The following is a 97421-nucleotide window of genomic DNA, read 5'->3' as shown; positions in this document are numbered from 1 at the left end:
TCCATACATTGTCGGAAATATCGTGGCGCCGGTGGGCTGCAATAGTCATGATACGCTGACCTTCTGATTAGAAGGTCCGATTATCAATGTAGAAGGTCCGATTATCAATGATTTTCAGCCTTATGACGACACTATCTAGGGAGAGGGGCATTATTTCATGGAGTGCAGGCCAATCACGTTACCTTCGCAATCCTTGGCGATGGCGATAAAGCCATGTTCACCGATGGCAAACTTCGGCCGCAGGATCTCACCGCCATTGGGAACAATACGGCTCTCCTCCACGGCGCAATCTTCACAGCTCAGATAAACCATGGTGCCGCCCGGTCCTGCTGGCGCACAATCCATTTTAACCAGTGCGCCACCAGAGCCTTCGCCCCCTTCCTGATAAGGGAAAATAAAGTATTCCATCTCTTCGTCTTCCATCTTCTCTAACTGCGTGTTGAAAACCGCCTCATAGAATTTTTTTGCCCGCGGCATATCATTCACATAAATTTCGAACCAATTAACGATATTATTTTTCATCACGATCTCCAGAGGTATTGGTGGTTATTGTGTCTGGCGGGTTATGTTAGTCATGCTGTGTATTTATACAGTGATCTGGATCATATAATTAACGCTAACTCTAATACTCAACAAGTAAAGCTGGTGCTCAGTGAGTTACTTAGCATGCTAAATAACTACTGGTGATAAAGTTAACATATTGTGATAAGACGTTTTATGTGCTAATTCTTGCTTTTTACATTGCAATATCATTTTGTGAATGGGATTGTTTTATTCATACTTTAAATTAATTTCATTAAATTATTTCGGGACTATTCTTGTTTTTAAATAAGGGGGTTCTCGAAGGTAGGTTGGTAAAGGCTTTAATGTTGACTGTAAATTTGTTTGGTTATTATAATCTGCCTGGCTTTTAGGTGGGTTTAAGCCCGTTAATGAAGGCGCACTCTAGAATTAAATACTTTATTGATGAGAAACCTGAAAGCCAATTCCACTATTTACACTATAAGGATATAATTATGAAAAAGTTAAATGTATCAGAAGTTTCCAACATTGTTGGCGGTACCATCTCTCTGTCTAGCTGCTCAATCACTTATGTGAAAGACACCACGGATATTGGCCTTCCTAAGCCGGTTGAAATTTGCAACGCGGTTAACACCTGCACCAGCAAAAACGGCGAGACTGTGACCAAGACCATGGTTGATCTGTCTAAGTGTAACTAATTCACTCGCTTTTAGGTGAAACAAGATAAAGTCATTCAAAATATTGAGTTACTTTTAACGTAAATCTAAAAGCAAACTTAAAAGTCACCCCTATAAGGATATAATTATGAAAAAGTTAAACGCATCAGAAGTTTCAAACGTTGTCGGCGGCGCTACCTCTAACTGCAAAGTTTCTTATAGCTTGAATAAGCTGGAACTGGGTTCTCTTATTGGCATGAACGTCTGTACCCGTGTTAGCACCTGTGAAGGTAAATTCGGCGAGCCAGTTGTAACCAAAGTACCAGTAGCTCTGTCAAACTGCGAAGCTTAATAGCCGCCGTATTTAAGGTATGGCACCATGGTGCTGTACCTTTGTATATCTTCTCAATTTCATCAGTACTGTTTTTTCCTCGTTAGCTTATATCGCCTCCTGCCGCAGGCGTAGATGCCTCCCCTCATAGTTTGTGATCCCAGCGTCAAATCCCTTGAATAATGTTGAATGAATGTTGATGAATTGTTACGGTGGATTGCCGGGCTAGCCTGACAGCCACACTCTGCGGGGCACACGGCTCGGTACAATAAGCCTGTTCTCTTTTGTTGCTGATGTTTCAAGGGGTTAATCATGGCCGTGTCTACAAGGCTCGCCGATGCCAGTTTTGAACAGTGGTTAGGACAGATCAATTCTGCCTGCGGCCGGTTTTGTGCCAAAACCCTGGCACCTGGATTTGCCGGGGCGATACAGGAGTTCCACTCCCATGCCTTGCGTCTGAGCGTGGTCGATGTTGCCCAGACCCGGCTTTACCGTACCGCCCGCGAAGTTGCCCAAAGCGATGGCCGCCACTTTTTTACCGTATTCCAACTGTGTGGCCAGTCGGTTATGGAACAGGGCGATCAGCAGACGGTATTATCGGCCGGAGACATCACCTTGATTGATGCCGCGCAGCCCAGCAGCTTTACCTATCAACAGGGTTCCCGACAGTTATCACTGTTGCTGCCGCGCAGTTATCTCGAACAACAACTGCGCTTTACCGATCTGCCCGGCGCGCGGCGCATTGCTGCCGATACGGCGGTAGCCAAACTCAGCCAGCAACTGGTGCTGAGCAGCATGCAGAATGCGCAGATGAGCCGCCTGGAGAGCGAGGCGGTGCTTAATGCTGTGGCCACCTTGTTACAGCCCGCCTTGCAAGGAGAAAACGAGGGGGGCGATAGCCATGAGCGAGTATTTACTCGTTCGTTGGCGTTTATCGACCAGCATATTCAGTCTGAACAGTTACGACCAGAATGGGTGGCCAGTGAAATCGGTGTCTCGGTGCGCAGTCTGTACCGGCTATTTGCCCGCAAGGGGTTGGTCGTGGCGCAGTACATTAAAAACCGCCGCCTGGATCTCTGCGCGCAGGTGTTGCGCCAGGCAAAGGAGCAGCAGAAGCTGGCCAATATTGGTTATGACTGGGGATTTACCGATCACAGCCATTTCTCCACCGCCTTCAAGGCCCGTTTTGGCGTCTCGCCAAGCGCGTATCGCAAACAGTACCAATAACCCCGCCTGGATGTTTTGCCAGCAGATTGTCAGGAGCGACAAATCGGATGGCAAGCACAACAAAATATCCCCAGTGAAGAGTTGCTATGTTGAATCGGGGATCCGGCTAACGGACTCATCACAACAACAACGGCTGCAATGTCTCTTTTATGGGTGACGGGGGAAAGATGGTATCTACAACAACAATGAAAACCAAACGCCTGCCAGCGGCTATCGCGCTGGCGTTGGGCTTGCTGATTGGTGCGGGATGGCAGCCAGCGGCGTTGGCTCATGGCACCGCGGCACATATGGTCCCATTACAAAAAACGCTGGAGGAGTTTGGTGCCAGCGTGCAGTGGGATGATTACGCCCGCCTGTTTGTGATCGTGAAAGACGGTGCCTACGTGAAGGTCAAGCCGAATAGCCGCGAAGCCATGGTTAACGGCAAGCCGCTGAAGTTACAGGTGCCGGTGGTGTTTAAGGGCCAAACGGCTTATATGTCCGACGAGTTTATCAACGAGGTGTTCCAATCCGGTCTGGATCAGACTTTTGCGGTGGAGCACCGGGCGCATCCGCTGAACCCGTTGAGCGCGGCGGAGATTAACGCGGCGGTCGCCATTATCAAGGCGGCTCCGGGGTATAAAGACAACGTACGCTTTACCGAAATCTCGCTGCGCGAACCGGCAAAAAATCAGGTCTGGCAGTTCGTGCTGAGCGGTAGCGACGTACGGCAACCCCGGCAGGCCGCTATTACCCTGCTCGACGGGGTACACGTGATTGAAACCGTGGTCGATCTGCAACAAAAAAAGGTGCTGTCCTGGCAGCCGATCAAAGACGCTCAGGGCATGGTGTTGCTGGATGACTTCGCCAGCGTTCAGAGCATTATCAACGGCAGTAAAGAATATGCCGAAGCCCTGAAGAAACACGGCGTTGCAAACCCGGGCAAAGTGATCACCACCCCGTTGACCGTTGGCTATTTCGATGGCAAAGACGGTTTGCAGCAGGATCAACGCCTGCTGAAAGTGATCAGTTATCTCGATGTTGGCGATGGCAACTACTGGGCGCATCCGATCGAAAATCTGGTGGCGGTGGTCGATCTGGAGCAGAAGAAGATCATCAAAATTGAAGAGGGGCCGGTGATCCCGGTGCCGATGAAGTCCACGCCGTACGATGGTCGCGATCGTAAGGCCCCAAAAATCAAGCCATTGAATATCATCGAGCCAGAAGGTAAAAACTACACCATCACCGGCAACACCATTCACTGGCAGAATTGGGATTTCCACCTGCATATGAATTCCCGCGTCGGGCCGGTGATCTCAACCGTGACCTATAACGACAATGGCCGCAAGCGCAAGGTGATGTATGAAGGATCGCTGGGTGGCATGATAGTGCCTTATGGCGACCCGGACGTGGGCTGGTATTTCAAAGCCTATCTGGATGCCGGGGATTATGGCATGGGTACGCTCACCTCGCCGATTGCGCGGGGCAAAGATGCGCCGCAAAACGCGGTGTTGCTGGATGAAACCATTGCCGACTACACCGGCAAGCCGACCGATATTCCGCGCGCCATCGCTATCTTTGAGCGTTACGCCGGGCCGGAATACAAGCATCAGGAGATGGGGCAGCCGAATATCAGCACTGAACGCCGTGAGCTGGTGGTGCGCTGGATCAGTACGGTCGGCAACTACGACTACATCTTCGACTGGGTATTCCATCAGAACGGCACCATCGGCATCGACGCCGGGGCGACGGGTATCGAAGCGGTGAAGGGGGTGAAAGCCAGAACCATGCAGGATCCCACCGCCAAGCAGGATACGCAATATGGCACGCTGATCGATCACAACATTGTCGGTACCACTCATCAGCACATTTACAACTTCCGGCTGGATATGGATGTGGATGGGGAAAACAACAGCCTGGTCGAGTTGAACCCGGATGTGAAACCGAACGAACGGGGCGGCCCGCGTACCAGTACCATGCAGGTCGATCAGGTGAAGGTCAGCACCGAGCAGCAGGCGGCACAGAAGTTCGATCCTTCGACCATCCGCTTGTTGAGCAACCCGAGCCGGTTGAACAAGATGGGTAACCCGGTTTCCTATCAGCTGATCCCTTATGCGGGCGGCACACACCCGATCGCCAAGGGGGCCAACTTTGGCAAGGACGAGTGGATTTACCATCGTCTGAGCTTTATGGATCGGCAGCTGTGGGTAACCCGCTACAACCCGAATGAACGCTATCCGGAAGGCAAATACCCGAACCGTTCGATCCACGATACCGGGCTGGGCCAATATACGGCGGACAATCAGTCGATAGACAACACCGACGACGTGGTCTGGCTCACCACCGGCACGACCCATGTGGCGCGAGCGGAAGAGTGGCCGATTATGCCAACCGAGTGGGTGCACGCCTTGCTGAAACCGTGGAACTTCTTTGATGAGACGCCAACCTTGAACCTGAACGGGCAAAAACAACCGTAGTTTTTGGCGTTATCCATAAAACAGGGGGCGAACCGTGGTTCGCCCCCTGATTATTTTGGCGCAATGCCAATCAATAACGAATACACACCGACTTGGATTCGGTATAGGCATCCAGCCAATCCGGGCCAAAATCGCGGCCGCTGCCAGACTGCTTGAAACCGCCAAACGGCATGTTGGCATCGATCAAGGTATGCGTATTAACCCACACCGTACCCGCCTGAATGCGTGGTGTATACGCCATAGCCGCTTGCAGGCTGGTGGTCCACAGGCTGGCCGTCAGGCCATAGTCAGTATCGTTGGCTTTTTGCAGCGCCTCTTCCGCATCCGCTACGCGGATCAGGTTGACGACTGGGCCAAACACTTCTTCTCGCGTCAGGTTCAGACTGTCTTCCGGGTTGATCACCAGCGTGGGGGGAATATAAAAGCCTTGTGGATCAGGCCCGGCGGCACCGGTGATCAGTTCGGCGTGTTTGTTTCTGGCATCCTCCAGATAGGCGGCCACCTTGTTGCGGTGTTCTTTGGAGACCAGCGGATTGATCTGGGCGTTGCCGTCCATCCCCGGCCCGACAGATAGCGATTTCACCGCCTGCTCAAAACCGGCGACCAGCCGATCGTAAATCGGTGCTTCAATATAGATGCGTGAACTGGCGGCGCAGACCTGCCCTTGATTGAGGAAGCTGCCGGCCATCAACCCTTCGATCACCTGTGTCAGATCGGCATCTTTCAGCACGATAGCCGGGTTTTTTCCCCCCAGCTCCAGCGTGACGCGGGTTAAGCGATCTGCCGCCGCACGGGCGATCCCTTTGCCCACTGGCGTGGAGCCGGTAAAGCTCACTTTGGCGATCAGCGGATGCTCGGTCAGCGCTTTGCCACAGACTGCACCTTTGCCCGTTACCACGTTTAACACGCCCGGAGGCACCCCAGCATCGCTTGCGAGTTCAGCAATACGCAGCAGGGTAAGAGGAGTCGTTTCTGACGGTTTGATGACGATGGAGCAACCTGCCGCCAGGGCTGGCATTACCTTCCACATACCAATCAGCAGTGGGAAGTTCCAGGGAACAATCCCGGCTACCACGCCAATCGGCTCCTTACGGGTATACACCTGATATTTGGCTCCTGGGGGCATGGGAATAGAGACATCCAGGGTTTGGCCGACGATCTTGGTGGTCAGCCCGGCGGTATAGCGCATCCAGTTCAGCGCACAGCCCACTTCAAAGGCGCGGGAGATATTGATGGACTTGCCCTGTTCCAGCGTTTCCAACTGGGCCAGCTCTTCGGCATGTTGTTCCACCAGATCGGCGAAGCGCAGTAAAATTCGTTCACGTTCGGCGGGCAAACGCTGCGCCCAAACGCCGGAGGTAAAGGCCTGATGGGCAGAGGTGACCGCCAGTTCCACATCGGCGGTATTGGCATCCGCGGTACAGGAGATTTGTTTGCCGTCGGCCGGGTTATACACTGCCAGCCGTGACTCTGCCTGTGAGGTTTGCCACTGGCCGTTGATATACAGGCCGTGCTGACGGTCGAGGAAACGGACTACGCTGTCGAGTAGGGTCACATTAGGCATACGCCCTCCTAAGGGGAATAAAACGGATTTTTACCCTTAAAAGTCTATAGCGTAATGCCCAACATGGTTTTTATCTGCCTGACATTTGGTTTGTACTGCGTGACAGTTGTGGACTATTTTCGCGCCAGCAAGGTGGCGAAACGTAGTTTGATGCGGTTGCCCTCGGCATCTACACGGTGCAGCTCGCCGGGATTTTCGTTATATTTGACGATGTCCCAATCCTGATAATAGTTGGCTAACTCATCCGGCTTGAAGGTGAATGAGAAGGGCACCGTGCAAGGATAATCTGGCGTATCCATGGCCGCGACGATCAGGTTGTAGCCCCCTTTAACCGTGCTGTCTTGCATATTGCGTACGATGTGCGGGATCTGTTGACGATCCAGGAACATAAACACCACGGTAGACAGGATAAAGTCATACTGGCCGCTAAAGCGATGGGTATTGAGATCCTGCTCACTGGCGCTGATATGTGAAAGCTGCTCGGTGGCGATGATCTGGTTGATTGAGGCAATCGACGCGGCATTTTTGTCCCAGGCGGTGACATCAAACCCTTTCAGGTTGAGGTACAGCGAATTACGGCCGCTGCCGCAGCCAAGATCCAGCGTTTTGCCTGGGGCGATCAGCTTGGCTGCTTCGAGCACTTCGGAGTGAGTGGCCGTCAGGGAGTATTTCTGGGTGTAGTAGTCTTCTGGCAGGGGGGTCTGCTGATCCATGGTAATGTTCCTCTATAATTGATGCATATAAAATACATCTTTAAAGGCTGTTTGCCTAGCCGTTGAGATGAGCAGAGTATACCTGACCCACAGGTAGAGGCGACTGTAGGTGCTGCAATTTGCCATCTGTGCCTGATGACGGCTCTGGACTTGCTCCCTCTCCCAATAGCTGCGCAGATTAGATCTCTGCGCAATACATCGGGAGGGGAGGGGCGGTTATTAAGCCATGCGCCGTGGGTTGTGCAGCCCAAAGTTAAAGCTGTTGCAGCGGCGGCAGAACTCTTTCATTGCCGGCGGGGAGTCCATCATCGGCAATTTCACCTCGATAAACGCTAGCCGGTCCTGACGTGAAGCCTGCTCCAGCGCCATCTCCAGCTGTTGGCCGGTTGCCACCGTGGCACAAAACGCTGGGGTCTGTGGGCTGAGAACCGCCGGGAGTTTGGCGTAATCCCACATGTTGATATCGTTATAAGACGACGATTCGCCGAGGATATAGCGCTCAATGGTGTAACCGTCGTTATTGATCAGAAAGACGATCGGTTTTTGCTCATGGCGCAGCAGCGTTGAGAGTTCCTGGGCGGTGAGCTGGAATGAGCCATCGCCAATAAACAGCAGTTGCCGCCGTTGTGGCGCGGCCATCATCGTGCCGAGCAACGCCGGCAAGGTATAGCCGATCGATCCCCAGATTGGTTGGTTAACTACGGTTATGCCGCCAGGCATCCGCATACCGCCGATCGCTGCTCCAGAGGTGCCATTTTCTACCACCAGCACGTCATCCGCCTGAATAAAGCGTTTTATCCGTTGCCAGAAATAGCTCAGCTCGAGCGGTTCGTTGCCAGGCGTAGCCAGTTTTTGCTGGGGATCGGCTAGCGGTGTCAGTGGCGGCGGGCTGGAGGCAGGAGCTTGATCCAACAAGGATTGCAGCAGTTCGCTAGCCGTTACCGCAGGGTAGGAGAGGCCATCCAGCTTCAGCGTATAGGGTTGAATATCGACCACTGCCTGAGCCGGGATCTGCTGGCTGAAATAGCCGGTAGTGGAATCCACCAGGCGTACGCCAAAGCTCAGGATGCAGTCTGACTGGGCCATCAGCTCAAACAGCTCGGGGCGCGACAGATCGCCGCTGTAGCCACCTTGCCAGCCCGGCGTGCTTTCTGAGATCGCGCATTTTGCCGTGGGCATATTGGTTAACGGGATGGCGAACTTATCTGCCAGCGCTAACACCAGCGCCTGAAGCTGGTAACGCTCGACCATCTGATCGATCAGAATGATTGGCCGCTTCGCCCGATTAAGCCGCTCGAGCAGGGCCGCGCTGGCAAGCTGGAGATGGCTGGCATCACTGCCCGGTAAGCGGTAGGGACTGGGGGTATCGGCAACCTCGATTTCCACCTCACAAATATCGGAGGGCAGTTGCAGGTAAACCGGCTTCTTCTGTTGCCAGGCGCAGGCGATGACCCGTGGGATCTCCGTTGCGGCATTTTCCGGAGTGATGAGCGCCTGCGCCACCGTGAACTGCCGGAAACAGTTCATCACGTTATCAAAATTGCCGTCTGCCAGTGAGTGGTGCAGCAGCGCATGGCTCTGCATGGCATGCAAAGGGGGTGTGCCCGCAATGCAAATTACCGGGGCCGATTCCGCAAAGGCTCCGGCAATGCCAGAAAGTGCCGCCAGGTCACCTACGCCATAGGTGGTGATCAAGGCTCCCGCGCCTTTTAGGCGAGCATAGCCATCGGCGGCATAAGCGGCGTTCAGTTCGTTGCAGTTACCAATGAATTGGCAGTCTTGATCGTGCTCGATGGTTTCCAGCAGTGCCAGGTTGTAATCGCCGGGCACGCCGTAAATACGATCCACCTTCAGTGCGCGTAGTTGTTGCAGGATAAATGAACCTATGGTGATCCTCATTGGTTGCTCCACATTCACGTCAATTTATTGTTATTTAACCGCGCGCAGCCGAGAACGGCTGGCGATGTCGCGTGGTTAATCGTTGAAAATGCGAGTCGCTTGTAGGGCGTCAGCATTAACAGTTGGTGAAAGTGGCGGCTTGTTCAAGTTGACCGGGTTTGGCTAACTATTGCGAATCGTATCAAGGAGTTTACGACCCAAAAGGGGTATCAACAGCGATTCTCGCAGGGGGCGGTACTTTTCTTGTCCTACAGCCCGCAGAAAATTACGGCAATTGCAGAGGGAGGAGGTCCGGCAGGTACTTTCCGCTTTGCCCATTTTGCTCTTGGCCAAGCGTCAATATTTCGCTACGCCATCGGGCAGATAATTCAACGCCGATCGGGAGCAGGGAAGAGAAGCGGAGTTATCTGACAGACAACGTGCGTTCAGACGCATAACTTGGTCGCGCCCCCTCTGTGTTGAGCGCCAAACTTAACCATCTCTCAACGGGCGGCGATAAAAGCAGCGGGCTAGTGCGTTACGGCTTGATCAGGGTAGGACGATCGGTAAGAATCCCCGGCTTTATTTTTACAGGAGTTGCATTCATGTTTGTTAAACGGATCTTTGTAGCCGGTTGGTTGGCGTTGATGTTTCCCGCACTGCCTTCATATGCCGAGGTTAGTGCGGAAAATAGCAATGCAGAGCCTGCTGAACAGCCGGGTTGGTGGGGGCGTTTTACCGGCAACGTAGCGGAAACCTGGAACAACTCGCCCAATAAGGAGTTCTATCTCCCGGCGATCACCTGGCATAACCGCTGGACCTACGATAAGGAAAAGACCGACGGGTACAACGAGCGTCCTTGGGGGGCCGGTTATGGTATCTCGCGGTTTGATGCCGATGGCGATTGGCACGGTATCTACCTGATGGCGTTCAAGGATTCTTACAACAAGTGGGAACCGATTGGCGGTTATGCCTATGAGAAGATCTGGCGCCCGATTGCCGGGGAGGATTTTCGTCTGGGTCTGGGGTTTACCGCCAGCGTGACCGCGCGTGATAACTGGAACTATATCCCGATCCCTGCGCCGCTGCCGTTGGCGTCGATCGGCTATAAGCAATTGACCTTCCAGGCGACCTATATTCCAGGTACTTACAATAACGGCAACGTGTTTTTTGCCTGGCTACGCTGGCAGTTCTGACGATTTCCGCAAATCCGAAAAACGCGCGATGGCCCGAATAAAAGGAACTTGTCGAGTGGCACGGCGTCCGAGCTAAGCACGGGGTTAAGTGCACCGTCATTTTGCAGTTAAACAGGAGCCTTATCGCTATGAATACCCAATATCGCTTATTGTTGGCACTAAGCTTGAGCACCTTAATGGCTACGGGCAGCGCCCAAGCGGCCGGTTTGATGGACTCCCTCAGCAGCGCTGCCACAGAGCTCAGCAAATCAGGTGGCGAGACCAGCAACGGTGGCCTGTCGCTGTCTTCGTTGAGTGGCTTGCTCAACGGCGGTGATAAAGCGCTGAGCTCTTCCAGCATGACCAACGCCGCAGGCATCTTGCAGTATTGCGTGAAAAATAACGTTCTGTCGGCAAATGGCACCGAAGCGGTGCAGGGCAAACTGCTGGATAAGCTGGGTATCACGAGCACGGCCAACGCTAACAGCGAAGATTATCAGCAAGGGCTGGGTGGCCTGTTGAATACCGGCAAGGGTAATGCGCTGGATCTCAATAGCCTGGGCACCTCGCAAATCACCGAGAAGGTGAAGCAGAAAGCCTGCGATCTGGTGCTGAAACAGGGTATGTCCTTTATTTCCTGATCCCTTTGGGGGCAATGATGCTCCCGCTAAACTCAAGGCGAAGAAATCTCAATGACCAAGTTCCTGATGCTTCCTCTTTTTGTCGGCGTTGCTTTGCTACAGGGGTGTACGGTGAAGACCAATAATGATGCACCACCGCCGCCGAAGGTGAAGAGCCAAACCATTGGCATGGCGAATCCGGCTGATGTGTATTGCGTAAAGATCGGCGGCAAGCTGAACCCCAGGCAGAATGCTCAGGGGCAGTATTCCACCTGCACCTTGCCAAGTGGGCAAGAGATCGATAGCTGGGAGCTGTTCCGCCGCGATCATCCGGTAAAAAAATAACTCGCTTTCCCTTCACCCCAACTCTCCCTGTGGGAGAGTTGGGGTGAAGGCGCAGGCTAGAATTCTCTATCACCGATCGGATGGTATTGGTCTGGCCCTTCCTCTGCAAAGGTCAACGGCAGCGTGCCATCGGGCCGATCAGCCACCGATAGGGCCGTGCGGAAGCTACAGCCGCTGTGGATGTCTTTCACCTTCATCACATAACGGCCGTTACTCTCCAGCTTGAGATTGAAACTGCTGGCGGCAGGGAGGAACACCTCGGCCAGCAGCTGCTTGGTGGTATTTTCCAGTTTGACCAACACGGCAAATTGATTGCGCTGATTATCCAGCATCAACGTCTGCAATTGGCTACCTGCATGCCAATCTGGCTCATGCAGATAGCCCGCCGAAGTGGGCCACGGGCTGCCCTGATTATCCGGCAATGGCCCAACGCAGTGCTGCCGTGCTTCCCGTAACGGGGTTTCCCGCTGGATCACGTAATGCTGTGGCGTGGCAAGGGGAAAACTCTCCTCCTGCGTCCCTTCACTCAAGTGATGTTTAACCAGAAAAACCCCGGCCGCGACCAGCATAAAAAAGATCAATAAGCTCAACCGGCTGCGGAAGAGCGGGGCCAATAGCCTGCCCGGCAGTTGAAAAAGCCAGCTTGCAACTCTCAATAGCATTGTTTTTCCTTTCAAGCCGCCTCTTGCCTTTCAACGGGTGTGTAATCAGAGCGTTACGTCTGCGCTAACGTGACTTTTCCCAGTATAGCCAACATCCTGACGGCGAAAATTGCCAAAAGCGCTTTTTATGCAAAACGATTGTACGTTTATTTACGTTTGTGTACAGTTATGTTCATTGAATCTTCGCCGGACCCACATCATGTCAAAACTGCTGCCCAATGAACGCCACCAGGCCATCCTCGCCACCTTGCAACAGCAGGGACGAGTGTTGGCGATCGAAATGGCGGCGCAGTTGAATACTACTGAAGCCACCATTCGCCGCGATCTGCGCCAACTGGCGGCGCAAAATCTGTGCAAACGGATCTATGGCGGAGCGCTGGCGCTCACACCTGCCGTTGGTTATATGGCCGAACGGGTGGAGATCAGCAGCGATGAAAAGCAGCGGTTGGCCTACGCAGCTCTGCCACTGATCCAGACCGGGCAGGTGATCTTTCTCGATGCGGGCAGCACCTACCTTTACCTGGCCGATCTGCTGCCTCGCGATCGGCAACTTACCGTGGTAACCAATGCGCTGAGCGTAGCCAGCCGCCTGTTGGAACGACCGGGGATCCGTACCATCCTGATCGGCGGTGAGGTGGATGCAGAAATCGGTGGCAGTGTGGATGCCAAGGCGTTGGCCGAAATAGCCTCGTTTCGTTTCGACATCGCCTTTACCGGTGTCTGTGCTTACGATCCTGACAGCGGCTTTACTGCCCTGCGCTATCAGGAGGCCCAGTTCAAAAAACAGATGCTGGCACGCGCTGGCAACGTCGCGGTGCTATGTACCTGCGACAAGTTCAACACCTATGCGCCCTACACACTATTGCCCGCCAGCCAGGTCGATTATCTGGTGATTGCCCGTGGCGGCCATGCGCAACTCGAACAGCAGGTTACCCTCAGCGGTGGCACCGTGCTGTATATCCCCGCGAATGAAGGAGAATGAAGATGAAAATTGCCCATGTTGCCCTATGGACGCAGGATATTGAGGCCCAGGTTGGCTTCTGGCAGCGTTATTTCAATGGCGTCGCGGGGGAGGAGTATGTGAGCAAAAATCGCCCCGGCTTTATCTCACGCTTTGTTCAACTGGCCGATGGCCCCGCGCTGGAGATCATGTGCGTTCCAGGTCTGTTGCCAGGCGCTAAGGCCGAGGAGCGCGTTGGCTGGGCGCATATTGCGTTATCGCTCGGCAGTGAGGCGCGGGTGGATGAACTGGCACAGCGGGCCAAGGCGGACGGTATTTTGCAGGCGGCACCGCGCTGGACCGGGGACGGCTTTTATGAGGCCATCCTTCGCGATCCAGACGGTAACGCCATTGAAATCACCAACTGATCAAGCTTCCTCCAGGGTGGCGAACTGCTGAGCCAGAAAATCGATCAGCAACCGTACCGCTGGCAACATGCCACGCCGTGAGGGATAGACCACATGGACGACGCCGCCCTGAGGCTGCCATCCGGGCAGTAACTGCACCAGATCGCCACGCAAAATGTCATCACGCATCATCATGGCCGGTAGTTGTACGATACCGGCCCCGGCAATCGCCGCGGTGCGCAGCATCAGCATATCATCGGTGACTAGTCTGGGCTGGTGTTCCCATTGGAACTTTTGCCCCTGCGGGCCGTTGAGTTGCCACAGGTGCTGCGCTCTGGCCGGGCCGAGATCGAGCGTTGGGTAGTTCTGCAGCCCGGCCGGGGAGTCGATAGCGCCGAGCGTGCGTACCAATGCCGGGCTGGCGGCAATACACCAGCTGCGCTGAGCCAGGATTTTCAATACCAGATCGCTGTCTTCCAACGGCGGCGGCCTGACGCGTACTGCCAGATCCAGCCCTTCACCCACCACATCGACCCGACGATTGGTCGCTTCCAGATGCACCGTCACCCGAGGGTAATCCGCCATAAACCGGGCCACCATGCTACCGATCCGCGTATGCAGCAGCGCTACCGGGCAGGACATGCGCACCGTGCCGCAAGGTTCCGCGCGGGTCTGTTCGATCGCCTGTTGTGCCGCTTCGGCCTCAACCAGCATCGCCTTGCAGTGTACGTAATAGCTCTGTCCTAAATCGGTCACGGAGAAACGCCGGGTTGAACGCTGGATCAGGCGTACGCCGAGGCGTTCTTCCAGCTGTGCCACGCGGCGGCTGAGCTTCGATTTGGGGATGCCAAGGGCACGCCCTGCGGGAGCAAAACCCTGATGGTCAACCACGCTGGCGAAGAAATACAGATCGTTCAGGTCTATCTGCATCGCTGCCTCATCGTTCTACTAATAGAACACTGAGTGTATATCTTGCCGACTACTGCGGCAAATCGGCTTGGACTAAACTTCTGTCATCAACGTAAGGCCGCGAGGCCTGCAACAGGAGTTATAAGATGAAAAAGATCCTTGGTGTTTATAACAGCCCGGAAGCTCACTGGGTCGGCAACGGTTTTCTGGTGAATTCCCTGTTCTCGTATAACGAACTGGGGGCCGAGATGAGCCCATTCCTGCTGCTGGATCACGCTGCGCCAACCAAATTCCGTTCGGCCAGTGGCCGCCGTGGCGTGGGGCAGCATCCTCATCGCGGGTTTGAAACGGTCACCATCGTCTATCAGGGCGAAGTTGAACACCGTGACTCCACCGGCAGCGGCGGGGTGATCGGCCCAGGTGATGTGCAGTGGATGACGGCGGCATCGGGCATCCTGCATGAAGAGTTCCATTCCAAAGATTTTGCGCGTCAGGGCGGCACCATAGAGATGGTGCAGCTGTGGGTCAATCTGCCTGCCAAAGACAAGATGGCGGCCCCGGGCTACCAGACGTTACTTAACCGCGATATTCCGGTTGTGCCGTTGGCGGATAACGCGGGGCAGGTCAGGGTGATTGCCGGTCACTATGCCGGCCATGCAGGGCCAGCCCGCACCTTCAGCCCGATCAACGTGTGGGACATGAAGTTGAACGCCGGGCACACCACCACCCTGCAGGTGCAGGAAGGGCATACGCTGGCCGTGGTGATGCTGCACGGGGCGATTCTGGTCAACGGTGAGCAGATCGTGCGGGAAACACAAATGGTGCAGCTGGATCGCGCTGGCGACTCCATCACCCTCGAGTCAAACAATGATGTCAGCCTGCTGGTACTGAGCGGCGAGCCAATTGATGAGCCTATCGTGGGTTATGGCCCGTTTGTGATGAACAGCGAAGCGGAGATCCAACAGGCTTTCCGTGATTTCAATAGCGGGCAGTTTGGTGCAATGCCGCTGACTACCGAAGGCAGCAATCAGTAAGCTCGATCCCGGTACGGGAACCTATCTCCGTACCGGGCCCATACTTGAAGACAACCTCTGTGTAGAAACTTACCCTAATAAGGAGTCGTAACATGACCGCAAATTACAAGCGTCTCGATAAAGACCAGGCCGTCGTGCTGCTGGTGGATCATCAGGCTGGGCTGCTATCACTGGTACGTGATATCGATCCCGATCGTTTCAAGAACAACGTATTGGCGCTGGGCGATCTGGCGAAATACTTCAATCTGCCGACGATCCTGACCACCAGTTTTGAAACCGGCCCTAATGGCCCTTTGGTGCCTGAATTGAAAGCCCAGTTCCCAGATGCGCCTTATATTGCACGCCCGGGTCAGATTAACGCCTGGGATAATGAAGACTTCGTCAAGGCCGTGAAAGCGACTGGACGCAAACAGTTGATCATTGCTGGCGTGGTGACCGAGGTCTGCGTTGCGTTCCCTGCCTTGTCGGCGCTGGCTGAAGGTTTTGAAGTCTTTGTGGTGACCGATGCCTCCGGTACCTTTAATGAGCTGACGCGGCAATCCGCCTGGAGCCGTATGGAAGCCGAAGGCGCGCAGTTAATGACCTGGTTCGGCGTGGCTTGCGAATTACACCGTGACTGGCGTAATGATATCGAAGGTTTGGGGACGCTGTTTGCCAACCATATTCCTGATTATCGCAATCTGATGACCAGCTACAGTGCGCTGACCTCAGGCAAGTAACTGTACATAGGCGTAGCCACCAGGCTACGCTCTTTCCTATCCCCGTTCTTGAACAACCGTCAACGTATTGAAATTTACCCTTCTTTACTAAAAAACCGATTGAAAATTCAACGGTATTCCCACATATAATGGACTGTTAATTCAACAAGGAGCGCGTATGGGAATCAGTGAAGAAGAGGCTATCCGCCGGATGAGCCTCGAAAAAAATGCGGTCGGCAATTCGGCGAAATGGGTGGCAATTGTTTCAGCCGCTTACTTTGCCCTGATGGTATTTTATGGCCATCCAACCGGCGTATTGGCCATGTCCGGCGCTATTTTTGTGGTATCCACCACCACCTGGCTGAAGAAGCGCCAGAAAGTCAAAGCCTACCGCCAGGTATTGGCCAAGATCGACAGTGGGCAAAACCCCTAACGCCGCTTTGTCAGACGCCATCTGTTGAAGTGGCTAGCGCAGCGGCATTAACATGACCAGCTTCAAACCACGGTGCTCCGCCGGGTAGAACGTCACCTGTTGAAAATGTCGCTCCCCCTGCTGTGGATGGCTGAAGGAGCGTTCGCCGCCTTCACGGGCCATTACGTCCTGCTGCTTCCACCAATGATTAAACGCCTCGCTGTTGTGCGTCATATTGCGCACAAAGGCGCGTATCTCCTCCGTTCCCTGATGATGGCTGGTTTCGGCACGAAACTCGGCTACCACCCGTCGAGCGCGGTTGTCCCAGTCGCTGACCAGCACTTTCGCCTGCGGGTGAAAAAACATGAAATGCAGCAGGTTTGGGGTTTTGGCCTGCTTTAGCCAATCACAGAACAGCGCTTCTGCCTGCGAGTTCCAGGCCATCATATTCCAGGTGAGATCGAGCAGATAACAGGGCACGGTCATTTGATGCACGCTTTGCAGCACGGCGGCATTAACCGTTTCCTGCACCCGCTCATGTTCGGGATCGGTGAGATGTGCCAGGGTAAACAGGTAGTGACGCTCGGCATGGCCCAGCCGTAACGCTGTGGCGATGCGTGCCAGCGTATAGGGGGAGATCGACACCTCGCGTCCCTGTTCTATCCAGGTATACCAGGTGGCGCTGATGCCGCTGATTTGTGCCAGTTCTTCACGGCGTAAACCGCTGGTGCGGCGGCGTGTGGCGGTCGGCAGGCCCAGCATCTCTGGTGTGACTCGCTCGCGGTGCGCTCGCAGGAAGGCCCCGAGGGCTTTCTGGCTGGATATAGCGTCTGATTCCATTAGGGTGGTACCTGTTTATACTAGGATAACTGCTCATATTGTACCCGTATAGCAGCTTGATTATAGTCATTACCAGCCATCTCGGCAGCGGCGCAAGCCAGATAATATTGGGAGCAGCTATGAGCATCAGCAACAGCCATAAAAATGCGGTCGATCGCCAGTTTGGTGAACAGGCCAATGCCTATCTGACCAGCGCGGTACACGCGCAAGGGAAAGACCTGCAACGCCTGGGTAAGCTGCTGGCAGGCAGTACCGATGCACGCTTGCTCGACCTGGGGGGCGGGGCAGGGCACGCCAGCTTTACCGCTGCGGCCCATGTAGCGCAGGTGGTGGCGTACGATCTGTCGGCGCAGATGCTGACGGTAGTTGGCAACGCGGCACAGGAAAAGGGGCTGGAGAATATTCAGGTGCAGCAGGGCGTAGCCGAGGTATTGCCCTTTGATGACGCCAGTTTTGACGTGGTGATTAGCCGCTATTCAGCGCACCATTGGCACGATGTGGGGCGGGCATTGCGTGAAGTTAAACGGGTGTTGAAGCCTGGCGGACGGGTTATCTTTATGGATGTAGTATCCCCAGGGCACCCGTTATTGGATATTTATCTGCAAACGGTCGAAGTGCTGCGGGATACCTCGCACGTGCGCAACTATGCGCCGGGTGAGTGGCTGAGCCTGTTTACCGAATCTGGCTTGCTGGTACGGGAAGTGACGACCGATCGACTGGATTTGGAGTTCAGCAGTTGGGTGGCCCGGATGCGTACGCCTGAGCATTTTGTCACGGCGATCCGTGCGTTACAGCAAGGGGTTGCAGAAGATGTTCGTCAACACTTTGCCATTCAGGCCGACGGCTCCTTTACCAGTGACATCATGATGTTTGAAGCGGTGAAAGGCTAAAATTTCAGGGCAGCCGTTGCGGGCTGCCCTGAATATCAATGCTTACTTCTTGTCTTCCAACAGGCAACGGTAGATCAAACCACCGATAACACCGCCGATCAGCGGTACCAGCCAGAATACCCACAGCTGCTGCAATGCCCAGGTTCCCTGGAAGATTGCTACGGCAGTACTACGTGCCGGGTTAACTGAGGTATTGGTGACAGGAATACTGATCAGGTGGATCAGCGTCAATGCCAGGCCGATGGCCAGAGGCGCAAAGCCTGCTGGAGCGCGTTTATCGGTCGCACCATGAATAACGATCAGGAAGAATGCGGTCAGTACCAATTCAATGACGATAGCGGCTTGCAAAGAATAACCACCCGGTGAATGCTCACCGTAGCCGTTAGAAGCAAAACCACTGGTGGTCGCATCAAAGCCTGCTTTACCGCTGGCAATCAAATAAAGTACCGCGGCGGCGGCAATACCACCAATCACCTGGGCAACTACGTAGGGAATAACGTCTTTCGCAGGGAAACGGCCACCTGCAAATAATCCCATAGTGACCGCTGGGTTAAAGTGCCCACCAGAAATATGACCCACAGCGTAGGCCATAGTGACTACGGTCAGGCCGAACGCTAAAGCAACACCAGCAAAACCAATACCTAACTGCGGAAACGCTGCGGCCAGCACTGCGCTACCACAACCACCGAACACCAACCAAAATGTACCGAAGAATTCGGCAAAAAGTCGCTTTGACATAGATTCCATCCTGCTGGGGGAACAAACTAACGGACGTTAGCACTAAAAACTATAGAGCACCTTTTTAATATTGTAGTGCTCCAGACGTAATTTTTTTTCGCGCGAGCGCCTTCGATTACGGCCGGTATTAAAGACCTAACTTTTTATTTTGTCTATGCGAAAAGTATTATTTTAAGAAATTACCCTGGTTTTGTTGTTTTTTTATCTGAGTAATAGGTAATTGTCTTAGTTGATAAGGGTGAAAATCTTAATTTTTATTTTTTGCATAGCTAATGCTATTTTTTTCAATCGGTTTTTATCACTCGATAATGCAGAGTTGATTGTTAATTCCTATTTGTCGGCCGCTAATTTTTATCGCTATTGATGGAATTAGCTTCAGTCGTCATAAAAGTGTCACTCTTGATGGTTAGGCTCTCAGGCTGTTACTTCTCCCTGCAAAGAGCAAATGTTATGAGAATCAAACCGCTTGGTGTATTGCTGGCTTCTGTATTACCGCTGTTGTCCCATGCTGCCGAAGTTGGCGTTGCTCGTTACAACGTCAGCTTTCCTGGTGGCGATCGAGTGAGCTATTCCGGCGCTTTTGCCGAGCATTTTCCAAAAGGGTTGCCAGTAGGTATTGGTTCCGGGCTGGTGTTTAATGGCCGGGAAGGGGACGACCTGCTGCTGACTACCGTGACCGATCGGGGACCGAATGCCGATGCCCCGGCGGTCGGCAAGCAGGAAGCCAAGATTTTCGCCAACCCGGCTTTTGTTCCTCTATTGATGGAAATCCGTATCGGCGGCGGTAAAGCGACTGCTACCCAGGCACGCCCGCTGCATGACGATAGCGGCCCAATCAGCGGCCTGCCGTTACCTGGCAACCTGATAGGCTCAACCAATGAAGTCGCCTTGACGGATAGCCTTAAGACGTTGTCGAGCGATAAACGCGGGTTGGATACCGAAGGCATTACCCCGGACGGTAAAGGCGGTTACTGGCTATGTGACGAATATGGCCCTTTCCTGATCCACATCGACGGCCAAGGTAAAATTATAGAGAAATTTGGCCCAACGCCGTTAGCGGGTGAGCAGGCGGTTGCCAGCGGTTTACCCAATATCATTAAATGGCGTCAGCCGAACCGGGGTTTTGAAGGTGTAACCCGGTTGCCTGACGGGCGGATCCTGGCGGCGGTGCAGAGTACGTTGGATATTGAGGGCAAGGGCAAAAACCAGGCGCAGTTTACCCGCCTGGTCAGCTTTGACCCCGCCAGTGGTAAAACGGCGATGTATGGCTATCCGATCGATATTGATCGCTATCAGAAAGCCAAGGATGCCAAGATTGGCGATATCGTAGCGGTCGATAACCAGCATATCCTGTTGATCGAGCAAGGTGGCGGTAAAGACAAACAGATGATGAACAAGATCTATCTGGTCGATCTCAGCCAGGCCAGCGATCTGACGCCGTTCGACGGCCAGGGTAAGGCGCTGGAGTTTGATGATGCCGATGCATTGGCCAAACGTGGCGTCAAACTGGCGCAAAAACGTGAGGTGGTCGATCTGCGTAAGCTGGGCTGGCAGCAAGAGAAGGTGGAGGGATTGGCGTTGATCGACAATCGCACGCTGGCGGTGATTAACGACAACGACTTCGGTTTACAGGCCAAGCTGGTCAATGCCGAGCCTGAAGGGAAGAAAATGGGTGACTATCAGCTAGATCCGCAAGGCACACTGAGTTTGGCTGGCAAACCGGTGAAAACCACTCTCGAACTGCGGCCACTGGAGCAACCAGAATCCTTGAGCGAGCTGTGGGTGCTGACCCTGCCGGAACCGTTGCGCTGATTGAGGATCATCTGCCGTCTGATTGGGCCAGCGTTGGCCCAATTTTTCGTTGCAGGGGTGATCGGGAGAAGAAAAATTGCTTTAAAATAAATCGGGTTAACTCGGCTGGATAAATAAGATTGTTATTGTTTAAAAATAGCGCGTAAAATTCCCATCATAAATAAAGTTATGCGCTGGCAGGAAATACCCGCTCTCACTTTCTCCTTATTTTGCTCACAATGATTGAGGTTCTTTACATTGGATGACGTCCGTTTTCATTGGTTAACACATAATTAAAACCACTGAGAACGAGTTAACGAACAAAAATAATGGAGTCAACCATGAAACTATTACCTTGCATCGCAGCAGCACTGATCGCCACCGCTTCATTCTCCACCATGGCCGCGACCATGGGCGCTAAACAGGTTGATAGCGCTCAAGCCAGCACCATGCAGAGCATTGGTGTGGTGTCGGTTTCCGGTATCAGCGGTTCACCGAGTGACGCCATCCACGCGTTGAAACAGAAAGCGACAGCAGACGGCGCAACGCATTATCGAATCATTGGTCTGGATAACCCAGGGGATTCCAGCGACTGGCGCGGTACCGCGGAAGTTTATCGCTAATTCATTTACGATAACGAGTGGTATTGATGGCTGCGGGTAATAATCTGATCTTTAATGCCAACCTGGCTTATTGATTGATTATTATCGCAGCCATTTTTTATGGTTATTTATTCTTGATTGGTTGCATTTGATTACAACTCTGTCTGCGTCTTTCGGAGTCCGGTTAATGAAACCTTAAGAAATTCAGTCCACATTGGGTGAACTCAAATGATGGAGGCCCCAATGTTAAATGCGACGCGGCTGCAACTTAAGCATCACTTTTCTTACCTTCAGCAGTTTATGGCCTCCCCTCGTACCGTGGGCACCTTGGCCCCTTCCTCCGCGTGGCTATGCCAGGCGATGTTGAACCAGATCGAATGGACGCAAGCCCTGTCGGTTGCCGAGTTGGGCGCGGCGGACGGCGTGCTGACCAAGCGTATCCTGGGGCGAATGCGTGCCGATGCTCAACTGGATGCCTATGAAATTCAGACCAGCTTTATCCATACGCTGCAACAGATTGACGATGGTCGCCTGCGGGTGATGGCGTATTCGGCGGAGAAGCTGGAGCGCGATTACGACGTTATTTTTTCCTGTCTGCCGCTGTTGTCGATCCCGCTGAGGATCACGGTGCGTATCTTGCAACAGGCGCAACAACGTTTACGGGCCAACAACGGCACACTGGTGCTGTTCCAATATAGCCATCTGTCGGAAAAGCTGCTCTCGCGCTACTTTCATTGGCAGCGGCGGCTGGAGGTACGTAATTTTCCCCCAGCGCTGGTGTATGTGTGTACTCCGCGCTGATCACAGCCGCTTTTCCATCACCACCACTTCATCGTCATATTGCTGACGGCGCTCAATGGTTTGCCAACCCCAACCGGCGTACAGCCCTTCGCTGTGATCGGTGATCAGATGCAGCACGGGATGGCCGCGTTGTTGTGCCATGCTGACGATCGCCTGCTCCAGACGTTGCGCAATGCCCTGTCGCCGGTGATCTGGGTGCACAAACACACCGGCCAGCCAAGGGGAGAGATCCATGCGATGATGGTCGTCGCTTGGCCACAGGCTAGCCATCCCCAGCGGACGCTCGCCATCAATCATCAGCAGCGTCAGGAAATCCTCGCTGGGTTTGCTGCATAACGCAAAGCGTTGGCGCGTGCGTTCCAGCGTACCGCCGCGTTGTGAGCCCCATTGACCGAAGGCCCAGGCGGCGCAGACGCCGGCTAAGTGTGGGTAGTCTGTCAGCGTAACAATCTGTTGTGTCATATTTGCTCCCCCGGTGTCGTGGCCCCAATTTAGCCTGCCAGGTCACAGCGTTGCGACCAATTTTTAGTTTTTTATCGCGCAATCATGCGGCAGGTTCCTCTCCTGATTGAATAATCAAATGAGAGTAATTATCATATAGCTCTTGACGACGCTTATTGGTGATTTCTGCCTGCGGCAAAATCTGTTTAAATGGTCGGCCGTTAACCAGGAGCCAATGATGAATCTGAACCTACGTCTGGCGCAACGGCAGGATATTCCCCAACTGGTGGCAGTCGAACGTTCTGCCGCACAGCTATTTCGCCTACAGCCAGAGTTGCAGCATCTCGCCGAGGGTGAGGTGATAAGCCCGCAACAGCACGCCGATTTTATTGAGCGGCAACAGGAGTGGGTGATGGTTAACTTGGCTGGCCAGATCGCCGGTTTTATTGCGGTGCTGCCATTGCGGCGCAGTTGGCATATTGCCGAGCTTTCGGTGGCGGCCAATTGGCAGCGGCAAGGTGTGGGCAAGTGTCTGATTGAAGAGGTTGCCGAGCAGGCCAGGTGTCAAGGCGTGCAACGGTTAACGCTAACCACCTTTGAGCAAGTGGCGTGGAATGCGCCTTACTACCAACGGCTTGGCTTTCGCCGGGTTGCCGCTGCGCAACTGGATGCGCAATTACAACATCTTCTGGCGCAGGAGGCAGGGCAAAATTTTGCTGCCAATAGCCGTTGTGTTATGGAATTTACACTATCGTAAAGATTGAAATACAGATTGAGGGCGGTATGATGCAGTTACAGTGCCAACGCTCGATCGACCTGCTGACAGGCTCGCAGGCAATCCAATGCATTCAAGTCACCGTATTAAGGGACAACCCGTAATGACACAAACCATTTTTATGGTCGGAGCTCGCGGAGCAGGAAAAACCACGGTCGGCAGCGCATTGGCACAGGCGCTGGGCTATCGGTTTATCGATACCGATCTGTTTATGCAGCAGACTACGCAAATGAACGTGGCGGAAATGGTCGCAAAGGTGGGTTGGGCGGGGTTTCGCCAGCGTGAAACCCAGACTCTGCAAGCGGTAACACAACCGTCAACTATAGTTGCCACCGGTGGCGGGGCAATCCTGGCCGAAGAGAACCGACACTTTATGCGTCAGCACGGCACGGTGATTTACCTGCGCGCTCCAGCCAGCGTATTGGCGCAGCGGTTGGCAGAATTTCCGGAAGAGGGCCAGCGCCCAACGCTGACTGGGCGGCCAATTGCCGAGGAAATGCTGGAAGTGCTGGCGGCTCGTGAGGCGCTCTATCAAGAGGCCGCGCACCATGTTATGGATGGCACCGCAAATCCGCAGCAGGTGGTCGAGCAAATCCTGGCAGTGTTGCAAGGCGAAGCGGTAAAGTAACTTTCCCTGGGCACAAGTTCTTGTGCCACCATACCCCTGACCAATCCCAACCGACTCGTTATATGCCATAGGGGCGCTGCTGCTGCCCCCGCTTGGTCGCATGAGGCCGCGACGGTAACTGGCATTTCACTGTGGTTGTCTATACTTAACGGCAGTCAATCACACAGGAGAGCACCATGCCGAGTAAACCTCCCTACCCGAGAACGGCGCGTATTGTGGCCGTAGACAAGGGCGAAGTGGGCAAGCAGGTTCGTTGGTATGAGCTGCGGGCCGACCACCCCAAACCCGATACGCTGATCAGCGAACATGAAACCGAGCGCGAAGCGTTAGACGCCAAGCGGCGTTACGAGGATGAAAGCCTGGGTGAATAGCCTGCGGTGTAACAAAAAGTGGCCGGTATAAACCGGCTGCACTTTTTCAGGTGCATTGTGCTTATAAACAGTGGGGCGTAGCCTGGGGCATCGGCAATATTTTTGCACCCAGGGAGACCTCCGCGGTAAATGTTATGCAAGCACTTCGCCAGTTTGTCCGCCACTATGACCGATATTTCCCCGCATTTTGGTCCATTTTCATTATTCTGTTTGAGGCCTCCCTGGCCATTTATATCCTGCGCAATATCTAGCTGCGGCATAGGTCGCCTTGATGGCTCAGTGATATTGGTATCTTATGCTGAACTTTCTCTATTAAAACGGACATGTGCCAACCTTCTTGGCCGATGACTTTGCGATTTGTGTGGTATTTTCAATAATAAAGCCATCATTCGCTGCAATTTCGCTGGGTGATAAAAATAAACCGCTTGACGATAAGTTGCGTGAGTTTTAGGTTGCTAAATATCGATTGGGAACTAAGTTCCATATAGTGGAACAAGGCGTGCCATGACCACATTAGAAAATGCTGCTGCGGTGTTAAAATTATTTTCTCAACGGCAAATAACCCATGGGCAAGGGGGAATTTCTTTCACTGAGGTCGTCGAGTGGCTTGGGTTGCCAAAAAGTACGGTTTCCCGTTTGCTGCAAACGATGGAAAACCAGGGGCTGTTGGAGCGTGATCCGCAAAGCCGTCAGTACCATATTGGCTATATATTGTTGGGCGTGGCCAGTCATTACCTGTCAACGCCGCTGGTGGAGAGTGCAACGGCGGCAATGATGCAGCTTAATCAGTTGACCTTCTGTACCGGCTATATCTCCAAACTGGAAGGGCGAGAGAACTGGGTCATGCGTACCTTGCCCGGCCGCCATTTTCTGCAAGTGGTGACACCGGTAGGCGCCAGTTCCCCGGCCGCAGAAACCTCGGTGGGGCGAGCTATGCTGGCGCGGGAAAGTGATGAGCAAGTGCGTGAACGCTTCGTTGCGGGTTACCACGTTGCCTCGATAAACGCCCCCCAAACGCTTGAGGCGTTGCTGCAAAAGCTGGCAATAATCAGGCAGCAGGGATGGTCATTGGCCCGTAACGAAACGCTGCCGGGTATCAGCTCCCTGGCAACTTCGGTGATTAACAAACACCGTAGTGAGACAGTGGGACTCTGTTTGTCTTTCCCTTCACAGACTGAGGATCAACCTTATTCGCCCCAGGTGCTTGAGGCATTAATGGCCGTTTCCCGGCAATTGGCAGTAAAGCTCGGTGATGAATATTGGCAGCAGATCAAATAGCTCACCGTCAATCATATCTTTAACAGGCTTAATTAGCGCACCAATACCAGGGCATTTCGCTGATTGGTTAATGGTAGGGGTGTTTTACTGTCATTAATTCAGCCAAGGTAGGCTCTAAATAATAGATTTCAACGGCTGGAGTTCCGAATAATGGAACTTTATCGGTAACCCATGCCTGAAATATTATTTTCGTCATCAAGCAGGGATATTCACGGGGCAGATTTATGAAACCAGAAACAACCACCAATCCATTGAAAGATATCGGTACGCTGTTGGTGATGGTACTGTTATCCATCGTCGGGGCGATAATTGGCGTGCAACTGATCACCACGTTGGGGGTTACGCCCAATACCTCGATTATCGGTGCGTTGATTGCCATGTTGCTGGCACGCATTCCATTGCAGATGTTCCAGCGATACCGCTCGATCCACACCCAGAACCTGGCCCAAACGGTGATTTCCTCTGCTACCTTCGGGGCGGCCAACAGCCTGTTGATGCCCATTGCCGTGCCTTATGTCATGGGGCAACCGCAATTGATCCTGCCGATGTTCTGCGGCGTGGCCGTCGCCATGCTGTTGGATGCCTACCTGCTGTATCGGATGTTTGATACCAAGGTTTTCCCCGCCGCCAATGCCTGGCCGCCAGGCGTAGCGGCAGCGGAAGCCATCAAGGCGGGCGATCGCGGTGGTAAACAGGCCTGGCTGTTGGTCGTTGGCGTGTTGGTGGGCATTGCTGGTTCGATGCTGAAGATCCCGATGGCGGCCTTTGGCACCGCATTTATCGGCAATATCTGGGCGCTGAGCATGTTCGGGATTGGTCTGCTGCTACGGGCATATGGCCAACCGCTGACCGGGGTTGATATCAATGCACACTATATTCCACATGGCGTGATGGTGGGGGCCGGACTGGTCGCGTTGATCCAGGTTGTACAGGTGATCCGCAACAAAAACCAGCAGTCGGCGGCAAGCTATAGCCAGCCAGACAGCGAGGTACGTAAAGCCTTGGGGCTGGGGGCGGTGGGGTATGTGGCCATTGCCGCTATGCTGGCATTCGGCAGCGGGTTGTATAGCGAAATGTCGCTGACCATGTTGTTGCTGTTTGTGATTTATGCCGCGTTTGCCGCCTTCGTGCATGAGCTGATCGTGGGAATTGCCGCGATGCACTCCGGCTGGTTCCCGGCGTTTGCGGTGGCGCTCATCACGCTGATCGTCGGGATTTTGATCGGTTTCCCTCCGTTGGCACTTTGCGTACTCACCGGTTTTACTGCGGCTACCGGCCCGGCGTTTGCCGATATGGGCTTTGATCTGAAAGCCGGCTTTATTTTGCGGGGCTACGGCAAGGATTTACAGCAGGAGCTGCTGGGGCGACGTATTCAGTTGATCGCTGCCTTGATCGCCTTTGTCATCGCTATCCCGGTGGTTTACCTCTCTTACACCAGCTATTTCCTGCAGGAGCTGATCCCGCCGGTGGCTCGCGTGTATGCCAAAACCATCGAAGCCGGGGTGCAGCCCGGTATTGCCTCCAGCCTGCTGATTTGGGCCATCCCGGGTGCCATCGTGCAATTCATTGGCGGGCCCAAACGCCAACTCGGTGTGTTGTTAGCCACGGGGTTGTTGATTAATAACGCTCTTGCAGGCTGGGCTGTGTTGGTGGGTATCGCACTGCGCATTCTGATCGTCAAACGCTGGGGAGATAAAGGTCGTACACCGATGGAAATCATGGCCGCCGGGTTTATTGCCGGGGATGCCCTGTACAACTTTTTCAATTCGATCTTTTCCAGCAAAGGAAAATAACGCCATCCCCGCCATGGCGGGAGGCTAAATCTATCAGACAACATTTGTGAGGGATGACTATGAGTTTGCAACAAACGCTACAGGTTTTTGAACTGATTGATAATGCCTATGTGAAGGGGCAGGACGTGGTGGATCTGTTTGCCGATTATCCGCAGGTCTTGGCTAGCACCCATCGCGTCAGCGGTGACAAGGGCACCACGGATTTTGTCCGTATTGAAATTCCCGGCAGTGCAGGCAAGTCATCCGGTGGAGATGCGCCAACGCTGGGGATCATTGGCAGATTGGGCGGCATTGGTGCGCGGCCAACGCGTATCGGCCTGGTTTCTGACGGTGATGGGGCCATTTCGGCGATCGCCAGCGCCCTGAAGCTGGCGGAAATGCAGCGCAAAGGCGATGTGCTGCCTGGGGATGTCGTGGTTACCACCCATATTTGCCCGAATGCGCCAACTCGCCCACACGACCCGGTCGATTTTATGGATTCGCCGATCGATGATGTCACCATGAACGCCAACGAAGTGGTGCCGCAAGCGGATGCCATTTTGTCGATCGATACCACCAAAGGGAATCGCATCATCAACCACAAGGGCTATGCGCTGTCACCAACGGTGAAACAGGGCTACATCCTCCGGGTATCGGAAGATCTGTTGCGCATCATGGAGATGACCAGTGGCCGCCCGGCAGTGACCTTCCCGATCACGACACAAGACATCACGCCTTACGGCAATGGTGTGCACCATCTTAACAGTATCTTACAGCCCTCTACTGCAACAGCAGCGCCGGTCGTAGGCGTCGCAATCTGCACCGAGTCGGTGGTGCCGGGTTGTGGCACCGGAGCCAGTCATGAGACAGACATCGCGCTGGCGGTAAAATTTGCCGTGGAAGTGGCAAAAGAGTTTGGGCGCGGAACCTGTCGCTTTTACGATCCGGTTGAATATGACCGTTTGCTGGCGCTTTATGGCAGCCTGAGCCATTTTCAACAGCGGAAATAACCGTGAAACCCGTCGGGCTGAATGAGCAACAGAACGCCGAACGTTGAACGCCACACTCATTGTTTGATCCCGCTCATGTTTTGTCGTGCGCAGCGATCGCATTTCGTAGTAAAAACCAGTGACAGAGCCGGTTTCATCCCCCAATATGGAGATTCCTCAAAGATGATTACGCGGGTGCCAGTCTATGCTGAAAGTGAACGAGTATTTTGCCGGGAAAGTGAAGTCTATCGGTTACGATAGTAGCAGCATCGGTCGTACCAGCGTCGGGGTGATGGAAGAGGGTGAGTACACCTTCGGTACCGCACAGCCGGAAGAGATGACGGTGATCACCGGGGCATTGAAAGTGCTGTTACCGGGTGCGCCGGATTGGCAGGTGTTTACGCCAGGCGAGAAGTTCTTTGTGCCTGCGCACAGTGAATTCAACGTACAGGTGGCTGATGCGACAGCCTATCTGTGTCGTTACTTAAGTAAATAACTCAGTGCAGTTTGGCCGGGGTGATTTTCCCCGGCACTCCCCAGCGGGCGCAACTTGTTGCGCCCCTTTTGTTTTAGCGCTGAGCCTCGCCACCCAGGGCTTCGATGGTGTTGCTGATCAAGGCCGCCAGTTCGCTGGTCATCAGGATGAAATCGGCATCGAAACGCTGGGCAAAATCTTCACGATCGATATCGTCGTTCTGATCGCGCAGGGTATCGGCAAACTTCAGGCGCTTGAGTGAGCCGTCGTCCGCCAGCACCAGCTGAATGCGCTCCTGCCAATCTACCGCCAGCTTGGTCACCAGCTTGCCAGCTTCGATATGCACGGCAATCTCGTCGCTGATCAGGTTCTGCTTTTTGCAGCGGATCACACCGCCTTCTTCCAGAATAGCTTTCAGTTCGGCCTCGTCCTGAATGATGAAACCGGCCGGCAGTTCACCGGAGCGCACCCATTCGGTCAGCGTCAGCTCAATCGGGCTTTCCATGGTCAATGGCACCACCGGCAATGAACCCAGGCTCTTACGCAGCAGCGCCAGCATATCTTCGGCGCGCTTGGCACTGGCGGCATCGACCATAATCAGATCGTTAACGGTATCGATCCACATGTAGGTCTGGTTAAAGCGGCTGAAGGCGCGTGGCAGCAGGCTGTGCAGCACTTCATCCTTCAGGGAGTCTTTCTCGGTTTTTTTCAGCTTGCGGTGCTGCTCACCTTCCAGTTTTTCGATCTTGGCCTGAAGCTCTTGTTTCAGCACTGGCGAGGGCAGGATCTTCTCTTCTTTACGGGCGCAGATCATGATCTGGCCGTTCACCGCGTGCGTGAATGCATCGCTGTGAGAGCCCATCGGGGAAACCCAGCCGGTTTTCGCCATGTCCTGGCTGCCGCACGGAGTGAAGGCAAAGGCGCTGAGCTGTTTTTCCATTTCATCCGCAGTTAGCGCAACGTCGCGGCTCAAACGGTAAACCATCAAATTCTTAAACCACAGCATAATGTTATCCCAGGCTGGGCGTGCATTTGGCACGCAGATTCATCAAAAGCAGGGCGGCATAATAACGAATTGACGCTGAAAAATCGCCTCATTCCCGTCGATTTGCGTTCGTCACCGCGTTTCGTTGGAATTGCCATTGATGTCACATTCGCTGAGCGTGGCGTGAGCCGGGCTATGCGCTACACTGGGCGGCAAGTTTGCTGTCGTGCTGAATTAGGGAGAGGAATTGTGCGGATTGGTATTGATTTGGGTGGCACTAAAATTGAAGTGATTGCGTTGGCCAACGACGGAACCGAGCTGTTCCGCCAGCGTATCGCCACGCCTCGTGATGATTATCAACTGACGCTGGAGGCTATCTGCGGGCTGGTAAGTCTGGCGGAGGAAAAAACGGGCCAGCAAGGCTCGGTGGGCGTGGGGATCCCAGGTACGCTGTCGCCCTTTACCGGCCTGGTAAAAAATGCCAACTCGACCTGGCTGAATGGGCAGCCGATGGATAAAGATCTTTCCACTCTGTTGCAGCGTGAGGTGCGGTTGGCCAACGATGCCAACTGCCTGGCGGTATCGGAAGCTACCGATGGGGCCGCCGCCGGCAAACAAACCGTGTTTGCGGTGATCGTTGGCACCGGTTGTGGAGCAGGGGTGGCGATAAACAGCCAGGTGCATGCTGGCGGCAACGGTATTTCCGGGGAGTGGGGTCATAATCCATTGCCGTGGATGGATGAAGATGAACTGCGTTTTCGCGCCGAGGTGCCCTGCTACTGTGGCAAGCAAGGCTGTATTGAAACCTTTATCTCCGGCACCGGTTTCGCTACCGACTATGCCCGGCTGAGTGGCCAGGCTCTGAAAGGTCACGAGATCATGGCGCTGGTGGCGCAGAAGGATGCAGTCGCTGAGTTAGCCCTCCAACGCTACGAAATGCGGCTGGCGAAGTCTCTGGCGCACGTGATCAATATCTTTGATCCCGATGTGATCGTCTTTGGCGGTGGCATGAGTAATGTGGATCGGCTGTATCAAACGGTGCCGCCGCTGGTGAAAACCTGGGTCTTTGGCGGCGAGTGTGAAACACCGATCCGCAAGGCAATACACGGCGACTCCAGCGGTGTACGTGGCGCTGCCTGGCTATGGCCGCAGGTGTTGTAGCCAACCATTATACGGGCGCATGCCGCGCCCGTTTGTCATCTGGGGCTGCCTCAGTCCTTCGGTGTATAATCCTTTTCACTTTCGCTGCGCACCCGCTCGATGTGGATGGTCAGAAACATCATCTCTTCACTGGTCAGCGTATGCTGGTAGCTCTTCTCGATATGCTGGTTGATCTTACCGGCACAGGCGAATGACTCACGGTATTTCTCCTTCACCACCTGGTACAGCGAATCGTCGTCGCTGTTGACGTAGCTCTTGCCTAACAACCGCTGGGCGAAGAACTTCAGGTGGGTGACAAAGCGATGGTAGCTGAGCGCCTCTTCGTTATAGTCAAAGCGGAAATGATATTTGACGATATTGAGGATTTCCTGCATCACGCGGGTGATATGCAGGGTGTTGTGCATTTCGTCGTTGAGTTGTGCGTTGACCAGATGCAGGGCAATAAAGCCGGCCTCGTCTTCCGGCAGCGTGGTCTCCAGGCGCTGGGCGATGATGGTCAACGCCTCCAGGCCAATGGCAAACTCGTTCGGATAGAGCTTTTTGATCTCCCATAGCAGTGCGTTCTTGATATCCAGCCCCTGCGCGTGGCGTTGCAGCGCAAAATGGATATGGTCGGTCAGCGTGATGTAGACAATATTATGCAGTTTCCCCGGCAGCCGCTCGCGGGCGAGGGTGATGATCCTGTCTGCGGTGGTGACACAGGCCAGCGGGATCTCCGCCAGCAATTCTTTATAGCGCTCGCTCATTTCGCCGCTATTGAGGGTGAAGACCTTTTCGATCAGGCTTTCATCCACGCTATCCCCGGCTTTCTTTTTAAAGCCAATGCCACGCCCCATGACCACCGTTTCTTCCTGATGGTCACTCAGCGTAATCACTACGTTATTATTGAGTATTTTAGCGATTTTCATGGCTATTCCCGGCCCGCTGAAAACGAAAAAACCCGACGTCCGGGTGCGAGCCCGAAGGTCAGGTTTTGCCTGTTTGCACAGTGACAATCCTGTAATTTGCACCATGATAACCGTTGTCGGCTCTGGCTCAATGCTTTTCACTGCGTACTGTTGTCGCGATCACATTTCTGGCCATCGTTAGCACTTGACGTAAGCAACTATTCGATGCGGAAGCAAGCATCCAGGCGGCTAACCCCCAGCCCATTGACCTTTTTCACCTTGATCTGCACCGGGATCCGCTCCTTCATCGCCTCCACGTGGCTGATCACGCCAATGGTTTTGCCGGTGGCGTTAAGGCTGTCCAGGGCATCGAGTGCGGTATCCAGCGTCTCGGCGTCCAGCGTGCCGAAGCCCTCGTCCAGGAACAGCGAATCAATACTGGTCTTGTGGCTCACCAGATCGGACAACGCCAGCGCCAGCGCCAGGCTGACCAGGAAACTTTCGCCGCCGGAAAGGGTGCGGGTATCGCGCAGGGCATCGGCCTGCCAGGTGTCCACCACCTGTAACTCCAGGGCATCGCTGGTTTTGCGTTGTAACAGATAGCGCCCGTGCAGGCGGCCAAGCTGGTTGTTGGCCAGATACACCAGATGATCGAGGGTCAAACCCTGGGCAAACTTGCGGAATTTGTCCCCCTCTTTGGAGCCGATAAGCTGGTTGAGCAAGCTCCAGTCGTCATACTGCTGCTGGCTTTGGGCGATCTGTTCGAACAGCGACTGTTGGTTGAGACGGCGCTCGGCATCGCTGTTCAGTTGGTTGCGCACTTCGCCTTGGCGCAGCTGTAGCGTTTTCAGCCGATCCGCCAGTTCGCTGACGGCGGCAGTAAGCTGTTCAGTATTGACCTGCGCTTCATCCAGATCCGCAGGGCGATCCACTCGATGCTGTTCCAGAGCCTGAACGGCCTGCGCCAACAGCGTGGTGGCCTGTACCTGACGTTCCTGCAATTGCTCTTTGTGCTGTTGTAAGCGCTGGCGTTCGCCGTCATCAAGCAACGCGGCGTTGAAGGCGGCCTCATCGTCGAAGGTGCTGCTGGCCAAGGCTTGCAGCCATTGCCGATCGGCCTGATGTTCACGCTCGGTCTGCTGTTGCAGTTGTTGCTGCAAACCGACCCACTGACCGGCCAGACGATCGCGCTGCTCCTGCGCTTTGTGCAACTGCTCCGTGGCCTGTTGTAAGGCGCTCTCTACGGCAGCTTGTGCCGTGCGTAACTGCTCGCGGACTTCGGCGACGGCTTGCTCCCCGAACAGCGCAATACGTTGGTTACGCTGTTCCAGCAGTTGGGTTTCATGCGTCACACACTGCTGTTGCCACTGCGCCAACTGACGCTGAGTTTCCTGCTGGCTTTTTTCAAGCAGCTCAAAGCGTTCGTTCAGCCGCGCCGTTTCCTGTTGCGAGCTCTGCTGCTCGGTTTGCAGGGCATTCAGGGCGTCCTTCGCCAATTGTACCGCTTTGGCGAACCGTTCGTGTTGCAGCAGAAGTTGCTGACCGGCCTGTTCCTCACTATCGCAAGTTTCCAGCCAGTGGGTTAACCGTTCGCTGTCTTGCAGTGTAAAGTCGAAGGCCAAGGGGGCTGTGAGGGTTTGCCAGCTTTGCAGATGGTCTTGTTGCTGCGCCACTTCCTGGTTCAGCTGCGTTTCCAGCCGTAGCTGTTGCTCTTTCAGGCTTTCGCTGAGTGCCCGCAGTTCGGTACCTTTAGTGTGCAGTTCATCGGTTTGGGCGCGTAATTGAGCGACGCGCTGTTCCGTTTCTGACGGTTTGACGGCCTGATACTGTTCGATTGCCGGATGGTGCGTGGAGCCGCACAGCGGGCAGGGGGCGTCGGTTTGCAGGCGCGCCCGTTCGGCCTCCAGGCTGACGATGCGTCTTTCCAGTTCAAGCGTTTTCTCAACGTCAGTCTGGTGTGCCTTTTGCTGTTTATACTGCTGGCGAACGCTATCGAGCTGGGTTTCCACCTCGGTCAGTTGTTTTTGGCGCGTGGCAAATTCGAGCCGTTGCTGCTCAAGGCGCTGCTGGTTCTGCTGGAACAGCAACGCCAGTTTAGACAACTGTTGGCGAACTGGGCGCAAGCCGCTCAGTTCTGCCTGGCGCTGACGCAATTTCTCCACCGGGGATTGCGCCTCTAGCGCAGCTTGCTGCTGGAGCTGATTATCTAGCGCCGCCGTCAGTTCGAGCTGCTTGGTCTGGTATTGGCTCGTTAGGGTAGCCAACTGGCCGCGCCTTTCGGTGAGCTGTTCCAGCGTGCGCCGCAGCTCCTCGCTTTGCCGCTGGCTGTCCGCAAGCTGTTTGCGCGCTTCTGCCAGTTGGTTTTGCAACTGGGCGATCTGGTGATCGAGTGGTAGCACCTGGTCATCAATCAGCGTTTGCTGCCGCTGTTGATGCTCTGTCTGGGCCTGTTTGGCTTGCTGGGCCTGTTCCAACCTCTGTTGGAGCGGGGTCAGTTCGGCCAATTGCTGCTGTTGCTGCTGCGCCAACTCTGCAATCTGTCGTTGCAGCGCCAGGAGATCCTGCTGACAGCGATTACGTTCATTGAGCAACGGCCGCAGTTTTTCTGCGGGTTCACTGCGCGCTAACTGTTGTAACTGTGGCTCCGCTTGCTGAAATTCCTGCTGCACGCCAGCCAACTGCCGCTGATAATCCGCCGTCTGCTGCTGGAGGGTTTGCCAACGTTGCAGCCAGCTCAGCTGCTGTTGTTGCCGCTGTGCCTGTTGGTTGAGCAGTTGTTCTTCAGCACCCAGTCCGTTGAGTTGATTATCCAACTCTTGGCGCTGCTCATCGTTGAGTAGCTCAATCCCGCTGGCGCGGTGATGCAAGGCATCCAGATCGGTTTTCGCCTGTTTGTGCTGTTCGAATACCTGCGCCGACAGCCGGCCATAAATCTCGGTGCCGGTCAGTTCTTCCAGCAGTTCGGCGCGCTCGTTGGCCTTGGCGTTGAGGAAGGCGGCGAACTGCCCCTGCGACAGCATCATCGATTTGGTGAAGCGACCAAAATCCAGGCCGGTGATCGCGGCAATCAGCTCTTTTTTATCGGAGATTTTATCCGCCAGGATTTTGCCATCTTCCCGCAGCGCCAGCTCCACCTTGGGAGCTTGCAGGTTGCCGTCCGGATCGTTTTTCGCCCGGCGCTGGCTCCAGAAGGCGCGATAGCCAACGCCCTTGACCTCAAACTCCACTTCGGCCAGCGATTCGGCGGTGTGGCGGGTCATCAATTCGTTCTGGCTGGCGCTGACTTCCAGACGTGGCGTTTGGTGATAGAGTGCCAGGCAGATGGCATCCAGCAGGGTGGTTTTACCCGCTCCGGTGGGACCGGTGATGGCAAACAGGCCATTGCTGGCGAAGGGTTCTGCCGTAAAATCGATTTTCCACTCGCCCTGTAGCGAGTTGAGGTTTTTCAGCCTGAGGCTCAGAATTTTCATGCCGATGGCTCCTCATTATGATGCAAGGTTTCTACCATCTGCTGGAACATTTGGCGCATTTGCTGCTGGCGCGGTTCGGCCATCTCGGCCTCCAACGCCAGCCGCCGCTCGAACACTTCGCCCACGCTCAATTCATTCAAGGTTTCTTTATCCTGCTGGGCAAGGGTTTGGTTACGCTGTTCTTTGCTGCGCCGCAGCAGTACCACCTCCACCGGTAAACCTTCCGCCAACTGTTGGATACGGCGCTGAATGTCGCTAAGGTAATCCTGGGTGGCCACTTCGATATCCAGCCAAACCGGCAATCCGCCCTGATAATCGGCAAACTGCTGCAATTGCGTCTCAATTTGCTGCAAATCACCCTTGATTAACTGCATGGGCTGGAAGGTAGGGATCTCCAGTGGCGTGACCTGTTGCAGCGCACCGTCGGCAAAATCGACCAGAAACACGCTTTTGGCCTTGCCTAATTCGTCAAAACTCAGCGGGATGGGCGAGCCGCTGTAGCGGATATGCTCGGACTTGGCCACGTTCTGCGCGCGATGGATATGCCCTAGCGCAATGTAATCCGCAGGGGGGAACGCCTGAGCCGGGAAGGCGTCCAGCGTACCGATGTAGATATCGCGCACCGAATCCGAGGTGGTGACGCCTACGGTAGTCAGATGGCCGGTGGCGACGATCGGCAGTGGCAAACCCAGAGCATCGCGGTGAGCACAGGCGGCCTGATAAAGCTTTTGGTAATGCTCGGCGATGGCTTCTTGCAATGCCTGCTGCTTTTGATTGCCAGACTCGCCGGCGCGGCTGGTGAGCAGATCTCTTGGGCGCAGGAACGGGATGGCGCAGAGCACGGCACCAGGTTGGCCATCAAGCTGGTTGAGCACCACGATTTGCTGCTCAAGCTCGGTTTGTGCGTTGGCAATCACGGTGGTATTCAGGCAGGAAAGCAGCTCCCGCGACTCATTCAGCGTGGCTACGGAGTCATGGTTACCGCCCAGCACCACTAACTGGCAGCCGGTATGTTGCAGTTCCACCACAAAGCGGTTGTAGAGTTCACGAGCGTAGCTTGGCGGGGAGCCGGTATCGAACAGATCGCCTGCGACGATCAGCGCATCCACCCGCAGCTGTTCCACCTGTTCGATCAGCCAACGTAAGAAGGCCTGATGCTCAGCGGCGCGGCTTTTGGTGAAAAAGTACTGGCCCAGGTGCCAGTCGGAGGTATGGATCAGGCGCATAGGGCTTCCATAGCTAACAGGGTGATTAAGGGCGTTAATGGGCCTTATCGTAACTCAAGCATGATGATAATTCTTTAACGCCGGAAATAATCGCTATGCTTACTGCGTTTAGCGGGATTTTTTTTCATAAAAGTGTCACAAAACTGACGCATAATGGCGACCGCAATCAACTGAGATCGCTAACACATTGGCAGGATTGACGATGGCAAGACGCATACTGGTGGTGGAAGACGAAGCGCCGATCCGTGAGATGGTGTGCTTTGTGTTGGAACAGAATGGTTACCAACCGTTGGAAGCCGAGGATTATGACAGTGCCGTAACGCGCCTGTCTGAGCCGTTCCCTGATTTGGTGTTACTGGACTGGATGTTGCCCGGCGGTTCCGGGATCCAGTTTATCAAGCATATGAAGCGCGAGGCGATGACCCGGGACATCCCGGTGATGATGTTGACCGCGCGCGGCGAAGAAGAAGATCGAGTGCGTGGTCTGGAAGTGGGGGCGGATGATTACATCACCAAACCCTTCTCACCCAAGGAACTGGTGGCACGTATCAAGGCGGTGATGCGCCGGATTTCACCGATGGCCGTAGAAGAAGTGATTGAAATGCAGGGGCTAAGCCTGGATCCTTCCTCGCACCGGGTGATGGCCAACGAGCAGGCGCTGGATATGGGGCCGACCGAGTTCAAACTGCTGCATTTCTTTATGACTCATCCTGAGCGTGTTTATAGCCGCGAACAGTTGCTTAATCACGTCTGGGGCACTAACGTTTATGTGGAAGACCGCACCGTTGATGTGCATATCCGCCGGCTGCGTAAGGCGCTGGAGACCTCTGGTCATGACAAGATGGTTCAAACCGTTCGTGGCACCGGCTATCGGTTCTCGACGCGCTACTAATCGCACCGCGCTGAAGGGGTTACCGTGCTAGAACGTTTATCGTGGAAGAGGCTGGCGCTGGAGCTGGCCCTTTTTTGCTTGCCTGCCTTATTACTGGGGCTGATTTTCGGTTATCTGCCCTGGCTGCTGTTGGTTTCGGTACTGGCCGCGCTGGTCTGGAACTTCTACAATCAACTCAAACTTTCCCACTGGCTGTGGGTGGATCGCAGCATGACGCCGCCACCGGGCCGCTGGAGCTGGGAACCGTTGTTCTACGGCCTGTATCAGATGCAGCAGCGTAACCGCCGCCGCCGCCGTGAGCTGGCGTTATTGATCAAACGCTTTCGCAGCGGAGCCGAATCCTTGCCGGATGCGGTGGTGATGACCACCGTTGAGGGCAATATCTTCTGGTGTAACGGTCTGGCACAGCATCTGCTGGGCTTTCGCTGGCCGGAAGATAATGGCCAGCACATCCTCAACCTGCTGCGTTACCCCGAATTCAGCCACTATTTGCAACGGCAGGAATTCACCCGCCCGCTGACGCTACAGCTCAATAACGAGCACTTTGTCGAATTCCGTATCATGCCCTACTCCGAAGGCCAACTGCTGATGGTGGCCCGTGATGTCACCCAAATGCGCCAGTTGGAAGGGGCCAGACGTAACTTCTTCGCCAACGTCAGCCATGAGCTGCGCACGCCGCTGACGGTGTTGCAGGGCTACCTGGAGATGATGAGTGACGAAGAGCTGGATGGTTCACTGCGTGGGAAAGCGCTGGGCACCATGCAAGAGCAGACCAAACGCATGGATGGGCTGGTGAAGCAACTGCTCACGCTTTCCCGGATCGAAGCCGCACCAAACGTGGATATGAACGAGAAGGTGGATATTCCGTTGATGCTGCGGGTGTTGCAGCGTGAGGCGCAGTCGCTCAGCGGCGGCAATCATCAGATCAACTTCCGGGTGAACGAAAACCTGAAGGTGTTTGGTAATGAGGATCAACTGCGCAGCGCGGTTTCCAACCTGGTGTATAACGCGGTCAACCATACGCCAGCGGGCACCAATATTGAAGTGAGCTGGCAGCAGACGCCGCAAGGTGCGCAGTTTCAGGTCAGCGATAACGGGCCGGGAATTGGCCCTGAACATATTCCGCGCCTGACCGAACGCTTCTATCGTGTGGATAAGGCACGTTCGCGACAGACCGGCGGCAGTGGGCTGGGGTTGGCCATCGTCAAACATGCGCTCAGCCATCATGATTCACGGCTGGAGATCCTCAGCGAGCCGGGTATTGGCACCCGTTTTATCTTTACCTTGCCTAACCGGTTGATTGTTCCCGCGGCTTTATCAGAGAATGCGGTGAAAAATTAACAGGTAACCCTGCCATGAACCGATTTACCCAAGCTTTGCTGCTTTGCCTGCTGTTATCGGTTGGCCGAGGGGCCGTGGCCGCGCCGGACGGTATGCTCTCCGGCAACCTGTCCAGCGTAGGTTCAGATACCTTGGCTAACCTGATGGCGCTGTGGGGGCAGGATTTCAGCCGACACTATCCCAACGTTAACCTGCAATTACAGGCTGCTGGTTCCTCTACGGCCCCCACCGCATTAGCGGCAGGCGCGGCACAGCTTGGCCCAATGAGCCGGCCGATGAAGGCGGCGGAGGTCTCGGCATTTGAGCATCGCTATGGCTATGCGCCGTTGGCGGTGCCGGTCGCGGTCGATGCGTTGGTGGTGCTGGTGCATCAGGACAATCCGCTGCGTGGGTTGAATCTGCAACAGCTGGATCAAATCTTTTCCGCGACCCGCCGCTGCGGGGAAAACACGCCGATCAACCGCTGGGGCGAACTGGGGCTACAGGGCAGTTGGCAGCAGCGCGCTCTGCAACGCTTTGGTCGCAACTCCGCTTCGGGTACCTATGGGTATTTCAAACTGCGTGCGTTATGCGGCGGTGATTTTATGGCGCGGGTGAATGAACTGCCGGGCTCGGCCTCGGTGGTGCAGGCGGTGGCCGGATCGTTAAACGGCATTGGCTATGCCAGCATCGGTTTTCGTGCCAGTGGGGTGCGGTTGTTGCCGCTGGCTGATACGGGTGACCATTATATTGAACCCAACGAAACCAACGTGCGTAACGGCAGCTATCCGCTGGCGCGCTATCTGTATATCTACATTAACAAAGCCCCCAACCAGCCGTTGGAACCTCTGACGGCAGCATTTCTCGATCGTGTACTTTCTGTGCAGGGGCAGGATCTGGTGAATCACGACGGTTATCTGCCACTGCCTCCGGCTACGCTGCACAAAACACGTGCGCTTCTGGGGTTGGAATAGGGACGAAATCTGAGCTCATACCACGCGTTTTATGGTGATTTATTGGCGTTTACATGCGCTTTGTAACCATTTGTTTCACATTTCGTGAGTGATGTGCTCAAAAATAATACAAATCATGTAGGGCGTATTTATTGATAACCCCTATGTTCGACTGGATGCGAGATATTATCTGGACGATCACTCTGCTTTCCGTCCTGCGTATTGCCTTTTGGCACTATAAACGTTTAACTTGACCCCCATTGCCGGACTAAACCTCCATTTTTCCCTGCATTCTTCGGTGACAGCTACCTGAGTTCAGCGGGGGAAAAAACGTCTAAAAATCTGCTCGTCATCATGAGTATTCGCCTTTAGCAAGGTAAGACGCTGCCATTGCGCGCTGTCTGTTGCCTATGCGTTTCACGATGAGAGAGCAGGCCGGCAACCGAAGTGGGGCAGTTTTGCCACCATCCATATTGGTGAATTTTTATTTCAACAGGCAGCACGACATCCTATGAGTCATCGTTTAGCGTCAAAAGATATTCTGGCATTAGGTTTTATGACCTTTGCCTTATTCGTCGGGGCCGGGAACATCATCTTCCCGCCGATGGTGGGTTTGCAGTCTGGCGAACACGTCTGGACTGCGGCAATTGGCTTCCTGATCACCGCCGTAGGTCTACCGGTGCTGACGGTGATTGCCTTGGCTCGCGTTGGCGGCGGTGTTGATGCGTTAAGCTCACCGATTGGCCGTAGCGCAGGTCTGCTGCTGGCAACGGTATGCTACCTGGCCGTTGGCCCGCTGTTTGCCACCCCGCGTACCGCGACCGTTTCCTTTGAGGTTGGTATTGCGCCGTTGACCGGCGACGGCCCTCTGCCGCTGTTTATCTATAGCCTGGTCTATTTTGCGCTGGTGATCGGCATTTCACTCTATCCGGGCCGCCTGCTCGATACCGTGGGCCATATTCTGGCTCCGCTGAAGATCGTGGCGTTGGCCGTGCTGGGGATTGCTGCCGTGCTGTGGCCTGCTGGAACACCGATCCCGGCCGTGGATGCCTACCAGTCCGTGCCGTTCTCCTCCGGTTTTGTTAACGGCTATCTGACGATGGATACGCTGGGTGCCATGGTGTTTGGTATCGTTATCGTTAACGCCGCGCGTTCCCGTGGCGTGAAGGATGCCGGTTTGCTGACCCGTTATACCATCCTGGCCGGCCTGATCGCCGGTGTGGGCCTGACGCTGGTCTACCTGAGCCTGTTCAAGCTGGGTTCCGGCAGCGGCGTGTTGACACCGGATGCCACCAATGGTGCGGTGGTTTTACATGCCTACGTGCAGAATACCTTCGGCGGCCTGGGTAGCTTCTTCCTGGCGGCGTTGATTTTCATCGCCTGTATGGTGACCGCGGTGGGCCTGACCTGCGCCTGTGCGGAGTTCTTCGAGCAATACCTGCCGTTCTCTTACAAAACGCTGGTATTCATTCTCGGCCTGTTCTCGATGGTGGTGTCCAACCTGGGCCTGAGCCATCTGATCCAGATTTCGATCCCGGTGCTGACCGCGATCTATCCGCCTTGCATCGTGCTGGTAATGCTGAGCTTCACCCTGCGCTGGTGGAATAGTGCATCACGTATTGTTGCTCCGGTGATGTTAGTCAGCCTGTTGTTTGGTATCCTTGACGCGGTGAAAGCGTCCAACTTCCAGCACTTGCTGCCAGAATGGACCAATCACCTGCCGCTGGCGGCGCAGGGGCTGGCATGGTTGCCACCTTCGCTGCTGATGCTGGTACTGGTCGCGATTTATGATCGGGTTTTTGCACGCAGCCAAGTGACTGCTCACCCTTAAACCTCCGGTCTGAATTTTAGGCCACGGACTTGTCCGTGGCTTTTTTACGTTTAAAAAAGACGGGTCATTTTCATGCAACAACAGTCACCCACCGCAGCACCAGCCAATAAGCTCAAACGTGGCCTCAGCACGCGCCACATCCGTTTTATGGCCCTGGGATCGGCCATTGGTACCGGCCTGTTTTATGGCTCCGCAGAAGCCATCAGAATGGCTGGCCCCAGCGTCCTGTTGGCTTATCTGATCGGCGGTATCATCGCCTTTATCATCATGCGCGCACTGGGCGAAATGTCGGTGAACAACCCGCAGGCCAGCTCGTTCTCGCGTTATGCCCAGGACTACCTCGGCCCGATGGCGGGTTACATTACCGGTTGGACCTACTGCTTTGAGATCCTGATCGTCGCCATTGCCGACGTGACGGCGTTCGGCATCTACATGGGCGTCTGGTTCCCGGAAGTGCCGCATTGGATCTGGGTGTTGAGCGTGGTGCTGATAATCGGTGCCATCAACCTGATGAGCGTGAAAGTGTTCGGTGAGCTGGAGTTCTGGTTCTCGTTCTTCAAGGTTGCCACCATTATTATCATGATCGTTGCCGGTATCGGCATCATCGTCTGGGGCATCGGTAACGGGGGGCAACCGACCGGGATCCACAACCTGTGGGTCAATGGCGGCTTCTTCAGTAACGGTTTTATCGGCATGATCCTGTCGCTACAGTTGGTGATGTTCGCCTATGGCGGGATTGAGATCATCGGTATCACCGCCGGTGAAGCCAAAGATCCTAAAGTGTCGATCCCTAAAGCTATCAACTCGGTACCCTGGCGTATCCTGGTGTTCTACGTCGGGACGCTGTTCGTCATCATGTCCATCTATCCGTGGAACCAGGTGGGTACCAACGGTAGCCCGTTTGTGCTGACCTTCCAGCATATGGGGATCACCATTGCGGCGGGCATTCTTAACTTCGTGGTGATCACGGCGTCACTATCGGCGATTAACAGCGACGTGTTTGGCGTTGGCCGCATGATGCATGGTCTGGCGGAGCAGGGGCACGCCCCGAAGGTCTTCAGCAAGATCTCCAAGCGCGGTATTCCGTGGGTAACGGTGGTGGTGATGATGGCGGCCATGCTGATCGCCGTGTATCTCAACTACGTGATGCCGGAAAGCGTGTTCCTGGTGATTGCCTCACTGGCGACCTTTGCCACCGTGTGGGTGTGGATTATGATCCTGTTCTCGCAGATCGCTTTCCGCCGCAGTTTGAGCAAAGAGCAGGTTGGCAAGCTGGCCTTCCCGCTGCGCGGTGGGGTATTCACTTCGGTCGTAGCCATTGTCTTCCTGGTGTTTATCATCGGTCTGATCGGTTACTTCCCAACGACGCGTGTTTCCCTGTACGCCGGGCTGGTGTGGGTAGCGGTGCTGCTGCTGGGCTACTACATCAAGGTGAACCGCCAGAAAAAGCGAGCCGTACTGACGCAGTAAGATTGCCCCTTACCAGCTCCCACAGGGAGAGGGAGCTGGTAGGGTGCTGTGTTTAGCTACAGAGTAGGTGCTGCGGATAAACGCGGGAGTTAATCTGTAGCTCGTTCCGTTCACTCTCCTGTAGGAGAGGGTGAGGGGAGTAACACAGAAGTTAAAGCTCTTCACCCGATCGGTAGTTCCTATCAATTGTTTTCCTCTTCGCGATCGCCCCCTCCGGCCGCCCTGGCTTCAATCACCAGATTGCTTTCGCATAATCGCTCTTCCTTCCCCTCTTTGGCACAGCGCGCCAGCACTTCACGGATATCCATCATACTGCTGCTCAAGGCGCTGAGGGCCGGTTGCAATGTGCGGCTCATCTGGCTTTCATCCAGCGTGGCGCTATGCAGATAGCCAGCAAACATCAGCGTGGCCAATAGGGTAATCAGACGGTGTTTTGACGATGTCAGCAAGATGCCTGCTCCGAACGGTAAAATGGCGTGAACGTATTTATAGCCATTCGGCGGCAGAAAGAAAGTCAGAGGAGATATCTGTTGGCAATCGGTTGAAGTTAATTACCAACAGAAATAGTTTCGTCAGGTTAGGTCAGGGGTTATTGGCCGCAGGCTGCAGGGTTGCCAGCATGCTGCGCATATCGTTGCCGCTTGGCGTCTGGTGGATGCGCAGATCAAACTCACCGATCGCCGCCAGCAGATGATCGAAGATATCTGACTGGATCCCTTCATATTCTGCCCACACCGTGGTGTTGGTAAAGGCGTAAATCTCCAACGGTAACCCCTCCGGCGTGGGAGCCAACTGGCGCACCATCAGCGTCATATTCTGGTGGATCCCTGGGTGCGAACGTAAATAGGCCACCAGATAGGCGCGCAGGGTGCCGACGTTGGTCAGGCGGCGGCCGTTAAGCGGCGAACTGAGATCGACCTCGCTTTGCTGATTGTATTGGCCCAGTTCCTGGGATTTTTCGTTCAGATAACGCTGCAACAGCGGGTTACGGTTAAGGCGATCCTGCTCCTCTTGCGTCAGGAAGTGGACGCTGGTGGTATCGATGTTGATGCTGCGCTTGATGCGGCGGCCACCGGATTCGGACATCGAACGCCAGTTCTTGAACGAGTCGGAGATCAGCGCGTAGGTGGGGATCGTGGTGACGGTGTTGTCCCAGTTTCTGACTTTTACCGTGGTCAGTCCGATATCGGTCACTGCGCCATCGGCCCCGTATTTAGGCATCTCCAACCAATCGCCGAGTTTCAGCATATCGTTGGCGGAGAGTTGGATCCCGGCGACCAGGCCGAGGATCGGATCTTTAAACACCAACATCAATACTGCCGTCATGGCCCCCAAACCGCTGAGTAACAGCAGCGGCGAGCGCCCCATCAGCAGGGAGATGATCATGATGCCAATAAAGATGGCCGCGACCAGTTTCACGCCCTGGAAGATGCCACGCAGCGGGAGTTGGTTGGCCAGTGGGCTTTGGCGCATCAGGGCCAGCAGGGTATCGAGCAGCGAAAACAGTGTCAGCAGAGCAAATAACAGGATCCACACTTGTGCTGCAGTGACGATAATCGCCTGGGTCTGGCTACCATTGTGCAGCCACAGCACCGCCTGCACGTTGATAATCACCCCTTGCAGCAGCAGGGCGGCACGCTGAAACAGCTTATGTTGGGTGATGGCCTGCTGCCAGAGATGCTGGGAATGTTGACCACGGCGCTGAATAGCGGCCAGCACCACGCGGTGTAACACCAGGTGGATCACCACGGAAATTAAAACGATTAGCCCAAGCACCATCATCAGTGACATCATGTCAGTGAATTCCAGCCCAACGCTTTCCAGCCATTGTCTTATCTGTTGTTGCATGTCTGCTCCCGTCAAAAAATGCGCAAAAAATATCCAAACGCCTTAAAACCCGTTAGCGTAACGGCTATAGGGCATGATGTGCGCCTGTTTACCCTTTTTTACATATCTCCACCCCTCGGCTCATCCCTTAGTTTATGGCTGAAAGAGGAGGGGGAAAGGCGCGCAACGTGGCATGGTGCGTGGCATTGCATTAGTCGTCGATTTCGTTTGCACCATCAGGAGAAAATTCATGCTAAATGCCTGGCATCAGCCGGTTCCCCCTTTCATGATCAATAAGGGGCAGCGTCTGGAAATCACGTTGTGGTTACAAAGTGAGGATTTGCCCGAACAGGTCTTTCTGCGCGTCGAGCCGGACAACGAAGAGTGGTTGTTAATCATGAAACCAAGGGCGGTGGAGGGGCTATGGCGCTACCAGGCCAGCCTGACGCTGCACGAAGGGGAGCCGGTACGGCGCTACTGTTTTAAACTGCTGTGGACTGACCGCCAGCAGTGGTTTGGCCCGCAGGGGTGGTCATTGACGGCACCGGGGCAACTGGCCCAGTTTGCCGTGGATGAGCCAGATACCAGCCCAGGTTGGGTGGCCGATCAGGTATTTTACCAGATCTTCCCCGATCGCTTTGCCAGCAGCGGCGGGGAACATGGCATCCAGAGCGGCAGCTATCACCATCATGCCGCTGGTTGTGATGTGATACGCCGTGACTGGCAACATCCGCTGGAGGATAAGCATGCCGCTTCCACGTTCTACGGCGGCGATCTGGATGGCATCAGCGAAAAGCTGCCCTACTTGCAGCGGCTTGGCGTCACTGCGCTGTATTTGAATCCGATTTTCACCTCGCCAAGCGTCCATAAGTACGATACTGAAGATTACTATCAGGTCGATCCAGACTTTGGCGGCAATGACGCCTTGCTGCGTTTGCGAGTGAGCACTCACAAGGTGGGGATGAAACTGGTGCTGGATGGCGTGTTTAACCATACCGGTGACTCCCATCCGTGGTTCGATCGCTATCAACAGGCAAAAGATGGCGCGTGCCACCATCCCGACTCCCCCTATCGCGGCTGGTTCAACTTCTACCCGGACGGTAACGTGCTGAGTTGGAAGGGCAATACCAACCTGCCTAAGCTCAACTTCGCCGAACCGCAGGTGGTCGACGCCATTTATCGGGCAGAGGATAGCGTAGTGCGCCATTGGCTGCGGCCACCGTACAGCATCGATGGTTGGCGTTTGGACGTGGTGCATATGCTGGGGGAGAACGGCGGTGCGGCGGGGAACCTGCATCATCTGGCCGGGATCTATCAGGCGATCAAGCAAGAAAACCCCCATGCTTACGTGCTGGGGGAACATTTTGGCGATGCACGCCGTTGGCTGCATGCCGGGGTTGAAGACGCTGCCATGAACTATATGGGCTTTGCTCTGCCGGTGCGGGCGTTTCTGGCTGGGGTTGATGTGGCTTATCATCCGGTGCTGCTGGATGCGGCAGACTGCGTACAATGGATGGACGGCTACCGGGCCGGATTGCCTCATAATCGCCAACTGATCCAGTTCAACCAGTTGGACAGCCACGATACCGCGCGGTTCCTGACCTTGTTGGATAACAACCCGCGTCGTATGCAGATGGCGGCAGTGTGGCTGTTGGCGTGGATTGGTGTGCCATGCCTGTATTACGGCGATGAAATTGGTTTGGATGGCGGCAACGATCCGTTCTGCCGCAAGCCGTTCCCTTGGGATGAAAGCCAATGGGATCGGCCGCTGCTGGACTTGTTCAGCCGCCTGACGGCGCTGCGTAAGCAGAGCAAGGCGTTACGGCGTGGCGGTTGCCAGGTGCTGTATGCTCAAGGGGAAACGCTGGTGTTTGTACGTACTTACCAGCAGGAGCAGGTACTGGTGGCGTTGCAGCGCAATGGTAGCAGTGAAGTTGACCTGTCATATTGCCCGCTGTTGCGAGAGGGGAAATGGCAGCTTGTGGAAGGCGAAGGCGAGCTGGTTGCGCAGCAGAGTGGCCTGCGACTGCAACTGGCGGCCGAGTCAGCCAGCGTATGGCGATTGCGCAGATAATGCCCCTCACCCAACCCTCCCTGTGGGAGGGTTGGGTGAGGGGCCTCAATACCCCACAGCAGATCCCGCCGGACGGCGAACGTCATTGGCTCCGTACAGATAGCCCTCACGCACCAGGCCGGAAACGGCTGAATCATTGCCCGAGTTGGCCGGGATGACGCCCGCCGCACCCGGTAATCCCACCAATATCAGCTCGGCAGCGCCCCAAGGAGTTTGCTCAACCATCTTGTAGCCCATCTCCTTGAGGATTTTCAGCGTATCGGCAGAGACGCCACGCTGTTCGTAATAGACTTCATCCGGCAGCCATTGATGATGGATCCGTGGGGCATCCACCGCTTCCTGCGGAGCCATGCCATGATCGATCACGTTCAGCGCGGTTTGCAGCGTAATGGTTATGATGCGTGAACCGCCGGGGGAGCCAAGCACCATAAAGATCTGGTTGTCTTTGGTCACCAGCGTGGGGCTCATGGAGGATAGTGGGCGCTTACCGGGGGCGATGGAGTTAGCCGTTCCCTGTACCAGGCCATAGAGGTTCTTCTCGCCCACCTTGACGGTAAAGTCATCCATTTCATCATTGAGGAAGAAGCCGGTACCCGGGGCAATCACCACGGCCCCGAAACGGCCGTTGACGGTATAGGTGGTGGATACGGCATTACCTTCATGATCGACAATCGAATAGTGGGTGGTTTCCGGCTTTTCATGTGGTTCCATGCCCGGCTGCACGTTGACGGATGGTGTGGCCTGATTGGCGACGATTTTCTTGCGGATCTCATCGGCATAGCTTTTGCTCACCAGCCTATCGATCGGGTTTTTGATAAATTCGGGGTCGCCGAGATAGGTATTGCGGTCCATATAGGCATGGCGCATCGCCTCGGTCATGGTGTGGATCGCCGCAGCCGAGTTAAAGCCCATGCTTTTCAGATCGTAGCCCTCAACGATATTGAGGATCTCGCACAGCGTTACGCCGCCGGAGCTGGGCGGTGGCGCAGAAACGAATTTATAACCGCGATAGCTACAGGTAATCGGTGCCGTTTCGGTCACTTTGTAGTTGGCAAAGTCGGCAGCGGTGAGGATGCCTCCGCCCTGTTTAGCGGCGGTTTCAACCGCCTGCGGGATTTTGCCCTGATAGAATGCGGAGGTGCCTTGCTTGGCGATGGCCTCCAGCGTGTCAGCCAGGTCAGTTTGCACCAGGCGATCGCCCGGTTGCAGCGCAGAGCCGTCTTTACGCAGGAAAATTTTGGCCGATTCCGGATCTTGCTTGAAACGGGCGACGGTGGTGTCAAGAATATCGGTATCGGCCCGCGTCAGGATAAAGCCCTCACGTGCCAGCTTGATAGCCGGTGCCATCACCTGTTCTCGGCTCAGTTTGCCGTACTTTTCTCGTGCCGTTTCCATTCCCAGCACCGTTCCCGGTACGCCTGCCGCCAGATAACCGTACAGGCTGGCGTCTTTTTTCACCTTGCCGTCCGCGTCCAGATACATATTGGCGCTGGCCGCCGCCGGAGCGGTTTCACGGAAGTTGATAAAGGTATCGCTGCCATCGGCCAGGTGCAGGGTCATAAAGCCGCCGCCGCCGATGTTACCGCAGCAGGGATTGACCACCGCCTGGGCATAGCCGACCGCGACCGCCGCATCCACCGCGTTGCCGCCCATTTTGAGAATATCGACGCCGACCTGCGAGGCCAGATGTTGCGATGTCACCACCATGCCATTTTTCGCTTCCACCGCCGGGTTTGAGGCGGCGTACAGCTGGCTGCTGACCAGCAAGGCTGCCAAGGTCAGCGGTTGACTCCATTTTTGCAAAAACATAACGACTCCTGTTTGATCCCTGTTTTTTTATCTGTCGCGAAGGTGCTGCAAGGTGCAGGCCAACCTTTGAATAGTAGCTACGGATAGGGAACGTGGCGGCAGGAGGAGTGAAAAATGTGAAGCGAAACAGCGGAATATTGCACTGGGGGAGGGCGGTTGCACCGATTTTGCGCATAAAAAAACCGGCCAGCAGGGCTGACCGGTTCTGACACTTACCGGCTGAAATTACAGCTTGGAAGCGTTCTCAGACAGGTATTTAGCTACGCCGTCTGGAGATGCGCCCATACCTGCTTTGCCTTTTTCCCACTGAGCTGGGCACACTTCGCCGTGCTCTTCGTGGAATTGCAGTGCGTCAACGGTACGGATCATTTCGTCGATGTTACGGCCGATTGGCAGGTCGTTCACGATCTGGGAACGAACGATGCCGTTCTTGTCGATCAGGAAAGAACCACGCAGGGCAACGCCCGCTTCTGGGTGTTCGATGCCGTAAGCTTTCTGAATTTCGCGCTTAACGTCAGCAACCATTGCGTATTTCACTTCACCGATGCCGCCTTTGTCGACAGGGGTTTTACGCCATGCGTTATGGACGAATTCTGAGTCGAAGGAAACGCCTACAACTTCAACGCCGCGCTTCTGGAACTCTTCATAGCGGTGATCGAAAGCGATCAGCTCGGAAGGACATACGAAGGTGAAGTCCATCGGCCAGAAGAACAGTACGGCTGGTTTGCCGTTCAGGTGCTTCTTCAGGTTGAAGTTTTCTACGATTTCGCCATTGCCTAAAACGGCTGCAGCGGTGAAGTCAGGGGCTTGACGAGTTACCAGGACCATAATTACTCCTGTAATAGTAGTTCAATGGGTTGATGTAAAAGCAGGGGCCAGTATAAGGGCCACCACTCGGTGAGGGAAGGGTGAAAGACCAATCAATGAGATAGCTTCCACCTATCAAACCGAGAGAATAAAAACAGCAGTCTTTCAAAATAACCTTTTCGTACAAAAGGGCAAGGACAAAAAGCCACATTCCATTAACCACTGGAATATTATGGCTTTTTAGCTGCTGCTCACAAGGACTTGTTCCTTGCCTGCTCCATCATACGGGGATAAAACTGCCAGAACTGTGTTTCAAGCTGCTGATATTCGCGTTCCACATCGGCAAAGGAACCTGCCAGTGCGGCCAGCCGTGGGCGGCGGCTCGCCATGCCTGCCAAAACATCGCCGATAAACGGCAGTTCGGCGTAACGTTCCAGCCAGCGCTCGGGCCACAGATAGCTGTTGAGGTTCTGGAAACGCTGTGGCGTGTCTGGCAGGTGCGGCACAATCAGGCCACGCGCCTGTTGGGTAAAGCTCTGCAGGCTGCACGTTGGTTCAAGCTGTTGCCAGTGGCGAGCCAGAAAGTGATCCCAGACCACGTCGAGCGTAATCGGGGCAACGCGGCGGAATTCCGGGCTGAAATAGTCGCGGCAGGCTTTGACTTCTGGCTGAGTATCGGTCAAAACATCGACACGCCGGTGCATCATGATGCCTGCGACCACCGCCGGGTCGTAATCACCTGCGGGGTTGCCGCGCACGAAGTCGGCGAGCAGGTTGCCAAGCAGCGAGCTATCCGCAAGCTGGGCCAAATGGAGATGAGCAAGAAAATTCATCCAGCAACTATAACCCAAGTCATGCAATTCCTCCTTATTCCTTGCTGCTTGTCGCCTGCGGCTTTAGACTGTACCGCCTGTTTTTTCCCAATTAGTCAGCTGAAGAAGTGAATACCCATGCGCGTCGCCGATTTTTCTTTTGAGCTCCCCGAGTCTTTGATTGCCCGCTATCCACAGCCAGAGCGCAGCGGTTGCCGCTTGCTGCAGCTGGACGGGCCGAGTGGCGGCCTGACGCACGGCGTGTTCACCGATCTGCTCGCCAAGCTGGAGGCAGGCGATCTGCTGGTGTTCAACAACACCCGCGTGATCCCGGCACGCCTGTTTGGCCGTAAGGTCAGCGGCGGCAAGATCGAAGTGCTGGTCGAAAGGGTGTTGGACGATCATCGCGTACTGGCTCATGTGCGGGCTTCAAAAGCGCCTAAACCCGGCACCGAACTGCTGCTGGGTGATGATGAAAGCATTGCTGCCACCATGGTTGCACGCCATGACACGCTGTTTGAACTGCGTTTTAACGACGATCGTGACGTGTTCACCATCCTCAATGCGGTGGGCCATATGCCGCTGCCACCGTATATCGATCGCCCGGATGAAGACGCCGACCGCGAGCTGTATCAGACCGTCTACAGCGAAAAGCCGGGTGCCGTAGCGGCCCCGACGGCAGGCCTGCATTTTGATGAGCCACTGTTGGCTGCGTTGCGCGCCAAGGGCATTGAGATGGCGTTTGTCACCTTGCACGTGGGCGCTGGCACCTTCCAGCCGGTGCGGGTGGAAACCATTGAAGAGCACGTGATGCATGCGGAATACGCCGAAGTGCCACAAGACGTGGTAGATGCGGTATTAGCCTGTAAAGCGCGTGGCAAAAGAGTGGTCGCCGTAGGTACCACCTCGGTACGCTCACTGGAAAGCGCGGCCAATGCCTGTCAGGATGCGCTGATCGCGCCATTCTTCGGCGACACCAGCATCTTTATCTATCCGGGATACCATTATCAGGTAATCGATGCGCTGGTGACCAACTTCCACCTGCCGGAATCCACCCTGATCATGCTGGTCTCGGCGTTTGCAGGTTATAAGAACACCATGAACGCCTATCATCAGGCGGTGGCTGAGCAGTACCGTTTCTTCAGCTACGGTGATGCGATGTTTATCAGCCGTAATCCACTGGCGGAAAGCGAATCCGTCGGGGAGTAAATTCCCGGGCTACGCGCATTGCGTGGTCCTGTTTTAATGACGTCAGACTGTATCTCTGACGCTGGAGGTTTTGTGAAGTACGAATTACAGACAACCGATGGCCGTGCTCGTCGCGGCCGCCTGGTCTTTGAACGCGGCGTAGTGGAAACCCCGGCCTTTATGCCGGTAGGTACCTATGGCACGGTCAAAGGCATGACGCCGGAAGAAGTGAAAGACACCGGTGCACAGATCCTGTTGGGTAACACCTTCCACCTGTGGCTGCGCCCGGGGCAGGAGATCATGAAGCTGCACGGCGATCTGCATGACTTTATGCAGTGGCACGGGCCGATCCTGACCGATTCCGGCGGTTTCCAGGTGTTCAGCCTGGGGGCGATGCGCAAGATTAAAGAGGAAGGCGTTTATTTCCGTAACCCGATCAACGGCGATAAGGTGTTCCTCAGCCCGGAAAAATCGATGGAGATCCAGTACGACCTGGGGTCTGACATCGTGATGATTTTCGACGAATGCACGCCTTACCCGGCGGATTGGGACTATGCCAAGCGTTCGATGGAAATGTCTCTGCGTTGGGCACAGCGCAGCCGCCAGCGGTTCGATGAACTGAATAACAACAATGCGTTATTCGGCATTATCCAGGGCGGTGTTTACGAAGATTTACGTGATGTATCGGTAAAAGGGCTGGTGGATATCGGCTTTGATGGTTACGCTGTGGGCGGTTTGGCGGTAGGCGAGCCAAAAGAGGATATGCATCGCATTCTTGAACACGTTTGCCCGCAGATCCCGGAAGACAAACCTCGTTATCTGATGGGGGTTGGCAAGCCGGAAGATCTGGTGGAAGGCGTGCGTCGCGGCATCGACATGTTCGACTGCGTGATGCCAACGCGTAATGCCCGTAACGGCCATCTGTTCGTGACCGACGGGGTGGTAAAAATCCGCAATGCCAAGCACAAGGATGATACTTCCACGCTGGACAGTGAGTGTGACTGCTATACTTGTCGCCATTATAGTCGTGCCTATTTGCATCATCTCGATCGTTGCAACGAAATTCTCGGTGCCCGATTGAACACTATCCATAACTTGCGCTATTACCAACGTTTGATGGCGGGTTTACGCCAGGCCATTGAAGAGGGTAAATTAGAGCTGTTTGTGGCGGATTTCTATGGTCGGATCGGTAAACCGATACCACCTTTAAACGCTTGAATTAATAATTGATATTTTAATGAGGGAATTTTAATGAGCTTTTTCATTTCCGATGCAGTGGCAGCAGCAGGGGCTCCGTCTCAGGGTAGCCCGTACTCTCTGATCATTATGCTGGTGGTGTTTGGTCTGATCTTCTATTTCATGATCCTGCGCCCACAGCAGAAACGTGCTAAAGAGCACAAAAAACTGATGGACTCCATCGGCAAGGGTGATGAAGTGTTGACTACCGGTGGCCTGATTGGCCGTGTCACTAAAGTGGCAGATACTGGTATCATTGCCATCGCGCTGAATGACACCACGGAAGTGATGATCAAGCGTGACTTCGTGGCGGCCGTACTGCCGAAAGGTACTATGAAGGCCCTGTAATTTTGTTTTCCCTAAGGGAACTGCCGTGCTAAACCGTTATCCTCTGTGGAAGTATCTGATGCTGATCGTCGTGATCCTCGTCGGTCTGCTCTATGCACTTCCCAACATTTACGGAGAGGATCCGGCCGTACAGATCACTGGCGCGCGCGGAGTCGCCGCCAGTGAAACTACGCTGGTCCAGGTTCGTAACGTATTAGAAAAAGACAATATCGCGAGCAAGTCGATTGCGCTGGAAAACGGCGCCATCCTGGCTCGCTTTAAAGATCCTGACGTTCAGCTGCGCGCCCGTGAAGCCTTGATGGCCGAACTGGGTGACAAATATGTCGTCGCATTGAACCTTGCCCCGGCAACGCCTGCCTGGCTGGCGATGCTCAACGCCGAGCCGATGAAACTGGGTCTGGATTTACGTGGTGGTGTGCACTTCCTGATGGAAGTTGACATGGACACCGCACTTGGCAAGTTGCAAGAACAAACTATGGATACCCTGCGCAGTGAACTGCGTGAAAAGGGCATTCCTTACGCTGCGATCCGCAAGTTGGACAACAACGGTGTGGAAGTCCGCTTCCGTGATAACGCCGCTCGCGACCAGGCCATCAGCTACATGGCGCCACGTCAGCGCGATCTGGTGCTTTCTGCCAACGGCAGCAACACCCTGAAAGCCACGATGACCGACGCTCGCCTGAGCGAAGCGCGTGAGTATGCGGTGCAGCAGAACATCACCATCCTGCGTAATCGTGTCAACCAGCTCGGCGTTGCCGAACCGTTGGTACAGCGTCAGGGTGCCGATCGTATCGTCGTTGAATTGCCGGGTATCCAGGACACGGCGCGCGCCAAAGAGATTTTGGGTGCGACCGCCACGCTGGAATTCCGCCTGGTAAATACCAACGCGGATGCGACCGCGGCGGCCAATGGTCGTGTGCCGGGTGACTCCGAGGTGAAATACACCCGTGAAGGCCAACCGGTAGTGCTGTACAAGCGTGTGATCCTGACCGGTGACCACATTACAGACTCCACCTCCAGCACCGATGAATACAACCAGCCACAGGTGAATATCTCGCTGGACAGTGCCGGTGGTACTGCCATGTCCAACTTCACCAAAGACAGCATCGGCAAACCCATGGCGACGCTGTTCGTGGAGTATAAAGACAGCGGCAAGAAAGATGCCAACGGCCGTTCCGTGCTGGTGAAGCAGGAAGAAGTGATCAACGTGGCGAATATTCAGTCGCGTCTGGGCAACAGCTTCCGTATCACCGGTATCAGCAACCCGAACGAAGCCCGTCAGCTGTCGCTGCTGCTGCGTGCCGGTGCGTTGATTGCGCCGATCCAGATCGTGGAAGAGCGGACCATCGGCCCGACCTTGGGGCAGCAGAACATCACCCAGGGCCTGGAAGCTTGCCTGTGGGGTCTGGTGGCCTCGATCGTTTTTATGGTGGTTTGGTACCGCAAGTTTGGCCTGATCGCCTCTACGGCACTGATGGCTAACCTGGTGCTGATCGTTGGCGTAATGTCTCTGTTACCAGGGGCGACGCTTACCATGCCGGGGATTGCCGGGATCGTGCTGACGCTGGCGGTGGCGGTTGACGCCAACGTACTGATAAACGAACGTATCAAGGAAGAGCTGAAGAATGGGCGATCCATTCAGCAGGCCATCCATGAGGGCTATAAAGGCGCGTTCTCCAGTATCGTTGATGCCAACGTCACCACTTTGATCACCGCTATCATTCTGTACGCAGTCGGTACCGGTTCGATTAAAGGCTTTGCAATCACCACCGCAATCGGTGTGGCGACGTCCATGTTCACCGCGATTGTCGGTACCCGTGCCATCGTCAACCTGCTTTACGGCGGCAAACGCATTAACAAGCTGTCTATCTGAGGAGTGCGTTGTGGCACAGGATTATACTGTTGAACAACTCAACTACGGCCGTAAAGTCTATGACTTTATGCGCTGGGATTACTTGGCCTTCGGCATCTCTTTGGTGTTGCTGATCGCCTCGATCGCCACTATGTCCGTGCGCGGGTTTAACTGGGGTCTGGATTTCACCGGTGGTACGGTGATTGAAATTACCCTGGAACAACCCGCCAATCTGGATCTGATGCGCGATACGTTGGAAAAAGCCGGGTTCCAGGACCCGATTATTCAGAACTTTGGCAGCAGCCGTGACGTGATGGTGCGTATGCCACCGGCGATCGGCACCGCAGGCCAGGAGCTGGGTAACAAAGTCATTGGCGTAATCAACGAATCAGTCGATAAGAATGCGTCCGTCAAGCGTATCGAATTCGTTGGCCCGAGCGTAGGGGCAGAACTGGCGCAAACCGGCGGCATGGCTCTGCTGGTGGCACTGATTTCTATCCTGATTTACGTGGGCTTCCGTTTCGAATGGCGTCTGGCGGCGGGGGCGGTTATCGCCCTGGCGCACGACGTGGTCATCACCATGGGCGTGCTGTCACTGTTCCATATCGAGATTGACCTGACCATCGTCGCCTCCTTGATGTCGGTGATCGGTTACTCGCTGAACGACAGTATCGTGGTTTCTGACCGTATTCGTGAGAACTTCCGCAAGATCCGCCGCGGCACGCCTTACGAAATCATGAACGTCTCGCTGACGCAGACGCTGAGCCGTACCATCATGACCTCCGCCACGACCCTGATGGTGGTTCTGATGCTGTACATCTTCGGCGGCGCGATGCTGCAGGGTTTCTCTCTGACCATGCTGATCGGTGTGTCTATCGGTACCGTATCCTCAATCTACGTCGCCTCTGCGCTGGCGTTGAAGCTGGGTATGAAACGTGAACATATGCTGCAGCAGAAAGTAGAGAAAGAAGGCGCCGATCAGCCTTCGATCCTGCCGTGATTGCCCGGTGCGCACCTGAATAGGCTGCGCACTGTCTGAACCTGATGCCGGTCAGTTTACTCTGACCGGCATTTTTTTTGCGCCTGTGCCGCCAACAGGTTTAACGAACTGACCAATTCCGCCAGGCTGGTGGCCTGCATTTTCTCCATCACTTTAGAGCGGTGTACCTCAACGGTACGCACGGCGACGAAGTAACGATCGGCGATCGCCTTGTTGGTCATGCCGGCGGCAACCGCGCTGGCAATATCGCGTTCACGCGCGGTCAGCGTACTGAAACGCTGTTGCAACTGGTACCGCTCCACCTGACGTCGGGAATGGTCGATCCCGCGCTCCAGCGCTTCGATCAGCGGCGCGGTGGCAATCGGCTTTTGCAGGAAATCCAGCGCCCCCAGCTTCATCTCCGCCACGGCCATCGCGATATCGCCATGACCGGTCACAATCACCACTGCCAGCGTGCTTTCCCGCTCGCGCAGCCGCTGGTGGATCTGCTGCCCGTCAATCCCGGGCATGCGAATATCCAGCATCACGACGCCGCATTGGTAAGGGTCGACCTGATCGATAAAGCTTTGGCTGTCATTCCAGATGCGAACCCGATAGTCCAATCCTTCCAGTAAAAAGCGGCTGGCATCGGTGACCGCCAGATCGTCATCGACCAGATGTATCAGCGCCATGGCGAGTTTCCTTTTTGATTGCAGGGAAGTGCAGGGTTACGCGTAGGCCTTGCCGCTGTGGCGATACGGTATAATTTTCCAGCGTCAGTTCACCCTGTTGGCTTCTCAGCAGCCGCTGGCAGATCACCAGCCCCAGGCCAAGCCCTTCCGATTTGGTGCTGCGAAAAGGGACGAACGGCTGTGCCAACTGTTCGGTGCTAAGGCCGCCGGCATCGTCTTCCAGTATCAGTTGCTGCCGATCGCCATCGGTTTCCCGCCGCAGGGTGATCTGCTGTGCACCGGCCTGCAGGCTGTTGCTTAACAAGTTGGTTAGCACCTGCTCCAATAGCGTGGCCTGGCTATATAGCTGGCTTTTCGCGGCGATGGCAATCACCAGCTGACACTGCGGATAATGCTGTTCGATGCGCATCAGTTTGACGACGTTTTCCACCAGGGGACGTAGCGTTAGCCATTGTGCGCTTTCATGCTGCGGGGTTTTACTGACCCACTGGCGCAGATTGACGATAGTCTCTGCCCCGCGCTGTGCCTGTTGGCCAATCTGCTCAAGGATCGGCAACAGCTCGTGCTGTGGATCGCTGCGTTCAAGGCGGATGCGGCAGCCTTCGGCATAGTGACGAATAGCCGCCAGCGGCTGGTTAAGTTCGTGGGCAAACCCGGAGGCCATCTCGCCCAAGGTACTGAGACGTTGCGCCCGGGCAAGTGCCGCTTCTCTGGCTCGCAATGTCAGATGCATTTGCTCTAGCTCGCGACCACGGCGGCGCACCAGGTGACCGATCCACAGATGGTTGGCGCCGAGCAACAACATGCCCCCAGCTATCGCGCCAAGCAGTAACAAATGTTGCAACGCCCAGCTATGGACCTCTTGCCACAGTGAACGCTGTGCCGGGTGGCGATCCAGGTCGCGCAGCAGCAGGTCGACCTGACGGGACGAGGCGGGAGCGCCCCAGGCTGGGAGACCAGGGGTATTCATTTGCAACAACTGGCGGGTCAATTCGTCGACCAAAGGATCGGGCACGTGATTCAAGGCGGCAAACGACCAATTGGGATACAGCACACTGCTGGTCAGGCAGGGTTGTTCACTGGGCTTGGCAAGCAGGGCACGGTAATCAGCAGCCCTTAGTAATCCCTCGGTTTCCATCTCCTCCAACAGGCAAACCGGTACGATTGCTGCGTCCAACGCCCGATCGCGCAGCAGGTATAACAAGGCGTCCACTGGATAACCGCTGAAGTGCAGTTGCAGATCTTTTTCAGGATGTACGCCTGCGGCCAGCAGCTCTTTATAACCCAGCAGATAGCCGCCAAAAGCATCAGGGGCGACCGCACCCACCTTTTTACCAGTGAGTTGACTGGCTTTGGTCACCGGGCTATCGCGACGTACCAATATCACGCTGCCTACCACGTTGCTTGAGGCATTCTGCTGATTTCTGCTGGAGCGTAATGATACTAACCAACGTAACGGGTAACTGTTATCCAACTGAATATACTGCGCCGGGTTGGTAAGGAGAAAATCAATCTGACCATTGCTGACGGCTTCACCCATATCAGCCAGGCTTAGCGGCAACAGTTGAAAACTTTCATCCGGGAACTGACCATTGAGATGGTCGATTAACGGCTGCCATTGGGCTAGCGCATGGGCATCGCCACGTAATGCCAGTACCGCAATGGTCCATTGCCCCGCCCACACCGGGCTCAACCAGCTGCATAGCAAGATCATCAGTACTGCTTTTTTCACATCGTCTCCATTTTTATGATCTTGATCGCCTACCGGAATTGTCCTGGATCAAACCGTCGCTGGGAATGTGGTAAACCACAATATGGGTGGTCGCACACCACTTTTACACTCCTTTGTATCAGCTCCCCGGTTGATACATTTTGGGAGAAATCAATGGATAGTGGAAAAAGGCAATTTTTACAGCGCCTCGGTGTGCTGACCGCCGGTGCCGCACTGGTACCGCTGGCACATTCCGGTTGGCAGTTACAACCCGAACGGCGGGAAGGCGACGGCAAAAAACGCATGGCGATGCTGATCGATCTGCGTCGCTGTATTGGCTGCCAGGCCTGCACGGTCAGCTGCGCGGTAGAAAATCAGCTGCCGCAGGGGCAATTTCGTACCACGGTGCTGCAATATCAGATTGTCACGGATAGCCAGCGCATCCCGACCAACGTGCTGTTGCCACGCTTGTGCAATCACTGTGATAACCCGCCTTGCGTGCCGGTCTGCCCGGTGCAGGCGACCTTCCAGCGGCAGGACGGCATTGTAGTGATCGATAATACCCGTTGCGTCGGCTGTGCCTACTGTGTGCAAGCCTGCCCGTATGAGGCGCGCTTTATCAATCATGAAACGCAAACCGCGGATAAATGTACCTTCTGTGTCCATCGTCTGGATGCCGGGCTGTTGCCTGCCTGCGTTGAGTCTTGCGTTGGTGGAGCGCGCATGATCGGCGATCTCAATGATGATAATGGGGCGCTAAGGCGTGCGCTGGAGCAGCATCGCGGGCAGTTGAAGGTGCTCAAGCCCGAGCAGGGAACCCATCCGCAAGTCTTTTACCTGGGGTTGGATGAAGCCTTTGTCAGCCATGTCCAGGGACAGCCGGCGTTGTGGCAGGAGGTGCACGCATGATCCGCGAAGTGATGGCTCGTCCGCAGGAAATCGCCTGGTTGCCTTGGGCGGTACAGTATTTCTTCTTTATCGGTCTGGCATGCAGCAGCATCGCCATTGCAGCCTGGCTACGCTGGCGTTCATCGCAGGAGGCATCACGGCTGGAGCTGGCTGCCGTTTCGCTGGCAGTGGTGAGCGGCATCGTTGCCCCCTTGGCCCTGAGTGCGGATTTGCATCAGCCCGCTCGCATCTGGCACTTCTATGCCTATTTCGCTCCCTGGTCGTGGATGTCTCTTGGCTCGGTGTTTTTACCGCTGTTTACCGTGCTGGTGGTTGTCTACTTCATTCTGTTGCTGCGTTGCCAGTTGCGCACGCAATCCCTGCCGTTCTGGGCGCGTTGGTTGCAGATCTGGCCCGCATGGCAAGAGCAGAAATGGTTGCGCGGAGTGGCGGTAGCGACCCTGTTATCAGCATTCAGCATCCTGCTCTATACCGGAAGGGAAGTCTCGATACTGCGCTCGCAACCGCTGTGGTACAGCCTTTGGTTGCCTTGGCTGCTGTTGCTCACTGCCATGCAGGCGGTTCCTCCGCTGTTAGCCTATTGGTTACGCCATGAACCTCAGTGGCAGCCGCGTTTAGCCCGCTATCAGGCTGGCTCTCTGCTGTTGCTGTGCCTCTCCAGCATTGGCTGGTGGTTGGACGGAAGTTCCTCTGCTGCCGTGTTGCACCAGTTGCCTGCTCAGGGGAGCGTTTGGACACAGTCGGCTAGCGTATTTGCGGTATTGATCCTGCTGTTACTGGGAGCGGCATGGCGAGCACGCCGCCGGGCATTCGGGACGGTAGCACTGTTGGCACAGTGTGTGGCGGCTTTGTCGCTCTGTTGGGGCGTGCGTTGGATGTTACTGATGCAAACCCAGACGCTGCCCAAGTTCAATATCTTACTCAATCCCTATGTTTTACCGTCCGGCAGTGAAGGGCTGCTGGCCATCTTGGGCACCTTCGGGCTGTGGATGGCGTTAATCATCGGGGTTCGTGAATTACAGCATGGGTTGATGGAGAAAAAACGCTATGGCTAAGTCAACGCGTCGTCAGTGGTTGAAAGGCGGGCTCGCTTTGGGTGGGCTGGCCGTGTTTGGTGCCAGCTACAGCGAAATGGTGCAGAAGGTGTTTACCGGCCTGCGCGACGGCAGCAGTGGCAAACTGACGTTGGACCGGATCAGCGCCAATGCGTTAGCGCCAGAAGGCCGTCAGCATCCAGAGGGCTGGCAGGCTAATCCACAGCAGGCAGTATCCATGACGCAATGTTTTGGCTGCTGGACGCTGTGCGGCCTGCGGGTGCGGGTCGATCGCGACAGTAATCAGATACTGCGTGTAGCCGGTAATCCTTATCATCCGCTGTCTCACGACCATCATTTTCCCTACCGTTTGCCCGTGAGCGATGCGCTTAACCGCCTTGGCGGCGAGGCCGGTCTGGAACAGCGCTCAACGGCCTGTGCGCGCGGTGCGACCTTGCTGGAAGGGCTGACCAGCCCGTATCGCGTGCTGGAGCCGATGAAACGGGTAGGGCCGCGTGGTAGCGGGCAGTGGCAGCGTATCAGTTTTGAACAACTGATCCAGGAAGTGGTTGAAGGTGGGAATTTGTTTGGCGAGGGGCACGTTGATGGATTACGGACTATTCGCGATCTGCAAACGCCGCTCGATCCGGCACAGCCAACACTGGGGCCGAAGGCCAATCAGCTGCTGGTCACTAATGCCGGTGACGAGGGGCGGGATACCTTTATCAAACGTTTTGCGCAAAACGCTTTTGGCACGCGCAACTTCGGGCATCACGGCGCTTACTGCGGATTGGCCTATCGGGCCGGTTCTGGTGCGCTGATGGGCGATTTGGATAAGAACGCCCATGTGAAACCCGATTGGGATCACCTTCGCTTTGCGCTGTTTTTGGGGACGTCACCCGCACAGTCCGGCAACCCGTTCAAACGGCAGGGGCGTCAGTTGGCCAATGCCCGTCTGCGTGATGAGTTCCGCTATGTGGTGGTGGCCCCGGCGTTGCCGTTAACCACCACGTTGGCCAACGATCATAACCGCTGGGTACCTGTATTGCCGGGAACGGACTCTGCACTGGCGATGGGCATGATCCGCTGGATTATTGACCAGCAGCGCTATAACGCCGATTACCTGGCGCTACCTGGCGAACTGGCCATGCAGGCCGCTGGGGAAAAAAGCTGGTCGAACGCCACACATCTGGTGGTGATCGATGACGATCATCCCTTGTGCGGCCAGTTCCTGCGTAAGTCCCATCTGGAAGGAAGCGCCGCCAGCGAAGGGGAAAGCCCGGCTTTGGTGTGGGATGCACAACGGGCTGAATTGATGCCAGCCACCGAGGCCTTGCATGGCCAATTGCTGGTGGAGCAACCGGTGCAACTGGCCGATGGTTCGCAGGTGCGGGTCCGTTCGAGCTTCCGTTGCCTGCAACTGGCGGCGGAACGCTTTACGCTGGCCGAATACAGCGCCCAATGTGGCGTCAGTGCTGAAACCATTGCGGCGTTAGCCAAGGAATTCACTTCCTACCAGCGGCAGGCGGCGGTGATCTCCCATGGCGGCATGATGAGCGGCAACGGTTTCTACAGCAGTTGGGCGGTGATGATGCTCAATGCGCTGATCGGTAACCTTAATCTCAAGGGCGGCGTTTCGGTGGGCGGCGGCAAGTTCAAGGAGTTTGCCGAGGGGCCGCGCTATAACCTGGCTACCTTCCCTGGCATGGTGAAGCCGAAAGGGCTGGTTCTGTCACGCAGTAAGCAGGCCTATGAAAAGTCGGATGAATATCGCCGCAAGGTAGCACAAGGCGTCAATCCCTATCCGGCGCGAGGGCCGTGGTATCCCTTTGTGGCAGGCCAGTTTACCGAGCAATTGGCTCCGGCGTTGATGGGATATCCATACCCGCTGAAAGCCTGGATCAACCATATGGGCAACCCGCTCTACGGCGTAGCCGGGCTGCGTGAGGTGGTGGAGGACCGGCTGAAGGATCCGCAGCATCTGCCGCTGTTTATTTCCGTCGATGCCTTTATCAACGAAACCAGCGCGTTGGCGGATTATATCGTACCGGATACGCATAACTTTGAGAGCTGGGGTTTTACCTCCCCTTGGTCTGGCGTGATGGTCAAGGCAAGTACCGCCCGTTGGCCGGTGGTGCCTGCGCGCACGGCGAAGACGGCGGACGGGCAGCCGGTCGCACTGGAAAGTTTTGTCATTGCGCTCTCGAAAGCCATGGGGTTGCCGGGCTTCGGTGATGGCGCGTTACAGGATGCGCAAGGCAACCTTTGTGGGCTGCATTGTGCTGAAGATTATTACGTGCGTGCCGCCGCCAACGTGGCGTTTGCCGGTGAACCGTTGCCGGAAGCGACGGCAAGTGAGCTGCGTTTGACCGGCGTCGATCGTCTGCAACCAGCGCTGGAAAAGGTACTGAAAGTGGATGAGCGGCTGCGGGTGGGTTATATGCTGGCGCGTGGCGGTCGTTTTGCGCCCCATGAGCAGGCTTGGCAAGGGGAGGCGACAGGCCCGCAGTGGAAACAGGGGCTGAATATCTGGAATGAAGAGGTGGCACGCCATCGCCATGCCATGACCGGCGAACGTTATAGCGGCTGCCCGACCTATTATCCGGCGCGGTTTGCCGATGGTTCCGATGTGGCGCAGCACTATCCGACCGAGGCATGGCCGTTCCGTCTGATGTCGTTCAAATCGCACTTGATGAGCAGTTCAACGGCACCCATCGAACGTTTGCGAGCGGTGAAGCCGGTGAATCTGGTCGCGCTCAATCCGACCGACGCCGCGCGTTACGCCCTGAGTCATGGCGACCGGGTCAGGTTGCAGACACCGGGCGGCAGCGTTGAGGCGCAGATCAGCGTGCTCGATGGGGTAATGCCGGGCGTTATCGCCATTGAACACGGCTATGGGCATCGTGAAATGGGGGCGCGGGTGCATTCACTGGATGGCCAGGCGTTGGCTGCGGACCCGCGCATTGCCGCAGGGATCAACCTCAACGATCTGGGGCTTGCCGATCCGACCCGCGAGGTGGGCAATAGCTGGCTGGACTGGGTCAGCGGGGCGGCGGTACGGCAGGGATTACCGGCCAAGTTGCAGCGCTTGGGTTAAATCGCTGCACGTAATAGTGCTGCAGATGAGGAGCATGCAGAACGCCGACACGCCGTAAATCCGTCCATGGAGGCTCGTATCGCGCGTCCATGCGCTCAACGGTCGGCTAACCTGCATGCTCCCCACCTGTTTCAGGCTTGGGGAGTAGCGGTATTAAATACGGTTATTTGCTGTATCAATGCCGAGTGAGTGGTTCAACGCTGTGCACACGGATATAGCCCAGTTGTGCTGGCGTTACGCCACTCAGACGCAGTTCAAAGATCTGTTCGGTTTTTGGCAGCAGTGAACTGGCGCTCTGGATCTGTTGTGACTGCGCCTGCGCCGTCAACGGCATACCGGTTGCGGGATCCAACTGGCCCCACTCCAGCGTAGCGGTAAAGCCGGGCAGATATTGGCCGGACAGCGTACGCACATACAACGTCGCCTGGCTGCCGTTGGCCTCGCTCTTCACATAGTTAAGGGACAGGCTCAGCTCACCCACGCTGCTTTGCAATCTGGCCGCGTTATTGGCGGCGGGCAGCAGATAGACGCCGCTGGTCGAGCTTTGGTTAAGCCGGTTTTGGCGCTCCAGAGCGGTAGCCTGCTCGGTCAATTCCCCCAGCACCTGTTTCAACTCAACGACCTGGTTGGTGAGCTTCGGCACTTCGCGGTTTTGCGCACAACCGGCCAACAGGATCATGGCGGCAAGCAGGCAAACCTGACGATAACGGATTGTCATAGCGGCAATTTCCTCTTCAATAACACTGGTTACCAGCTTAGCCCGATCGTTGGCCAAAGTCATGCCCAGCACCCGTTATGGCTGTTTTATTGCACAATCATGGACGCAATTCGCAACAAATGCCCGGCGGTCTTTGTTGTGGCGGTAGTTCGGGGTAAACTGTACTCAACTATAAAAACGCTTATCAGGACGAGTTATGCATTGCCCTTTCTGCGCTGCCGTTGATACCAAAGTGATTGATTCCCGCCTGGTGGGTGATGGATCGCAGGTGCGCCGTCGTCGCCAATGTCTGGTCTGTAATGAACGTTTTACCACGTTTGAAGTGGCCGAACTGGTTATGCCGCGGGTCGTCAAAAGTGATGAAGTCCGCGAACCGTTCAACGAAGATAAACTGCGCCGTGGCATGCTGAAAGCGCTGGAAAAGCGCCCGGTCAGTTCCGACGACGTGGAAAACGCCATCAACCATATCAAATCCCAGCTGCGGGCGACCGGCGAGCGTGAAGTGCCCACCAAAATGGTCGGCAACCTGGTGATGGATGCCTTGAAGAAGCTGGATAAGGTCGCTTATATCCGTTTTGCTTCGGTATATCGCAGTTTTGAAGACATTCGCGAGTTCGGCGAAGAGATCGCCAAACTGCAGGATTAACGGGAACGCATGCAAAACGACGAATTCTATATGGCGCGCGCCTTTGAGCTGGCGCGTCTGGGGCGCTTTACCACCACGCCGAATCCCAACGTGGGCTGCGTTATCGTGCGCGATGGCAACATCGTGGGCGAAGGCTTCCATTTGCGGGCCGGTGAGCCTCATGCGGAAGTTCATGCTCTGCGTATGGCGGGGGAAAAGGCGCGTGGAGCCACGGCCTATGTCACGCTTGAACCTTGTAGCCATCATGGCCGCACGCCTCCTTGTGCTGACGCGTTGATCGAGGCTGGAGTCAGCCGCGTGGTTGCCGCTATGCAAGATCCCAACCCGCAGGTTGCCGGGCGTGGGCTCTACAAGCTGCAACAGGCGGGTATCGACGTGCGCCACGGCGTGATGCTGGCAGAAGCGGAAGCAGTTAATCTGGGGTTCCTCAAGCGTATGCGCACCGGTTTTCCCTATGTGCAGCTCAAGCTGGGGGCTTCACTGGATGGCCGCACGGCGATGGCCTCTGGGGAAAGCCAGTGGATCACCTCACCGCAGGCACGACGGGATGTGCAGGAGTTGCGAGCGGCCAGCTCGGCAATCCTCAGCACCAGCGCTACCGTGTTGGCAGACGATCCTGCGCTGACGGTGCGTTGGGATGAACTGAGCAGTGAAACCCAGCAGATCTACCCGCGTGACAGCCTACGCCAGCCATTGCGGATTATTTTAGACAGCCAGAACCGGGTGACGCCGCAGCACCGGGTGGTGCAGCAGCCGGGTATGACCTGGTTGGCACGCCAGCAGCCAGACGATCGGGTTTGGCCAACTGGTGTCGAGCAATTATCCTTCCCGCTGCACGGCGGCGGTATCGATCTGGTGGTGATGATGATGCAACTGGCCAAGCGCCAGGTGAACAGCATCTGGGTCGAGGCTGGTGCACAGCTTGCCGGAGCGCTGTTGCGTGCCGGGCTGGTGGATGAGCTCATTGTGTACATCGCGCCTAAATTATTAGGTGATAATGCCCGTGGCCTGTGCCAGTTGCCAGGTTTGACGCAATTGGCCGATGCGCCTGAGTTGGTCTTTAGCGAGGTGCGCCAGATTGGCCCCGATCTGCGCCTGCGGTTAACCGCCAAATAGAGAATGTAACCTTTGCCTGCCGGTGCGGCCGCGTTTTACAAAAGCGCCGCGCAGGCGGGCAAAGAATATGATAGAATCCGCCCCCCTGCGGGGTATGAACCCATTTTTAAGGAAAGCCCATGAAAGTTATCGAAGGTGTTGTTGCTACTCCTAATGCCCGTGTGGCGATCGCAATTGCACGTTTTAACAATTTCATCAACGACAGCCTGCTGCAAGGTGCCATTGATGCACTCAAGCGTATCGGCCAGGTTGCTGATGACAACATCACCGTTGTTTGGGTCCCAGGCGCTTACGAGCTGCCATTAACCGCACGCGTGCTGGCTAACACCGGCAAATATGATGCGGTAATTGCGCTGGGTACGGTGATCCGTGGGGGCACCGCGCACTTCGAATATGTGGCGGGCGAAGCCAGCTCCGGTCTGGGTCAAGTCTCTATGAACACCGAGATCCCGGTTGCCTTTGGCGTGCTGACCACCGAGAGCATCGAACAAGCGATCGAGCGTGCCGGCACCAAAGCGGGCAACAAAGGCGCAGAAGCCGCCCTGACCGCACTTGAAATGATTAATGTAATCAAAGCTATTAAAGCCTGAATTTAGTTTAAGGGGAATTCCGTGAAACCTGCTGCTCGTCGTCGCGCTCGTGAGTGCGCTGTTCAAGCGATTTATTCTTGGCAGTTGTCTAAAAATGACATTGCCGATGTTGAACACCAGTTCCTGACGGAGCAGGATGTCAAAGATGTTGACGTCGCCTATTTTCGTGAGCTGCTGTCCGGTGTGGCAGTCAACGCAGGTATGCTGGATGGCCTGATGGCCCCCTTCCTGTCGCGCCAGCTCGAAGAATTGGGCCAGGTGGAAAGAGCCGTGCTGCGTATTGCGCTGTTCGAGCTGAAAATGCGTGAGGATGTCCCTTACAAAGTGGCCATCAACGAAGCGATCGAACTGGCGAAAACCTTCGGCGCGGAAGATAGCCACAAGTTTGTGAATGGCGTGCTGGATAAAGCAGCCCCCAGCATCCGTAAGAAAAAATAAAATATAAGGCCGGGAAACCGGCCTTACTTCTTTGGAAGACAAACCATGGCATGTGGCGAATTTGATCTCATTGCCCGCTATTTTGACCGGTTCAAAAGTGTGCGCCGGGACGTACAGCTGGGCATTGGTGATGACTGCGCACTGCTTGCAGTGCCGGAAAAACAGCTTTTAGCCATCAGTACCGATACCCTGGTTTCGGGTATTCACTTCCTGGCGGATATCGATCCCGCCGATCTCGGCTATAAAGCCCTGGCGGTTAACCTGAGCGACCTGGCGGCAATGGGCGCCGATCCTGCGTGGCTTTCACTGGCGTTGACGCTACCGGAAGTCAACGAAGAATGGCTCAAGGCGTTCAGCGATAGCCTGTTCGAACAGATGAATTACTACGGCATGCAGCTGATAGGCGGCGACACTACCCGTGGCCCGCTGAGCATGACGTTGACGATCCACGGTCTTATTCCGGCCGGGCGGGCTTTAACCCGCAGCGGTGCACGCATTGGCGACTGGATTTACGTGACCGGTACGCTGGGCGACAGCGCAGCCGGATTGGCCATCCTGCAAGATCGTTTGCAAGTGTCTGATCAAGTGTCCCGGGACTATTTGCTGGCGCGCCATCTGCGTCCGCAGCCGCGTGTGCTGCAAGGCCAGGCGCTGCGTGACTTGGCCAGCTCGGCGATCGATCTCTCCGACGGCCTGATTTCAGACCTGCAACACGTGCTGAAAGCCTCCGAGTGCGGTGCCCGTATCGAGCTGGATGAACTGCCAATGTCGCAGACGCTGACCAGCAATACCGATGCCGAACAGGCGCTGCGTTGGGCATTGACCGGCGGGGAAGATTACGAACTGTGCTTTACGGTGCCTGAGATCAATCGGGGCGCGCTGGAAGTGGCGTTAAGCCATTTAGGTGCGGACTACACCTGTATTGGCCAGATCGGCCCGCAGTCTGAAGGGATGAAGTTCTATCGCGATCAGCAAGAGGTTGAACTGCCGTGGAGCGGTTACGATCACTTTGGCGCGGCTCAAGAGTCTTAAGATATTAAAGGTCGGAGGCGGCAAACCCCCGACCTTAGCTACGTTTCCACCGTCATCAATCGATGAGCCGGCGGATCAGTTCCAGCAGCGCAACCAGCGCTTTAAGAACGATGAGAACTTTATCAAGCAAAGTTTTCATCCGTTTCTCCATCAAGTGGAGTGAGAACGCCGCTGTTTACCCATACGCTGCCTGTCACAACGGTTTATCTCTATTGTTAGTAAGAGATGGCTCTACTCCGGCCAGAGCACTGAAATCAGCACCACCTGTATTTCAGCCAGGACTTGAAGACGTCTATCCCACGCTGCGGAAGGCCAGAGTTCAACTATCACTATGACTAACCTCCTGATTATATCGGAGAGGTGAGTAAAAAACGAGCGCCAAATTGTACAAATTTGCACCTCTCAATCTTTTGTCTTAGACTGGTCCCGTGTTAGTTAGGGATAGTTCTACCCCGGCCAGAGTTATCGGTCAAAACGCAAAAAACCGACCTCACCAGTCGTTTTTTTTGCGTTTTGGCTCTGCTTTGCTTTGGTTACATGAAGCGGAAACGGCGGTGCTGTACAAATTTGCTCCGGTCAACCTTTTGTCTTATACTGAGACTGTTAGTAAGAGATGGCTCTACCCCGGCCAGAGTTATCGGCCAAAATGCAAAAACCCGACCTCACCAGTCGGGTTTTTGCATTTTTTGATGGGTGTGGCGTTGGAGAGTGGGATTGATAAGGGCGCCCAATGTGAACGCCCTTAGCTAGTTTATGCCAACCAAGTTTCGATCTGGCGTTGAATACCGGCAGCATCCAGGCCCAGATCGCTGCGGATCTCTTCCTGGCCGCCCTGTGGAATAAAGTAATCCGGCAGGCCAATATTCAGTACCGGAACCACACGACGTTTAGCCATCAGCAGTTCGTTAACCCCGCTGCCAGCTCCGCCCATGATGGCGTTTTCTTCCAGCGTCACCAGCACTTCGTGGCTGGCGGCCATTTCCAGCACCAGCTGTTCGTCCAGCGGTTTGACAAAGCGCATGTCCACCAGCGTGGCATTCATCGCTTCGGCAACCTGAGCGGCTTCCGCCAGCAGGGTACCAAAGTTGAGGATAGCGATTTTTTCCCCTTCGCGGCGCACGATGCCTTTACCTAGCGGCAATGCGGCCAAAGGCTCCAGCGTTGCACCCGTACCGTTACCCCGTGGGTAGCGTACCGCCGTTGGGCCATCGTTATGGTGGTAACCGGTATACAGCATCTGGCGGCATTCATTTTCATCGCTTGGCGTCATGATCACCATGTTGGGGATACAGCGCAGGAATGAAATATCGAATGCGCCCTGGTGAGTCTGGCCGTCGGCCCCGACAATGCCGCCGCGATCGATGGCAAACATGACTGGCAGGTTCTGGATCGCCACGTCGTGGATCACCTGATCGTAGGCGCGCTGCAAGAAGGTGGAGTAGATTGCGACCACCGGCTTGTAACCGCCAATCGCCAACCCGGCGGCGAAAGTGACCGCATGCTGTTCGGCGATCGCCACATCGAAATATTGCTGCGGATAGTCGCGTGAGAACTGCACCATACCGGAGCCTTCGCGCATGGCCGGAGTGATCGCCATCAACTGGCTGTCTTTGGCCGCCGTTTCACACAGCCATTCACCAAAGATCTTGGAATAGGTTGGCAGGCCACCAGCGCTTTTGGGCAGGGTGCCGCTGGCCGGATCAAATTTCGGTACCGCGTGGAAGCTGATCGGATCCTTTTCTGCCGGTGCATAGCCACGGCCTTTCTTGGTCATGATGTGCAGCAACTGCGGGCCTTTCAGGTCACGCATGTTTTTTAACGTGGCGGCCAATGCCTGCACGTCGTGCCCGTCTACCGGGCCAATGTAGTTAAAGCCCAGCTCTTCAAACAGCGTGCCAGGCACCACCATGCCTTTGAGATGTTCTTCGGTACGCTTGATCAGCTCTTTGATTGGCGGCAGGCCGGAGAGCACTTTCTTACCGCCTTCACGCAGCGTGGAGTAGAGCTTGCCAGACAGCAGTTGTGCCAGATGATTATTTAACGCCCCAACATTTTCGGAGATCGACATTTCGTTATCATTCAGCACCACCAGCATATCCGGGGTGATGTCGCCTGCGTGGTTCATGGCTTCAAACGCCATGCCAGCGGTGATGGCACCATCGCCAATCACGCAGACGGTGCGGCGGTTTTTACCCTCACGTGCGGCGGCCACGGCCATACCCAGACCGGCGCTGATCGAGGTTGAAGAGTGGCCAACGGACAACACGTCATATTCACTTTCGGCACGCCACGGGAATGGATGCAGACCGTTTTTCTGGCGAATGGTCGAGATGCGGTCACGGCGACCGGTGAGGATCTTGTGTGGATAAGCCTGATGGCCCACGTCCCAAACCAGGTGATCGAAAGGGGTGTTGTAGACGTAATGCAGAGCCACCGTCAGCTCGACGGTACCCAGCCCAGACGCAAAGTGGCCGCTGGAACGGCTGACGCTGTCCAGCAGGTATTGCCGCAGTTCATCACACAACTTCGGCAGGCTTTCTTTTGGCAATGAACGGAGCTCTTCCGGGTTTTCCGCTAGGGCCAAGGTCGGGTATTTGGCTATATCAAGACTCATTCAGTACTCATATCAGAGGAGTTAATTGTCGCGTTCAATAATGAAGTTGGCCAACGCACGTAATGGCGCGGTGTTATAAGATTGTGTGGCCAACGATTCTAATGCTGCCAAGGCTTCCTGATAAAGATCCCACGCTTTTAACTTGGCGCTGTCAAGCCCAAGCAGCGCCGGGTAGGTACTCTTGCCAAGTTGCTGGTCGGAACCTTGGCGTTTACCGATTTTTTCGGTTTCGCCCACGACGTCAAGAATGTCGTCCTGTACCTGAAACGCCAGGCCAATGGCCGCGGCGTAACGGTCAAGTTCAGGTAACGCAGCACGTCCCGGCTCACCGGCGGCCAATGCCCCCAGGCGCACCGCAGCACGGATCAGCGCGCCGGTTTTATGGCGATGGATCTGCTCTAACGCTTGCAGATCGATCTGCTTGCCTTCGGCTTCCAGATCCAAAGATTGGCCGCCGCACATACCGGCAACGCCGCTGGCTTTGGCCAGTTCGGAAATCATTGCCAGCCGATCGCGCAGCGCGACGTCGGGCATCTCGGCATCGGCCAGGATTGAGAAAGCCAGCGTTTGCAAAGCATCGCCCGCCAGAATGGCGTTGGCTTCACCAAATTTGATATGGCAGGTGGGTTGGCCACGGCGCAGGTCGTCGTCATCCATCGCTGGCAGATCGTCATGGATCAGCGAATAGGCATGGATGCACTCCACTGCGGCCGCAGGGGCATCCAGATTCTCCAGGCTCAGGCCAAACATCTGTCCGGTGGCATAAACCAGAAAAGGCCGTAGCCGTTTACCGCCCAGTAAGGCGCCGTGACGCATCGCCGAAACCATTTTTCCATCATTGAACGGCAGCGGAGCGATGTAACCAAGCAGTGCGCGATCGCTGCGCTGATGGAAGGCCTGTAACTGATCGTGGAACTCAGACATCGTAATTACTCAGCGTCCGGGGTAAAAGGGGCCAGTGCAGCATCGTCGTTTTGGTCGTTGAGCAGGATCTGTACGCGCTGCTCCGCCTGTTGCAGTTTTTGTTGGCCTTGGCGCGCCAACTGAACGCCGCGTTCAAACTCATTAAGCGCATCTTCCAGCGGTAATTCACCGGATTCCAGACGGGTCACGATACTCTCAAGTTCACTCAGAGAGTTCTCAAAGCTGATGCTTTGCTCTTTATTGTCTGATTGTGCAGGTTTTTTCGCCATAATTTTCTTTTTACATCATCATGTGAACAGGGGTACCAGAGCCTATCCTAGCGGATCTTGATTAGCAAATCATGGCACGTCTATGTGGTTTTGTGCACGGCGCACGGGCAGATAGTGATATACTTCGCGCCCAGATAAGATTGATAAAAGCCCGGTCAGCCCGCGATTTTATCAATCTTATCGCCATTGTATACCTAATAGCCTTGCAGTGGCAGCTAGCCGCCGCCGCTGGAAAGACTGAGGTATTGGTTTTTTACCCCGTAATTCTCATCAGACTATAAAGACCGCCATGAAGTTTATCATTAAATTGTTCCCGGAAATCACCATCAAGAGTCAATCTGTGCGCTTGCGCTTCATTAAGATCCTGACTACCAACATCCGCAACGTTCTGAAGCAGTATGATGAAACTCTGGCGGTTGTCCGTCATTGGGATTTTATCGAGGTGCGCGCCAAAGACGAGAACCAGCGCCCGGTGATTGCCGATGCCTTGACGCGTATTCCTGGCATTCACCATATCCTGGAAGTGGAAGACCGCGCTTATACCGATGTCCACCATATCTTTGAGCAGACGCTGGAGACCTACCGCGAGCAGCTGGAAGGCAAGACCTTCTGTGTGCGGGTGAAACGTCGTGGCAAGCATGAGTTCAGTTCGCAGGATGTGGAACGTTACGTCGGTGGTGGTTTGAACCAGCATATCGAAAGTGCGCGCGTGAAGCTTTCACACCCGCAGGTTACGGTGAATCTGGAAATCGAAGACGACAAATTGATGTTGGTCAAGGCGCGCCGCGAAGGGATTGGCGGCTATCCAATCGGCACGCAGGAAGACGTGTTGTCACTGATTTCCGGCGGATTTGATTCTGGCGTTTCCAGCTATATGCTGATGCGCCGTGGCTGTCGCGTACACTACTGCTTCTTTAATCTGGGTGGTGCGGCGCACGAAATTGGCGTTAAACAGGTTGCCTATTATCTGTGGAACCGCTTCGGTAGCTCACACAAAGTGCGTTTTATTGCCATCGACTTTGAGCCGGTGGTCGGTGAGATCCTGGAAAAGGTCGACGACGGCCAGATGGGCGTGGTGCTCAAGCGCATGATGGTACGTGCCGCTTCCCAGGTCGCTGAACGTTATGGCGTGCAGGCGTTGGTGACCGGCGAAGCGCTGGGCCAGGTTTCGAGCCAGACCCTGACCAACCTGCGTCTGATCGATAACGCCTCCGATACCCTGATCCTGCGCCCGCTGATCTCGCACGATAAAGAGCACATCATCAACGTGGCGCGTGAAATCGGCACCGAAGATTTTGCCAAGACCATGCCGGAGTATTGCGGTGTGATCTCGAAAAGCCCGACGGTAAAAGCCATCAAGGCCAGGATTGAAGAGGAAGAAGGGCATTTTGACTTCGAGATCCTCGATCGCGTGGTGCGCGAAGCGCGTAACGTCGATATCCGCACCATTGCAGAAGAAGCACGCCAGCAGGTCGCGGAAGTAGAAACCGTGGCTGAATTCAGCGCTGACGAAGTGATCCTGGATATCCGCTCGGTGGATGAGCAGGAAGAGAAGCCGCTGCAACTGTCGCAGGTAGAAGTTAAACCGCTGCCGTTCTACAAGTTAGGCACCCAGTTTGCCGATCTCGATCAGAGCAAAACCTATCTGCTGTACTGTGACCGTGGCGTGATGAGCCGGTTACAAGCGCTGTACCTGCTGGAGCAGGGCTACGCCAACGTCAAAGTATACCGCCCGTAATCTGCTTTAAGGGTAGCAATGCCGCTGCTGTGGTGTTGCTACTCTTACCCCTTCTGTTTGATCCTCTTTTTACCCTTTCCCTACGAATAACTTTGACATATCGGCTTACTGTGGTTTATTTATTGTTACGTTATAACATTTCATAAATCAAAAGGAGCACGTTCATGCAGTTAAAACCGTTGGCGGTAATCCTACCCTGGTTGTTTATCAGCCCGTTACAGGCCCATTCTTTGTGGGTTAATGCACTTCCCGCTGCGGGTGGGCAGAGCACGATTGAGCTTGGCTATGGCGATGAATTCCCCACCGCAGAAACGATCCCTGAAGAACGCCTGCACATTTTCCAGCCGGCACAGCTGATTGGAGAGAGTGGGGATCTGGTGCTGAAGCCGGGTAAAGAGAATTACCAGTTCGTGACGGAAAAGCCGTTGGCCAAAGGCAGCTATGCCGCTATCGCTATCTATAAACCTACCTATTGGTCGAAAAATAAAGCGGGATGGCAACAGCAGAGCAGGACGGAAATGCCCGACGCGCTCTACTGTGAGCGGGCCTCCATGTTCGGCAAAACCGTAGTGAATATTGATGGGGCGACGGAGACAGCGGTCATCAGCCAGCCGCAGGGGTTTCAGCTGGAAATTATCCCCCTGGCCAACCCGGCAACCATCAAGCCAGGGCAGCCGCTGCCAATACAGGTCTTATATGACGGTAAACCGCTAAAGAATGCCGATGTGACGGCAACGTTTGCCGGTTTTGGTGACCAACATGAGCACCACGGGCATACCCATAGCCATGCCAAAGCCTTTTTGAATCAGACCGACGGCAAGGGCAGAGTTAACGTTTATCCGTTGAAGGCGGGATATTGGGTGGTCGAAACCGAACACAAACTGCCTTATGCGGATAAGGCGAAATGCGATGAGTCCGTATTGCTGTCAACGCTGACCTTTACTATCAGCGAATAGCACATTTGTTCGGCAGGCCAAATGGCCTGCCGGAACAACTTCAATCGCGGAAGTCGTACATGCCGGGAATGAGCACCAGTTGCGCCGCTATCTCCGCCGCCTTGGCTTTCCCCAACAGCAAATCGATTAACTTCAGGGCAAACTCCATTGAGGTGCCAGGACCCTGACTGGTGAGCAGGTTGACGCGCGGATCGAACACCACGCGTCTTTCTATCCACTGGCCTTCAGGGATCTGCTCTTTCAGGCCGGGGAAGCCGGTCATATTGCCGATGGGGAACAGCTTGTGATGCTGTAATACCAGGGCCGGCGCCGCACAGATGGCGGCCACAATGTTGCCCTGCAGATGCATCTGGCGGACTTTTTCTACCAATAGCGGGCTATCGCGAAAGCACTCTGCGCCTTTGATACCGCCCGGTAAAACGATGGCATCAAAATGCTCGTCAACAATCGCCACCAGAGGGGCGTCTGCCAGCAGCTTCACGCCACGTGAGCAGACAATGGTCAAATCGCCGTCACTGGCTACGCTGGCGGTCGTGACTTTGACTCCGGCACGTACCAGCAGGTCGATGGCAGTAACTGCTTCGGTTTCTTCACTACCAGGTGCCAGGCAGACCAACGCCGTTGCGCTCATAGCTATTTTCCTTGCGTTTAATGATTTCAAACAGCCGGGTATTTTCAGGCAGGGGGATGCCGTGGCTGCGTCCGCGACGCAGCAAATAGCCGGTAATGTAGTCGATTTCGGTGTGCCGTTGGGCACGGATATCCTGCAACATCGAGGAGGTGTTGTCCGCCGTCGACTGGATCACCTGCATCACATAGAACATCAGGCTTTCGCACGAGGTGTGGTGACCTTCCATCTCCATCACGCTGGCGACTTCACGGCAGATAAGCTCTATCTGTTCTGGATAGCGTTGCAGGTCGCCATTACGGCAGTCATACAGCGCCGTCAGCGGATTGATGACGCAGTTGACCGCCAGCTTGCGCCAACTGGCCGAAGCGATATTGTTATGCCAGGCAACGTCTGGCAGGGCCTGATGCAGTATCTCTGCCAGATGGCTCAGATGGGTGGCTTGCTGGGTCGTTGGGCCGATATGGGTGGTGCCATTGGCGACGTGTACAATGGTGTTGCCATCATGGCGTGCGGCATGCGTGGTGATGCCCTGCAGCACTGGCTGGCTGTGCGGCGGCAACTCTTCTTGAGTCCCAATGCCGTTATGTAACAGCAAAATGGCGCAGCGAGGGTTTAATTTGGGCAGCAATGCTGTCACCGCGCCAGAAACCTGCCAGGCTTTCAGCGTGACCAGCAGCAACTCGCTGCTGCGCAGGTGTTCGGGATCGTTGGTGGGCAAATTACGGTTAAACGATGTGCCGTCGGGTTCAATGACGTTGACCGCACAAAATGGTTGGGGCACCCGCAACCATCCCTGTACATCGTGGCCCTGCTGATATAGCTTGGCAAGCCACAGTTGTCCGAGCGCACCGCAACCAAGAATGGTTATTTTCATTTCATCTCCCTGGTGTCCGGTAAGACCACTGATGGATCCTTTTGATTATAGGCTTTTCTGTGGTTGAACGTCTTGTTCAAGCGCATATCTGAATTTTGCCTGACACCGCAAAGCGGGTATTATGCACGGCATCGAAAATCATAGAGCACCCATTCAGGAGGAAGAGAAGTATGCCATCTTTCGACATCGTTTCCGAAATTGATATGCAGGAAGTTCGTAACGCCGTTGAGAACGCCACCCGCGATCTCAGTACCCGTTGGGATTTCCGTAACGTCCCGGCCAGCTTTGAGCTGAACGAGAAAGACGAAAGCATTAAGGTCGCCAGCGAGTCTGACTTCCAGGTACAGCAACTGCTGGATATCCTGCGTGAAAAACTGATGAAGCGCAGCATTGACGGCGGCGCGCTGGAGATCCCGGAAGAGCTGACCCACAGTGGGAAAACCTACAGCGTGGATGCCAAGCTTAAAAAAGGGATCGAAAGCTCAGTGGCGAAGAAGATCGTCAAGCTGATCAAAGACAGCAAGCTGAAGGTACAGGCGCAGATCCAGGGGGATGAAATCCGCGTTACCGGTAAGGCTCGCGACGATCTGCAAGGCGTGATGGCACTGATCCGTGGTGCCGATCTGGGGCAGCCGTTCCAGTTTAAAAACTTCCGCGATTAAGTTTTATAGCCCCTCTCCCACCGGGAGAGGGGACCGCCCGTGCCACAAGTTTAATTCCGCTTTCAACCTCAACACCGTACCAGCTCCCTCGCCCTTTGGGAGAGGGTTGGGGTGAGGGGGAACATCAGACGATAAAGCCAAATCTTTATAGCGCAGCGATCAGGGCTTCCAGCTCACCGCGATTGGTCTGTTTGGTATCCACCTTCACGTAGGCGCTGCGCTCCTCGGGCACCACAATCGCTTCTGCAACACCCGGCTGAGCCAACAAGCGGCTTTGCAACGCCGAATCTTTTACCGCCAGTTCAGACAAGGTAATCCGCAGGCTGCTGACGTATGGCGGCTCTTTCATGGTGCTGCTGACCACAAACCAGACTGCGGCAAGCACGGCACCGGCGATGAACACCAATCCTGCTCCCTGTAACCCATACAACCAACCGCCCACGCTGCCGCCGATAGCCACGCCAATAAACTGGCTGGTGGAGTAAACGCCCATCGCGGTGCCTTTATAGCCCGCTGGTGACTCTTTGCTGATCAGCGAGGGCAGAATGGCTTCCATGACGTTAAACGCCATAAAGAACAGTTGTACCCCGGCAATGATGCCCCACAGATGCTGGCCAGAGAACCACAGCACCACCTCGGCACAAAACAGTATCGCCACGCAGCCCATAAAGACCTGTTTCATGCGGCGGTATTTTTCCGCATAAATGATGAAGGGCACCACGGCAACGAAGGACACCAGCATGGTGACCAGATAGACTTTCCAGTGATCCGCCGCGGCCAATCCGGCCTTTTCCATCGCCAGCGGCAGGGCGACGAAGCTGGACATCAGCAAGACATGCAGGCACAGGATGCCAAAGTTGAGTTTCAACAACCGCGAATTGTTCAGCACCTTGCTGAAACTACCCCGTACGATACTCGACTCTCGGTTCAGTACGTGTTGGTCGGCGGAAGGGACGACCAGCAAGGTAATGGCGATACCGGCGAGTGACAGCACGGCAATCATCCAGAACAACGCATGCAGGCCGAAGGCATGAGTGACAATGGGCCCCACCACCATGGCGATAGCAAAGGTGATGCCGAAGCTGACGCCGATAAACGCCATTGCCTTGGTACGGTTCTGTTCGCGGGTTAAATCCGACAGCAGTGCCATGACCGCAGCGGCGATTGCCCCGGACCCCTGCAACGCCCGGCCAAGTATGATGCCCCAGATAGAGTCGCTCAAGGCCGCGATCACGCTGCCCAGGGCGAAGATTAACAGCCCACCGACGATCAGCGGCTTACGGCCAACGCGGTCGGATATCAGGCCGAAGGGGATCTGGAATACCGCCTGTGCCAGGCCATAAATACCGATAGCCAGGCCAATCAGCGCCTCGCTGGCACCGTGTAGCGCCATGCCATAGGTGGTCAGTACCGGTAATACCATAAACATGCCGAGCATGCGCAGAGAGAAAACGGTACCCAAGCCCCAGGTCGCGCGACGTTCTTGGGGCGTCATTATATTGTCGTTCATGTAGACCTCGATAGAACCTATTCCAACGGGTTAAGCGGGGGGGACTTAGCCAGTTGGAATAGCCTCGGCAAAGCTGCGTCATTCTAGTGTGTAGGGCAGGGGGGGTAAATCGAATGTTGTTTAACAGATATTACAGTTGGCGTGATTTTCTGCGCAACAAAATAAAATGGGCCGCTAGGCGGCCCATTCGCAGATAACCGAGTTTACCAAGCGTAGGTTAACAGGGTTTCCGGTGTGGCACTGGCGCTGAAATCGATAGACATCATCACGCTGAGTGAAGTAATGGCCACGATTGAGAACACAAACAGTTTGCGCGCCCAGACGCTGTCATTCTCTGCTTTGTAGCCGCGTAACGCCATGCCCAGCCACCACACGCTCACCGCCGCTGCGACGATCAGGTATTTGTAGCCAGCATAACCGCCCAGGGTCAACATCAGCGTGGCAATCATAAACGCCAGAATATACAGCGTGATGTGGTTCTTGGCCACGGAGATGCCTTTCACCACCGGCAGTACCGGGATATTGGCCGCCTGGTAATCTTTAAAGCGGAAGATGGCAATCGCATAGGAATGCGGCATCTGCCACAGGCTGAAGATTGCCAGCAGGATCAATGCACCAGCATCAAATTCGTTGGTCACCGCGCAGTAGCCAATCACCGGCGGTGCGGCTCCCGACAGGCTGCCGATCAGCGTGCCATATACCGAGTGGCGTTTCATGTACAGGCTATAAACCCCGACATAAACCACGAAGCCCATCACCGCCAGCCACATGGCCAGCGGGTTGGCTGCGATATACAGCAGTGCAAAACCAGCAATACCCAGCAAGGTAGCGTAAACCAGGCTCACACTCGGCGCGATCAGGCCTTTTACCAGCACCCGGTTCTTCGTTCTCTCCATTTTCTTGTCGATGTCGCGGTCAATGTAGTTGTTAAATACACAGCCCGAGGCAACCACCAACGAGACTCCCAGCAGGGTGGCGAGAAACAGGGGATAGTCGATGCTCCCTTTGGAAGCGAGCAGGAATCCCCCGACGACAGAAATTAAATTACCGAAAATAATTCCTGGTTTAGTTACTTGCAGGTATTGCTTAATCATCACGTCCAGCTCTGCTCTTAATCGACCATCATATTGATGTTGAGGTTGTACATAATCCAGAGTGAACCCACAACAACGATACCGATGATCATAGCGGTGAACAGCAATGCCACCAGGTTCCAGCGCTCTTCCGATGAGGTGTTCATATGCAGGAAGTAAACCAGGTGAACGATCACCTGGATAACCGCCATGCCGACCACGACCGCCAGGATGGTGGAGTGAGAGGCGCTGCCGCTCATCACCATCGCAAATGGAATTACCGTCAGGATGACCGACAGGATAAAGCCGGTCAGATAGGACTTCACGCTACCGTGGCTTGCGCCGCCGTGAGAGGTATCATGGGATGAATGGCTCATTACATTACCCCCAGCAGGTAGACAACGGTAAATACGCAGATCCAGACCACGTCCAGGAAGTGCCAGAACAGGCTCAGACACATCAGACGGGTTTTATTGGTTGGGTTCAGGCCACGCTTGCTCACCTGCACCATCATGATGATGATCCAGATCAGGCCGGTGGTTACGTGCAGACCGTGAGTACCCACCAGCGCAAAGAAGCTGGAGAGGAACGCACTGCGGTCTGGGCCGTAACCTTCGGCGATCAGGTGATGGAATTCATAGATCTCCATCGCCACGAAGCCGACGCCGAACAGGAAGGTCAGGAACAGCCATTTGTTAACGCTGCTGACCTGGCCCTTGTTCATGCCGATCATCGCCATACCGTAGGTGATGGAGCTGAACAGCAGCAGGAAAGTTTCGACCAGTACAAAATTCAGGTCGAAGATATCTTTCCCAGTGGGACCGCCAGCGGTCCCATTTACCAGTACTGCATAAGTTGCGAACAAGCTCGCAAACAAAATACAGTCGCTCATCAGGTAAACCCAGAATCCGAAGACCTTGGTTTCCCCTGCGTCGTGGTGCCCATGCTCGGCATGGGCTGCGCTATGGTTGGTCAGAGTATCAGTTGACATGTTTCACGCCTGCTTTGCTGATTTGTTCATAGTGTTGGTTTTCAATGCGCTCGATCTCATCAACCTGCACATAGTAATCAACATCTTCATCGAAGCTCTTGACGATCCAGGTCACGATCATGCCGACAAAGCCAGCAATCGCCATCCACCAGATATCCCAGATCATCGCGAAACCAAATACCAGGCTGAAGCCAGCAATAATCACACCGGCGCCGGTATTCTTCGGCATATGAATCGGCTCGTACTTCGCGGGTTTCTTATAAGCTTCGCCTTTTTCTTTCATGTCCCAGAAGGCATCACGGTCGTGAATTTCTGGTACTACGGCGAAGTTATAGAACGGAGGTGGTGAAGACGTTGACCACTCCAGCGTACGTGCACCCCACGGGTCACCGGTCAGATCGCGGTTCTGCTCACGGTCACGGATACTGACGTAAACCTGGATCACCTGGCACAGGATACCGCAGGCAATCAGCGCCGCACCGCCAGCCGCAACCAGCAGCAGTGGGTGGAACTCAGGGTTGATATTCTGGCTGATACGGCGGGTCATCCCCATGAAGCCCAATGCGTACAGCGGCATAAACGCAACGAAGAAACCGATGATCCAGAACCAGAACGCACGGATACCCCAGGTCTCATTCAGGCGGAAGCCGAAGGATTTAGGGAACCAGTAGGTCAGGCCAGCGAAGCAACCGAACACCACACCACCGATAATCACGTTATGGAAGTGGGCAATCAGGAACAGGCTGTTGTGCAGCACGAAGTTGGCACCCGGTACCGCCAGCAGCACGCCGGTCATCCCACCGATGGAGAAGGTGATGATGAAGCCCACGGTCCACAGCATTGCGGAGTTAAGCTGAATACGGCCCTGGTACATGGTGAACAGCCAGTTGAAGATTTTCACCCCGGTCGGGATGGAAATGATCATGGTGGCGATACCGAAGAAGGCGTTGACGTTGGCGCCTGACCCCATGGTAAAGAAGTGGTGCAGCCAAACGATAAACGACAGTACGGTGATCGCGATGGTTGCCCATACCAGTGAGGTATAGCCGAACAGACGTTTCTTCGAGAAGGTGGCGGTGACTTCAGAGAACACACCAAACACCGGCAGAACCAGGATATACACCTCTGGGTGACCCCAGGCCCAAATCAGGTTGATGTACATCATCATGTTGCCGCCCATATCATTGGTAAAGAAATGGGTGCCCAGATAGCGATCCAGGGTCAGCAACGCGACGGTGACGGTCAGAATTGGGAAGGAGACGATGATCAGCACGTTGGTACACAGCGCTGCCCAGGTAAATACTGGCATCTTCATCATCGGCATGCCAGGAGCACGCATCTTCAGGATGGTGGCGAAGAAGTTCACACCGGTCAACAGGGTACCCAGACCGGAAATCTGCAGACTCCAGATCCAGTAATCGACCCCGACGCCAGGGCTGTATTCCTTACCCGATAGCGGTGGATACGCCAACCAGCCGGTCTGTGCGAATTCACCGACACCCAGCGAGATGTTGATCAATACCACACCAACCACGAAGAACCAGAAGCTCAGGGAGTTCAGGAACGGGAAGGCGACGTCGCGCGCACCGATTTGCAACGGTACTACCACGTTCATCAGACCCACCACGAAAGGCATCGCCATGAAGAAGATCATGATCACGCCGTGCGCGGTAAAGATCTGGTCGTAGTGGTGCGGCGGCAGGAATCCGGCCTCACCGGCAGACGCGAGTGCCTGCTGGCTACGCATCATGATGGCATCAGCAAAACCACGCAGCAGCATAACCATTGCCACGATGATGTACATGATACCGATTTTTTTATGGTCGACCGAGGTCAGCCATTCGCTCCACAGCCACTTCCATTTGCCGAAATACGTGATCAGCGCCAGCAGTGCCAGCCCGCCAACGATAATTGCAGCAACGGTGACCATGATGATCGGTTCATGCAACGGAACCGCATCAAGTGTTAATTTTCCCAACATCAGATTATTCCTCGGCTCCGGCGTGAGCATGTTCACTCATGTCCATACCCTGGCTCATGTCCATGCCCTGGTGCGCGGAAGCTTCTGCGCCTTTGTGCATGTGCATATCACCCATGAATTTGCCAATAGTCTCTTTGAACAAATTCGGTTTGACACTGGAGAAGTACTCAACCGGGTTGTTTTCACTCGGCTCTGCCAGTTTGTTAAAATCGCTGGTGGCGTTAAGGGTATTAGACGATTCTTTCACCTTGGCTACCCACTGATCGAAGTCGCCTTCGGTCGGGGTGACAATGGCGGTGAATTTCATGCCGGAGAACCCGCGGCCACTGAAGCTGCTGGAAATACCGTCGTATTTGCCTGCTTCGTTGCCGATCAGGTGCAGTTTGGTCTGCATCCCGGCCATCGCATAAATCTGCCCACCTAACTGAGGAATAAAGAACGAGTTCATTACCGAGTTAGAGGTGACTTTAAATTCGACTGGAACATCTTTCGGGAAAGCCAGCTCATTAACGGTCGCGATACCTTGCTCTGGATAGATGAACAGCCATTTCCAGTCTAACGATACCACTTCGATGGTCATTGGCTTTTTGTCGGTGACAATCGGCTTGAATGGATCCAGCGCGTGGGTCGTTTTCCAGGTTATGGTGCCAAGGATGGCGATGATAATGATTGGAATGGTCCAGACGACCGCTTCAATCTTGTTGGAGTGTGACCAGTTCGGACTGTACTTGGCGGCTTTGTTGGAAGCACGGTACTTCCAGGCAAAGGCGAACGCCATGAAGATAACTGGCACCACGACGATCAGCATCAAGCCGATTGCAGTGAGGATCAGTGTCCGTTGCTCAACACCTATTGCTCCTTTGGGATTCATCAAAACCATATCGCAACCGCTTAGCATTACGGTGGCGACAATTAAGGACAACATCCCAATACTTTTATTGTATTTCTTAAGTCTCATCTAACGACCCCAATTACCAAGGCTCTATATTGTCGTTTCATGTGTGCGGGCATTTTACGGGAAGGTTGCAGTACTGTAAACATACTTAAGAGAGTGTCAGCGGCTTGTTGACACTTTCTGTTAAGGGGGTCACACATGTAACCTTAGGTGACAATTTACTAATGGCAACAACGTGTTGGCTAGCTGAATCGTTCCGTGAGGGTGCTATGTGTTGGAAAACCAAGGGTATCTCAGGATATCCCGTCGGCGCTGGCGACGAGTGAATAGGCGTAAAAAGGTTTATTTAATGTAAAATTTTTGTTTTATACAGGTGAATTAAATTCTATTTCCGAGTGTTTTACTCGGGTAAAAAAATAACTTGAGCGGAAATATTAAATTTTTAACGAAATAAATTCGTTTTTCTGATGCTTTTTTGTTGGCCGAATTTTATCGGCCAACAAAAAAATCACGCTAATTGTGTTCGGCGCAACGCCAGGTAGTCCAGCAGGCTGCCCATGATAATCCCCACCAGACTCAGCATGGCTCCGGTTTGCAGCAGTTGCAAGGCGAGGTTGGGCCAGTCGGTCCAATCCAGCGCGTTAGCGATCAGCACCAGCAGCCAGATGCCTAGCAGCGAGCAACCGACGCCCAACAGACGCAGCGCCCAGCGATAGGCGGCACGGAACTCGGTGCGCGGCATAAAGTTGTCGGTGCGTTGTGTATATTCCAGCGTTTGGCGGCAAATCAACAGCAGCAACAGGCCAGGGACCGCCGCAGCGATGGAGAACAGATAGAACAGTGGCCAGCCATGGGCGGTCACAAACCAGCCGGCAATTGGCCCCACGTAAACACGGCCCACGGCGGAGAGTGCCGAGAGCAGGGCAAACTGGGTGGCCGAGAAGGATTTGTTGCACAGGGTCATCAATAGGGCAACAAAGGCCGCGGTGCCCATGCCGCCGCACAGGTTTTCCAGGAAAATGGCGCTGCCCATCGTCAGGATGTTTTTATCGGTGATCGCCAACAGCCAGTAACCGATGTTGGAGACTGCCTGCAAAATCCCGAACAGCATCAGCGCCCGGAACAGGCTGAGGCGTTGCATCAATACGCCGCCGAACAGAGCCCCGACGATGGTGGCAAACAGGCCAAGCGTTTTATTCACCAGACCGACTTCACCGGCATCGAAGCCGACGCCGCGGATCAAAAAGGTGGTGCTCAGGCTGCCGGCGAAGGCATCACCCATCTTATACATCACGATCAGCAGCAGGATCAGCCAGGCATTGTTACGGGCGAAGAAGTCACGCAGGGGGGCGACTACCGCCAGTTCCAGGGTGCGCGGTGCTGGAATACTGTCGTCCGGTTCTGGTGCCATCAGCGTAGCGGCCACGCCAATCAGCATCAGCGCGGCCATCAACCAGTAAGTGGCCTGCCAGCCGAAGTAACGATCGGCCAACCACAGGGCCAGCCCGCCGGAAACCAGCATCGCCAGGCGATAACCCAGTACCGAAACCGCAGCCCCGGCACCACGCTCTTCGGCCGCCAGCAGATCGGTTTTGTAGGCGTCAAAAACAATATCCTGTGAGGCGGAACAGAACGCCACCAGCACCGCCAGCGCGGCCAGCCACCAAAGATGCTGAGAGGGATTCATGAATCCCATTGCCACGATGGCGATCACCAGCAGTAATTGGCTAATCAGCAACCAGCCACGCCGCCGCCCGAGGAACGGGGGAGTGTAGCGATCCATAAACGGCGACCAGAGGAACTTGAACACGTAGGCCTGACCCACCAGCGAGAAGATGCCGATGGTTTTCAGATCGAGGCCTTCGACGGTCATCCAGGCTTGTAGCGTACCGGAGGTCAATGCCAGAGGCAGCCCCGAGGCAAAGCCCAAGACCAACAGGATGACGGAGTTACGCTGGGTGAAGATATTCAGATACTGTTTCGACATGAGATCCCGAACTGTGCTGCCCGGTGGCCCAGGCAGCGCCAGATATTGCCAGATTAACGCGCGTTTTGTTTGATGAACTCGTTGACGCTGGTGTCTTGCGCCATATCGGCGATAACGTCACTCAGCACGGTATTGACCGCATCGGTGATTTTGTCATTGCTGGCGGTGAAGGCACCCTGCACGTTATAGGTCGAACGATAGTTTTTCACCTGCTTGTTGCCATTTTTGGCCTGCGCAATGATTGAAATATCCGCCTTGGTGGTGATGTTGTAGCGCAGATTCCCTTCGGAAACGTTGGCAAACAGCGTATTCACCACGATCTGCAAATCAACCGCACCGGTTGGCCCAATCATGTAACCACGTGCGCCCATCTGCTTTTCCAGCACTTCTTGCAGCAGGAAGCGCAGATCGCGCGATGGGGTCAGGGTGATCAGTTGGCCGTCACGGTTCACTTTGGCCAGGGCCTGGTCAGAGCGCTGGTCGGCACCGTTAATGCTGATGGTGATCCCTTGCAGGGAAGGATCCTGCTGTGGCAGTACGATCTTCGGGGTGACGTTCAGCGTATTGGTGCTGGCCGCACAGCCAGCCAACAACAGGACAGCCAGCAGTGGAAGACAAAGTTTTTTTAACATTATTACTGTCTCATCAATCGTGGTGTTTATACCCGGAGCTGTTCAAACCCGCGGGCAGGGTTGTGGGTGCTTGATAATCAAAGCGCTAGAGTCAACGATATATGGCCGTCATCATAGCATTGCCAACAACGGGGGGAAGTGTTGAAGGTAGCCGTGACGTAAATTTTTCCTCAACCAGGATAAAAACAGGCTTTTTCGCGCGCCTCAATCGGAAAAACCTCAACTCACCTTCTTTTATTGCTGTTTTTTACAGCAAAGAGCGGTGCGATTTACGATAGCCATGTTCTGGCGGGGGCAAAACCGACTAATATTAAACTAGAACCTGGTAGCCTGCCGGTGTTGTAAGGAGATCCTATGATCCGCGAGCAAATAGAAGCAAAGTTAAGGGCGGCATTTGAGCCCGCGTATCTGGAAGTGACTGATGAAAGCTATCGGCATAACGTTCCTGCTGGGTCAGAAAGCCATTTCAAGGTGGTATTGGTCAGCGATCGCTTCGTGGGTGAACGCTTCCTGACCCGCCATCGCGCCATTTACGGCGTGTTGGCGCAGGAGCTGGAGGAGGGGGTGCACGCCCTGGCGTTGCATACCTATACCCTCAAGGAGTGGGAAGGGTTGCAGGATACGGTTCCTGCTTCGCCACCCTGTCGTGGGGCTGGCACACTGGCCTGAACCTTAAAATTTACGGTATCAGTGGAACTTTTACCCGCATTTAGGGTATTACTACTGACGAATTTTGCAACGGCCTGCGGGCCGTTGCTGTTTTTGACGACGACAGAGCCGAAGGTTTTTGCAGCTCTGATGGCCAAGGCAAACAGGTATTTGGGCGGAAAATCGACAAAAGTGTGATTTTTAACGCGCCAGTGCCGCCTTGCCATCCTCGACTAGCTACGCTTGCGCCGCTATAATGTCGCGTCTATTTTTCCGGAATGGTTTCGGAACGCTCTCGACATCAGGGAACTCGGTTTTTAATTTAGCCGTCCTGGTTCTTGGAACGGAGTTGACCGAGCACTGTGATTTTTTTGAGGTAACAAGATGCAAGTTTCAGTAGAAACCACTCAAGGCCTTGGGCGCCGTCTCTCTATTACTGTACCCGCTGATGTTATCAATCAGGCAGTAAAGAAAGAGCTGATTAACGCAGCTAAAAGCGTACGTATCGACGGTTTCCGTAAAGGCAAAGTGCCGATGAACATCGTTGAACAGCGTTATGGCGCTTCCGTTCGTCAGGACGTGCTGGGCGATCTGATGCAGCGCAACTTTGTTGACGCGATCATCAAAGAGAAAATTAACCCGGCCGGCGCACCAAACTACGTACCGGGCGAGTATAAAGAAGGCGAAGATTTCGCGTTCACCGTTGAATTCGAAGTCTACCCAGAAGTTGAGCTGAAAGGCCTGGAAAGCATCGAAGTTGAAAAACCGGTTGTTGAAGTTAACGACGCCGATGTCGATACCATGCTGGAAACCCTGCGCAAGCAGCAGGCGACCTGGAAAGACAAAGACGGCGCAGTCACCGCAGAAGACCGCGTGACCGTTGACTTCTCCGGCTCTATCGACGGTGAAGAGTTTGAAGGCGGCAAAGCTGCTGATTTCGTTCTGGCTATGGGCCAGGGCCGCATGATCCCAGGCTTCGAAGAAGGTCTGATCGGTCATAAAGCCGGTGAAGAGTTCACCATCGACGTCAACTTCCCAGAAGATTACCACGCAGAAAACCTGAAAGGGAAAGCTGCCAAGTTCGCTATCGTGCTGAAGAAAGTTGAAGAGCGCGAACTGCCAGAACTGACTGAAGAATTCATCAAGCGTTTCGGCGTAGCTGATGGTTCTATCGCCGGTCTGCGTACCGAAGTGCGTAAAAACATGGAGCGCGAACTGAAAGGCGCCGTGCGTAACCGCATCAAGACTCAGGCAATCGACGGTCTGGTCAACGCTAACGACATCGACGTGCCAGCGGCACTGATCGACGGCGAAGTCGACGTTCTGCGTCGTCAGGCTGCACAGCGTTTCGGTGGCAACGAGAAGCAAGCGTTGGAGCTGCCTCGCGAACTGTTCGAAGAGCAAGCCAAACGTCGCGTTGTGGTCGGCCTGCTGCTGGGCGAAGTGATCAGCACCAACGATCTGAAAGCCGATGAAGAGCGCGTCAAGACCCTGATCGAAGAAATGGCTTCCGCCTACGAAGATCCGAGCGAAGTGGTTGAGTTCTACAGCAAAAACAAAGAGCTGATGAACAACATGCGTAACGTTGCTCTGGAAGAACAAGCGGTAGAAGCTCTGCTGGCTAAAGCGAAAGTGACTGAAAAAGCCACTACCTTCAGCGAGCTGATGAACCAGACTCAACAAGCGTAATGCTGGTTGACGCCAGGATCGACCTGCTGGCAGGTCCATTGCATTAGCAGGGAGTTCCTTACAAGGCCCGTAACTTTGGTTACGGGCTTTTCTTTTGCCACGTGACTGATTAATCTCGGCTTAACTGTGGCAATATGCACTATATTTATTGGGTCGAGGGTAAATGGCGGCAGCGGAAGGCCAGTGGTTGTGACCTTGCTGCGATACAGGGATGTTGGTGATAATTGTTCACCGGGCTTGAAATTCGCTCTGTGACCCCCCAATTCCTACAACAGTATGGGCTGCTTGATCCGCCTGGCGGAATGATAGCGCCGTCAAATCAGTGTGGAGCCTGTCGATGGCTTGAACGTAGTCATGATGGCCGTTCTCAAGTAGAATCGACAGACAATGGCGCCAAGGCAATTTCTATTAGGAGACGGTAATGTCATACAGTGGCGAACGAGATCAATTTGCACCCAACATGGCACTGGTGCCGATGGTGGTAGAGCAGACTTCGCGCGGGGAGCGTTCTTACGATATTTATTCCCGCCTGCTGAAAGAGCGCATTATCTTCCTGACCGGCCAGGTTGAAGATCATATGGCTAATCTGATCGTGGCGCAGATGCTGTTCCTCGAGGCAGAAAGCCCAGAAAAAGACATCTTCCTCTATATCAACTCACCGGGCGGCGTGATCACGGCTGGCATGTCAATTTATGACACCATGCAGTTTATCAAGCCGGACGTCAGCACCATCTGTATGGGGCAGGCGTGTTCCATGGGGTCATTCCTGCTGACGGCAGGCACCAAGGGCAAGCGTTTCTGCCTGCCGAACTCCCGAGTGATGATCCACCAGCCGCTGGGCGGCTACCAGGGCCAGGCAACGGATATTGAAATCCATGCGCGTGAGATCCTCAAGGTGAAGGCACGCATGAATGAATTGATGGCGCTGCATACGGGCCAATCGCTGGAGCAGATCGAACGTGATACCGAACGTGACCGCTTCATGACTGCGGAAGACGCGGTAGAATACGGTCTGGTCGACAGCATTCTGACGCACCGCAGCTAGCCCTATGCCCGATAAATCGCAGGCTGCAGGCAAAACCAGCAGCCTGAAAGGTTACGGGTACAACGCGGCTTGCGGGCCGATAGGCTATAGTATTCAGAGCGGGCCTGGCTCGCTGTAAACAGCGTTATCGGCGTTCCCGGTATAAAGTTTGGGCGCATTGTCGCGCATGATTGTGCGGGACAAAGACAAAAGAAGAGGTTTGACTCATGACAGATAAGCGCAAAGACGGTTCAGGAAAGCTGCTGTACTGCTCTTTCTGCGGCAAAAGCCAGCATGAAGTGCGGAAGCTGATTGCCGGTCCGTCAGTGTATATCTGCGATGAATGTGTTGATCTGTGTAACGACATTATTCGCGAAGAGATTAAAGAGGTTGCGCCGCATCGCGAGCGTAGCTCATTGCCGACACCGCACGAAATTCGCCACCACCTGGACGATTATGTTATCGGTCAGGAGCAGGCGAAAAAAGTTCTGGCGGTAGCGGTGTATAACCACTACAAACGCCTGCGTAACGGCGATACCAGCAATGGTATTGAACTGGGCAAAAGCAACATTTTGCTGATCGGCCCAACCGGTAGCGGCAAAACCTTGCTGGCAGAAACGCTGGCGCGTTTCCTGGATGTGCCGTTCACCATGGCCGATGCTACCACGCTGACCGAAGCCGGTTACGTGGGTGAAGACGTGGAAAACATCATCCAGAAACTGTTGCAGAAATGCGACTACGACGTGCAGAAAGCCCAGCGCGGCATCGTCTATATCGATGAAATTGACAAGATTTCACGCAAGTCAGACAACCCGTCCATCACCCGTGACGTTTCGGGCGAAGGCGTGCAGCAGGCGTTGCTGAAGCTGATCGAAGGCACGATTGCGGCGGTACCCCCACAGGGTGGGCGTAAACATCCGCAGCAGGAGTTCCTGCAGGTGGACACCTCCAAGATCCTGTTTATCTGTGGCGGCGCGTTTGCCGGCCTTGATAAGGTGATCGGCCAGCGTGTGAACACCGGTTCCGGTATCGGCTTTGGTGCCACGGTGAAGGGTGAATCTGAAAAAGCGACCGAAGGTGAACTGCTGTTGCAGGCAGAGCCGGAAGACTTGATAAAATTCGGTCTGATCCCGGAATTCATCGGTCGTCTGCCGGTGGTTGCCACCCTCAGCGAACTGAGTGAAGATGCGCTGATCCAGATCCTCAAAGAGCCGAAAAATGCCCTGACCAAGCAGTATCAGGCATTGTTCAATCTGGAAGGGGTCGATCTGGAGTTCCGTGAGGAAGCACTGACCGCCATTGCCAAGAAGGCGATGACGCGTAAGACCGGTGCCCGTGGCCTGCGTTCGATTGTTGAAGGCGCGCTGCTGGATACCATGTACGATCTGCCGTCACTGGATAGCGTAGATAAAGTGGTGATCGACGAATCTGTGATCGCTGGCCAATCCAAGCCGTTGTTGATTTACGGCCAACCGGAAGCGCAGGCTTCTGGCGAATAATTAGCCAGTCAAACCAGAAAGTTAATCGTAAAAGGGGGATTTTATCCCCCTTTTCTTTTTCTCTACATTGTTACCGTTGAATGTAAGAGATTCATCCCCATATACTCATAATCCAGATTTTGTGAAACGTTTGGTGCTTGCGTCTCATGAAATCCCCCTAAATCCTGGCGGAAATTAAACTAAGAGAGAGCTCTATGAACCCTGAGCGTTCCGAACGCATTGAAATCCCCGTGTTGCCATTGCGCGACGTGGTGGTTTATCCGCACATGGTGATCCCGTTGTTTGTTGGCCGGGAAAAATCGATTCGGTGCCTCGAAGCCGCAATGGATCACGATAAAAAGATCATGCTGGTGGCGCAGAAAGAGGCCTCGACGGATGAACCTGGCATTAACGATCTGTTCTCGGTCGGTACTGTAGCGTCGATTTTACAGATGCTGAAACTGCCGGACGGCACGGTCAAGGTGCTGGTCGAAGGTTTGCAGCGTGCGCGTATTACCACGCTCTCCGACAGCGGCGAACACTTCGCTGCTCAGGCTGAATACCTTGAGTCACCGGCCATCGACGAGCGTGAGCAGGAAGTCCTGGTGCGCACGGCGATCAATCAGTTTGAAGGCTACATCAAGCTGAACAAAAAAATTCCACCGGAGGTGCTGACGTCCTTGAACAGCATCGACGACGCTGCGCGCCTGGCGGATACCATCGCCGCGCATATGCCGCTGAAGCTCAGCGACAAGCAGTCGGTGCTGGAGATGTTCGATATTACCGAGCGTCTTGAGTACCTGATGGCGATGATGGAGTCGGAAATCGACCTGTTGCAGGTTGAGAAACGCATCCGTAACCGCGTCAAGAAACAGATGGAAAAGAGCCAGCGCGAGTACTATCTGAATGAGCAGATGAAGGCGATTCAGAAAGAACTGGGCGAGATGGACGACACGCCAGATGAACACGAGGCGTTGAAGCGCAAGATCGAAGCGGCCAAAATGCCGAAAGAAGCGCGCGAGAAAACCGAAGCGGAACTGCAAAAGCTGAAAATGATGTCGCCAATGTCTGCGGAAGCGACCGTGGTGCGTGGCTACATCGATTGGATGATCCAGGTGCCGTGGAATGCACGCAGCAAGGTGAAGAAAGACCTGCTCAAGGCGCAGGAAGTGCTCGATACCGATCACTACGGCCTGGAACGGGTCAAAGACCGCATCCTTGAGTATCTTGCCGTGCAAAGCCGTGTCAGCAAAATCAAGGGGCCGATCCTGTGCCTGGTAGGGCCTCCTGGCGTGGGTAAAACCTCGTTGGGGCAGTCGATCGCTCGTGCGACCGGCCGCCAGTATGTCCGTATGGCGCTGGGCGGCGTACGTGACGAAGCGGAAATCCGCGGTCACCGCCGGACTTACATCGGTTCCATGCCGGGTAAACTGATCCAGAAAATGGCCAAGGTCGGGGTGAAAAACCCGCTGTTCCTGCTCGATGAGATCGACAAGATGTCATCCGACATGCGTGGCGATCCGGCTTCTGCCCTGCTGGAAGTGCTGGATCCGGAACAGAACGTGGCGTTTAACGATCACTACCTGGAAGTGGATTACGATCTGTCCGACGTGATGTTCGTGGCGACCTCGAACTCGATGAACATCCCGGCCCCGTTGCTGGACCGTATGGAAGTGATCCGTCTTTCCGGCTATACCGAAGACGAAAAGCTGAACATCGCCAAACAGCACCTGTTGCCAAAGCAGCTTGAACGCAACGCGTTGAAGAAAGGCGAACTGACGGTCGACGACAGCGCCATTATCGGCATTATCCGCTATTACACCCGTGAAGCCGGGGTGCGTAGCCTGGAGCGTGAAATCTCCAAGCTGTGCCGTAAAGCGGTCAAGTCGCTGTTGATGGACAAGAAGCTCAAGCACATCGAGATCAATGGCGAAAACCTCAAGGACTTCCTGGGCGTTCAGCGTGTTGATTATGGCCGTGCAGACACCGAAAACCGCGTAGGCCAGGTTACTGGTCTGGCGTGGACGGAAGTGGGCGGCGATCTGCTGACCATTGAAACCGCCTGCGTGCCGGGTAAAGGCAAGCTGACCTACACCGGTTCTTTGGGTGAAGTGATGCAGGAGTCAATCCAGGCTGCGTTGACCGTGGTGCGCGCACGTGCAGAGAAATTGGGCATCAATGCCGATTTCTATGAAAAACGTGATATCCACGTCCACGTGCCGGAAGGGGCGACGCCGAAAGACGGCCCGAGTGCAGGTATTGCCATGTGTACCGCGCTGGTTTCGTGCCTGACAGGTAACCCGGTGCGCGCTGATGTGGCGATGACCGGTGAGATCACCTTGCGTGGTCACGTATTGCCGATTGGTGGCCTGAAAGAGAAGCTGCTGGCGGCGCACCGTGGTGGTATCAAAACCGTGCTGATCCCTTATGAGAACAAGCGCGATTTGGAAGAGATCCCGGACAACGTGATTGCCGATCTGGAGATCCATCCGGTACAGCGAATCGATGAAGTTTTGAACATTGCTTTGGTCAATCCGGCCTTCGGCGCACAGCCGGTAGCGGTAAAATAGTGACGTACAGCAAAAACCATTGATAAAACTCATGCTGGCAAGCCAATTCGGACTTGCCAGTATTTTTTTGTGCCGCTAAGTTAGATCCCTGTCGGCTCGCGTTTCGCCGCCGTTTGGTGGCTTGCCAAGGCACGACGGGATTGATATAACAGCAGCGCTGTCGTAACCGTTGGGATTGTTCGGTGCGACGTTTTGAATTCTAGAGGGGATGATAGAGTGAATAAGTCACAACTGATCGACAAAATTGCCGCCGGTGCTGATATTTCTAAAGCGGCAGCAGGGCGTGCTTTGGACGCAATTATTGCTTCCGTTACCGATTCCTTGAAAGAAGGGGATGACGTAGCTCTGGTTGGTTTCGGTTCTTTCACCGTGCGTGAGCGTTCAGCTCGTACCGGCCGTAACCCGCAAACGGGTAAAGAGATCAAAATCGCGGCAGCCAAAGTTCCGGCTTTCCGTGCAGGGAAAGCCCTGAAAGACGCGGTAAACTGATTACGGCGTTTAATCGCCTGACGTCGTTGGTAAACAATCACCTGACGCAGCGGTATTGGTAAGGTAAGATATAAGGCGCATCAGGTTGATGCGCTTTTTTTATTTTTGTCGCAGGGAACGCGCCTGCACAAGGGTTGTTAATCCATATCACAGCGGAGTGTTGTCACACTATGATGGACAATTTACGCGCGGCTGCAAACCACGTCGTGCTAAAAATCATCCTGGGGTTGATCATCTTGTCATTTCTTTTGACTGGAGTAGTCAGCTATCAGGGAAGTGCCGGCGATTACGCTGCGAAAGTAAATGGCCAGGTGATCGAACGCGCCCAGCTGGAACAGGCTTTCCAGAGTGAACGTAGCCGTATGCAGCAGGAACTGGGTGACCGTTTCTCTGCCATGGCGGGCAACGAAGGCTACATGCAGCAGATGCGCCAACAGGTGCTGTCTCAACTGATTGACAAGTCGCTGCTGGATCAGTACGCGAAAACGCTGGGCCTGAGCGCCAGCGACGATCAGGTGAAAGACGCTATCCGTAAAGAGAGCTATTTCCAGACGGACGGCAAGTTTGACAATGCCAAATATCTCGACCTGATTGCCCGTTCTGGCTTTACCCCCGATCAATATGCGCAATACACGCGCCAGCGGTTGATCAACCAGCAGATGATCCAGGGCTTTGGTGGCTCCGATATCGTTCCTCCAGGCGAAGCACAGTCTATGGTTGCCTTGGTGCTGCAAGAGCGTGAAGCGCGTCTGGCGACCATCGATCTCAATGCCCTGATGGCCAAGCAAACCGTCACCGACGAAGAGCTGAAGGCTTTCTACGAACAGAACAAAAACAGCTTCATCGCGCCAGAGCAGGTGAAGGTGAGCTTCATCCCACTGGATGCTGCGGCATTGCAGGATAAAGTGACCGTTTCCGAAGCAGATATCAGTGCTTATTACGATCAGCACCAGAGCAGCTACGGCCAGCCGGAACGCAAAAAATTCAGCGTGATCCAGCTGAAAGACGAAGCGGATGCCAAAGCGGTGTTGGAGCAGTTGAAAAACGGTGGCGATTTCGCCGCGTTGGCGAAAGAGAAGTCCACCGACATCATCTCGCGCCGTACCGGTGGCGAAATGGACTGGATGGAGCCAGATACCACGCCAGACGAACTGAAACAGGCTAACCTGACCGAGAAAGGCCAACTTTCCGGCGTAGTGAAGTCTTCAGTCGGCTACCTGATCGTGCGCCTGGACGATACCAAACCCGCGCTGGTGAAGCCTTTAAGCGAAGTGCATGATGCCATCGCCAAGCAGGTCAAGCAGGAAAAAGCGGTAGATGCTTTCTATGCTCTGCAGCAGAAAGTGAGCGAGGCGGCAACCAGCGATAACGAGTCCCTGGCCTCTGCAGAAGACGCTGCGGGTATCAAGGCGACTCATACCGAATGGTTTACCCGTGACGCTATCCCTGCCGCATTGAACTTCAAACCGGTCGTGCAAGCTATCTTTGACGGTTCACTGATTGGCGAGAACGGTGCCCCAGGCAGCAACTCTGACGTTATCACCGTTGACAACGATCGCGCGTTTGTTATCCGTGTGGTCGCCCATCAGCCGGAAGGGATTGAGCCTTTCGACAAGGTGAAAGATCGCGTTACTGCAATGGTCAAACACAACAAGGCACTGCAAGAAGCCAAACTGCAGGGTGAAAAACTGCTGGTTGAGCTGAAGCAGGGTAAAGGCGATGAGGCGATGAAAGCCGCTGGCCTGAGCTTTGGCAGCGTACAGAAAATGGCACGTGCCCCGGAAGACAACCAACTGGTGGAAGCCGTATTCGCACTGCCGCACCCGGAAACCGGTAAAGTGGTTTACGGTATGTCACAGGATGCTCAGGGGAACGTGGTACTGATCGCTCTGGATAGCGTTAAGCCGGGCACATTGTCAGCAGACGAAATGAAAACCTTCGTCAGCAACATGGAGAAAGGCAGCGCTAGCGTGATCTTCGATGCCTTGCTGACTAACCTGCGCAAAGAAGCCAAGATCAAAATGGGTGCCGCTGAGCAACAGCAACCGTAATGGCCTTTTAGGGGCGCAGTATGCTGCGCCCGTATTTCCGCTCAACAGTGGATGGGAATAGGCACCGCATTTCTTTGCAACAGCTTGTAATATTCAAAGGCCGCTTTCGCGGCCTTTTCCACATTTAAACTCTGCCATTTGCCGATCCTCCGTCACTGCGTCAAGGTAACCAAGCTGTCAAACACAAGGAGGAAACAGCATGCAACTTAGCGAAAATAAAGCCATTGGTCGTTTTTCTGTCGCCCGCCAACTGCTGTTGGTGGCGGTACTGTTCGGCCTGATGGGGAGCCCTGCCATGGCGGCAGAAAAGGCTGCTCAAGGGCAACCCGCGGCCACTGCGGTATCGCCCAAAGCCAATGTTCCCGTTAGCACTGAAGGGCAAAGCGAAACCAAAGTCAGCATTAACCAGGCAGATGCCGAGGCGTTAGCCAGCGTGCTGAACGGGGTAGGTCTGAAAAAGGCGGAGGCTATCGTGCGTTACCGCGAACAGAACGGTCCGTTTAGCGAAATAGATCAATTGCAGGAGGTGCCGGGGATTGGACCTTCCTTGGTGGAAAGAAATCGTGATCGCCTGAAAATGTGATCCCGCTCGCGGCTGCGTGGCAAAGTGTTCGCGCAGTCGCACCGCTCTGCTACATTTCTGCTACATTTAACAGGTCATACCAGTCACCCATCGCATTCACCAGAGCAGGAGCGGTTGTTTCACTATGCAGACTTATATCAAAGTTCGTGGCTATCATCTTGATGTCTATCAACATGTTAATAATGCCCGTTATCTGGAGTTCCTGGAGGAGGCGCGCTGGGAATGGCTGGAGAACCTGGAGGCTTTCCACTGGATGACGCAAAACAACATTGCGTTTATCGTGGTGAACATCAATATCAATTACCGTAAGCCCGCCGTGTTGGGTGATAAGCTGCGCATCGATAGCCAGATGTTGCAGCTCAATGGCAAGAGCGGTGTACTGAGCCAGCAGGTACTGCTGGAGCCGGAGGGCACACAGGTCGCTGACGCGACGCTGACCTTCGTCTGTATCGATTTGAAAACCCAGCGGGCACTGCCGATCGAAGGCGAACTGCGTGAACATCTGGTGGCGTTACAGCAAAAGGATTTGCAGGGCTGAGTGGATATCGTGATTGGCATTGCCCCTCACCCGAAGGCGAGGGGACTGTCCGTGCCACTTGATTTGTTCCGGTGCTCAGATTAGCACCGTTCCCAACCCCGGCTCCGCACTGGCTCCCCCCTAACGAATGTTCATGATATCCACGGTAGTGACATTGGGAGAGGGCTGGGGTGAGAGGGCTTAAACCAGTCCGGTTTTGCGTTTCAGGCTGACCATCACGCCGACCTTATCCTGCTGATACTGCTGCAACCCATTAGCCCGCAGGTGGCAGGCTGCACATCCACCGCAGCCGTCGCCCTGAACGCCGTTATAGCAGGTGAGCGTATCGTGACGGATGCGTTCCAACTGCTGGTAATAGTCCGCCAGTGCCCAGGTTTCGGCCTTGTTGAGCCACATCAACGGCGTTTCAAAGCGAATATCACGTGCGATCCCCAGCACGATGGCCTGATTCAGGGCCTTGACGAACTCATCGCGGCAATCCGGGTAGCCAGAGAAGTCGGTCTCGCACACGCCGGTGATCACGGCTTCAGCTTCCACTTGGTAAGCATAAATTGCCGCCAAGGT

The 97421-nt window shown here is 54.9% G+C and carries 91 protein-coding genes (1 of these 91 cut by a window edge); 55 read left to right on the top strand and 36 right to left on the bottom strand.

Annotated features, from left to right (window positions below; translation table 11 throughout):
• Window positions 1-150 precede the first annotated feature (150 nt).
• On the bottom strand, window positions 151-522 hold the full coding sequence (locus ACRDCA_RS07865) for a VOC family protein (protein ID WP_438689016.1): 372 nt from the start codon (window positions 520-522) through the stop codon (window positions 151-153).
• Window positions 523-1016: 494 nt separating this feature from the next.
• Between ACRDCA_RS07865 and ACRDCA_RS07860 the strand changes: the two genes are divergently transcribed.
• From ACRDCA_RS07860 to tynA, 4 genes are all read left to right on the top strand, one after another.
• The gene (locus ACRDCA_RS07860) at window positions 1017-1220 is read left to right on the top strand and encodes a DUF4762 family protein (RefSeq protein ID WP_438689015.1); all 204 of its coding nucleotides are present in this window, start codon (window positions 1017-1019) and stop codon (window positions 1218-1220) included.
• 106 nt (window positions 1221-1326) lie between these two features.
• Complete coding sequence (locus tag ACRDCA_RS07855) at window positions 1327-1530, top strand: hypothetical protein (RefSeq protein WP_438689014.1); 204 nt, start codon at window positions 1327-1329, stop codon at window positions 1528-1530.
• Between the two features lie 291 nt (window positions 1531-1821).
• Window positions 1822-2736, top strand: coding sequence for a transcriptional regulator FeaR (gene feaR, locus ACRDCA_RS07850; RefSeq protein WP_438689013.1), 915 nt, complete (start codon window positions 1822-1824; stop codon window positions 2734-2736).
• 185 nt (window positions 2737-2921) lie between these two features.
• Window positions 2922-5192 (top strand): primary-amine oxidase, encoded by a 2271-nt coding sequence (tynA, locus tag ACRDCA_RS07845; protein WP_438689012.1) that lies wholly within the window; start codon window positions 2922-2924, stop codon window positions 5190-5192.
• Window positions 5193-5262: 70 nt separating this feature from the next.
• Here tynA and ACRDCA_RS07840 read toward each other — a convergent pair whose 3' ends face one another.
• The 3 genes from ACRDCA_RS07840 to ACRDCA_RS07830 form a co-directional block, all read right to left on the bottom strand.
• The gene (locus ACRDCA_RS07840) at window positions 5263-6756 is read right to left on the bottom strand and encodes an aldehyde dehydrogenase family protein (RefSeq protein ID WP_438689011.1); all 1494 of its coding nucleotides are present in this window, start codon (window positions 6754-6756) and stop codon (window positions 5263-5265) included.
• Window positions 6757-6869: 113 nt separating this feature from the next.
• The gene (gene tehB / locus ACRDCA_RS07835) at window positions 6870-7469 is read right to left on the bottom strand and encodes a tellurite resistance methyltransferase TehB (protein ID WP_438689010.1); all 600 of its coding nucleotides are present in this window, start codon (window positions 7467-7469) and stop codon (window positions 6870-6872) included.
• A 219-nt stretch (window positions 7470-7688) separates the two neighbouring features.
• Window positions 7689-9368, bottom strand: coding sequence for an alpha-keto acid decarboxylase family protein (locus tag ACRDCA_RS07830; RefSeq protein WP_438689009.1), 1680 nt, complete (start codon window positions 9366-9368; stop codon window positions 7689-7691).
• Window positions 9369-9952: 584 nt separating this feature from the next.
• On the opposite strand from ACRDCA_RS07830, the gene pagP reads away from it, so the two are divergent.
• The 3 genes from pagP (at window position 9953) to ACRDCA_RS07815 (ending at window position 11487) form a co-directional block, all read left to right on the top strand.
• The gene (gene pagP / locus ACRDCA_RS07825; protein ID WP_438689008.1) at window positions 9953-10543 is read left to right on the top strand and encodes a lipid IV(A) palmitoyltransferase PagP; all 591 of its coding nucleotides are present in this window, start codon (window positions 9953-9955) and stop codon (window positions 10541-10543) included.
• A 128-nt stretch (window positions 10544-10671) separates the two neighbouring features.
• Complete coding sequence (locus tag ACRDCA_RS07820; RefSeq protein WP_438689007.1) at window positions 10672-11163, top strand: DUF2501 domain-containing protein; 492 nt, start codon at window positions 10672-10674, stop codon at window positions 11161-11163.
• A 51-nt stretch (window positions 11164-11214) separates the two neighbouring features.
• Window positions 11215-11487, top strand: a complete 273-nt coding sequence (locus ACRDCA_RS07815; RefSeq protein ID WP_438689006.1) for a putative hemolysin — start codon at window positions 11215-11217, stop codon at window positions 11485-11487.
• A gap of 56 nt (window positions 11488-11543) precedes the next feature.
• On the opposite strand, the gene ACRDCA_RS07810 is transcribed toward ACRDCA_RS07815, so the two are convergent.
• Window positions 11544-12149: a hypothetical protein gene (locus ACRDCA_RS07810; RefSeq protein WP_438689005.1), complete on the bottom strand. Its 606-nt coding sequence runs from the start codon at window positions 12147-12149 to the stop codon at window positions 11544-11546.
• Between the two features lie 199 nt (window positions 12150-12348).
• On the opposite strand from ACRDCA_RS07810, the gene ACRDCA_RS07805 reads away from it, so the two are divergent.
• Window positions 12349-13131, top strand: a complete 783-nt coding sequence (locus ACRDCA_RS07805; protein ID WP_438689004.1) for a DeoR/GlpR family DNA-binding transcription regulator — start codon at window positions 12349-12351, stop codon at window positions 13129-13131.
• A gap of 2 nt (window positions 13132-13133) precedes the next feature.
• On the top strand, window positions 13134-13517 hold the full coding sequence (locus ACRDCA_RS07800; protein WP_438689003.1) for a VOC family protein: 384 nt from the start codon (window positions 13134-13136) through the stop codon (window positions 13515-13517).
• Here ACRDCA_RS07800 and ACRDCA_RS07795 read toward each other — a convergent pair whose 3' ends face one another.
• Window positions 13518-14426: a LysR family transcriptional regulator gene (locus ACRDCA_RS07795; protein ID WP_438689002.1), complete on the bottom strand. Its 909-nt coding sequence runs from the start codon at window positions 14424-14426 to the stop codon at window positions 13518-13520.
• Between the two features lie 125 nt (window positions 14427-14551).
• On the opposite strand from ACRDCA_RS07795, the gene ACRDCA_RS07790 reads away from it, so the two are divergent.
• From ACRDCA_RS07790 to ACRDCA_RS07780, 3 genes are all read left to right on the top strand, one after another.
• Window positions 14552-15439 (top strand): pirin family protein, encoded by an 888-nt coding sequence (locus ACRDCA_RS07790; protein ID WP_438689001.1) that lies wholly within the window; start codon window positions 14552-14554, stop codon window positions 15437-15439.
• A 92-nt stretch (window positions 15440-15531) separates the two neighbouring features.
• On the top strand, window positions 15532-16158 hold the full coding sequence (gene ycaC, locus ACRDCA_RS07785) for an isochorismate family cysteine hydrolase YcaC (protein ID WP_438689000.1): 627 nt from the start codon (window positions 15532-15534) through the stop codon (window positions 16156-16158).
• Between the two features lie 157 nt (window positions 16159-16315).
• Entirely contained in the window at window positions 16316-16570 is a 255-nt protein-coding gene (locus tag ACRDCA_RS07780; RefSeq protein WP_438688999.1) for an ABC transporter ATP-binding protein, read from the top strand.
• Between the two features lie 33 nt (window positions 16571-16603).
• Here ACRDCA_RS07780 and ACRDCA_RS07775 read toward each other — a convergent pair whose 3' ends face one another.
• A complete protein-coding gene (locus ACRDCA_RS07775; protein WP_438688998.1) occupies window positions 16604-17389 on the bottom strand; it encodes a helix-turn-helix transcriptional regulator in 786 nt (261 codons plus the stop codon).
• Window positions 17390-17496: 107 nt separating this feature from the next.
• Between ACRDCA_RS07775 and ACRDCA_RS07770 the strand changes: the two genes are divergently transcribed.
• Window positions 17497-18279: a class I SAM-dependent methyltransferase gene (locus tag ACRDCA_RS07770; protein ID WP_438689031.1), complete on the top strand. Its 783-nt coding sequence runs from the start codon at window positions 17497-17499 to the stop codon at window positions 18277-18279.
• Between the two features lie 42 nt (window positions 18280-18321).
• Here ACRDCA_RS07770 and aqpZ read toward each other — a convergent pair whose 3' ends face one another.
• Window positions 18322-19017 (bottom strand): aquaporin Z, encoded by a 696-nt coding sequence (aqpZ, locus tag ACRDCA_RS07765; RefSeq protein ID WP_438688997.1) that lies wholly within the window; start codon window positions 19015-19017, stop codon window positions 18322-18324.
• A 450-nt stretch (window positions 19018-19467) separates the two neighbouring features.
• Between aqpZ and ACRDCA_RS07760 the strand changes: the two genes are divergently transcribed.
• The 3 genes from ACRDCA_RS07760 (at window position 19468) to ACRDCA_RS07750 (ending at window position 22211) form a co-directional block, all read left to right on the top strand.
• Window positions 19468-20829: an esterase-like activity of phytase family protein gene (locus tag ACRDCA_RS07760; RefSeq protein ID WP_438688996.1), complete on the top strand. Its 1362-nt coding sequence runs from the start codon at window positions 19468-19470 to the stop codon at window positions 20827-20829.
• A gap of 320 nt (window positions 20830-21149) precedes the next feature.
• Window positions 21150-21431, top strand: a complete 282-nt coding sequence (locus ACRDCA_RS07755) for a DUF1471 domain-containing protein (RefSeq protein WP_438688995.1) — start codon at window positions 21150-21152, stop codon at window positions 21429-21431.
• Between the two features lie 222 nt (window positions 21432-21653).
• Window positions 21654-22211, top strand: coding sequence for a class I SAM-dependent methyltransferase (locus ACRDCA_RS07750; RefSeq protein WP_438688994.1), 558 nt, complete (start codon window positions 21654-21656; stop codon window positions 22209-22211).
• Here the strand turns inward: ACRDCA_RS07750 and ACRDCA_RS07745 are convergent, their stop codons facing one another.
• The gene (locus ACRDCA_RS07745; protein ID WP_438688993.1) at window positions 22212-22673 is read right to left on the bottom strand and encodes a GNAT family N-acetyltransferase; all 462 of its coding nucleotides are present in this window, start codon (window positions 22671-22673) and stop codon (window positions 22212-22214) included.
• 214 nt (window positions 22674-22887) lie between these two features.
• Here ACRDCA_RS07745 and ACRDCA_RS07740 point away from each other — a divergent pair, with 214 nt between their 5' ends.
• From ACRDCA_RS07740 to ppnP, 7 genes are all read left to right on the top strand, one after another.
• On the top strand, window positions 22888-23409 hold the full coding sequence (locus ACRDCA_RS07740; protein WP_438688992.1) for a GNAT family N-acetyltransferase: 522 nt from the start codon (window positions 22888-22890) through the stop codon (window positions 23407-23409).
• 121 nt (window positions 23410-23530) lie between these two features.
• Window positions 23531-24055 carry a shikimate kinase AroL gene (gene aroL / locus ACRDCA_RS07735; RefSeq protein ID WP_438688991.1) on the top strand — a complete coding sequence of 175 codons (525 nt, stop codon included), beginning with the start codon at window positions 23531-23533 and terminating at the stop codon, window positions 24053-24055.
• A gap of 176 nt (window positions 24056-24231) precedes the next feature.
• The gene (locus ACRDCA_RS07730) at window positions 24232-24426 is read left to right on the top strand and encodes a YaiA family protein (protein WP_025120292.1); all 195 of its coding nucleotides are present in this window, start codon (window positions 24232-24234) and stop codon (window positions 24424-24426) included.
• A gap of 504 nt (window positions 24427-24930) precedes the next feature.
• Window positions 24931-25704, top strand: coding sequence for an IclR family transcriptional regulator (locus tag ACRDCA_RS07725; RefSeq protein ID WP_438688990.1), 774 nt, complete (start codon window positions 24931-24933; stop codon window positions 25702-25704).
• A gap of 224 nt (window positions 25705-25928) precedes the next feature.
• A complete protein-coding gene (locus tag ACRDCA_RS07720; protein ID WP_438688989.1) occupies window positions 25929-27497 on the top strand; it encodes an OPT/YSL family transporter in 1569 nt (522 codons plus the stop codon).
• 59 nt (window positions 27498-27556) lie between these two features.
• Window positions 27557-28486, top strand: a complete 930-nt coding sequence (locus ACRDCA_RS07715) for a DUF1177 domain-containing protein (protein ID WP_438688988.1) — start codon at window positions 27557-27559, stop codon at window positions 28484-28486.
• Between the two features lie 184 nt (window positions 28487-28670).
• Window positions 28671-28961 carry a pyrimidine/purine nucleoside phosphorylase gene (gene ppnP, locus ACRDCA_RS07710; protein WP_438688987.1) on the top strand — a complete coding sequence of 97 codons (291 nt, stop codon included), beginning with the start codon at window positions 28671-28673 and terminating at the stop codon, window positions 28959-28961.
• 73 nt (window positions 28962-29034) lie between these two features.
• On the opposite strand, the gene rdgC is transcribed toward ppnP, so the two are convergent.
• On the bottom strand, window positions 29035-29946 hold the full coding sequence (rdgC, locus tag ACRDCA_RS07705) for a recombination-associated protein RdgC (RefSeq protein WP_438688986.1): 912 nt from the start codon (window positions 29944-29946) through the stop codon (window positions 29035-29037).
• A gap of 228 nt (window positions 29947-30174) precedes the next feature.
• Here rdgC and mak point away from each other — a divergent pair, with 228 nt between their 5' ends.
• The gene (gene mak / locus ACRDCA_RS07700; protein WP_438688985.1) at window positions 30175-31086 is read left to right on the top strand and encodes a fructokinase; all 912 of its coding nucleotides are present in this window, start codon (window positions 30175-30177) and stop codon (window positions 31084-31086) included.
• Window positions 31087-31136: 50 nt separating this feature from the next.
• Here mak and licT read toward each other — a convergent pair whose 3' ends face one another.
• The 3 genes from licT to sbcD all read right to left on the bottom strand — a co-directional run bounded on the left by licT (window position 31137) and on the right by sbcD (window position 36669).
• Window positions 31137-31994: a BglG family transcription antiterminator LicT gene (gene licT, locus ACRDCA_RS07695; protein ID WP_438688984.1), complete on the bottom strand. Its 858-nt coding sequence runs from the start codon at window positions 31992-31994 to the stop codon at window positions 31137-31139.
• A 197-nt stretch (window positions 31995-32191) separates the two neighbouring features.
• Window positions 32192-35443, bottom strand: coding sequence for an exonuclease subunit SbcC (gene sbcC, locus ACRDCA_RS07690; RefSeq protein ID WP_438688983.1), 3252 nt, complete (start codon window positions 35441-35443; stop codon window positions 32192-32194).
• Window positions 35440-36669 (bottom strand): exonuclease subunit SbcD, encoded by a 1230-nt coding sequence (gene sbcD / locus ACRDCA_RS07685; RefSeq protein WP_438688982.1) that lies wholly within the window; start codon window positions 36667-36669, stop codon window positions 35440-35442. The genes sbcC and sbcD overlap by 4 nt, the downstream gene beginning before the upstream one ends.
• Window positions 36670-36871: 202 nt before the next feature.
• Between sbcD and phoB the strand changes: the two genes are divergently transcribed.
• The 5 genes from phoB (at window position 36872) to proY (ending at window position 43135) form a co-directional block, all read left to right on the top strand.
• Complete coding sequence (gene phoB / locus ACRDCA_RS07680) at window positions 36872-37561, top strand: phosphate response regulator transcription factor PhoB (RefSeq protein WP_012005482.1); 690 nt, start codon at window positions 36872-36874, stop codon at window positions 37559-37561.
• Between the two features lie 24 nt (window positions 37562-37585).
• Window positions 37586-38902: a phosphate regulon sensor histidine kinase PhoR gene (phoR, locus tag ACRDCA_RS07675; RefSeq protein WP_438688981.1), complete on the top strand. Its 1317-nt coding sequence runs from the start codon at window positions 37586-37588 to the stop codon at window positions 38900-38902.
• 14 nt (window positions 38903-38916) lie between these two features.
• Window positions 38917-39855, top strand: coding sequence for a PstS family phosphate ABC transporter substrate-binding protein (locus tag ACRDCA_RS07670; RefSeq protein ID WP_438688980.1), 939 nt, complete (start codon window positions 38917-38919; stop codon window positions 39853-39855).
• Window positions 39856-40345: 490 nt separating this feature from the next.
• A complete protein-coding gene (gene brnQ / locus ACRDCA_RS07665; protein WP_438688979.1) occupies window positions 40346-41665 on the top strand; it encodes a branched-chain amino acid transport system II carrier protein in 1320 nt (439 codons plus the stop codon).
• Between the two features lie 72 nt (window positions 41666-41737).
• The gene (gene proY, locus ACRDCA_RS07660; protein ID WP_438688978.1) at window positions 41738-43135 is read left to right on the top strand and encodes a proline-specific permease ProY; all 1398 of its coding nucleotides are present in this window, start codon (window positions 41738-41740) and stop codon (window positions 43133-43135) included.
• Between the two features lie 182 nt (window positions 43136-43317).
• On the opposite strand, the gene ACRDCA_RS07655 is transcribed toward proY, so the two are convergent.
• Window positions 43318-43584, bottom strand: coding sequence for a hypothetical protein (locus ACRDCA_RS07655; protein WP_438688977.1), 267 nt, complete (start codon window positions 43582-43584; stop codon window positions 43318-43320).
• 133 nt (window positions 43585-43717) lie between these two features.
• Window positions 43718-44983 (bottom strand): mechanosensitive ion channel family protein, encoded by a 1266-nt coding sequence (locus ACRDCA_RS07650; protein ID WP_438688976.1) that lies wholly within the window; start codon window positions 44981-44983, stop codon window positions 43718-43720.
• Window positions 44984-45212: 229 nt separating this feature from the next.
• Between ACRDCA_RS07650 and malZ the strand changes: the two genes are divergently transcribed.
• Window positions 45213-47036 carry a maltodextrin glucosidase gene (malZ, locus tag ACRDCA_RS07645; RefSeq protein WP_438688975.1) on the top strand — a complete coding sequence of 608 codons (1824 nt, stop codon included), beginning with the start codon at window positions 45213-45215 and terminating at the stop codon, window positions 47034-47036.
• Window positions 47037-47081: 45 nt separating this feature from the next.
• Here malZ and ggt read toward each other — a convergent pair whose 3' ends face one another.
• The 3 genes from ggt to ACRDCA_RS07630 form a co-directional block, all read right to left on the bottom strand.
• Entirely contained in the window at window positions 47082-48845 is a 1764-nt protein-coding gene (gene ggt, locus ACRDCA_RS07640; RefSeq protein ID WP_438688974.1) for a gamma-glutamyltransferase, read from the bottom strand.
• 225 nt (window positions 48846-49070) lie between these two features.
• The gene (locus tag ACRDCA_RS07635) at window positions 49071-49673 is read right to left on the bottom strand and encodes a peroxiredoxin C (protein ID WP_024483916.1); all 603 of its coding nucleotides are present in this window, start codon (window positions 49671-49673) and stop codon (window positions 49071-49073) included.
• A 230-nt stretch (window positions 49674-49903) separates the two neighbouring features.
• The gene (locus ACRDCA_RS07630) at window positions 49904-50485 is read right to left on the bottom strand and encodes an ACP phosphodiesterase (protein WP_438688973.1); all 582 of its coding nucleotides are present in this window, start codon (window positions 50483-50485) and stop codon (window positions 49904-49906) included.
• Between the two features lie 117 nt (window positions 50486-50602).
• Between ACRDCA_RS07630 and queA the strand changes: the two genes are divergently transcribed.
• The 5 genes from queA (at window position 50603) to secF (ending at window position 56088) form a co-directional block, all read left to right on the top strand.
• Window positions 50603-51673 (top strand): tRNA preQ1(34) S-adenosylmethionine ribosyltransferase-isomerase QueA, encoded by a 1071-nt coding sequence (queA, locus tag ACRDCA_RS07625; protein WP_438688972.1) that lies wholly within the window; start codon window positions 50603-50605, stop codon window positions 51671-51673.
• A gap of 72 nt (window positions 51674-51745) precedes the next feature.
• Window positions 51746-52870 (top strand): tRNA guanosine(34) transglycosylase Tgt, encoded by a 1125-nt coding sequence (gene tgt, locus ACRDCA_RS07620; protein ID WP_248944652.1) that lies wholly within the window; start codon window positions 51746-51748, stop codon window positions 52868-52870.
• 33 nt (window positions 52871-52903) lie between these two features.
• Complete coding sequence (gene yajC, locus ACRDCA_RS07615; protein WP_021180200.1) at window positions 52904-53236, top strand: preprotein translocase subunit YajC; 333 nt, start codon at window positions 52904-52906, stop codon at window positions 53234-53236.
• 25 nt (window positions 53237-53261) lie between these two features.
• Window positions 53262-55109: a protein translocase subunit SecD gene (secD, locus tag ACRDCA_RS07610; protein ID WP_438688971.1), complete on the top strand. Its 1848-nt coding sequence runs from the start codon at window positions 53262-53264 to the stop codon at window positions 55107-55109.
• Window positions 55110-55119: 10 nt separating this feature from the next.
• Window positions 55120-56088, top strand: a complete 969-nt coding sequence (secF, locus tag ACRDCA_RS07605; RefSeq protein WP_438688970.1) for a protein translocase subunit SecF — start codon at window positions 55120-55122, stop codon at window positions 56086-56088.
• 56 nt (window positions 56089-56144) lie between these two features.
• On the opposite strand, the gene ttrR is transcribed toward secF, so the two are convergent.
• Entirely contained in the window at window positions 56145-56759 is a 615-nt protein-coding gene (gene ttrR, locus ACRDCA_RS07600; protein ID WP_438688969.1) for a tetrathionate respiration response regulator TtrR, read from the bottom strand.
• On the bottom strand, window positions 56734-58473 hold the full coding sequence (gene ttrS / locus ACRDCA_RS07595) for a tetrathionate respiration histidine kinase TtrS (protein ID WP_438689030.1): 1740 nt from the start codon (window positions 58471-58473) through the stop codon (window positions 56734-56736). Before ttrS ends, ttrR begins: the two co-directional genes overlap by 26 nt.
• Window positions 58474-58644: 171 nt before the next feature.
• Here ttrS and ttrB point away from each other — a divergent pair, with 171 nt between their 5' ends.
• The 3 genes from ttrB to ttrA are packed head-to-tail and all read left to right on the top strand — an operon-like array spanning window position 58645 to window position 63510.
• Window positions 58645-59379, top strand: coding sequence for a tetrathionate reductase subunit TtrB (ttrB, locus tag ACRDCA_RS07590; RefSeq protein WP_438688968.1), 735 nt, complete (start codon window positions 58645-58647; stop codon window positions 59377-59379).
• Window positions 59376-60434, top strand: a complete 1059-nt coding sequence (gene ttrC / locus ACRDCA_RS07585; protein WP_438688967.1) for a tetrathionate reductase subunit TtrC — start codon at window positions 59376-59378, stop codon at window positions 60432-60434. The genes ttrB and ttrC overlap by 4 nt, the downstream gene beginning before the upstream one ends.
• Entirely contained in the window at window positions 60427-63510 is a 3084-nt protein-coding gene (ttrA, locus tag ACRDCA_RS07580; RefSeq protein WP_438688966.1) for a tetrathionate reductase subunit TtrA, read from the top strand. Before ttrC ends, ttrA begins: the two co-directional genes overlap by 8 nt.
• A 175-nt stretch (window positions 63511-63685) precedes the next feature.
• Here ttrA and ACRDCA_RS07575 read toward each other — a convergent pair whose 3' ends face one another.
• Window positions 63686-64228 (bottom strand): DUF3251 domain-containing protein, encoded by a 543-nt coding sequence (locus ACRDCA_RS07575; protein WP_438689029.1) that lies wholly within the window; start codon window positions 64226-64228, stop codon window positions 63686-63688.
• Between the two features lie 196 nt (window positions 64229-64424).
• Between ACRDCA_RS07575 and nrdR the strand changes: the two genes are divergently transcribed.
• The 5 genes from nrdR to thiL all read left to right on the top strand — a co-directional run bounded on the left by nrdR (window position 64425) and on the right by thiL (window position 68050).
• Window positions 64425-64874, top strand: a complete 450-nt coding sequence (gene nrdR / locus ACRDCA_RS07570; RefSeq protein ID WP_116728136.1) for a transcriptional regulator NrdR — start codon at window positions 64425-64427, stop codon at window positions 64872-64874.
• Between the two features lie 9 nt (window positions 64875-64883).
• Window positions 64884-65990, top strand: a complete 1107-nt coding sequence (gene ribD / locus ACRDCA_RS07565) for a bifunctional diaminohydroxyphosphoribosylaminopyrimidine deaminase/5-amino-6-(5-phosphoribosylamino)uracil reductase RibD (RefSeq protein ID WP_438688965.1) — start codon at window positions 64884-64886, stop codon at window positions 65988-65990.
• Window positions 65991-66109: 119 nt separating this feature from the next.
• Window positions 66110-66580 carry a 6,7-dimethyl-8-ribityllumazine synthase gene (gene ribH, locus ACRDCA_RS07560; RefSeq protein WP_021805495.1) on the top strand — a complete coding sequence of 157 codons (471 nt, stop codon included), beginning with the start codon at window positions 66110-66112 and terminating at the stop codon, window positions 66578-66580.
• Between the two features lie 21 nt (window positions 66581-66601).
• The gene (gene nusB, locus ACRDCA_RS07555) at window positions 66602-67018 is read left to right on the top strand and encodes a transcription antitermination factor NusB (RefSeq protein WP_025120323.1); all 417 of its coding nucleotides are present in this window, start codon (window positions 66602-66604) and stop codon (window positions 67016-67018) included.
• Window positions 67019-67063: 45 nt separating this feature from the next.
• A complete protein-coding gene (thiL, locus tag ACRDCA_RS07550; RefSeq protein WP_438688964.1) occupies window positions 67064-68050 on the top strand; it encodes a thiamine-phosphate kinase in 987 nt (328 codons plus the stop codon).
• A gap of 55 nt (window positions 68051-68105) precedes the next feature.
• Here thiL and dinQ read toward each other — a convergent pair whose 3' ends face one another.
• The 4 genes from dinQ to xseB form a co-directional block, all read right to left on the bottom strand.
• The gene (dinQ, locus tag ACRDCA_RS07545) at window positions 68106-68189 is read right to left on the bottom strand and encodes a damage-inducible type I toxin DinQ (RefSeq protein ID WP_438689028.1); all 84 of its coding nucleotides are present in this window, start codon (window positions 68187-68189) and stop codon (window positions 68106-68108) included.
• 612 nt (window positions 68190-68801) lie between these two features.
• Complete coding sequence (gene dxs, locus ACRDCA_RS07540) at window positions 68802-70664, bottom strand: 1-deoxy-D-xylulose-5-phosphate synthase (protein ID WP_438688963.1); 1863 nt, start codon at window positions 70662-70664, stop codon at window positions 68802-68804.
• 21 nt (window positions 70665-70685) lie between these two features.
• A complete protein-coding gene (gene ispA / locus ACRDCA_RS07535; RefSeq protein WP_438688962.1) occupies window positions 70686-71588 on the bottom strand; it encodes a (2E,6E)-farnesyl diphosphate synthase in 903 nt (300 codons plus the stop codon).
• Window positions 71589-71593: 5 nt separating this feature from the next.
• Window positions 71594-71857 carry an exodeoxyribonuclease VII small subunit gene (gene xseB, locus ACRDCA_RS07530; protein ID WP_438688961.1) on the bottom strand — a complete coding sequence of 88 codons (264 nt, stop codon included), beginning with the start codon at window positions 71855-71857 and terminating at the stop codon, window positions 71594-71596.
• A 289-nt stretch (window positions 71858-72146) separates the two neighbouring features.
• Between xseB and thiI the strand changes: the two genes are divergently transcribed.
• Both thiI and ACRDCA_RS07520 read left to right on the top strand, forming a co-directional pair.
• On the top strand, window positions 72147-73595 hold the full coding sequence (gene thiI / locus ACRDCA_RS07525) for a tRNA uracil 4-sulfurtransferase ThiI (protein ID WP_438688960.1): 1449 nt from the start codon (window positions 72147-72149) through the stop codon (window positions 73593-73595).
• A gap of 164 nt (window positions 73596-73759) precedes the next feature.
• A complete protein-coding gene (locus ACRDCA_RS07520) occupies window positions 73760-74551 on the top strand; it encodes a DUF4198 domain-containing protein (RefSeq protein ID WP_438688959.1) in 792 nt (263 codons plus the stop codon).
• A gap of 40 nt (window positions 74552-74591) precedes the next feature.
• Here the strand turns inward: ACRDCA_RS07520 and yajL are convergent, their stop codons facing one another.
• Both yajL and panE read right to left on the bottom strand, forming a co-directional pair.
• Window positions 74592-75182, bottom strand: coding sequence for a protein deglycase YajL (yajL, locus tag ACRDCA_RS07515; protein ID WP_438688958.1), 591 nt, complete (start codon window positions 75180-75182; stop codon window positions 74592-74594).
• Window positions 75145-76056, bottom strand: coding sequence for a 2-dehydropantoate 2-reductase (gene panE, locus ACRDCA_RS07510; RefSeq protein WP_438688957.1), 912 nt, complete (start codon window positions 76054-76056; stop codon window positions 75145-75147). The genes yajL and panE overlap by 38 nt, the downstream gene beginning before the upstream one ends.
• Before the next feature lie 170 nt (window positions 76057-76226).
• Between panE and ACRDCA_RS07505 the strand changes: the two genes are divergently transcribed.
• Window positions 76227-76718 carry a YajQ family cyclic di-GMP-binding protein gene (locus ACRDCA_RS07505; RefSeq protein WP_025120334.1) on the top strand — a complete coding sequence of 164 codons (492 nt, stop codon included), beginning with the start codon at window positions 76227-76229 and terminating at the stop codon, window positions 76716-76718.
• A gap of 145 nt (window positions 76719-76863) precedes the next feature.
• Here ACRDCA_RS07505 and ACRDCA_RS07500 read toward each other — a convergent pair whose 3' ends face one another.
• From ACRDCA_RS07500 to ACRDCA_RS07465, 8 genes are all read right to left on the bottom strand, one after another.
• Window positions 76864-78228 carry an MFS transporter gene (locus ACRDCA_RS07500; RefSeq protein ID WP_438688956.1) on the bottom strand — a complete coding sequence of 455 codons (1365 nt, stop codon included), beginning with the start codon at window positions 78226-78228 and terminating at the stop codon, window positions 76864-76866.
• Between the two features lie 203 nt (window positions 78229-78431).
• A complete protein-coding gene (gene cyoE / locus ACRDCA_RS07495; RefSeq protein WP_021180177.1) occupies window positions 78432-79322 on the bottom strand; it encodes a heme o synthase in 891 nt (296 codons plus the stop codon).
• A 17-nt stretch (window positions 79323-79339) separates the two neighbouring features.
• Window positions 79340-79678 carry a cytochrome o ubiquinol oxidase subunit IV gene (locus ACRDCA_RS07490; protein WP_024483939.1) on the bottom strand — a complete coding sequence of 113 codons (339 nt, stop codon included), beginning with the start codon at window positions 79676-79678 and terminating at the stop codon, window positions 79340-79342.
• The gene (locus tag ACRDCA_RS07485; protein WP_438688955.1) at window positions 79678-80292 is read right to left on the bottom strand and encodes a cytochrome o ubiquinol oxidase subunit III; all 615 of its coding nucleotides are present in this window, start codon (window positions 80290-80292) and stop codon (window positions 79678-79680) included. Before ACRDCA_RS07485 ends, ACRDCA_RS07490 begins: the two co-directional genes overlap by 1 nt.
• Window positions 80282-82273, bottom strand: coding sequence for a cytochrome o ubiquinol oxidase subunit I (gene cyoB, locus ACRDCA_RS07480; RefSeq protein ID WP_429617301.1), 1992 nt, complete (start codon window positions 82271-82273; stop codon window positions 80282-80284). The genes ACRDCA_RS07485 and cyoB overlap by 11 nt, the downstream gene beginning before the upstream one ends.
• Before the next feature lie 4 nt (window positions 82274-82277).
• On the bottom strand, window positions 82278-83231 hold the full coding sequence (cyoA, locus tag ACRDCA_RS07475; protein ID WP_438688954.1) for a cytochrome o ubiquinol oxidase subunit II: 954 nt from the start codon (window positions 83229-83231) through the stop codon (window positions 82278-82280).
• Between the two features lie 445 nt (window positions 83232-83676).
• Window positions 83677-85155, bottom strand: a complete 1479-nt coding sequence (gene ampG, locus ACRDCA_RS07470) for a muropeptide MFS transporter AmpG (protein WP_438688953.1) — start codon at window positions 85153-85155, stop codon at window positions 83677-83679.
• A gap of 53 nt (window positions 85156-85208) precedes the next feature.
• Window positions 85209-85787: a lipoprotein gene (locus ACRDCA_RS07465; RefSeq protein WP_438688952.1), complete on the bottom strand. Its 579-nt coding sequence runs from the start codon at window positions 85785-85787 to the stop codon at window positions 85209-85211.
• Window positions 85788-86141: 354 nt separating this feature from the next.
• Between ACRDCA_RS07465 and bolA the strand changes: the two genes are divergently transcribed.
• The 9 genes from bolA to ACRDCA_RS07420 all read left to right on the top strand — a co-directional run bounded on the left by bolA (window position 86142) and on the right by ACRDCA_RS07420 (window position 96857).
• Window positions 86142-86456, top strand: coding sequence for a transcriptional regulator BolA (bolA, locus tag ACRDCA_RS07460; RefSeq protein ID WP_438688951.1), 315 nt, complete (start codon window positions 86142-86144; stop codon window positions 86454-86456).
• Window positions 86457-86819: 363 nt separating this feature from the next.
• The gene (gene tig / locus ACRDCA_RS07455) at window positions 86820-88124 is read left to right on the top strand and encodes a trigger factor (protein WP_025120342.1); all 1305 of its coding nucleotides are present in this window, start codon (window positions 86820-86822) and stop codon (window positions 88122-88124) included.
• Between the two features lie 421 nt (window positions 88125-88545).
• Entirely contained in the window at window positions 88546-89169 is a 624-nt protein-coding gene (gene clpP / locus ACRDCA_RS07450; protein WP_025120343.1) for an ATP-dependent Clp endopeptidase proteolytic subunit ClpP, read from the top strand.
• 206 nt (window positions 89170-89375) lie between these two features.
• Complete coding sequence (gene clpX / locus ACRDCA_RS07445) at window positions 89376-90647, top strand: ATP-dependent protease ATP-binding subunit ClpX (protein WP_438688950.1); 1272 nt, start codon at window positions 89376-89378, stop codon at window positions 90645-90647.
• A gap of 194 nt (window positions 90648-90841) precedes the next feature.
• Entirely contained in the window at window positions 90842-93196 is a 2355-nt protein-coding gene (gene lon, locus ACRDCA_RS07440) for an endopeptidase La (protein ID WP_021180165.1), read from the top strand.
• A 216-nt stretch (window positions 93197-93412) separates the two neighbouring features.
• A complete protein-coding gene (gene hupB / locus ACRDCA_RS07435) occupies window positions 93413-93685 on the top strand; it encodes a nucleoid-associated protein HU-beta (protein WP_004954599.1) in 273 nt (90 codons plus the stop codon).
• Between the two features lie 170 nt (window positions 93686-93855).
• Window positions 93856-95736, top strand: coding sequence for a peptidylprolyl isomerase (gene ppiD / locus ACRDCA_RS07430; RefSeq protein ID WP_438688949.1), 1881 nt, complete (start codon window positions 93856-93858; stop codon window positions 95734-95736).
• 199 nt (window positions 95737-95935) lie between these two features.
• A complete protein-coding gene (locus ACRDCA_RS07425) occupies window positions 95936-96319 on the top strand; it encodes a ComEA family DNA-binding protein (protein ID WP_438688948.1) in 384 nt (127 codons plus the stop codon).
• Window positions 96320-96443: 124 nt separating this feature from the next.
• A complete protein-coding gene (locus ACRDCA_RS07420) occupies window positions 96444-96857 on the top strand; it encodes an acyl-CoA thioesterase (RefSeq protein WP_438688947.1) in 414 nt (137 codons plus the stop codon).
• Window positions 96858-97037: 180 nt separating this feature from the next.
• On the opposite strand, the gene queC is transcribed toward ACRDCA_RS07420, so the two are convergent.
• Window positions 97038-97421, bottom strand: the 3' portion of a protein-coding gene (queC, locus tag ACRDCA_RS07415) for a 7-cyano-7-deazaguanine synthase QueC (RefSeq protein ID WP_438688946.1). The gene runs 315 nt beyond the window's last position; the window shows 384 of its 699 coding nt (coding positions 316-699); its start codon lies off the right edge, out of view; the stop codon is at window positions 97038-97040.

The organism is Serratia sp. (in: enterobacteria), from assembly GCF_051654945.1.
GTDB lineage: Bacteria > Pseudomonadota > Gammaproteobacteria > Enterobacterales > Enterobacteriaceae > Chania.
Note: the sequence above shows the minus strand (reverse complement) of the source record. Positions and strands in the feature narration are given on the sequence as shown.

Excerpts from the sequence above, each read along its gene's own strand:
- ACRDCA_RS07740 (WP_438688992.1), top strand. The coding sequence starts at position 22,888 with ATGATGAATCTGAACCTACGTCTGGCGCAACGGCAGGATATTCCCCAA.
- licT (WP_438688984.1), bottom strand. The coding sequence starts at position 31,994 with ATGAAAATCGCTAAAATACTCAATAATAACGTAGTGATTACGCTGAGT.
- dinQ (WP_438689028.1), bottom strand. The coding sequence starts at position 68,189 with ATGAAAACTTTGCTTGATAAAGTTCTCATCGTTCTTAAAGCGCTGGTT.
- ACRDCA_RS07810 (WP_438689005.1), bottom strand. The coding sequence starts at position 12,149 with ATGCTATTGAGAGTTGCAAGCTGGCTTTTTCAACTGCCGGGCAGGCTA.
- ACRDCA_RS07420 (WP_438688947.1), top strand. The coding sequence starts at position 96,444 with ATGCAGACTTATATCAAAGTTCGTGGCTATCATCTTGATGTCTATCAA.
- ppiD (WP_438688949.1), top strand. The coding sequence starts at position 93,856 with ATGATGGACAATTTACGCGCGGCTGCAAACCACGTCGTGCTAAAAATC.
- ACRDCA_RS07520 (WP_438688959.1), top strand. The coding sequence starts at position 73,760 with ATGCAGTTAAAACCGTTGGCGGTAATCCTACCCTGGTTGTTTATCAGC.
- cyoE (WP_021180177.1), bottom strand. The coding sequence starts at position 79,322 with ATGATTAAGCAATACCTGCAAGTAACTAAACCAGGAATTATTTTCGGT.
- ACRDCA_RS07750 (WP_438688994.1), top strand. The coding sequence starts at position 21,654 with ATGTTAAATGCGACGCGGCTGCAACTTAAGCATCACTTTTCTTACCTT.
- ACRDCA_RS07635 (WP_024483916.1), bottom strand. The coding sequence starts at position 49,673 with ATGGTCCTGGTAACTCGTCAAGCCCCTGACTTCACCGCTGCAGCCGTT.
- ttrR (WP_438688969.1), bottom strand. The coding sequence starts at position 56,759 with ATGGCGCTGATACATCTGGTCGATGACGATCTGGCGGTCACCGATGCC.
- ACRDCA_RS07575 (WP_438689029.1), bottom strand. The coding sequence starts at position 64,228 with ATGACAATCCGTTATCGTCAGGTTTGCCTGCTTGCCGCCATGATCCTG.
- ACRDCA_RS07755 (WP_438688995.1), top strand. The coding sequence starts at position 21,150 with ATGAAACTATTACCTTGCATCGCAGCAGCACTGATCGCCACCGCTTCA.
- ACRDCA_RS07840 (WP_438689011.1), bottom strand. The coding sequence starts at position 6,756 with ATGCCTAATGTGACCCTACTCGACAGCGTAGTCCGTTTCCTCGACCGT.
- yajL (WP_438688958.1), bottom strand. The coding sequence starts at position 75,182 with ATGAGCGCAACGGCGTTGGTCTGCCTGGCACCTGGTAGTGAAGAAACC.
- ACRDCA_RS07730 (WP_025120292.1), top strand. The coding sequence starts at position 24,232 with ATGCCGAGTAAACCTCCCTACCCGAGAACGGCGCGTATTGTGGCCGTA.
- ttrS (WP_438689030.1), bottom strand. The coding sequence starts at position 58,473 with ATGATCTTGCTATGCAGCTGGTTGAGCCCGGTGTGGGCGGGGCAATGG.
- queA (WP_438688972.1), top strand. The coding sequence starts at position 50,603 with ATGCGCGTCGCCGATTTTTCTTTTGAGCTCCCCGAGTCTTTGATTGCC.
- ttrB (WP_438688968.1), top strand. The coding sequence starts at position 58,645 with ATGGATAGTGGAAAAAGGCAATTTTTACAGCGCCTCGGTGTGCTGACC.
- rdgC (WP_438688986.1), bottom strand. The coding sequence starts at position 29,946 with ATGCTGTGGTTTAAGAATTTGATGGTTTACCGTTTGAGCCGCGACGTT.
- ACRDCA_RS07830 (WP_438689009.1), bottom strand. The coding sequence starts at position 9,368 with ATGAGGATCACCATAGGTTCATTTATCCTGCAACAACTACGCGCACTG.
- ycaC (WP_438689000.1), top strand. The coding sequence starts at position 15,532 with ATGACCGCAAATTACAAGCGTCTCGATAAAGACCAGGCCGTCGTGCTG.
- xseB (WP_438688961.1), bottom strand. The coding sequence starts at position 71,857 with ATGGCGAAAAAACCTGCACAATCAGACAATAAAGAGCAAAGCATCAGC.
- ACRDCA_RS07790 (WP_438689001.1), top strand. The coding sequence starts at position 14,552 with ATGAAAAAGATCCTTGGTGTTTATAACAGCCCGGAAGCTCACTGGGTC.
- sbcC (WP_438688983.1), bottom strand. The coding sequence starts at position 35,443 with ATGAAAATTCTGAGCCTCAGGCTGAAAAACCTCAACTCGCTACAGGGC.
- ACRDCA_RS07775 (WP_438688998.1), bottom strand. The coding sequence starts at position 17,389 with ATGGAATCAGACGCTATATCCAGCCAGAAAGCCCTCGGGGCCTTCCTG.
- ACRDCA_RS07630 (WP_438688973.1), bottom strand. The coding sequence starts at position 50,485 with ATGAATTTTCTTGCTCATCTCCATTTGGCCCAGCTTGCGGATAGCTCG.
- ACRDCA_RS07465 (WP_438688952.1), bottom strand. The coding sequence starts at position 85,787 with ATGTTAAAAAAACTTTGTCTTCCACTGCTGGCTGTCCTGTTGTTGGCT.
- bolA (WP_438688951.1), top strand. The coding sequence starts at position 86,142 with ATGATCCGCGAGCAAATAGAAGCAAAGTTAAGGGCGGCATTTGAGCCC.
- tig (WP_025120342.1), top strand. The coding sequence starts at position 86,820 with ATGCAAGTTTCAGTAGAAACCACTCAAGGCCTTGGGCGCCGTCTCTCT.
- ppnP (WP_438688987.1), top strand. The coding sequence starts at position 28,671 with ATGCTGAAAGTGAACGAGTATTTTGCCGGGAAAGTGAAGTCTATCGGT.
- dxs (WP_438688963.1), bottom strand. The coding sequence starts at position 70,664 with ATGAGTCTTGATATAGCCAAATACCCGACCTTGGCCCTAGCGGAAAAC.
- sbcD (WP_438688982.1), bottom strand. The coding sequence starts at position 36,669 with ATGCGCCTGATCCATACCTCCGACTGGCACCTGGGCCAGTACTTTTTC.
- lon (WP_021180165.1), top strand. The coding sequence starts at position 90,842 with ATGAACCCTGAGCGTTCCGAACGCATTGAAATCCCCGTGTTGCCATTG.
- ACRDCA_RS07720 (WP_438688989.1), top strand. The coding sequence starts at position 25,929 with ATGAAACCAGAAACAACCACCAATCCATTGAAAGATATCGGTACGCTG.
- ACRDCA_RS07725 (WP_438688990.1), top strand. The coding sequence starts at position 24,931 with ATGACCACATTAGAAAATGCTGCTGCGGTGTTAAAATTATTTTCTCAA.
- ACRDCA_RS07715 (WP_438688988.1), top strand. The coding sequence starts at position 27,557 with ATGAGTTTGCAACAAACGCTACAGGTTTTTGAACTGATTGATAATGCC.
- ribD (WP_438688965.1), top strand. The coding sequence starts at position 64,884 with ATGCAAAACGACGAATTCTATATGGCGCGCGCCTTTGAGCTGGCGCGT.
- proY (WP_438688978.1), top strand. The coding sequence starts at position 41,738 with ATGCAACAACAGTCACCCACCGCAGCACCAGCCAATAAGCTCAAACGT.
- malZ (WP_438688975.1), top strand. The coding sequence starts at position 45,213 with ATGCTAAATGCCTGGCATCAGCCGGTTCCCCCTTTCATGATCAATAAG.
- ACRDCA_RS07855 (WP_438689014.1), top strand. The coding sequence starts at position 1,327 with ATGAAAAAGTTAAACGCATCAGAAGTTTCAAACGTTGTCGGCGGCGCT.
- pagP (WP_438689008.1), top strand. The coding sequence starts at position 9,953 with ATGTTTGTTAAACGGATCTTTGTAGCCGGTTGGTTGGCGTTGATGTTT.
- phoB (WP_012005482.1), top strand. The coding sequence starts at position 36,872 with ATGGCAAGACGCATACTGGTGGTGGAAGACGAAGCGCCGATCCGTGAG.
- ACRDCA_RS07745 (WP_438688993.1), bottom strand. The coding sequence starts at position 22,673 with ATGACACAACAGATTGTTACGCTGACAGACTACCCACACTTAGCCGGC.
- thiL (WP_438688964.1), top strand. The coding sequence starts at position 67,064 with ATGGCATGTGGCGAATTTGATCTCATTGCCCGCTATTTTGACCGGTTC.
- aqpZ (WP_438688997.1), bottom strand. The coding sequence starts at position 19,017 with ATGTCAAAGCGACTTTTTGCCGAATTCTTCGGTACATTTTGGTTGGTG.
- ampG (WP_438688953.1), bottom strand. The coding sequence starts at position 85,155 with ATGTCGAAACAGTATCTGAATATCTTCACCCAGCGTAACTCCGTCATC.
- clpX (WP_438688950.1), top strand. The coding sequence starts at position 89,376 with ATGACAGATAAGCGCAAAGACGGTTCAGGAAAGCTGCTGTACTGCTCT.
- ACRDCA_RS07670 (WP_438688980.1), top strand. The coding sequence starts at position 38,917 with ATGAACCGATTTACCCAAGCTTTGCTGCTTTGCCTGCTGTTATCGGTT.
- ACRDCA_RS07650 (WP_438688976.1), bottom strand. The coding sequence starts at position 44,983 with ATGCAACAACAGATAAGACAATGGCTGGAAAGCGTTGGGCTGGAATTC.
- ispA (WP_438688962.1), bottom strand. The coding sequence starts at position 71,588 with ATGTCTGAGTTCCACGATCAGTTACAGGCCTTCCATCAGCGCAGCGAT.
- ribH (WP_021805495.1), top strand. The coding sequence starts at position 66,110 with ATGAAAGTTATCGAAGGTGTTGTTGCTACTCCTAATGCCCGTGTGGCG.
- ACRDCA_RS07865 (WP_438689016.1), bottom strand. The coding sequence starts at position 522 with ATGAAAAATAATATCGTTAATTGGTTCGAAATTTATGTGAATGATATG.
- nrdR (WP_116728136.1), top strand. The coding sequence starts at position 64,425 with ATGCATTGCCCTTTCTGCGCTGCCGTTGATACCAAAGTGATTGATTCC.
- ttrA (WP_438688966.1), top strand. The coding sequence starts at position 60,427 with ATGGCTAAGTCAACGCGTCGTCAGTGGTTGAAAGGCGGGCTCGCTTTG.
- ACRDCA_RS07505 (WP_025120334.1), top strand. The coding sequence starts at position 76,227 with ATGCCATCTTTCGACATCGTTTCCGAAATTGATATGCAGGAAGTTCGT.
- tehB (WP_438689010.1), bottom strand. The coding sequence starts at position 7,469 with ATGGATCAGCAGACCCCCCTGCCAGAAGACTACTACACCCAGAAATAC.
- tynA (WP_438689012.1), top strand. The coding sequence starts at position 2,922 with ATGAAAACCAAACGCCTGCCAGCGGCTATCGCGCTGGCGTTGGGCTTG.
- thiI (WP_438688960.1), top strand. The coding sequence starts at position 72,147 with ATGAAGTTTATCATTAAATTGTTCCCGGAAATCACCATCAAGAGTCAA.
- aroL (WP_438688991.1), top strand. The coding sequence starts at position 23,531 with ATGACACAAACCATTTTTATGGTCGGAGCTCGCGGAGCAGGAAAAACC.
- ACRDCA_RS07485 (WP_438688955.1), bottom strand. The coding sequence starts at position 80,292 with ATGTCAACTGATACTCTGACCAACCATAGCGCAGCCCATGCCGAGCAT.
- yajC (WP_021180200.1), top strand. The coding sequence starts at position 52,904 with ATGAGCTTTTTCATTTCCGATGCAGTGGCAGCAGCAGGGGCTCCGTCT.
- ACRDCA_RS07800 (WP_438689003.1), top strand. The coding sequence starts at position 13,134 with ATGAAAATTGCCCATGTTGCCCTATGGACGCAGGATATTGAGGCCCAG.
- ttrC (WP_438688967.1), top strand. The coding sequence starts at position 59,376 with ATGATCCGCGAAGTGATGGCTCGTCCGCAGGAAATCGCCTGGTTGCCT.
- brnQ (WP_438688979.1), top strand. The coding sequence starts at position 40,346 with ATGAGTCATCGTTTAGCGTCAAAAGATATTCTGGCATTAGGTTTTATG.
- ACRDCA_RS07425 (WP_438688948.1), top strand. The coding sequence starts at position 95,936 with ATGCAACTTAGCGAAAATAAAGCCATTGGTCGTTTTTCTGTCGCCCGC.
- ACRDCA_RS07490 (WP_024483939.1), bottom strand. The coding sequence starts at position 79,678 with ATGAGCCATTCATCCCATGATACCTCTCACGGCGGCGCAAGCCACGGT.
- ACRDCA_RS07500 (WP_438688956.1), bottom strand. The coding sequence starts at position 78,228 with ATGAACGACAATATAATGACGCCCCAAGAACGTCGCGCGACCTGGGGC.
- ACRDCA_RS07760 (WP_438688996.1), top strand. The coding sequence starts at position 19,468 with ATGAGAATCAAACCGCTTGGTGTATTGCTGGCTTCTGTATTACCGCTG.
- ACRDCA_RS07815 (WP_438689006.1), top strand. The coding sequence starts at position 11,215 with ATGACCAAGTTCCTGATGCTTCCTCTTTTTGTCGGCGTTGCTTTGCTA.
- ggt (WP_438688974.1), bottom strand. The coding sequence starts at position 48,845 with ATGTTTTTGCAAAAATGGAGTCAACCGCTGACCTTGGCAGCCTTGCTG.
- ACRDCA_RS07780 (WP_438688999.1), top strand. The coding sequence starts at position 16,316 with ATGGGAATCAGTGAAGAAGAGGCTATCCGCCGGATGAGCCTCGAAAAA.
- ACRDCA_RS07795 (WP_438689002.1), bottom strand. The coding sequence starts at position 14,426 with ATGCAGATAGACCTGAACGATCTGTATTTCTTCGCCAGCGTGGTTGAC.
- ACRDCA_RS07805 (WP_438689004.1), top strand. The coding sequence starts at position 12,349 with ATGTCAAAACTGCTGCCCAATGAACGCCACCAGGCCATCCTCGCCACC.
- feaR (WP_438689013.1), top strand. The coding sequence starts at position 1,822 with ATGGCCGTGTCTACAAGGCTCGCCGATGCCAGTTTTGAACAGTGGTTA.
- ACRDCA_RS07860 (WP_438689015.1), top strand. The coding sequence starts at position 1,017 with ATGAAAAAGTTAAATGTATCAGAAGTTTCCAACATTGTTGGCGGTACC.
- panE (WP_438688957.1), bottom strand. The coding sequence starts at position 76,056 with ATGAAAATAACCATTCTTGGTTGCGGTGCGCTCGGACAACTGTGGCTT.
- clpP (WP_025120343.1), top strand. The coding sequence starts at position 88,546 with ATGTCATACAGTGGCGAACGAGATCAATTTGCACCCAACATGGCACTG.
- cyoA (WP_438688954.1), bottom strand. The coding sequence starts at position 83,231 with ATGAGACTTAAGAAATACAATAAAAGTATTGGGATGTTGTCCTTAATT.
- ACRDCA_RS07820 (WP_438689007.1), top strand. The coding sequence starts at position 10,672 with ATGAATACCCAATATCGCTTATTGTTGGCACTAAGCTTGAGCACCTTA.
- cyoB (WP_429617301.1), bottom strand. The coding sequence starts at position 82,273 with ATGTTGGGAAAATTAACACTTGATGCGGTTCCGTTGCATGAACCGATC.